General features: G+C 68.3%; 98 protein-coding genes, 1 tRNA gene and 2 pseudogenes (1 of these 101 only partly in view). 37 read left to right on the forward strand and 64 right to left on the reverse strand.

Annotated features, from left to right (window positions below):
• Positions 1–708 precede the first annotated feature (708 nt).
• The 7 genes from mtnA to smc form a co-directional block, all read right to left on the reverse strand.
• A complete protein-coding gene (gene mtnA / locus V2J18_RS12370) occupies positions 709–1764 on the reverse strand; it encodes an S-methyl-5-thioribose-1-phosphate isomerase (RefSeq protein ID WP_336131923.1) in 1056 nt (351 codons plus the stop codon).
• A gap of 183 nt (positions 1765–1947) precedes the next feature.
• Positions 1948–2715: a DUF3011 domain-containing protein gene (locus V2J18_RS12375; protein ID WP_336131924.1), complete on the reverse strand. Its 768-nt coding sequence runs from the start codon at positions 2713–2715 to the stop codon at positions 1948–1950.
• Positions 2716–2918: 203 nt separating this feature from the next.
• The gene (locus V2J18_RS12380) at positions 2919–3674 is read right to left on the reverse strand and encodes a DUF3011 domain-containing protein (protein ID WP_079248160.1); all 756 of its coding nucleotides are present in this window, start codon (positions 3672–3674) and stop codon (positions 2919–2921) included.
• A 114-nt stretch (positions 3675–3788) separates the two neighbouring features.
• Positions 3789–4778: an EF-P lysine aminoacylase EpmA gene (gene epmA / locus V2J18_RS12385; protein ID WP_064747864.1), complete on the reverse strand. Its 990-nt coding sequence runs from the start codon at positions 4776–4778 to the stop codon at positions 3789–3791.
• Entirely contained in the window at positions 4775–7300 is a 2526-nt protein-coding gene (gene ligA, locus V2J18_RS12390) for an NAD-dependent DNA ligase LigA (protein ID WP_336131925.1), read from the reverse strand. Before ligA ends, epmA begins: the two co-directional genes overlap by 4 nt.
• Before the next feature lie 444 nt (positions 7301–7744).
• Positions 7745–8497 carry a cell division protein ZipA gene (gene zipA / locus V2J18_RS12395; protein WP_064747862.1) on the reverse strand — a complete coding sequence of 251 codons (753 nt, stop codon included), beginning with the start codon at positions 8495–8497 and terminating at the stop codon, positions 7745–7747.
• A 167-nt stretch (positions 8498–8664) separates the two neighbouring features.
• Entirely contained in the window at positions 8665–12168 is a 3504-nt protein-coding gene (gene smc / locus V2J18_RS12400; RefSeq protein WP_064747861.1) for a chromosome segregation protein SMC, read from the reverse strand.
• Between the two features lie 340 nt (positions 12169–12508).
• Between smc and V2J18_RS12405 the strand changes: the two genes are divergently transcribed.
• From V2J18_RS12405 to V2J18_RS12420, 4 genes are all read left to right on the forward strand, one after another.
• Positions 12509–13522, forward strand: coding sequence for a LacI family DNA-binding transcriptional regulator (locus V2J18_RS12405; RefSeq protein ID WP_336131926.1), 1014 nt, complete (start codon positions 12509–12511; stop codon positions 13520–13522).
• Between the two features lie 310 nt (positions 13523–13832).
• Positions 13833–16847, forward strand: a complete 3015-nt coding sequence (gene pgmB / locus V2J18_RS12410; protein ID WP_336131927.1) for a beta-phosphoglucomutase — start codon at positions 13833–13835, stop codon at positions 16845–16847.
• An 85-nt stretch (positions 16848–16932) separates the two neighbouring features.
• Entirely contained in the window at positions 16933–19359 is a 2427-nt protein-coding gene (locus V2J18_RS12415) for a TonB-dependent receptor (protein WP_425606108.1), read from the forward strand.
• 217 nt (positions 19360–19576) lie between these two features.
• Positions 19577–20821, forward strand: a complete 1245-nt coding sequence (locus V2J18_RS12420; protein ID WP_064747857.1) for an MFS transporter — start codon at positions 19577–19579, stop codon at positions 20819–20821.
• 198 nt (positions 20822–21019) lie between these two features.
• Here V2J18_RS12420 and V2J18_RS12425 read toward each other — a convergent pair whose 3' ends face one another.
• The 3 genes from V2J18_RS12425 to V2J18_RS12435 form a co-directional block, all read right to left on the reverse strand.
• Positions 21020–21580, reverse strand: a complete 561-nt coding sequence (locus V2J18_RS12425) for a hypothetical protein (protein WP_064747856.1) — start codon at positions 21578–21580, stop codon at positions 21020–21022.
• A gap of 136 nt (positions 21581–21716) precedes the next feature.
• Complete coding sequence (locus V2J18_RS12430) at positions 21717–23237, reverse strand: phospholipase effector Tle1 domain-containing protein (protein ID WP_075575099.1); 1521 nt, start codon at positions 23235–23237, stop codon at positions 21717–21719.
• Between the two features lie 37 nt (positions 23238–23274).
• Positions 23275–23808: a hypothetical protein gene (locus V2J18_RS12435; RefSeq protein WP_064747855.1), complete on the reverse strand. Its 534-nt coding sequence runs from the start codon at positions 23806–23808 to the stop codon at positions 23275–23277.
• 565 nt (positions 23809–24373) lie between these two features.
• Between V2J18_RS12435 and V2J18_RS12440 the strand changes: the two genes are divergently transcribed.
• The 3 genes from V2J18_RS12440 to V2J18_RS12450 all read left to right on the forward strand — a co-directional run bounded on the left by V2J18_RS12440 (position 24374) and on the right by V2J18_RS12450 (position 29088).
• Positions 24374–25159 carry a TetR/AcrR family transcriptional regulator gene (locus tag V2J18_RS12440; RefSeq protein WP_336131929.1) on the forward strand — a complete coding sequence of 262 codons (786 nt, stop codon included), beginning with the start codon at positions 24374–24376 and terminating at the stop codon, positions 25157–25159.
• Positions 25160–25396: 237 nt separating this feature from the next.
• Positions 25397–25870 (forward strand): hypothetical protein, encoded by a 474-nt coding sequence (locus tag V2J18_RS12445; protein ID WP_141233460.1) that lies wholly within the window; start codon positions 25397–25399, stop codon positions 25868–25870.
• A 191-nt stretch (positions 25871–26061) separates the two neighbouring features.
• Entirely contained in the window at positions 26062–29088 is a 3027-nt protein-coding gene (locus tag V2J18_RS12450) for a TonB-dependent receptor (RefSeq protein ID WP_336131930.1), read from the forward strand.
• Between the two features lie 329 nt (positions 29089–29417).
• Here the strand turns inward: V2J18_RS12450 and V2J18_RS12455 are convergent, their stop codons facing one another.
• Positions 29418–30521, reverse strand: coding sequence for an ABC transporter ATP-binding protein (locus tag V2J18_RS12455; RefSeq protein WP_064747852.1), 1104 nt, complete (start codon positions 30519–30521; stop codon positions 29418–29420).
• 389 nt (positions 30522–30910) lie between these two features.
• Between V2J18_RS12455 and zwf the strand changes: the two genes are divergently transcribed.
• The 3 genes from zwf to pgl all read left to right on the forward strand — a co-directional run bounded on the left by zwf (position 30911) and on the right by pgl (position 34372).
• Positions 30911–32428 carry a glucose-6-phosphate dehydrogenase gene (gene zwf / locus V2J18_RS12460; RefSeq protein ID WP_425606005.1) on the forward strand — a complete coding sequence of 506 codons (1518 nt, stop codon included), beginning with the start codon at positions 30911–30913 and terminating at the stop codon, positions 32426–32428.
• A complete protein-coding gene (glk, locus tag V2J18_RS12465; protein ID WP_064747850.1) occupies positions 32425–33414 on the forward strand; it encodes a glucokinase in 990 nt (329 codons plus the stop codon). The genes zwf and glk overlap by 4 nt, the downstream gene beginning before the upstream one ends.
• A 211-nt stretch (positions 33415–33625) precedes the next feature.
• On the forward strand, positions 33626–34372 hold the full coding sequence (gene pgl, locus V2J18_RS12470) for a 6-phosphogluconolactonase (RefSeq protein ID WP_336131931.1): 747 nt from the start codon (positions 33626–33628) through the stop codon (positions 34370–34372).
• Between the two features lie 239 nt (positions 34373–34611).
• On the opposite strand, the gene V2J18_RS12475 is transcribed toward pgl, so the two are convergent.
• The 11 genes from V2J18_RS12475 to V2J18_RS12525 form a co-directional block, all read right to left on the reverse strand.
• On the reverse strand, positions 34612–37767 hold the full coding sequence (locus V2J18_RS12475) for a discoidin domain-containing protein (RefSeq protein ID WP_336133105.1): 3156 nt from the start codon (positions 37765–37767) through the stop codon (positions 34612–34614).
• Between the two features lie 158 nt (positions 37768–37925).
• Entirely contained in the window at positions 37926–38762 is an 837-nt protein-coding gene (locus V2J18_RS12480) for a carbohydrate ABC transporter permease (protein ID WP_261370102.1), read from the reverse strand.
• A complete protein-coding gene (locus tag V2J18_RS12485; protein WP_064747849.1) occupies positions 38759–39637 on the reverse strand; it encodes a carbohydrate ABC transporter permease in 879 nt (292 codons plus the stop codon). The genes V2J18_RS12480 and V2J18_RS12485 overlap by 4 nt, the downstream gene beginning before the upstream one ends.
• Positions 39634–40845 (reverse strand): sugar ABC transporter substrate-binding protein, encoded by a 1212-nt coding sequence (locus V2J18_RS12490; RefSeq protein WP_425606006.1) that lies wholly within the window; start codon positions 40843–40845, stop codon positions 39634–39636. The genes V2J18_RS12485 and V2J18_RS12490 overlap by 4 nt, the downstream gene beginning before the upstream one ends.
• Before the next feature lie 223 nt (positions 40846–41068).
• Positions 41069–42727 carry a glucoamylase family protein gene (locus tag V2J18_RS12495; protein WP_336131932.1) on the reverse strand — a complete coding sequence of 553 codons (1659 nt, stop codon included), beginning with the start codon at positions 42725–42727 and terminating at the stop codon, positions 41069–41071.
• Positions 42728–42835: 108 nt separating this feature from the next.
• On the reverse strand, positions 42836–45871 hold the full coding sequence (locus V2J18_RS12500) for a TonB-dependent receptor (protein WP_336131933.1): 3036 nt from the start codon (positions 45869–45871) through the stop codon (positions 42836–42838).
• A gap of 100 nt (positions 45872–45971) precedes the next feature.
• Positions 45972–47012: a LacI family DNA-binding transcriptional regulator gene (locus V2J18_RS12505; RefSeq protein ID WP_261370101.1), complete on the reverse strand. Its 1041-nt coding sequence runs from the start codon at positions 47010–47012 to the stop codon at positions 45972–45974.
• A 203-nt stretch (positions 47013–47215) separates the two neighbouring features.
• A complete protein-coding gene (locus V2J18_RS12510; RefSeq protein ID WP_261370100.1) occupies positions 47216–47512 on the reverse strand; it encodes a BolA family protein in 297 nt (98 codons plus the stop codon).
• The gene (locus V2J18_RS12515; protein WP_064747846.1) at positions 47509–47808 is read right to left on the reverse strand and encodes a YciI family protein; all 300 of its coding nucleotides are present in this window, start codon (positions 47806–47808) and stop codon (positions 47509–47511) included. The genes V2J18_RS12510 and V2J18_RS12515 overlap by 4 nt, the downstream gene beginning before the upstream one ends.
• 400 nt (positions 47809–48208) lie before the next feature.
• Positions 48209–49522, reverse strand: a complete 1314-nt coding sequence (locus tag V2J18_RS12520; protein WP_064747845.1) for a peptidoglycan-binding domain-containing protein — start codon at positions 49520–49522, stop codon at positions 48209–48211.
• Between the two features lie 68 nt (positions 49523–49590).
• On the reverse strand, positions 49591–50157 hold the full coding sequence (locus V2J18_RS12525) for a hypothetical protein (RefSeq protein WP_336131934.1): 567 nt from the start codon (positions 50155–50157) through the stop codon (positions 49591–49593).
• Between the two features lie 502 nt (positions 50158–50659).
• Between V2J18_RS12525 and V2J18_RS12530 the strand changes: the two genes are divergently transcribed.
• The 4 genes from V2J18_RS12530 (at position 50660) to V2J18_RS12545 (ending at position 55932) form a co-directional block, all read left to right on the forward strand.
• Positions 50660–51568 (forward strand): segregation and condensation protein A, encoded by a 909-nt coding sequence (locus tag V2J18_RS12530; protein ID WP_064747843.1) that lies wholly within the window; start codon positions 50660–50662, stop codon positions 51566–51568.
• Positions 51569–51657: 89 nt separating this feature from the next.
• The gene (gene scpB / locus V2J18_RS12535) at positions 51658–52569 is read left to right on the forward strand and encodes an SMC-Scp complex subunit ScpB (RefSeq protein WP_336131935.1); all 912 of its coding nucleotides are present in this window, start codon (positions 51658–51660) and stop codon (positions 52567–52569) included.
• Entirely contained in the window at positions 52566–54212 is a 1647-nt protein-coding gene (locus V2J18_RS12540; RefSeq protein WP_336131936.1) for a pseudouridine synthase, read from the forward strand. The genes scpB and V2J18_RS12540 overlap by 4 nt, the downstream gene beginning before the upstream one ends.
• 607 nt (positions 54213–54819) lie before the next feature.
• Positions 54820–55932, forward strand: coding sequence for an RICIN domain-containing protein (locus V2J18_RS12545; RefSeq protein ID WP_336131937.1), 1113 nt, complete (start codon positions 54820–54822; stop codon positions 55930–55932).
• 132 nt (positions 55933–56064) lie between these two features.
• Here V2J18_RS12545 and V2J18_RS12550 read toward each other — a convergent pair whose 3' ends face one another.
• Positions 56065–56532 carry a nuclear transport factor 2 family protein gene (locus V2J18_RS12550; RefSeq protein WP_064749427.1) on the reverse strand — a complete coding sequence of 156 codons (468 nt, stop codon included), beginning with the start codon at positions 56530–56532 and terminating at the stop codon, positions 56065–56067.
• Between the two features lie 111 nt (positions 56533–56643).
• Between V2J18_RS12550 and V2J18_RS12555 the strand changes: the two genes are divergently transcribed.
• The 3 genes from V2J18_RS12555 to V2J18_RS12565 all read left to right on the forward strand — a co-directional run bounded on the left by V2J18_RS12555 (position 56644) and on the right by V2J18_RS12565 (position 59184).
• Positions 56644–57228 carry a TetR/AcrR family transcriptional regulator gene (locus V2J18_RS12555; RefSeq protein ID WP_336131938.1) on the forward strand — a complete coding sequence of 195 codons (585 nt, stop codon included), beginning with the start codon at positions 56644–56646 and terminating at the stop codon, positions 57226–57228.
• A gap of 88 nt (positions 57229–57316) precedes the next feature.
• On the forward strand, positions 57317–58477 hold the full coding sequence (locus V2J18_RS12560) for an NAD(P)/FAD-dependent oxidoreductase (RefSeq protein ID WP_336131939.1): 1161 nt from the start codon (positions 57317–57319) through the stop codon (positions 58475–58477).
• A 29-nt stretch (positions 58478–58506) separates the two neighbouring features.
• A complete protein-coding gene (locus V2J18_RS12565) occupies positions 58507–59184 on the forward strand; it encodes a hypothetical protein (protein ID WP_141233566.1) in 678 nt (225 codons plus the stop codon).
• A 359-nt stretch (positions 59185–59543) separates the two neighbouring features.
• On the opposite strand, the gene V2J18_RS12570 is transcribed toward V2J18_RS12565, so the two are convergent.
• The 31 genes from V2J18_RS12570 to V2J18_RS12710 all read right to left on the reverse strand — a co-directional run bounded on the left by V2J18_RS12570 (position 59544) and on the right by V2J18_RS12710 (position 90083).
• Positions 59544–60341: an amidohydrolase gene (locus V2J18_RS12570; RefSeq protein ID WP_064749431.1), complete on the reverse strand. Its 798-nt coding sequence runs from the start codon at positions 60339–60341 to the stop codon at positions 59544–59546.
• Between the two features lie 310 nt (positions 60342–60651).
• A complete protein-coding gene (locus V2J18_RS12575) occupies positions 60652–62331 on the reverse strand; it encodes a type IV secretory system conjugative DNA transfer family protein (RefSeq protein ID WP_064749432.1) in 1680 nt (559 codons plus the stop codon).
• A 39-nt stretch (positions 62332–62370) separates the two neighbouring features.
• A complete protein-coding gene (locus V2J18_RS12580) occupies positions 62371–62649 on the reverse strand; it encodes a hypothetical protein (protein ID WP_336131940.1) in 279 nt (92 codons plus the stop codon).
• Between the two features lie 42 nt (positions 62650–62691).
• Entirely contained in the window at positions 62692–63237 is a 546-nt protein-coding gene (locus V2J18_RS12585) for an XVIPCD domain-containing protein (protein WP_336131941.1), read from the reverse strand.
• 418 nt (positions 63238–63655) lie between these two features.
• Positions 63656–64789: an XVIPCD domain-containing protein gene (locus V2J18_RS12590; RefSeq protein WP_336131942.1), complete on the reverse strand. Its 1134-nt coding sequence runs from the start codon at positions 64787–64789 to the stop codon at positions 63656–63658.
• 32 nt (positions 64790–64821) lie between these two features.
• Positions 64822–65289: a hypothetical protein gene (locus V2J18_RS12595; RefSeq protein WP_336131943.1), complete on the reverse strand. Its 468-nt coding sequence runs from the start codon at positions 65287–65289 to the stop codon at positions 64822–64824.
• A 126-nt stretch (positions 65290–65415) separates the two neighbouring features.
• Positions 65416–66099 (reverse strand): hypothetical protein, encoded by a 684-nt coding sequence (locus V2J18_RS12600; RefSeq protein ID WP_336131944.1) that lies wholly within the window; start codon positions 66097–66099, stop codon positions 65416–65418.
• A gap of 197 nt (positions 66100–66296) precedes the next feature.
• Positions 66297–67619, reverse strand: a complete 1323-nt coding sequence (locus tag V2J18_RS12605; RefSeq protein ID WP_336131945.1) for an XVIPCD domain-containing protein — start codon at positions 67617–67619, stop codon at positions 66297–66299.
• 56 nt (positions 67620–67675) lie between these two features.
• The gene (locus V2J18_RS12610) at positions 67676–68338 is read right to left on the reverse strand and encodes a hypothetical protein (protein WP_336131946.1); all 663 of its coding nucleotides are present in this window, start codon (positions 68336–68338) and stop codon (positions 67676–67678) included.
• Positions 68339–68557: 219 nt separating this feature from the next.
• Complete coding sequence (locus V2J18_RS12615; RefSeq protein WP_336131947.1) at positions 68558–69790, reverse strand: XVIPCD domain-containing protein; 1233 nt, start codon at positions 69788–69790, stop codon at positions 68558–68560.
• A gap of 122 nt (positions 69791–69912) precedes the next feature.
• The gene (locus tag V2J18_RS12620) at positions 69913–70689 is read right to left on the reverse strand and encodes an FG-GAP repeat protein (RefSeq protein ID WP_336131948.1); all 777 of its coding nucleotides are present in this window, start codon (positions 70687–70689) and stop codon (positions 69913–69915) included.
• Between the two features lie 262 nt (positions 70690–70951).
• Positions 70952–72337, reverse strand: coding sequence for a VgrG-related protein (locus V2J18_RS12625; protein WP_336131949.1), 1386 nt, complete (start codon positions 72335–72337; stop codon positions 70952–70954).
• Between the two features lie 44 nt (positions 72338–72381).
• Positions 72382–72924, reverse strand: coding sequence for a lysozyme inhibitor LprI family protein (locus tag V2J18_RS12630; protein ID WP_261370190.1), 543 nt, complete (start codon positions 72922–72924; stop codon positions 72382–72384).
• Positions 72925–73465: 541 nt separating this feature from the next.
• Positions 73466–73954 (reverse strand): DUF4189 domain-containing protein, encoded by a 489-nt coding sequence (locus tag V2J18_RS12635; RefSeq protein WP_336131950.1) that lies wholly within the window; start codon positions 73952–73954, stop codon positions 73466–73468.
• A 232-nt stretch (positions 73955–74186) separates the two neighbouring features.
• Positions 74187–74690: a DUF4189 domain-containing protein gene (locus V2J18_RS12640; protein ID WP_336131951.1), complete on the reverse strand. Its 504-nt coding sequence runs from the start codon at positions 74688–74690 to the stop codon at positions 74187–74189.
• Between the two features lie 102 nt (positions 74691–74792).
• A complete protein-coding gene (locus tag V2J18_RS12645) occupies positions 74793–75092 on the reverse strand; it encodes a DUF4189 domain-containing protein (RefSeq protein ID WP_075575249.1) in 300 nt (99 codons plus the stop codon).
• Between the two features lie 576 nt (positions 75093–75668).
• Positions 75669–76160 (reverse strand): DUF4189 domain-containing protein, encoded by a 492-nt coding sequence (locus V2J18_RS23155; protein WP_425606009.1) that lies wholly within the window; start codon positions 76158–76160, stop codon positions 75669–75671.
• A 36-nt stretch (positions 76161–76196) separates the two neighbouring features.
• Entirely contained in the window at positions 76197–76565 is a 369-nt protein-coding gene (locus V2J18_RS12650) for a hypothetical protein (protein ID WP_336131952.1), read from the reverse strand.
• A gap of 275 nt (positions 76566–76840) precedes the next feature.
• Positions 76841–77329 carry a DUF4189 domain-containing protein gene (locus tag V2J18_RS23160; RefSeq protein ID WP_425606010.1) on the reverse strand — a complete coding sequence of 163 codons (489 nt, stop codon included), beginning with the start codon at positions 77327–77329 and terminating at the stop codon, positions 76841–76843.
• 69 nt (positions 77330–77398) lie between these two features.
• The gene (locus V2J18_RS12655; RefSeq protein ID WP_336131953.1) at positions 77399–78592 is read right to left on the reverse strand and encodes a TrbL/VirB6 family protein; all 1194 of its coding nucleotides are present in this window, start codon (positions 78590–78592) and stop codon (positions 77399–77401) included.
• Positions 78593–78692: 100 nt separating this feature from the next.
• Positions 78693–79463, reverse strand: a complete 771-nt coding sequence (locus V2J18_RS12660; protein WP_064749444.1) for a DUF4141 domain-containing protein — start codon at positions 79461–79463, stop codon at positions 78693–78695.
• 60 nt (positions 79464–79523) lie between these two features.
• Positions 79524–81980, reverse strand: a complete 2457-nt coding sequence (locus tag V2J18_RS12665) for a VirB4 family type IV secretion/conjugal transfer ATPase (protein ID WP_064749445.1) — start codon at positions 81978–81980, stop codon at positions 79524–79526.
• 135 nt (positions 81981–82115) lie between these two features.
• Positions 82116–82427, reverse strand: coding sequence for a VirB3 family type IV secretion system protein (locus tag V2J18_RS12670; protein ID WP_064749446.1), 312 nt, complete (start codon positions 82425–82427; stop codon positions 82116–82118).
• On the reverse strand, positions 82420–82779 hold the full coding sequence (locus V2J18_RS12675; RefSeq protein ID WP_075575250.1) for a TrbC/VirB2 family protein: 360 nt from the start codon (positions 82777–82779) through the stop codon (positions 82420–82422). Before V2J18_RS12675 ends, V2J18_RS12670 begins: the two co-directional genes overlap by 8 nt.
• Before the next feature lie 85 nt (positions 82780–82864).
• Positions 82865–83716: a lytic transglycosylase domain-containing protein gene (locus tag V2J18_RS12680; protein ID WP_186442649.1), complete on the reverse strand. Its 852-nt coding sequence runs from the start codon at positions 83714–83716 to the stop codon at positions 82865–82867.
• A gap of 178 nt (positions 83717–83894) precedes the next feature.
• Positions 83895–84932 (reverse strand): P-type DNA transfer ATPase VirB11, encoded by a 1038-nt coding sequence (gene virB11 / locus V2J18_RS12685; protein ID WP_064749448.1) that lies wholly within the window; start codon positions 84930–84932, stop codon positions 83895–83897.
• 22 nt (positions 84933–84954) lie between these two features.
• Positions 84955–86199 (reverse strand): TraB/TrbI/VirB10 family type IV secretion system protein, encoded by a 1245-nt coding sequence (locus V2J18_RS12690; protein ID WP_064749449.1) that lies wholly within the window; start codon positions 86197–86199, stop codon positions 84955–84957.
• Positions 86196–86930 (reverse strand): TrbG/VirB9 family P-type conjugative transfer protein, encoded by a 735-nt coding sequence (locus tag V2J18_RS12695; RefSeq protein WP_425606109.1) that lies wholly within the window; start codon positions 86928–86930, stop codon positions 86196–86198. The genes V2J18_RS12690 and V2J18_RS12695 overlap by 4 nt, the downstream gene beginning before the upstream one ends.
• 32 nt (positions 86931–86962) lie before the next feature.
• Positions 86963–88018: a VirB8 family type IV secretion system protein gene (locus V2J18_RS12700; protein ID WP_336131954.1), complete on the reverse strand. Its 1056-nt coding sequence runs from the start codon at positions 88016–88018 to the stop codon at positions 86963–86965.
• An 85-nt stretch (positions 88019–88103) separates the two neighbouring features.
• Positions 88104–88526, reverse strand: a complete 423-nt coding sequence (locus V2J18_RS12705) for a hypothetical protein (RefSeq protein ID WP_064749452.1) — start codon at positions 88524–88526, stop codon at positions 88104–88106.
• 408 nt (positions 88527–88934) lie between these two features.
• Complete coding sequence (locus V2J18_RS12710) at positions 88935–90083, reverse strand: pyridoxal phosphate-dependent aminotransferase (protein WP_064749453.1); 1149 nt, start codon at positions 90081–90083, stop codon at positions 88935–88937.
• A 254-nt stretch (positions 90084–90337) separates the two neighbouring features.
• Between V2J18_RS12710 and V2J18_RS12715 the strand changes: the two genes are divergently transcribed.
• The 13 genes and pseudogenes from V2J18_RS12715 to V2J18_RS12775 all read left to right on the forward strand — a co-directional run bounded on the left by V2J18_RS12715 (position 90338) and on the right by V2J18_RS12775 (position 100796).
• Entirely contained in the window at positions 90338–90811 is a 474-nt protein-coding gene (locus V2J18_RS12715) for a DUF3293 domain-containing protein (RefSeq protein ID WP_064749454.1), read from the forward strand.
• Between the two features lie 88 nt (positions 90812–90899).
• Positions 90900–91544 (forward strand): heme ABC exporter ATP-binding protein CcmA, encoded by a 645-nt coding sequence (gene ccmA, locus V2J18_RS12720; protein ID WP_064749455.1) that lies wholly within the window; start codon positions 90900–90902, stop codon positions 91542–91544.
• A complete protein-coding gene (gene ccmB / locus V2J18_RS12725; RefSeq protein ID WP_064749456.1) occupies positions 91541–92260 on the forward strand; it encodes a heme exporter protein CcmB in 720 nt (239 codons plus the stop codon). The genes ccmA and ccmB overlap by 4 nt, the downstream gene beginning before the upstream one ends.
• A gap of 88 nt (positions 92261–92348) precedes the next feature.
• Entirely contained in the window at positions 92349–93107 is a 759-nt protein-coding gene (gene ccmC / locus V2J18_RS12730; protein WP_336131955.1) for a heme ABC transporter permease CcmC, read from the forward strand.
• Positions 93107–93274: a heme exporter protein CcmD gene (gene ccmD / locus V2J18_RS12735; RefSeq protein ID WP_336131956.1), complete on the forward strand. Its 168-nt coding sequence runs from the start codon at positions 93107–93109 to the stop codon at positions 93272–93274. Before ccmC ends, ccmD begins: the two co-directional genes overlap by 1 nt.
• A complete protein-coding gene (gene ccmE, locus V2J18_RS12740) occupies positions 93271–93738 on the forward strand; it encodes a cytochrome c maturation protein CcmE (protein ID WP_064749458.1) in 468 nt (155 codons plus the stop codon). The genes ccmD and ccmE overlap by 4 nt, the downstream gene beginning before the upstream one ends.
• Positions 93739–93957: 219 nt before the next feature.
• Positions 93958–95862 (forward strand): annotated as a pseudogene (locus tag V2J18_RS12745) (heme lyase CcmF/NrfE family subunit); the annotation flags it as partial.
• Positions 95863–96021: 159 nt separating this feature from the next.
• Positions 96022–96567 (forward strand): DsbE family thiol:disulfide interchange protein, encoded by a 546-nt coding sequence (locus V2J18_RS12750; protein WP_064749459.1) that lies wholly within the window; start codon positions 96022–96024, stop codon positions 96565–96567.
• Positions 96568–96743: 176 nt separating this feature from the next.
• Positions 96744–97187, forward strand: a complete 444-nt coding sequence (locus V2J18_RS12755) for a cytochrome c-type biogenesis protein (protein ID WP_064749496.1) — start codon at positions 96744–96746, stop codon at positions 97185–97187.
• A 41-nt stretch (positions 97188–97228) separates the two neighbouring features.
• Positions 97229–98230: a tetratricopeptide repeat protein gene (locus tag V2J18_RS12760; RefSeq protein ID WP_336133108.1), complete on the forward strand. Its 1002-nt coding sequence runs from the start codon at positions 97229–97231 to the stop codon at positions 98228–98230.
• A 178-nt stretch (positions 98231–98408) separates the two neighbouring features.
• Positions 98409–99566 carry a homoserine O-acetyltransferase MetX gene (gene metX, locus V2J18_RS12765; RefSeq protein ID WP_064749460.1) on the forward strand — a complete coding sequence of 386 codons (1158 nt, stop codon included), beginning with the start codon at positions 98409–98411 and terminating at the stop codon, positions 99564–99566.
• Positions 99563–100159 (forward strand): cysteine dioxygenase family protein, encoded by a 597-nt coding sequence (locus V2J18_RS12770; RefSeq protein ID WP_064749461.1) that lies wholly within the window; start codon positions 99563–99565, stop codon positions 100157–100159. The genes metX and V2J18_RS12770 overlap by 4 nt, the downstream gene beginning before the upstream one ends.
• A gap of 184 nt (positions 100160–100343) precedes the next feature.
• Positions 100344–100796 carry a DUF2214 family protein gene (locus tag V2J18_RS12775; protein WP_064749462.1) on the forward strand — a complete coding sequence of 151 codons (453 nt, stop codon included), beginning with the start codon at positions 100344–100346 and terminating at the stop codon, positions 100794–100796.
• Between the two features lie 897 nt (positions 100797–101693).
• Here the strand turns inward: V2J18_RS12775 and V2J18_RS12780 are convergent.
• Positions 101694–102104: a hypothetical protein gene (locus tag V2J18_RS12780; protein ID WP_064749464.1), complete on the reverse strand. Its 411-nt coding sequence runs from the start codon at positions 102102–102104 to the stop codon at positions 101694–101696.
• A 469-nt stretch (positions 102105–102573) separates the two neighbouring features.
• Between V2J18_RS12780 and V2J18_RS12785 the strand changes: the two genes are divergently transcribed.
• From V2J18_RS12785 to V2J18_RS12810, 6 genes are all read left to right on the forward strand, one after another.
• Positions 102574–103590: a helix-turn-helix transcriptional regulator gene (locus V2J18_RS12785; protein ID WP_336131957.1), complete on the forward strand. Its 1017-nt coding sequence runs from the start codon at positions 102574–102576 to the stop codon at positions 103588–103590.
• Positions 103591–103681: 91 nt separating this feature from the next.
• The gene (locus tag V2J18_RS12790) at positions 103682–104590 is read left to right on the forward strand and encodes a type 1 glutamine amidotransferase domain-containing protein (RefSeq protein WP_336131958.1); all 909 of its coding nucleotides are present in this window, start codon (positions 103682–103684) and stop codon (positions 104588–104590) included.
• A 70-nt stretch (positions 104591–104660) separates the two neighbouring features.
• The gene (locus V2J18_RS12795) at positions 104661–105101 is read left to right on the forward strand and encodes a nuclear transport factor 2 family protein (protein WP_336131959.1); all 441 of its coding nucleotides are present in this window, start codon (positions 104661–104663) and stop codon (positions 105099–105101) included.
• A 252-nt stretch (positions 105102–105353) separates the two neighbouring features.
• On the forward strand, positions 105354–106478 hold the full coding sequence (locus tag V2J18_RS12800; RefSeq protein ID WP_336131960.1) for an ImmA/IrrE family metallo-endopeptidase: 1125 nt from the start codon (positions 105354–105356) through the stop codon (positions 106476–106478).
• Positions 106471–106995 (forward strand): DUF4411 family protein, encoded by a 525-nt coding sequence (locus V2J18_RS12805; RefSeq protein WP_336131961.1) that lies wholly within the window; start codon positions 106471–106473, stop codon positions 106993–106995. Before V2J18_RS12800 ends, V2J18_RS12805 begins: the two co-directional genes overlap by 8 nt.
• Before the next feature lie 156 nt (positions 106996–107151).
• A complete protein-coding gene (locus V2J18_RS12810; protein WP_336131962.1) occupies positions 107152–107511 on the forward strand; it encodes an NAD(+) diphosphatase in 360 nt (119 codons plus the stop codon).
• A gap of 88 nt (positions 107512–107599) precedes the next feature.
• Here V2J18_RS12810 and V2J18_RS12815 read toward each other — a convergent pair.
• Positions 107600–107686, reverse strand: a tRNA-Leu gene (locus tag V2J18_RS12815).
• Positions 107687–107806: 120 nt separating this feature from the next.
• A complete protein-coding gene (locus tag V2J18_RS12820) occupies positions 107807–108406 on the reverse strand; it encodes a hypothetical protein (protein ID WP_336131963.1) in 600 nt (199 codons plus the stop codon).
• 209 nt (positions 108407–108615) lie between these two features.
• On the opposite strand from V2J18_RS12820, the gene V2J18_RS12825 reads away from it, so the two are divergent.
• Positions 108616–109419 (forward strand): NRDE family protein, encoded by an 804-nt coding sequence (locus tag V2J18_RS12825; RefSeq protein ID WP_064749479.1) that lies wholly within the window; start codon positions 108616–108618, stop codon positions 109417–109419.
• 397 nt (positions 109420–109816) lie between these two features.
• Here the strand turns inward: V2J18_RS12825 and V2J18_RS12830 are convergent.
• From V2J18_RS12830 to V2J18_RS12860, 7 genes and pseudogenes are all read right to left on the reverse strand, one after another.
• Positions 109817–110155: pseudogene (locus V2J18_RS12830) on the reverse strand (hypothetical protein); the annotation flags it as partial.
• Between the two features lie 93 nt (positions 110156–110248).
• Positions 110249–110452 (reverse strand): PspC domain-containing protein, encoded by a 204-nt coding sequence (locus tag V2J18_RS12835; RefSeq protein ID WP_064749481.1) that lies wholly within the window; start codon positions 110450–110452, stop codon positions 110249–110251.
• 48 nt (positions 110453–110500) lie between these two features.
• Entirely contained in the window at positions 110501–110950 is a 450-nt protein-coding gene (locus V2J18_RS12840; RefSeq protein WP_261370191.1) for a YfeK family protein, read from the reverse strand.
• Between the two features lie 38 nt (positions 110951–110988).
• Positions 110989–111720 (reverse strand): SGNH/GDSL hydrolase family protein, encoded by a 732-nt coding sequence (locus tag V2J18_RS12845; RefSeq protein WP_064749483.1) that lies wholly within the window; start codon positions 111718–111720, stop codon positions 110989–110991.
• A gap of 58 nt (positions 111721–111778) precedes the next feature.
• Positions 111779–112849 (reverse strand): class III poly(R)-hydroxyalkanoic acid synthase subunit PhaC, encoded by a 1071-nt coding sequence (locus tag V2J18_RS12850; RefSeq protein ID WP_336131964.1) that lies wholly within the window; start codon positions 112847–112849, stop codon positions 111779–111781.
• A 1-nt stretch (position 112850) separates the two neighbouring features.
• Entirely contained in the window at positions 112851–114092 is a 1242-nt protein-coding gene (gene phaE / locus V2J18_RS12855; protein ID WP_336131965.1) for a class III poly(R)-hydroxyalkanoic acid synthase subunit PhaE, read from the reverse strand.
• A 106-nt stretch (positions 114093–114198) separates the two neighbouring features.
• Positions 114199–115343: the 3' portion of an RES family NAD+ phosphorylase gene (locus V2J18_RS12860; protein WP_186442648.1), read on the reverse strand. Its footprint extends 106 nt past the window's final position; the window shows 1145 of its 1251 coding nt (coding positions 107–1251); the start codon falls outside the window, past its right edge — the gene reads right to left on this strand; it ends in the stop codon at positions 114199–114201.

Here is a 115343-nt window from a genome sequence, read left to right on the forward strand (position 1 = left end):
CTCGGCGTTCCGGTCGGAACGCCGCGCTGGAAGCCGAAAACAGCACCCCGGCGGGCCTGTCCTGCAGCTCGCTCGGGGCGGCATCAAAGAGACAGGAAATCATAGCACGAAATGCGCTCGCACAGGGCCGCGATTCCCACGCAGAAACAATCACTTGAGCGTTATTTTCAGCTGCGTTGCAGCATCGCGGCGAAAGCGGCGAAAAGCGGCCCATGCGGGAGCCCGCGAGGGCCCGATGCGACCCGGGCCGAGCGCACGCGCGGTGCCGCCCCAGGGCTGCCGGAAACGTCGTGGAGGCATGACGGAGCACGTCCCCCCGAAATCTCCGCGCGCCGACCGGGACACCCATCCAGGGCTTTGCCGACGTAGGGCGCTGACCTCTCCGCCCCCGGTCTTGCGGGGATGACGGCCGCAAGAGTCGCGAGCGAACTCCACGCTGTCGTGGCCGCGGATGCGGGCCCGGCGTCCGACTTCCCCGCGGCCGCGCATCCAGGGCTAATCGAGGCAGGATTTAGAGGCCGCCGCACCCGCTCCTTCGCCAGGAGGACGGGCCGGGACATGGCGCCTCGTGCGCGGGCCTAACGGCCTGGAAGTTCGCGGCATTCCCGATCGGCCGTCCTCCCCGCGAAGGCGGGATGTCAGGGCGATATCCAGGCGAGAATTCGAAACCGGCGGCCGCGCGCCTGCGGCCCCGACAGCCGCACGGGCTCAGCCGAACGCCGCTTTCATCGCCGCCGCATCCGGGCGTTCGATCACGCCGCGCTCGGTGACGATGGCGTCGATCAGCTCGTGCGGGGTGACGTCGAATACCGGGTTCCAGGCCCCGATGCGCTCGGCCGCGGTGCGCTGGCCGCCGACCGCGAACAGCTCGCCCGGATCGCGCTCTTCGATCTCGATCGCATCGCCGCTGGCGGTGACCATGTCCACCGTCGACGAGGGCGCGGCGACCATGAACTTGACCCCGTGGTGGCGGGCGGCGATCGCCAGCTGGTAAGTCCCGATCTTGTTGGCGGTGTCGCCGTTGGCGCAGATGCGGTCGGCGCCGACGACCACCCAGCCCACCTTGCCGCTCTTCATCAGGTGCGAAGCGGCGGCGTCGGCGATCAGAGTCGGGGCGATGCCGTCCTGTTCCAGCTCCCACACGGTCAACCGCGCGCCCTGCAGCCAGGGCCGGGTCTCGCCGGCGAACACCTGCTGGATGCGGCCCTGGGCGACGCCGGCGCGGATCACGCCGAGCGCGGTACCGAAGCCGGCGGTGGCCAGCGAGCCGGTGTTGCAATGGGTCAGCACGCCGCTGCCGGGCGCGATCAGCGCCGCGCCGAGCGCCCCCATGCGCCGGTTCGCGGCCAGGTCCTCGTCGGCGATGGCCTGGGCTTCGCGGCTCAACACCTCGCGCCAATCGGCGCCGGTCGACGCCAGCGCCCGGCGCATGCGCGCCAGCGCCCAGGCCAGGTTGACCGCGGTCGGGCGGGCGGCATTGAGCCGCTGCATCGCCGGCTCGATCTGCGCCAGCGCCGCGGCGCCGTCGGACGCCTCGACCGACCGCGCCGCCAGCACCGTGCCCCAGGCCGCGGCGATGCCGATCGCCGGCGCGCCGCGCACGGTCAGGGCGTGGATCGCGGCGGCGACCGCATCGCTGTCCTCGCAGCGCACGTACTCGACGGCGAACGGCAGCTTGCGCTGATCGAGCAGTTCCAGGGCGTCGCCGGTCCAGCGGATCGGGCGGATGCGGTCGTAGCGGTCGAAGTCGATGGCGTCGTTCATGGGGATAGTTTAGCGGATGCGTGTCGCCGGCCATGAGCGTGCAGGCCGTGAGGGCGCACAGGCTGGCGGGAGACAGGAGAACGCGGCCGCCGGAAACGGCGACGCCTCCGCTGCGCAGCAGCGAAGGCGTCGCGGGTCGCTCGTGTCAGGCCCGATCGGTTGGGCCTAAACGGTCGGGCCCGATCAGTTGACCATGAAGCGGCCGCGGCAACCGTTGGAGACCCACACACCGTTGCGGTCCCAGCCCCAGGTCTGGCCTTCCACGCACGGCGAACCCGAGTTCTGGCGCAGCAGGCGCACATCGCGGCGCACGGTCATGTTGCAGCGATTCTGGCGGTTGTTGTTCGACTCGCAGCTGATCTCCTGACCGCCGCCGCCCCAACCGCCGCCGCCGCCGCCCCAGCCGCCGCCACCGCCGTTCCAGCCGCCGCCGCGGCCGGCGACGAATTCGCCGCGGCAACCGCCGCTGACCCAGACCTGGCCCGGGCGCGAGCCCCAGGTCTGGCCCTCGATGCACGGCGAATTGGACAACTGGCGCTGCAGGCGCGCGCGGTTGCCGGAGATGCTGCAGCTGCGGGTACGGCCGCTGTCGGATTCGCAGCGCACGACGTCCCCGCCACCGCCACCGCCCCAGCCGCCGCCACCGCCGTTCCAGCCGCCGCCGCGACCGGAAGCGAATTCGGCGCGGCAACCGTCGGTCACCCACACGCCGTAGCGGTCGTAGCCCCAGGTGCGGCCCTGGATGCAGGACGACTTGGACAGCTGGCGTACCAGTTGCACCCCGCCGCGCGTGTCGGCGTCGCAGCGCTGCTGCCGGTTGCCGTCGGATTCGCAGCGGAAAGTGCCGTCATTGCCGTAGTAGTCGTCGTACTGCGGCGCGGCCTGGACCGCGCCGGCGGCCAAGCCGAGGCCGATCAACAGACCGAATCCGGAAACGATGCGTGCGGACATGTGCGTGCTCCTTGTCAATGTGCCGAGGACTCTAGCTGAACCCGCTTAACGTCAGCTCAAGATTTCGGTGACCGGCGATGCGCGAAGTCGGCGCGTTGCGGCCCCGTTCACTCAGCGCCTAGTGTGCCGCCAATGGCGCACTGCGCCATGCGCCGTCGGTCGCAGAGCCGGAGGCCGGACCACAGTACCGGCGCGGCTATCGCTCAGCCGCCGCCGCGGCGGTAGTCCAGCTCGAACTCGGCGCGGCAGCCGTCCTCGACCCAGACCCCGTGGGCGTCGTAGCCCCAGCTGCGGCCCTCGATGCATTCCGAATTGGACAGCTGCTTGACCAAGCGCACGCCGAGGCCGGTATCGCCCTCGCAGCGGCGTGCGCGGCGGTCCTGCGATTCGCAGCGCAGCAAGGCTTTGCGCGGCGGCTCCGGCGCTGCGGGTACCGCAACCGCCGCCGCTTCGCCGCCGATCAGGCGGAACTCGGCGCGGCAGCCGCCGGCAACCCAGATGCCCTGCTCGTCCGCGCCCCAGGTCTGGTTGCGCAGGCAAGGCTGCTTGGACAATTGCTGGGCCAGGGCGACGCCGTCGACGATGCGCGCCGGACAATGGTTCCAGCGCCCGCCGCGCGATTCGCACTTGATCACCCGCGCGCCGGAGGTGCTGTCGCGGCCGCGGCCGCCCTTGCCCAGCACGAAGTCGGCCGCGCAGCCCTGGGTCACCCAGACGCCACCGCGATCGGCGCCCCAACTGGTGCCTTCGACGCAGGGTTTGCCGGACGTGCGGCGGATCAGCCGCACGCCTTCGCGGGTATCGGCCGGGCAACGCACCACTTCCTCGCCGCTGGAGGCGCAGCGCAACAGGCGCCCGCCGTACAGGCGCTCTCCGACCGGTTCGGCACGCGCCACGCCGACCGCGCAGGCCACGCCCGCGAACGCCAGTAGGTGGATCGCGGCTGTCAAACTACGCATGCATGGCCCCCCAGACCCAATGCGATCACTCTAACCGCGTCGCATTAACTTGCAATCAAAACGCGGCGTCGGCCCGCAACGTGAAGCTGCACGGTTCAGGGGGGTTCATCGCCATCAAGCACGCGTGAAGTCGAACGCCAGCGCATCGGCGATGCGGCCGGTGCCGAGCATCGCCATCAGCAGCCGGTCGACGCCGAGCGCGACCCCGGCGCAATCCGGAAACCCCGCCGCCAGCGCGTCGAGCAAGGCCTGATCGCGCGGCGGCGCCGACTCGCCGCGCTCGCCGCGCAGGGCGCGGTCGCGATCGAAACGGGCGCCCTGCTCGGCCGCGTCGGCCAGCTCGTGGTAGCCGTTGGCGACTTCCAGCGGCCCCAGGTAAAGCTCGAAACGCTCGGCGACCGGATGGCCGTCGCCGTCGTCGCGCAGCCGCGCCAAGGCACATTGCGAAGCCGGGTAGTCGCATACGGCGAGCATGCGGTCGGCGGCGAAACCCGGCTGCAGGCGGTGGGTCATCAGCAAGTCGAGCCAGTCGTCGCGGGTCAGCCCCTGCGGATCGATGACCACCTCGCCCAATGCGGCGCGCAGTTGCCCTTCGTCGGCGACGAACGGGTCCAGCCCGAGCCGGTCGCGGTACAGATCGCGGTAGCGGATCGTGTCCAGGGGCGCTTCGCGACCGACCAGGGCCAGCGCGGTGCGCACCAGGTCGGCGGTTTCGCCGATCAGCCGGCGATGGTCCCAGCCGACCCGGTACCACTCCAGCATGGTGAATTCGGGGTTGTGCCGGCCGCCGGCCTCGCCGTCGCGGAACACCCGCCCGAGTTCGTAGCAATCCCCGAACCCGGCCGCGAGCAGCCGCTTGAGCGGAAACTCCGGCGAAGTGCGCAGCCAGCGGATGCGCGGCGCGCCATCGGTGCGGCCGCTGAACTGCAGCGAGAACGAGGCGATGTTGGGATCGGTGTTGCCGGCCACCGACATCACCGGGGTCTCGACTTCGGTCACCCCGCGTTCGGCGAAGAAACCGCGCACCGCGGCGTTGAGCCGCGCGCGCAGGCGCAAGGCCTCGAACGAAGCCGACGGCCGCCACGGCGTGCCGGCCGCGCTCATTCGTGTTCGGCCAGGAAGGCCAGCAGGCGCGCTTCGTCCCAGACTTCGACGCCCAGCTCCTGGGCCTTGTCGAGCTTGGAACCGGCGGCCTCGCCGGCGACCACGAACGCGGTCTTCTTGGATACGCTGCCGGCGACCTTGGCGCCGAGCGCCTCCAGGCGCGCCTTGGCCTCGTCGCGGGTCAGCGCGGACAGGGTGCCGGTCAGCACCGCGGTCTGGCCGTCCAGCGGTCCGGCCGCGGCGGTCGATGCGGCGGGCGTCAATGCGTCCAGCCGCGCCAGCGCCTCGCCGACGCGGGTCAGCAACTGCGCGTTCTCGTCCACGCTCAGCCACGAGGCCAGCGCCTGCGCGCTGTCGGCCGGCAGGCCGGCGGTGATGTAGGCGTGTTCCGGGGCATCCAGCAGTTTCTGCGCATCGCCGAACGCAGTCGCGAGCTGGTCGGCACGGATTTTGGTGACCTTGGGGATCTCCATGTCGACCAGCAGCGTCGCCAGGTTGAGGCCATCGCGCAGCTTCGGCGAGGGCGCGTGGGCGTCGCCGATCTCGACCTTGCGCGCGAGCAGGTCGTCGATCACCTGCTGGTTGCCGGGCTGGTCGAAGAAATGGCCGAGCGAACGCGCGACTTCGCCGCCGATATCGGGCACGCGCTTGAACAGCGGCCACGGCAGGCGCCGGATCAGTTCCAGATCGCCGAACCACAGCGCCAACGCCTTGGCCGTGCTCTCGCCGACATGCTGGATACCGAGCGCGAACAGGAACCGCTCCAGGGTGGTGCGGCGGCTGTGGTCGATGGCCTCGACTAGGTTTTCGGCCCACTTGGTCGCGATCTTCTTCCTATTCCACTCGAAGCGAACTGCACGATCACGCACTATTCTAATGACGTACTGACGCCCATCCGTACGCCAGTCGTTACTATCGGCATCGACCAACACCTCGGGCCGAAACGCCGAGGGAGCTTCGAAGAGTTTTGCAGCCTCCTCGTTCTGATTCGCCGACAAGTGCATGCGCAACGACATCTCGACAGTAGAAGGACTGGCGTCGAGCACAAGCTTGACCAGGATCAGGTCGTCCAGAGTAAGCGCATAGATATCGGCCGGAGATTTCACGACCTCGGTTTCGACGAATAGGTCGATAAACCGTTCGCCCAAGCCTTCGATGTCCATCGCCCGGCGCGAGGCGAAATGGCGGATCGCCTCCTTGCGCTGCGCGGCGCAGGTCAGCTCGCCGGAGCAGCGCCACACCGCTTCGCCCTCTTCGCGCACGATTTCCGAACCGCACACCGGGCAGGCTTCGGGCATGCGCCATTGCGGCGCGTGCGGATCGCGGTACTCGGGCACGACCCGGACGATTTCCGGAATCACGTCGCCGGCGCGGCGCACGATCACCGTGTCGCCGATGCGCACGTCGAGGCGGGCGATCTGGTCGGCGTTGTGCAGGGTGGCGTTGGTCACCACCACGCCGGCGACCTGCACCGGCTTCAGCCGCGCGACCGGGGTCGCCGCGCCGGTGCGGCCGATCTGGATGTCGATACCTTCCAGTACCGTCGACTGTTCCTGGGCCGGGAACTTGTGCGCGATGGCCCAGCGCGGCGCGCGCGAGACGAACCCCATCTCGCGCTGGCCGGCGTAGTCGTCGAGCTTGTAGACCACGCCGTCGATGTCGAACGGCAGCGAGTCGCGCCTGGCGCCCATCCGCCGGTAATAGCCGAGCAGGCCTTCGGTGCCGGCGACCACGCCGCTCTCGGCGCTGACCGGGAAGCCCCATTCGCGCAGCTGCTGCAACGTCGCCGAATGGGTCGGCGGCAGTTCGTAGCCCTCGACCACGCCGACGGCATAGGCGTAGAACGCCAGCGGCCGCTGCGCGGTGATGCGCGGATCGAGCTGGCGCAGCGAACCGGCGGCGCCGTTGCGCGGGTTGGCCAACACCTTGCCGTCGTCGCGCAGCGCTTTTTCATTGTAGGCCTTGAACGCGGCCAGCGGCATGTAGACCTCGCCGCGCACCTCCAGCACCGGCGGCCAGCCTTCGCCGCGCAGCCGCATCGGAATCGCCTTGACCGTGCGCAGGTTGGCGGTGACGTCTTCGCCGGTGGCGCCGTCGCCGCGCGTCGCGCCCTGGACGAAGTGGCCGTCCTCGTAGCGCAGGCTGATCGCCAGGCCGTCGAGCTTGGGCTCGACCGAGAACGACGGCGCCTCGACGTCCAGGCGGTCGACGATCTTGCGCACGAAGTCGGCCACTTCCTCGTCGCTGAAGGCGTTGCCCAGCGACAGCATCGGCACCGCGTGACGGACCTCCTCGAAGTGGCCGGCGGGCGTGCTGCCGACGCGCTGGGTCGGCGAGTCGGCCGAGGCCAGCTCGGGATGCGCGGCCTCCAGCGCCTCCAGCTCGCGCAGCAGACGGTCGTAGTCGGCGTCGGCCAGGGTCGGGTCGTCGAGTACGTAGTAGCGGTAGTTGGCGTCTTCGAGCTGGGCGCGCAGCGCGGCGACGCGTTGCGCGGCGGAGTCCGCGGAGTTCTTCGTGGTCACGGGTCGGCGTCCTGGCACGGCATGTGCGACGGGGCGGAGGGCATTTTGAACGGGAAACGTGCAATTGTGGATGGCGGGCGTCGCGGAGCGCGCGACCGGACTTGGGAACGGGCTGGAGCCCCTTGCCCGGTTGGGAAGAGCGCGGCATCGGCTTCGGCGGCCGGCGCTGCGAGCGAACGGCCGGGCATTGACGAGACCGCCGCGCGGCGCTTGCAAGGGCGACGCGGGCCGCGACAGTCGCAGCGGTGCGATGCCGGGCAAGGCCACGAGGCGACGAACGCCCCTTGCCGTGCAGGGAAACGACGCCGGACGCCGGAAATGCAGAAGCCCGGAGGTCCGGGCTTGGGCGTGGCGCTGGCGGGCGTCGCGTCGGCGGTCGCGGCTTACGCCGCTCCTACAAAGCCGCTCCTACCAAGGGGATAGGCCGCTCGTGCGATGCGGCGCTTACCAGCGGGTCGGCTTGCTCAGCGGCGGGGCTTCGCGTTGGCGGTCGTAGGCGCGCAGCTCGTCGCGCAGGTGGGCGATGCGCTGGCGGCCCAGGGCGTTGCGCTGTTCGTCCAGGACCACGCCGTCGAGCAGTTCGGCCATGCGCTGCGCGGTCGGCAACATGGTCTCCCACGCGTCCAACGCCGGCACCGGCGCCGGCAGGGTCAGGAAGAAGGCGATCGCCGGGGTTTCCAGCGATTGGATCGCCGACATGTCGAAGCTGCCCGGCTTCATGATGTTGGCGACGCTGAACACCGGACCGCGCTCGGGATGGCCTTCGACCAGGCGGTGGTAGACGCCCATGTGGCCGTAGACGAGGCCGGCCTTTTCCGCCGCGACCACGATGTCGGGGCCGTGCAGCTTCTGCCCGGCGCGCGCGGCCAGGTACAGGGTGACGATCTTGTCGAACTCGTCGCTGACCCGGCGGCCGAGCTCGCTGTTGGCGCCGCCTTCCAGGGTGCGGTCGAACAGTTCCAGCTCGGCCTGGGTGGTGGCCTCGCCGGCCACGCCGGCGTTCTGGCCGAGTTCGTTTTCGAGCTGCTCGCCCAGGGTCGGCTCCTGGCGCGGGGCCTTGCCCGCGCGCGCTTCGTCTTCGCGGGCGATGCGCTTGCCCTGCCCCGGCTTGCGCGGGCGGCCGAAGAACAGGATCGCGCCGATCAGGATCAGGCCGGCGATGAAGATGCCGATGCGCATCAGGGTCAGGTCGGACATCGGAGGCTCCTTGTGCTGCTGGCGTCGTTAGCGGGGCTCGGGCCGGGCGCCTGGGCGGCGCCGCGCTGGACCGGGGTTCCGCTGCGACTGCGTCGATTCGGTTTGAACGGTGAGGGATCGAACGATGGACGGTCCATCCGGGCGCTGCCGCGCAACGCCCGCCGGCCTCAGGCCGCGCCCGCCAGGCGCGCCGCTTCGGCCAGGTCGACCGAGACCAGGCGGCTCACGCCGGGCTCGCGCATGGTGACGCCGGACAACTGGCTGGCCACTTCCATCGTCGCCTTGTTGTGGGTGACGAACAGGAACTGTACCTGTTCGCTCATCTCGTTGACCATCGTCGCCAGGCGACCGACGTTGGCTTCGTCGAGCGGCGCGTCGACTTCGTCGAGCAGACAGAACGGCGCCGGGTTCAAGCGGAAGATCGCGAACACCAGCGCCACGGCGGTCATCGCCTTCTCGCCGCCGGACAGCAGCGAGATGTTGGACACGCGCTTGCCCGGCGGCCGCGCCATGATCGACACGCCGGTGTCGAGCAGGTCTTCGCCGGTCAGTTCCAGATAGGCGTGGCCGCCGCCGAACAGGCGCGGATACAGTTCCTGCACGCCCGAATTGACCCGATCGAAGGTGTCCTTGAAGCGGCCGCGGGTCTCGCGGTCGATCTTGCGGATCGCTTCTTCCAGGGTGTCCAGCGCGGTGGTCAGGTCGCCGTGCTGGGCATCCAGATACTCCTTGCGCTGCGCCGCCTCGGCATGCTCGGCGATCGCCGCCAGGTTGACCGGTTCCAGCCGGCGCAGCTTGTTGTCCAATTCGGCGACCGTGCGCTCCCAAGTCGACGCGTCGGCGTTTTCGTCCAGACCGTTGACCACGTCCTCCAGCACCGCGCCGGCCTCGGCGATCGCCGTGGTCAGGGTCTCGGCCTTGAGGACCAGGGCCTGCTGTTCCAGCCGGCGCTGGCCGATCGCTTCGCGCTGCTGCAGCGCCTGTTCGTCGCGCTGCTGGCGGGTCTGCTCGAACTTGCGCAGGTCGTTGTCGATGCCGTCCAGCGCGGTGCGCGCGGCGGTCAGGTCCTGCTCGGCGATCACCCGCTGCTCCAGCGCGACCTGGCGCTGTTCCTCCAGCGCGACCACCGGCTGGTCGCCGTCGTCGAGCTGGGCGGACAGTTCGCTCAGGCGCGAATCGAGCTGGCCGCGCTGGCCGCCCATGCGCTCCAGGGTCTGGCTGAGGCCGGCGATCTGCGCGCGCTGGGTCTCCAGGCTGAGCATCAGCGCGTGCGCCGCGTCGCGCGACTCGCGCGCGGCGTTGCGCGCGGCCTCGCGGGCATCGGTCAGGCTGCGGCGCTCCGACTCCAAGCGCAGGCGCGCGTCCTCCAGCTCGCCCATGCGCTCGACCGCGGTCTCCTGGCGCAGCCGCGCCTCGCGCGACTGCTCGCGCGCGGCGTCCAGCGCGATCAGCAACTGCTCCAGGTCGGCGTCGATCTTTTCGATCCGGGTGCGCGCCGAGTCCAGCCGGCCCTGGTGGCTCTGCAACTGGCCGGCCAGTTCGGACACCCCGCGATGGGCCATGTACAGGCTGCGCTGGGCGTCTTCGCGATGCTGCTCGGCGGCCAGCGAACGGTCGCGCAGCTGGATCTGGTTTTGTTCCAGTTCGCGTTCGCGCTCCTGCAGGGTCTCGATCTCGACCCGCAGGGTCTGGATCTCGCGCTCGCGCAACAGCGCGCCCTGCTTGGCCGCACCGGAGCGCAGCACCCGCACCCAGCCGGCGCCGAGGCGCTCGCCGTTGCGGGTGATGACGGTTTCTTCGGCGCCGAGCGTGGCCTGCAGCGCGCGCGCCGCGGCCAGGTCGTCGGCGCCGTGCAGGCGCGACAGCAGGCGGCGGATCGCGGCCGGGCCCTGCACCTTGGCCGCCAGCGAAGTCGGCGCATACGTCGCATCGTCGCGCTCGGGCGAGACCAGGGTCAGGCGACCTTCGCCGAGTTCGCCGATCGCGTCGACCAGGGTTTCCGGGGCTTCGACCAGCACGCCTTCGATGAGCTGGCCGAGCGCGCTTTCGACCGCGTTTTCCCAGCCCGCCTCGACGCTCAGGGTCTCGCCGACGCGCTGCGCCGAATCCAGCCCGCGCGCCTTCAGCCAGGCCAGGGCCGCGCCCTGCTCCTGGCCCAATGCCGCGTGCTGCAAGGTCTCCAGCGAGGACAGGCGGCCGCGCGAGGTCTGCGCCTGCTTGCGTACCTCGGCGAGCTGGTTCTGGGTCGCCCGCTGCTGTTCCTGCAGATCGGCCACCGCGCTCTTGCGCGTTTCCAGTTCCTCGCTGAGGCTGTCCAGCGATTCTTTCTGCAGTTCGTGCTGGCTCTGCAATTGTTCGAACGCGTCGGCCAGGGCGTTGACGTCCAGGCCGGTGCGCTCGGCGGTCAGCGATTCGCGCCGGCGGTCGGCGTCGAGGATCTGCCGGTCCAGGCCTTCGATGCGGGTGCGCTCGACGTCGGCCGCGCGCGCGGATTCGGATTGTTCGCGGCTGTGCGCGTCCCAGCGCTGCTGCCAGTCGTTGAGCCGGGCCTCGGCGTCGCGCAGGGCCTCCTGGCGCGCCTCGTCGTCCTCGCGCAGCGCCTCGATGCGCGGTTCGGCGTCGGCGACCGCGGCCAGCAGCACGTCCAGGCGGGCCTGGTCGTTGCCGATGTGCTCGCCGATCTCGGCCAATTGCGCCATCGCCTCGTCGCGCGCCTTGTGCAGGCGGCTGGAGAGTTCGCGCTGATGCTGGATCTGCTGTTCGATCCGGGCCAGCGCGCCGCCGACCTCGTAGCTGGCGGCCTGGGCCTTGTTCAAGGCCTCGGCGGCCTCTTCGCGCCGGACCCGGCCGGTCTCCAGCTCGCGCTCGGCCTCGCGCTGCTCGGCGATCAGCTGCTGCAGCCGGGTTTCCTGCTGCGACAGCTTCTCGCGCTGGGCCTGCAGCTTCTGGTCCAGGGCGCGGTATTCCAGCGCCTTCCACTCCACGTCCTTGATCTTGCGCTCGGCCTGGATCGCCTGGTACTGCTCGGCCTGGCGCGCCTGACGGCGCAGGTGTTCGAGCTGCTTGCCGACCTCTTCGCGCAGGTCGTTGAGGCGGTCGAGGTTTTCGCGGGTGTGGCGGATGCGGGTTTCGGTCTCGCGGCGGCGCTCCTTGTACTTGGAGATGCCGGCGGCCTCCTCCAGGTACACGCGCAGCTCTTCCGGCTTGGCCTCGATGACCTGGCTGATCATGCCCTGCTCGATGATCGAGTAGCTGCGCGGGCCCAGGCCGGTGCCGAGGAACAGGTCGGTGATGTCGCGGCGCCGGCATTTGGCGCCGTTGAGGTAGTACTGGTTGCTGCCGTCGCGGCTGACCGTGCGCTTGACCGAGATCTCGTTGAACGCGGCGTATTCGCCGGTGATGGTGTGGTCGGAGTTGTCGAAGATCAGCTCGACCATCGCCTGCGACACCGGCTTGCGCGCCGAGGAACCGGCGAAGATCACGTCGGTCAGCGAGTCGCCGCGCAGGCGGCTGGCCGAGCTCTCGCCCATCACCCAGCGCACCGCGTCGATGATGTTCGACTTGCCGCACCCGTTCGGACCGACCACGCCGGTCATGTTGGTGGGCAGGTGCAGCGTGGTCGGATCGACGAAGGACTTGAAACCGGACAGCTTGATCGTGGAGAGACGCATGCGGCGGTGTGGCCTCTGGCGCGCCCGGGGGCGCAGCCGTGAAATTAGGTTAGATAGCTAAGCCAAGTGATTGAATCCACTGGGCCGCACACGGTAGCGACCGCGCTTCTTCGCGAGTATAGCGAACCCCGGCCGAGCCCGCCGTCGACAACGGCGGAGCGCGGTCCGCCGCCGATCGCCGTGCCGGCGGCGCCGCCGCGGCCCGGCCAAGGCCCGGCCTTGCCCGATCGGGTCGGCGGCGACCGCGGTTGGCAAGACCGGCCGCCGGGCGTGATAAACAGTGCAAGCGCGCTCCACCCGAGCCGCCCCCACTTCTACCGAACCGAGCCCGCCGCCCCGCATGAGCCGACCGCGCGCCTCCCAGCCGCCCCGCAAAACCGGCGAGCCCCTGACCATGGCCGACCTGGCCGAGCTGGCCGGGGTTTCGGCGATCACGGTGTCGCGCGCTCTGCGCGACAGTCCGCTGGTCAACCCGGAGACCCGCGCCCGGATCAAGGAACTGGCCGAACAACAGGGCTATCAGTTCAACATCAGCGCGCGCAACCTGCGCCTGCGCCGCAGCATGACCGTGGCGGTGGTGGTGGAAATGAAACCCACCGTCGAACGGCAGATGTCCGGCTCCTACCCGCTGGATTTGCTTGGCGGCATCAGCCAGGAACTGACCTCGGCCGGCTACAGCGTGCTGCTGACCTCGCTGCAGGGCGGTTCCCTGCCCAGCGTGCAGGCCGCCGACGGAGTGATCCTGCTCGGCCAGGGCGCGCACGAGGATGCGATGCACGAAGTGCAGCGCTGGGGCCGGCCGATGGTGGTATGGGGCGCGGTCAGCCGGCACGAATCGCAGATCGTGGTCGGCAGCGACAACCAGCGCGGCGGCAAACTCGCCGCCGAACGCTTCCTGGCCCTGGGCCGACGCCGGCCGGTATTCCTCGGCGACAGCGCCCACGGCGAGTTCGCCGAGCGTCTGGACGGCTTCCGCTCGACCCTGGCCGGACACGGGATCGAGCCGCTGACCCCGGTGGTGGGCCATTTCACCGTCAGCGCCGGCGCTCAGGCCGTGCATGCCCTGCTCGACCAGCACCCGCAGTTCGACGCGCTGTTCGCCGCCAGCGATCTGCTCGCGATCGGCGCGATCCGGGCCTTGATCGAACGCGGCCGGCGCGTGCCCGAGGACGTGTCGGTGATCGGTTACGACGACACCCCCCTGGGCGCGACCTACCTGCCGCCGCTGACCTCGATCCATCAGAACTTCGTCGACGCCGGCGTGTTGCTGGCGCGCAAGATCCTGGCCCTGATCGAAGGCCGCCCGGCGGAATCGGAAATCCTGCCGACCCATCTGGTCGCGCGGGTCACCTGAGTCCGTCGTGTCCACGATGCCGCCGAGCGCTGTCGCGGTGCGCGCACATCGTGACGCGTCGCGCAGGACGTGCGCAGCGTCATGTTGCGACGCAACGCGCGCAAGGCGTTCGCAGGCTCGCGCATGACGCGCCGCAACATCCGGCTAAGCAATTGATCCGATTCGTTCGCACAGCGTCCGGACGGCCCTGAAAGCGATCGCCGGGCAGCCGTCGAGAGCACATTGAATCGCAAGACTGTTATCGATAACTTGACATCGATAACAGTCGATCCCTAGGGTCCGCGCAACGCCGCTCCAGGACCCGCCCCGCGTGACCCAGCCTCAAACCCAGTCGCCCTCCCCCGATGTCGTCGCCGATGCCTGGCTGTTGCAGCAGCGCGGATTCGACCCGGCCCGGCGTCGTCGCGACGAAACCCTGTTCGCGCTCGCCAACGGTTCCCTGGGCGTGCGCGGCGGCTTCGAAGAGGCCGCCGGCGGCAGCGACGGCAGCTTCCTGGCTGCGGTCTACGAGAAGCACCCGATCCACTACCACGAGCGCTTCCCCGGTTTCGCCCGCCACACCGACACCCGCCTGCCGGTCGCCGACGGCCAGCGCATTGCGGTCTGGCTCGGCGCCCAGCGCCTGGAGCCGGACCGGGCGCAGTGGCTGGACTTCGAACGCAGCCTCGACCTGCGCCACGGCCGCAGCGCGCGCCGCCTGCGCCTGCGCACGCCGCAGGGCCAGACCCTGCAGATCCATGCCGAACGCGTGCTGCCGTTCGACAGCGGCCACGACGGCGTGGACTTGCTGGCGATCCGCTATCGGGTCGAATCGATCGACTACAGCGGCCCGTTGAGCCTGGTCTCGGCGATCGAATGCGGCCATCAGGCCGCCGAGCAAGGCGACGACCCGCGCATCGGCGTGGCGTCGGCGGAAGGTTTGAAACTGCTGTCGGCGCACGCCGACGCACACGGCGCGCACGTCCTGCAATCCACCCGGCGCAGCAATCTGCGCGTGGTCTGCGCGCAAGACCACCGCATCGCAGCCGGACTCCATGCGGCGCAGGCCGGCGTCGAGGGCGACGCCGTCCGGCAACGCTACGAAGCGCAGTTGCAACCCGGGCAAAGCGTCGGCCTGGAGAAGTTCGTCGCCTACCTCAGCCACAACGACGAGACCGGGCTGGTGCAGCGCGCGCAAAGCGCGCTGGAACAGGCGGCCGCGCTCGGTTTCGACGCGCTCGCCGCGCGCCAGTCCGCGGCGCTGGCGCACTTTTGGCGCGGCGCCGAACTGTCGATCGACGGCGACGCCGCGGCCGAGCAGGCGCTGCGCTTCAATCTGTTCCACCTGCTGCAGTCGGCCGGCCGCGACGGCGTCAACGGCACCGCGGCCAAGGGCCTGACTGGCGAGGGCTACGAAGGCCATTATTTCTGGGACACCGAGGCCTTCATGCTGCCGGTGATGGTCTACACCGCGCCGGACGTCGCGCGCGCCATGCTGCACGCGCGCTACGCGGCGCTGGAGCCGGCGCGCCGGCACGCGCGCGAGATGAACCACCCGCACGGCGCCCTGTTCCCCTGGCGCACCATCACCGGCGGCGAATGCTCGGCGCACTATCCCTCGGGCTCGGCCGCCTACCACATCAACGCCGCGGTCGCGTACGCGATCGGCCTGTACTTCGACGCCACCGAAGACCTCGACTTCCTGCTCGAAAGCGGCGCCGAGATCCTGTTCGAAACCGCGCGCATCTGGCCGCAGGTCGGCCATTTCGACGCCCGCCGCGGCGGCGCGTTCTGCATCCACGGCGTCACCGGCCCGGACGAGTACACCGCCCTGGTCGACAACAACTTCTACACCAACCGCATGGCCCAGCAGCATCTGCTGCGCGCCGCGCAGGTCTGGGAGCTGTTGCAGGAACGGCGCCCCCACCAGGCGCAGGCGCTGGCCGCGCGGCTGGGCGTGCAGGCGCACGAGCCGGCGCTGTGGCGGCGCGCCGGCGAGACCATGTTCCTGCACTACGACCCGGCCTTGGGCATCTACGCCCAGGACGACACTTTCCTGAGCAAGCCGCGCTGGCCGTTCCCGCGCCGCGAGGGCGAGCATCGCCCGCTGTTGCTGGATTTCCACCCACTGAGCCTGTACCGGCACCAAATCTGCAAACAGGCCGACGTGGTCATGGCCCTGGTCCTGGCCGGCCACGGCATTCCCGCCGACATCAAGCGCCGCAGCTACGACTACTACGAAGCCGTCACCACCCACGACTCGACCCTGTCGGCATCGGCGTTCGGCATTCTCGCCAGCGAAGTCGGCCACCCCGCGCAGGCCGAACGCTTTTTCAACGACAACCTGCGCGTCGACCTCGACGATCTGCACGGCAACACCGACCACGGCGTGCACATGGCGGCGTTGGCCGGCACCTGGCTGGGCCTGAGCGCCGGTTTCGCCGGGCTGCGCAGCCACGACGGACAGTTGAGCTTCGCCCCCACCCTGCCCGCCGGCTGGCGCGGCTACGGCTTCGGCCTGCGCTGGCGCGGCCGGCGCCTGCGCCTGAAGATCGATCGCGACGGCGTGGAGTACCGCCTGCTCGACGGCGCGCCGCTGAGCATCGAGCACGCGGGCCGGCGCATCGGATTGCGCGTCGACGAACCGCAGCGCGCGCCCCTGGCGGCGCCGGGCGGCCCGGTGCGGCAGAGCTTCCCGCGTCCCGCGCAAGCGCTGATCTTCGATCTCGACGGGGTCCTGACCGACACCGCCCAGACCCATTACCGCGCCTGGAAGCGCATGGCCGACGAAGAGGGCCTGCCGTTCGACCGGCACGTCAACGAACAGCTCAAGGGCGTCGACCGGATGGCCTCGCTGGAGATCATCCTGCGCCACGCCGGACGAGTGCTCAGCGCCGAAGCCAAGCAGGCCCTGGCCGAGCGCAAGAACGCTTACTACGTCGAGGCGATCGCCGCCGTTACTCCGGCCGATCTGTTCCCGGGCGTCGAGCGCCTGCTCGAACAGGCGCGCGCCCGCGGCCTCAAGCTCGGCCTGGCCTCGGCCAGCCGCAATGCCGCCGCCCTGCTGGAACGGCTCGGCATCGGCCGGCGTTTCGACTACATCGCCGATGCCGCGCGCATCGCCCGCGCCAAGCCCGAACCCGACATTTTCCTCGACGTCGCCGCCGCCCTCGCCGTGCCTCCGGCGCAATGCATCGGCATCGAGGACGCCGCCGCCGGCGTGATCGCGATCAAGCGCGCCGGCATGGCCGCAGTCGGCATCGGCGACCCGGCCGCCCTGTCCGGCGCCGACGCCTGCCTCGACGCGATCGCCGGCTTCGATCTGGACGCCTTCGTTTCGCCCTGACCGCGCGCGGCATGCACCGCCGCGGCAGACCCGACCGCCAACCGCAATCCGAGCAAGAGAACTTCAGATGAGTGGGGAGAACACCATGCAACGCGCATCGTCCAAGCAAGCTCGCCTGATCCGCTACGCCCTGTCCGCGGCGATCGCCGCCGCGCTGGCCCCGGGCGCCGTCCTGGCCCAGGAAAGCGCGGCCCAGCAGCCCGCCGCGCCGGCCGCCGCGACCGCCGACGGCAAGGAGTCGGCCACCACCCTCGACGCGATCGTGGTCAGCGGCACCGCGCGCTTCAAGGGCCTGCGCAAGCGCGACGCCAGCTTCTCGATCACCACCGCCTCGCTGGAGCAGATCCAGGAAGCGGTGCCGCTGAGCACCGCCGACGCGCTCAAGGTCGTGCCCGGCGTGTGGGCCGAATCGGCCGGCGGCAGCACCGGCGCCAACATCTTCGTGCGCGGCATGCCCTCCGAAGGCGACGCGCCGTTCGTGACCGTGCAGATGGACGGCGCGCCGCTGTATCCGCCGCCGACCCTGTCGTTCCTGGAGAATTCGACCCTGTTCCGGATGGACGACACGGTCGAGCGCATGGAAGTGCTGCGCGGCGGCCCGAGCCCGATCTTCTCCAACGGCCAGCCCGGCGCGACGGTCAACTTCATCCAGAAGAAGGGCGGCGAAGAGCCGGCCGGCAGCGTGCGCATCGGCCTGGGCAGCGACAACTTCCGCCGCGTCGATCTGTTCAACAGCGGCAAGCTCGGCGAAGGCTGGTACTACAGCGTCGGCGGTTTCTACCGCGTCACCGACGGCGTGCGCGACACGCAGTTCCCGGCCGACAAGGGCGGCCAGCTCAGCGCCACCCTGACCCACAGCTGGGACAGCGGCGAGGTCACGGTCTACGCCCGCCACACCAACGACAAGAACGCCTTCTTCACCCCGATTCCGCTGCTGTCGCGCAACAACGGCAGCAGCTTGTCGAGCTTCCCGGGCCTGGACGCGCAAACCGGCACCCTGCTCGGCAACGACTTCCGCCACGTCGACATCCCCACCGGCCCCGGCACCCGCATCCGCCGCGACTTGGCCGAGGGCCGCGGCATCAACCTCGACGTGTTCGGCGCCTCGATGGATTTCTACGTCGGCGACTGGACCATCAGCGACCGGATCAACTACGTCAGCGGCAGCGCCCCGACCAACGGCCTGTTCACCGGCGCCAGCCCCCGGCGCATGGCCGACTACATCGCCGGCTTCGGCAGCGCCGGCACCGCCACCTACGTCAACGGCGGCGGCGCGGTCGATCCCAACCAGCAGGTGCTGACCGCCGGCTTCTGGGTGGTCGACAAGGAGCTGGAGTCGTTCACCAACGATCTGCGCTTCAGCCGCGACCTGTTCGAGGGCAATACCTTCACCGCCGGCGTCTACTACGCGCGCTACTCGTCCAAGGACACCTGGTATCTCGGCAACAACATGCTGCTGACCGCGCAGAACAACGCGCGGCGGATCGACCTGCGCCTGGCCGACGGCCGCCAGGTCACCCGCGACGGCTTCGTCGGCACTTCGTTCTTCTCCCTGCGCGGCGACTACGACGGCCAGAACACCGCGGTGTTCCTGGCCGACGAGTGGCAGATCAACGAACGCCTGCGCCTGGACGGCGGCGTGCGCTACGAATGGCAGCAGGTCGACGGGACCGTGCACGACACCGCCACGGTCGACCTGGACGGCAATCCGAACACGCTGTACGACAACGCCACTTCGATCTCGCTGCCGACCAGCCGGCGCATCGACCAGAACGATCATCACTTCTCCTGGACCCTGGGCCTGAACTACAAGCTCAACGACACCAGCAGCGTGTTCGCCCGCGCCAACTCGGGCTACAAGCTGCCGGCGTTCGACAACCTGCGCGACGGCAACACCAAGACCCAGGAAATCGACCAGTACGAGCTCGGCTTCAAGTCCGGCAACAACGTCTACGACCTGTACCTGACCGCGTTCTACAACAAGTTCACCAACTCCCCGTTCCAGGCCTTCCTCGACGACGGCACCAACTTCACCACCGTCGGCGACTCGCGCGCCTACGGCGTGGAAGTGGAAGGTGCGGTGCGTCCGATCGGCGGCCTGGAACTGACCCTGACCGGGATCTGGCTGGACGCGCAGTACGAGAACTACCGCGAGTTCACCGGCAACCAGGTGATGCGCCAGCCCAAGCAGCAGTTCCGCTTCACCCCCAGCTACTACTGGACCCTGCCGTTCGGCGACCTGAAGATCTTCGCCACCTACTCGCGCATCGGCGACCGTTACGCCGACCTGGCCAACACCCAGAAGCTGCCCTCCTACGACACGCTCGACATCGGCGCGAACCTGCACGTCGGCGAAAACTGGGAGTTCGCCTTCACCGGCAGCAACGTCACCAACGAGTTGGGCCTGACCGAAGGCAACGTGCGCGTGCCCGGCGCGGCCACCGGCGGCGTGTTCATGGGCCGTCCGATCGCCGGGCGCTCCTACCTGTTCTCCGCCGCCTACCGCTGGTGATCCGGTGCCCGCGCCGCCGCCCGGCGGCGCGGCCCGGCCCGGGACCGCGCCACGCGGCCCCGGGACCCCGCCCTGACCTCACCGTTCGCGGCGGCTGGAGCTCGCGGCAGTCGCCCTGCCCCTCTCTCCGGCGTCCGCACTTGGCAAGCCGCCGCGAACGGTCTTTTATTCGCTTGATCCGGCCCCGCGCCGGAGCGCTCACCGGAGCCACGCCCGCATGAACCGAGGCCGCACGATCCTGGCGATGATCCTCACCTACATGGTGTTCGGGATCCTGCTCAACAGCGTCGGCACGGTGATCCTGCAGTCGATCCAGGGCTTCGGCATCGACAAGAGCCAGGCCAGCATCCTGGAAGCCTTCAAGGACCTGCCGATCGCGGTCGTCTCGTTCCTGACCGCCGCCCTGATGCCGCGCCTGGGCTACCGCCGGGCGATGATGCTCGGGCTGGCCCTGGTCGGGGCCGCCTGCGCGCTGATGCCGCTGCTGGCTTCGTTCTGGATGACCAAGCTGCTGTTCGCCGCGACCGGCGTGGCCTTCGCCCTGGTCAAGGTTTCGGTGTACTCCTCGATCGGCCTGTTGACCGAGGGCAAGCAGCAGCACGCCAGCCTGACCAGCATCATCGAAGGCTGGTTCATGGTCGGCGTGCTCGCCGGCTATTGGATCTTCGCCTGGTTCATCGATCCGCAGTCGCCCGGCGATCCGGTCTGGCTGCGGGTGTACTGGCTGTTGGCGGCGCTGTGCGCGGCGATCGTGCTGCTGCTGGCCGGCTCGCGCCTGGACGAGCGGGCCGCGCGCGACGGCCATGCCGCCGGCGAGTCCTTCCTCGACATGTTCCGCTTGGTCGCCCAGCCGCTGGTCGCGGTGTTCCTGGCCTCGGCCTTCCTGTATGTCTTGATCGAACAGAGCGTAGGCACCTGGCTGCCAACCTTCAACCGCGAAATCCTGCACTTGCCGACCACCATGAGCGTGCAGGCGGCGAGCATCTTCGCCGTATCGCTGGCGCTGGGCCGGCTCGGCGCCGGCCTGGCCCTGCGCCGGGTGCCGTGGCACTGGCTGCTGATGACCTGCGTGGCGGCGATGGCCGCGCTGGTGGTGATGGCTCTGCCGCTGGCCGCAGACGCCCGGCCCAACCCGTCCATGACCTGGGCGCACGCGCCGCTGGCGGCCTACGTGTTCCCGCTGATCGGCCTGTTCATGGCGCCGATCTATCCGGCGATCAACTCGGTGGTACTGAGTTCGCTGCCGAAGTCGCGGCATGCGGCGATGACCGGCCTGATCGTGGTGTTCTCCGCGCTCGGCGGCACCACCGGCTCGTTCCTCACCGGCCAGTTGTTCGCCCGCCTCGGCGGCGGCACCGCGTTCTACCTGTCGCTGCTGCCGATGGCGCTGTTGCTGTTGGCGATCGCCTTGCTCAAGCGGCACAGCCGGCGCGCCGAAGCCGCGGTCGCGGCGGCGGCGTGAACGAAGGCTGCGTCTTTGCCGCCGCCGGCTTCCGGGCCCGTCGTGCCCGCGAAAGCGGCGGCCGGGGGCGCTGGAGTCGCGCCGCGATGAGCCCCGCAGCCCGCGTTCGCGGGGATGACGGCAGCCAAGGTTTCCGGCGCCTTCCGCCGCCGTCGTGCCCGCGACCGCAGGCGACGGCAGACGGCAGACGGCGCGGGCTTACTCTTCCAGCAACACGTACTCGCCCTTCGTGCCCCAGCGCTTGCCGACCCGCGCGCACAGCTTGCCGTCGCAGCGGGTCAGCGTGCCGGTGCGCGAGGCCTCGAGGATGTCGGCGCCGAACTTGGCGCGCTCGATCTCGCGCATCGACTTGCGGGCGAAGTACGCGCTGGCGCCGACCGCCAGCACCGAGCCGACCAGCAGCGCGATCACGCCCTTGTACAGCAGATGCTGCTGCGAACGCTGCAGCGACTTGCGCTGTTCCTCGATCGCCTGCGCCGCGCGCTGGGCGGTCTCGGCGCTTTCGCGCAGTTGCGCGCCGATCGGAGCGAAGGTCTGTTCGGCGCCGCGGCCGATGGCTTCCTGGGCCTGGGCGCGCACCGCCTGGGCGATCTGCTGCGCCAGCAGTTCGGCGCCGGCGCCCATGCCCTGGGCGGTGCGTTGCAGCTCATCGGCGCTGCGGTCGACGTGCTGGACCGCACGTTCGCTCTGTTCCTGCAGATGCTGGGCGAAAACCGCCAGGTCGGCGGCGAGGCGTTTCAGGTCTTGCGCGTCCTGCACGAGGATCTCCGTAAGCGTGCTCTTGAAATCGTGTTCTGGAAAAAACGTGCCGTTGAGTAGCGTGGCTTCAAAGGCATGCCTTTAAAAGCGTGCGCCGGAAAACGCGCTTCGGACCACCGTGGGTGAAGCGCGTTCTTTACATTCCCGGCAGGCGCGGCGCGGGCGGCGACGGGGATTGCGGAAGCTGCTGGGTCGGTGCCGGCGGCTGAGCCTGTTGCGCCGGCGGAGCCTCCTGCAGCGGCGGTCGTTCGGCCGCGCGCGCCGGGTTCTGATCCTGTTGCTGGCGCTGCTGTTCCTGCTGCTGCCGGTACTGCTCGCGCCCGCCCTGCAACCAGGCCTGGCCGGATTCGGACTGGGCGTAGTCCTGGGTCGCGGCGCGGAAGCCGGCGCTGTCGCGGTTGCGCGCGGCCTCGACCATGCGATCGAAACTGCGCTCGACCTCGTCGCCGCCCGGCCCGCGGCCGCCCTGCGCCGGCCCGCCTTGCACTTGAATGGGCTGGCCGGCGTCGAGCGCGCCCAAGCGCACCGGCGCGGCGCCGATCGGCACGCCGCGGCGCTCGAAGCGGGCGTCCAGTTCGGGATCGATCGGCTCCTTGCGGTAGGGATCGGCCACCGAACCGTCTTTTTGCTGCTGCTTGCTCGCGACCAGGTCGATACGGTCGCGTTCGCCGTCGCGGAAGCTGCGGGTGGTGTAGAAGAACTGATGTTTGTCCGAGCGATGGACCACGTTGAGCGAGGGATCGTCCGGTTCCACCCGCTTGTCCAGCAGCGGCCGGTCGCTGAGGCTGTTGAGGTAATCGGTCATCAGGTTGCCGCTGCGGATCGACAAGCCGTTGAGCTCGTAGCTGCCGCCGATGTTGCTGTGCGCACCGCCGACGGTGACGTTGAGAAAGCGCGAGTCCTCGGTGAAGCCGGGCCGCAGCAGGCTGGTCGACTTGAAATGGTCGCGGCGCTCGTCCTCGGCGGTGATCTGGAACCCCGACACCACCGACGGCGGCAGGCGCCGGTCGTGCAGGCGCGGCTCGCCGGTGCCGACCGGATCGAACAGTCCCACGGCCTGGGCCACCTGCCCGGGCGGCACCAACGGCGGCTTGGTGTACTCGACCCCGACGATGTTGCGGGCGCTGTCGTAGCGATACTGCGCGCCGCTGGGATCCTGGATGCCGCGCTCGTGGACCAGGCGCGCGAACGCCGCTTCCTGCTCGGCGCCGCGGCTGAAGCCGATCCCGGCGACGCTGATCTGCGCCTGCGGGTCCTCGCGCAGCCACTGCTTGGACTGTTCGGCGAACTGTTGGTACATCCGCTCGACGCGCGGCTCGAACGTGCGGCCGGTGGCCATGTCGCGGGTGCTGGCGAACCAGCCGTCCTGGGTGCCGGGGCCTTCGACGTAGCCGAAGCCGACGTTGCGGTGCAGGCCGGCTTCCAGCTGCTGGACCACGTTGGCGACGTTGGTGTGGTTCTTGGGGTCGTCCTTGTACATGCTGTTGCCGGTGCCGTCGAACGCGGCCACGAACAAACGCGCATGCGGGTTGTTCGAATCCAGCAGCAACGGCGCCTGCAGCCGCGCCAGTTCGGCGCTGGCCTCGCGGTAACTGTCCAGGTCGTGCCGGTCGGCGGGATAGGTCTCGACCCCGTCCGGATGCTTTCCACCGCCCATCGCAAACTCTCCTTAGTCCTGCGGCCCGAACGGGCGGTCAGTAGCTGCGGCTGAATACCTTGATCAGATCGGCGCGGTAGTCGCTGTGCGGATTGCCCGGGTCCATCGGCCGCTTCAGCGGAATGAAGCAGCGGCTGTAGACGTTGATGGTGCGGTCGTCGACCTCCAGGATGATCTCCGGCTCGCCGATGCTGGCGCCCTCGGCGATGTCCTCGCGCGCGACCTCGTGCCGCACCAGCTGGTCGCGGAAGATCTCGGCGATGTCGATCCGGGCCTCGTGCTCGGTCTTGTCCTTGGAGCGCCAGCGCACCTCGGCCGGACCGGGGAAATTACGGATGTCCAAGTGCCCGCCCTTCATCCGCTGGCGCAGATCGTCGCCATAGGACGCGGCGGACGGACTCAAGGTCTCGGGTTCGGAGCGCCCGTGCGGGAAGCCGTTGTAGACGATCTGGCAGCCCCAGGTGTCGAAGCAGTAGGCGCCGAAGCGATGGCGCTGGAAGCGCAGCGGCCATTCGGCCGAAGTGCCGGCGGCGGCCGAGGCGGCGGAGCTGGAAGCGGCGGACGTGGACATGGCGGTTTGACATCCTGTGGCGGCGAATAGGACCAGCGCAGCGGCCGCGGCCCGGGCGGCACGGCGCGTCTGCGCGGCGGTCCGGGGCGCGGCTGCGGTGCGGCGGCCGGTCGCGGGCAGACGATCCATCGGGGTCCCTCCTGGAAGCTGAACGTTATCACTCCCTGCCCGGCCCCGCCCACTGTACGGATCGAGCACAGGGCGTATCGACGTACCGCACCGCCGCCAGCCTGCGCGACCGCAGCCGCGCGTTGCGCAGCAGCAAGATCCGGGCCGTGTCGAGAAAAAAACGGACGGCGTTCGCGCCCGATTCTGCGTTATGCGTAGCAAATTCCGACATTCGCCGCGGCGGCCGCGCCAGACAGTGCGCGCCGGCGCGATTTCACCGTCGGGCGCTGTGCCACATACGGCGACGTGCGTTGGAACAGCCGTTTGAAACCCGTACTCAAACATCCAATCGAGCCGACCTTCAAATCGCCCCTTCAAACGCTCCTTCAGTGCCGCCCAAAACGCGCGTCCGACCGCCCCGCCCACGGGCGCCGCCGCGTCCAGCCTCCGAGCGCCGATGAACACACGACCGCTGCTGCCCGGCAATACCAAGGCCCGCCTGCTCGAGGCGGCCGAGGATTTGTTCATCGAACACGGCTACGAGGCCATGTCGATGCGCCAGATCACCGGCCGCGCCGTGACCAACCTGGCCGCGGTCAACTACCACTTCGGCAGCAAGGAGGCGCTGGTCCAGGAGTTGCTGCAGGAACGCTTCGACCGCCTCAACCAGGAGCGCCTGCGCCTGCTGGACGCTTGCGAACAACGCTACGGCGCCGAATCGATGGACGCGCACGCCGTGCTCAGCGCGCTGTTCGTGCCGGCGCTGCGCATGGGCCGCAACAGCGCCAACGGTCCGGCCTTCGTGCGCCTGCTCGGCCGCGTCTACAGCGACCCCTCGCCGTTCATCCGCGGCTACCTGCGCGAGCATTACCAGCCGATCTTCGGCCGCTACTTCGAAGCCTTCGCCCGCGCGCTGCCGTACCTGTCGCGCAACGAACTGGGCATGCGCCTGCACCTATGCCTGAAGGCGCTGGCCGGCGTACTGGCCGGCGAGAACATGGACGAGCTGATCGCCGCGCTGTGCATGGGCGAGGAAGTCAGCGACTCGTTGATGCTGGCGCGCTTGATCACCTTCATCTCGCCGACCCTGACCGAGCCGTTCGGCAACGCCGAACAGATCGGCAAGGTCGAGCGCGTGGTGCTGCTCGCCGACGCCGCGGCCCAGGCCGCCGATGCGCAGGCCGCGGCGCGCAAACCCTCGGGCATCCTGCCGCCGTGGGCGGTCGAGGTGGTGGAGGCGTGATCCCGCCGGGACGCGCTCCGCCTCCGCGGCGGTAAAGACCAGCGAATAGCGTCGGCCCAGGACCGGCGCCTGCGGATCACCGGGCGATGCCACGCGGGCATCGCGACGCTCCCGGCGGTCCGCCCCCAGCCTCCGCCGCATGCGTCGCGGCGCGGCCGTCCTGACCCGTCGCGGCACAGCGCTCGCGGCGACACGGTGCTTTGCACCTCCCCTTCCAGCCTGTTTGGAGACTAGCTCATGCCCGCAATCCGAACTTTCGTGTTGGGCTCCCTGATCGGCGTCGCCGCGTTCGTCGCCACTACGGCGTCGGCGGCGTCGCTCACCCCGGTCAACAGCGGCTTCAGCGCCAGCGGCCCGACCAACCTCACCGGTCCCGGCGGCGTCGGCGGCCCCTGCACGTCGACCTTCTACGGCAGCATCGACGCTTTCGGCAACGGCACCATCAACGGCCCGGCCTCGACCTTCGTCGGCAGCTCGCTGATCTGCAGCGTCATCAAGGGCCAGAACACCTGGCAGTTGGTACCCACCTCGCCCACCACCGGTGAGTTGCGCAACGTACGCGTGGTCGCTCTGGGCCTGATCGCTTGCCAGGGCACGGTCCGCGGCACCCTGGTCGGCGGCGTGTTCACCTTCGACACCGTGCTGCCCGGCAATTGCCGGGTCAGCGGCACGCTGAGCACCTGGCCGACCGTCGGCATCGTCTGGCCGTAAGCCTGCGCGGTTGCGCAAGGCTCCGGACCTTGCGCAGCCGCCCGCGGCCGCCGCAGCCGCTCCAGGGGAAGGCCCGCGGCCGCATCCGTCGTCCATCCGTCGTCCGTTCGCCGCACGCCTTGCGCGCAGGCCGGTCGCGTCCGGGCGCGCCGCGCGCAACGCCATTCGCCACATCCACGAGGGGATACCCGATGCCGTCAACCCATCCACGCTTCCGTCCGATGCCACGGCGGCGCGCCCTGCTGCTGGCGCTGCTGTCCGGCCTGGCGATGCAGGCCGCCGCCCAGCAGGGCGCCGCGCCCGCGCCGGAGGCGGCGCCGCCCGGCCAAACCGCGAGCGCCGACGCCACCACCCTGGACGCGGTCATCGTCACCGCGCAGAAACGCGCCGAACGCATCCAGGACGTGCCGATCGCCTTGTCGGTGTTCAGCGCCCAATCGCTGGACGAGCTCAAGATCGAAGGCGGCGCCGAGCTGTTGCGGGCGACTCCGAACGTGACGTTCTCCAAGAGCAACTTCGCCAGCTACAACTTCTCCATCCGCGGCGTCGGCACCAAGGCCTTGTCGGTGACCACCGACCCCGGTGTGGCGGTGAGTTTCAACAGCACGCCGCTGATCCGCAATCGACTGTTCGAGCAGGAGTATTTCGACGTCGACCGGATCGAAGTGCTGCGCGGCCCGCAGGGCACCTTGTACGGCCGCAACGCCACCGGCGGCGTGGTCAACATGATTCCCAGCCTGCCCAGCCTCGACGGTCTCGAGGCCAATCTCAAGGGCGAGATCGGCAACTACGACAGCCGCCGCGTCGCCGGCATGGTCAACCTGCCGGCCGGCGATACGCTGGCGTTCCGCCTGGCCGGCGCCTGGACCCGTCGCGACGGCTACGACTACAACACCGTCACCCGTCGCGACGTCAACGACCGCGACCTGTGGTCGGCGCGCGGCTCGGCGCTGTGGACGCCGAACGAGCGCGTACGCGCCAGCCTGGTCTGGGAGCATTTCGAAGAGGACGACCGGCGCTCGCGCACCGGCAAGCAGCTGTGCCATCGCGACCCCGGCCCGGAACGGGTCGGCGCGACCGCGACCGATGCGCCGTTCTATCGCGAATACCTCAGCCAGGCCTGCCTGCCCGGCTCGCTCTACGACGAGGGCGCTTTCGGCACGCCCAACGGCGCCAGCCTGCCGCAGATGCTGGTCGCGCCGGGTTTCGTCAAGCTCGGCTGGCTGCCGGACTTCAGCGACTTCGTCTACGCCTTGCGCGGCGGCGTGACCGCGCCGATCGACCCGTTCGGCGACGTCCGCCAGTCGCGCGACCTGCGCGAGATCGCGACCACCTACGACCCGCGCTTCAAGGCCGAGAACGACGTGGTGCAGCTCAATTTCGACTTCGACCTCGGCAACGGCCTGAGCCTGGTCTCGCAAAGCGCGTACTCCAAGGACGACTATTACTCGACCCAGGACTACGGCCGCTTCGCCTCGGTGCCGATCTTCAGCGACTCCGGCGACGCGGTCGACGACGAGGGCAATCCCGCGTTCGCGCTGACGCCGGGCGGGGTCTATACCGACCCGCAACTCGGCCCCTCGAGCGGCTACCTGGCGGTCGATCTCAGCCGTGCGCGCAGCAAGCAGTGGTCGCAGGAACTGCGCCTGCAGTCGGATTTCGACGGTCGCTTCAACTTCAACGTCGGCGCCAACTACCTGGATTTCGAGATCGACGAGGACTACTACGTCTTCAACAACATCTTCTCCCTGCTCGCCCAGGGCTTCTACAACCAGGACGCGCTGCGCGGCATCGCCGGCTATCCGCCGATGGGCTGCCCGCAGAACCTCGACCCGAGCCTGCCGTTCTACCTGCAGTGCGTGTACATCGACCCCAACCCGATCGACCGCATCGACGGCCAGGGCCACAACTACTTCCGCAGCCGCAACATCGCGCGCACCCGTTCCTGGGCGGTGTTCGGCGAGGGCTATTGGCAGCTGTCGGACACGGTCAAGCTGACCGCCGGCCTGCGCTACACTGACGACACCAAGATCACCACGCCGGTGCCGAGCCAACTGCTGCTGGCGCCGGGGCTGCGCGGCGGCGGCCTGGTCAACAGCGGCTACCCGGCCCTGTCCGATGTGCGCCAGAGCTGGGGCAAGTTCACCGGCCGGCTGGTGCTGGACTGGAAGCCGGACCTGGCTTTCACCGACGACACCCTGGTCTATGCCTCGCTGGCGCGCGGCTACAAGGCCGGCGGGACGAATTCGCCGGGCATCGGCGCCGATCCGGAATTCCTCGGCTTCATTGCCCGCGACACGACCTTCGCGCCGGAGTACGTGAACGCCTTCGAGATCGGCACCAAGAACAGCTTCGCCGGCGGCAAACTGCAGTTCAACGCGTCGGCGTTCTATTACGACTACCGCGACTATCAGGTCTCGCAGATCGTCGACCGCAGCGCCTTCAACGAGAATTTCGACGCGACGTCCTACGGCCTGGAGCTGGAGCTGGCCTGGAAGCCGACCGAACGGCTGCGCCTGGACGCCAACCTGGGCTGGCTCAAGACCCGCATCGCCGACGGCGAACGCTCGATCGACGTGATGGACCGTACCCAGGGCAAACCGGACTGGGTGGTGGTGCGGCCTTGGCTGCAGCAGGCGTCCAACTGCGTCGCGCCCAAGGACTATGTCGAGCGCATCCTGGCCGTGGCCGGCGATTACAACATTGCCCCGACCATCCTCAACAACTTCTGCAGCCCCCGGTTCTTCCTCGGCGGCGATCTGCTGCCGGGCGGGTTCTACGAGTCCTTGCTGGGTTTCAGCTACGACCCGCGCACCGACGGCCCCAACGGCGGCCAGGGCTTCTACGCCGATCTCGGCGGCAACGAGCTGCCGAACGCGCCGCGGCTGACCTTCAACCTCGGCGCGCAGTACACCTTCCTGCTCGGCGAGCACTGGGACCTCACCCTGCGCGGCGACTACTACCGCCAGAGCAAGAGCTATGCCCGGGTCTACAACACGGTCAACGACCGCCTGCGCTCGTGGAGCAACGCCAATTTCTCGTTGACCCTGAACCGGCCGCAGTCGGACCTGAGCGTGCAGTTGTACGTCAAGAACGCCTTCGACAAGACCCCGATCACCGACGCCTTCGTCAACAGCGACGACAGCGGCCTGACCACCAACGTGTTCACCCTGGACCCGCGCATCGTCGGACTGAGCCTGCGCAAGGGGTTCTACTGAGCGTCGGTTCCGACGCGAATCGAGTCAGTTTCGCGGCCTGCGTCGTGCCCGTCTCCCCTCTCCTGCGGGCACGGCGCGGGCCGCCTTCCGGGCGTCCGGCCGCCGCAGGGGGACGGGAGCGGCGCGAGCCGCGACCGCGCAGCGAACGGAGCGCGGCGGCATGCAAACCCACGATCGCGGCTTATGACCGGAGCCGATTCCTGCGGCAGGCCGCTCCTGCAAGAGCGAGGCGCAACGCGGGCCCGGGATGCAGCGGCGGCCTAAGGCATTTCGCGGTCGCGGCTCGCGCCGCCCCCAATCCCCAATCCCCAATCCCCAATCCCCACTCCCTACCCCCGCCCCAAAGCCAACTCGCTGACCGGGTCGAAGAAGTGCATGCGCTCGGCCTCGTAGGCAAGATGCAATTCGTCGCCGACCTTGGGCAGATCGTAGGGCGGCAGGCGCACGACGATCTCGTCGCGCCCGCAGCGCAGGTTGAGGAAGGCTTCGTTGCCGACCGGTTCGACCACTTCGACCCGGGTCGCCAGGGTGGCGGCGCCGGGCGCGGCCGGGCGCAGGTGCTCGGGGCGCAGGCCGACGATCAGTTCGCGGCCGACATAGCCGCGCAGGGTATCGGCCAAGGCACCGGACGCAGGCAAGGGCAGCTCGATGCCCTCGGCGACCCTCGACACCAAGCCGTCGCCGCGCTCGTCGACGCGACCGGACAAGGTGTTCATCTTCGGGCTGCCGAGGAAGGTGGCCACGAACAGATTCACCGGCCGCTCGTACAGCGCCATCGGCGTGTCGATCTGCTGGATGTGGCCCTGCTTCATCACCACGATGCGATGGCCCAGGGTCATGGCCTCGATCTGATCGTGAGTGACGTAGATCATGGTCGTGCCGAGCTGGCGATGCAGGCGCGCGATCTCCACCCGCATGCCCATGCGCAGCTTGGCATCCAGATTGGACAGCGGCTCGTCGAGCAGGAACACCTGCGGTTGCCGCACCAGCGCCCGGCCCAGAGCGACGCGCTGGCGCTGGCCGCCCGACAGGGCCGCGGGCTTGCGTTGCAGCAGCGGCTCCAGTTCCAGCATCGCCGCCGCCGCGCCGACCCGCTCGGCGATCTCGGCCTTGCCCGCGCCGCGCAGCTTGAGGCCGAAGCCGAGGTTCTCGGCCACGCTCATGTGCGGGTACAGCGCATAGCTCTGGAACACCATGGCGATGTCGCGGTCCTTCGGCGCCACCTCGTTGACCCGACGCTCGCCGATGCGCAGTTCGCCTTCGCTGATCGTCTCCAGGCCGGCGACCATGCGCAGCAGGGTCGACTTGCCGCAGCCGGACGGCCCGACCAGCACCAGCAGTTCGCCGTCTTCGATCTGGAAGCTGGCATCGGCCACGCCGACATAACCGTTCGGATAAACCTTGCGCAGACGATCCAGGGTGACCTTGGCCATGAACTCTCCCGACGAAGACGAACGCGGCGGTGCAATCGGCGCCGCCCTGGGCTATTCTGCCATGTAACCGTTTTCATGCACGCCCCGACGGCGTGCCGCGATCCTGGGAGCGCTCCATGTCCGCCCCTCGCCGCCGCCGCGCCCACCGTACCCGCACGCAGGGTCGCGCGTGAACCCGCTCGCCGCTTCATGCCGTCGCCGATGCTCGTGGCCCCTCCGCATGGCCCGAGCCCGCCACGCCATGGCGCTGCCCGCCTCCCACGCCGCGATCGTCGGCGACGATGCGGAACGCCGCCGAGATGTGCCGACAAGAATGCGCCGTCGCCGCGCCCGGCGCGCGACGCGCGGCAGCGATCGGCCACTATGTCGCGCGACGCCCCGGCGGCGATATGCTTGACCCCGTCCCGGCGCCCGCGCCTGCGGCACCTCGCAAGGCGCACCGCGATCCTTCGAGTTCCCCCTTCCCCCTTTGGTCCGCGCGTTCCATGCACGACACCCTGCTGTTGTTCGGCGCCACCGGCGATCTCTCCCAGCGTTATCTGTTTCCGTCCCTGATCCATCTGTGGCGCGACCGGCTGCTGCCGACGACGTTCCGCATCGTCGCGGTCGGCCGCCAGGAACTGAGCGACGACGAATTCCGCGCCTGGCTGCGCGACCGCATGGCGGCCGAGGTCGCCGACGACGCCGGCGTGGTCGAGGACCTGCTGGCGCGGATCGCCTACGTCTCGGTCGACCTGCGCGACGAAGCGGCGATCGCGCAGGCGCTGTCGGCCTACGCCGACCGCCCCAGCGTCAGCTATTTGGCCACGCCGCCGGACCTGTTCGTGCCTTGCGCACAGGGGCTGAAGGCCGCCGGCCTGCTCGACGGCGAATCGCGGCTGGTGCTGGAAAAGCCGATCGGCCGCGACCTGGCCTCGGCGCGCGCGATCAACGCCGCGCTCAAGGCATGCCTGGACGAGTCGCGGATCTTCCGCATCGACCACTACCTGGGCAAGGCGGCGGTGCAGAATCTGCTCGCCCTGCGCTTCGGCAACACCTTGCTGGAGGCGGTGTGGCAGCACCGCTGGATCGAGTCGGTCGACATCCTGGTCGGCGAGACCGCCGGCGTCGACGGCCGCGAGGGCTACTACGCCCATTACGGTGCGCTGCGCGACATGGTCCAGAACCACATGCTGCAGTTGCTGGCGCTGATCGCGATGGAACCGCCCTCGGCGCTGGACGCCGACAGCATCCGCGACGAGAAGCGCAAGGTGCTGCGCGCGCTGCGGCCGATGAGCGAAGCCGACGTGGCCCAGCACACCGTGCGCGGCCGCTACGGCGCCGGCGTGGTCGAAGGCCGCGCGGTCAAGGGCTTCGTCCATGACGAACCGGTGGAGACCTTCGTCGCAGTGCAGACCTGGATCGACAACTGGCGCTGGGCCGGGGTGCCGTTCCGGCTGGTCACCGGCAAGCGCCTGGCCGAGCGCGCGACCGAGGTGGTGGTGTCGTTCCGCCCGGTCGCGCACTGGCTGTTCGACCGCCCCAAGCGCGGCCGCGAGCGCCCCAACCACCTGCGCATGCGCCTGCAGCCGGACGAGACCATCGAGTTGGGCCTGATGGGCAGCCTGGCCGCGCCGGAATGGGGCGCGCTGGAACTGCGGCCGATGTCGCTGGACCTGTCGATGTCGACCTCGCCGCAGCGGCGCATCGCCTACGAACGCCTGCTGGTGGACGCGCTGCGCGGCAACCAGACCCTGTTCGTGCGCGACGACGAAATCGAAGCGGCCTGGCAGTGGATCGACAGCATCGAACAGGCCTGGAGCCGCAACCGCCAGCCGGTGCTGGAGTACCCCGCCGGGTCCTGGGGCCCGGCCGAAGCCGAGGCCTTCCTGCCCCCGGTCAACGGTCAGCGCGGAGGTCGCGCATGAGCGGCGCCCTGCTCGCGGACATCGGCGGCACCAACGCCCGCTTCGCCCTGTCGACGACCGACGGCGCACGCCCGCAGTTGTGCGCGGACAGCGTGCAGATCTTCGCCGTCGCCGACTTTCCCTCGCTGGCCGATGCGGCGCGCCACTACCTCGACCGCACCGGCGCGACGCCGAGCCACGGCGTGTTCGCGGTCGCCGGCCGGGTCGACGGCGACGAGGCGCGGATCACCAACCACCCTTGGGTGATTTCCGCCGAGCGCACCCGCCAGGCCCTGGGCCTGAGCCGGATCGACCTGGTCAACGATTTCACCGCGCAGGCGATGGCGGTGTCGCTGCTGCAACCCACCGACGTGGTGCCGATCGGCGGCGCGCGCTGGAACGGCTGGGACGACGACCGCGACCGCACCTACGCCATCATCGGCCCGGGCACCGGCCTCGGCGTCGGCGGCCTGCTGCGCCGCGACGGCCGCTACTACCCGCTGCAGACCGAAGGCGGCCATGTCAGCTTCGCTCCCGGCACGCCGGAAGAGATCGAAGTGCTGCAACGCCTGTCGGGCGAATTCGGCCGGGTCTCCAACGAACGCCTGATCAGCGGCAGCGGCCTGGTCAACCTGCATCGCTCGCTGAGCCAGATCGCCGGCGAAGATCCCGGCCCGCTGCAGCCGGCCGACATCACCGCGATGGCGCGCGAAGGCGACGAACGCTGCCTGCGCGCGATCGATCTGTTCTGCGCGGTGTTCGGCGCCGCCGCCGGCGACCTGGTGCTGACCCTGGGCGCCTGGGACGGCGTGTTCCTGCCCGGCGGCCTGGTGCCCAAGCTGATGCCGTGGCTGGCCCACTCCGGCTTCCGCCAACGCTTCGAACACAAGGGCCGGTTCTCGCCGACCATGGCGCGGATCCCGACCCTGGCGGTGACCCATCCGCAGCCGGGTCTGCTCGGCGCCGCAGCACTGGCGGCGCAACGCGCACCGGCGCCGGCGGTGTAACGGCGAGCGGCGAGGTCCCCAACGGCCGCGGCTGACCGCCCGGCCGCTCGTCTCCACGCCGGACCGTCCAGCCGCGGCGGCCGCGACTGCGACGACGGCGCGCTTCCGGTTCCGGCGGCGACGGTGCGGACGTTCGTGCGGCCCGCCCGGACCGCTGGCCGGCGCCCTCGCGCAAACGCCGTTTTAAAGAACGCCGTGCGAAGATCCGCCCATGCTCGAGGACACCCAGCCCGTCCCGCACGACCCGGCCCAGACCGTGGCCGCGCCGTATCGTTGGCACGAGCACCGCAGCGTCGATCACTGGACCTGGGCCTGCGCGGTGGCGATCGCCGCCGAGCTGCGGCGCGAGCTGCAACGGCGGCCGCGCGCACGGTTGCTGCTGTCCGGCGGCACCACGCCGGCGCCGGTCTACCGCGCCCTGGCGCGCGCGCCGCTGGATTGGGCGCGTGTCGACGTGGCCCTGGTGGACGAACGCTGGCTGCAACCCGGCGATCCGGACAGCAACGCCTGGCTGGTGCGCCAGCACCTGCTGCGCGACAACGCCGCCGCCGCGCGTTTCGAGTCACTGACCCGGCCCGGACAGCGCATCGAAGAAGCGGTCGCCGCCGCCAATGCGCACGCGCTGCAACCGGCCGGCGCGGTGGTGCTGGGGATGGGCGAGGACGGCCACACCGCCTCATTGTTTCCCGACATGCTCGGCCTCGAGCGCGCCCTGGCCTCGCGCCAGGCCTATGTCGCGGTCGATGCCGAAGGCTGCCCCGGCGCCCGCGACTGGCGCCGCCGCATCAGCTTGACCCCGCGCGGCCTGGCCCAGGCGCAGGCGCGGTTCCTGCTGATCCAGGGCGCGAGCAAGCGAGACGCCTTCCTGAACGCACTGGCCAGCGGCGACGTGCAACGCTGGCCGGTGCTGATCAGCCTGCAAGGCCCGAATCCGCTCGACGTGCATTGGTCGCCCTGAGCGCCGCCGCCCTCCTGCAGGAGCGGCGTGAGCCGCGACAAGGAATGCGCAGAGCCCGATGCCGTCGCCAATGATCGACACCGAACACCGCCGCAAGGGATAGGAGCGGCGCGAGCCACGACCGCGCACCTGCAGGCAACAACGCGGCGGCCTGGTGGCCGCGCCACCGCGGCGCGCAACCGGAAATCGCGTGCGCCCCCTGAGACGCCCTCACCTATCGCCGGAACCGCGCGTACGCCTCAACGCACCTCGACCACCACCTCCGCCGGCGCACGCTCCAGCTTCAATTCGTCGCCGTTCCACGTTGCGGCCTTTCCATTCACCCTGGTCGCTCCCGGCGCGTCGGCATACGGCCACTTCAACACCGCCCCGCCCGGCGGCAGGTCGAGCCCGGACGCCAGACTCAGCCGCAGTTGCTTGCCGTCGCGGCGCAGTCGATAGCCCAGTGCGCCGTAAGGCGTGCGCAGCCCCTCGACCGACACGCCCTCGCCCGCCAGCCAGGGCCGGGGCACGCCGGCGCCGATCACCAGCGCATGGTCGCGATCGCGCGTGTACGCGAACAGATCCAGCGCCGAGCGCACATAGTCCGACTCGACCCAGGCATGCGGCAGATCGCCGACGAAGAACGGCGTGCGCGGCGTGCGCGACACCACTTCCGCCCACTGGTTCCAGGCCCGCGGCTGCTGGTCCTTGAAGAAAAACGCCAGCGCTTCGTGCGCGCGCTCGCGCCAGCCCAGGCGGACGAAACTGCCGATGGTACGCAACTCGTACGGGGTGTAGTCCTTCCATTGCCGGCGCCCGTCGCGGCGTTCGACGAACTCCTTCCAGTAGCGCTCGAAGGTGTTGCGCAGCAAGCGCTCGGGCAACAGCCCTTGCTCGCCGCCCGGCGCCAGCGCGATGGTGGTGGAGGTCGCGTCGAAATCGCCGAGTTCGGCCGCGCCCGGCAGATAGTCGATCCGGTGCGCCTGCGCCGCGGTTTCCAGCGAACGGTACAGGTCGGCGCGGAACTCGTCGCGCGATGCGGCGAAGGCGCGCGCCTGCTCGTCCTTGCCCAGCCACCGGGCGATGTCGACCGCGTCCTTGTAGCCGCGCAACGCCCAGAAATTGTCCCAGTACGAATGCATCGGCTTGGCCGAATAGCCTTCGTGGCTGATCGAGGCCGGCATCATCCCGTAGAAGGCCGGGCCGCGCGCGCGGTTGGCCTCGGTGCGCTCGCTCAGGCGCAACTCGTCCATGTAGCGCACCGCGCCGGCCACGTGCGGCCACATCGCCTCGAGCAGGGCGCGGTCGCGGGTGTAACGATAGACCTCGGCGACGGTGAAGATCAGCTCGCCGTGGCTGTCGTTCTCCGGCACCGGGTCGCTGCCGCGGTCGTCGACGCAGCACGGCACCTTGCCGTTGTCGAACTGGTACGGCGCATACCAGCGCAGGAATTCCTCGGCCACGTCCTCGCGCCCCATGCGCAGCAGGCCTTCGCCGATCATCGCACCGTCGCGCACCCAGGCGCGCGCGTAAGAGCGCGTGCCCGGCTGCAGGCGCGGGCCGACCCGGCTGATCAGCATGTGCGCCAGGCCGGTGCGCAAGGTGTCGACCACGTGCTGACCGGCTTTGGGAACGCGCAAGCGGACCTTGTCGAGCTTCTCGCGCCACAGCGCCGCCGTGCGTTGCTGCCATTGCTCCGCCAGCGCCGGATCGCGTTGCGGCCAGAAGCCGTCGCCGCGCCTGGGCAGCTCCACCGCGACCTCGCGGGTTTCGCCGGGCGCCAGCCGCATCGGGTACAACAGCACCGCCGACGCCAGCCCGGTCGGATCGTCGACCCGGTCCTGGTCCGGCCACGGCGCCGGCGAGCGCAGGCGTTCGACCGCCTCGCCGCTGTGCAGGGCGGTGGCGAAACCCGCCGCGACCGGGCTCAGCGACTGCAGCGCCGGCCGGCCGTCCGCGCTCACCCGGCCCGCCGCCAGATCGAGCTGGATCGTGCCGATCGCGCCGACGCCGCCAGTGGTGCTGAGGAACTGGGTCGGCGGATTGACCTGCAAGGGCCGCAGCGCCAAGGCCAGGGTCGCATCGCGCGCCTGTGCGCCGTCGTTGCGCAATCGGTAGCGGGCGACGATGCGTTGGTCCTCGCCGGGGGCGCCGGTTTCGGGCGCGAACGCGACGATGTCCAGGCGCAGGCCATCGGCCTGCCACGACACGCCGGGGATCGGCAGATAACCGTCCTGCAGGTTCTGGCCGATCTGGGCATCGGCCCAGGTCAGCAGCCGGCCGTGCGCCGAAACGCCCGCGCCGCGGTCGGTCAGCAGGAAGGGTTCGACGCTGAATCCGCCCTTGTTCGGCTCGATCGCGCCGTCCTCGCCGATCAGGCTCTGCACCGCGCCGCCATCGGTTCCGAACAGGGTCCAGTACGGCTGCTCGCCGATGAAGCCGCGCGGATAATCGCCGCGCGGCGCGCGTTGCGCCCATTGCCGGACGTAGTCGTTCGGCGTCGCCGCGAACGCCAATGGCTGCACGCTCATCTCCGCCAGGCCGAAACCCGGACCGCTGCCGCGCAGCGGCCGCAGGCGCAGATAGCGCGCCTCGCTCTCCGGCAGCGGCAGCAGATCGGTGCCGCCGTTGCCGGCGGTCACCGCATAGGCTTCGCGCCACCGCTTGCCGTCGTCGGACAGCTCGATCCGGTAATCCGAGGCGAACCCGTCGGCCGCCCATTGCAGCGCCAGGCCGCCGAATTCGCGCACCCAGCCCAAGTCTAGGGTCAGCGCCGGATGCGGCGCAGGCTGGAAGCCGGCACGCCAGGCGGTGGCCGGATCGCCGTCGGCCGCGAACGCCGCGCGGCTGCCCGCCGCGCTGGACGTCGCCGAGACCGCACCGGTCAACGGCGCGCCGTCGTCTTTGGGCAGGGCCTGGAAACGCAGTTCGTCGAAGCACACCGAGCCCTTGCCGCCGACGCTGTTGTAGACGGTGAATTCGAGCTTGGCGCTGCGGCGCAGGAGCGGATCGGCCGCCGGCCCCCAGGCGCGGCCGATGTGGCGTCGCTTGTAGGTCACCGGCGTCCACGACCTGGGATAGGCGTAGCGCGGCTTGTTGACCCACCACACGTTGTCGCCGCTGGCATCGACCAGTTTGAACTGGAGGTCGTTGTCCGGCGAATCGCCGCGCAGGCGGACATCGAAACGGTAGTTGTCCGGATACTCCAGCGGCAGCTCGCGCTGCAAACCGGCATAGCCGGACACGCCGTTGAAGTCGTAGTCCAGGCACAGGCCGCGCCCTTCGGCACCCTCGACCGGGCGCAGACTCGCGCTGACCTGGTTCGAGGCCACCACCGTCCACGGCGCCGCCGATTCGAAGCCGTCGAGCAGGCGCGAAGCGGCCTGCGCGAAAACCGGCAGCGGCGAGCACATCGCGATCAGCAGCGCCGCAGCGCCGATCCGCAGCGGCCGCACCGCGGCCGGGCGCGCGGCCGCCGCCGCGCTGCAGGGTTTCGCCATCGTTCGCACCTCTGGGCCGCGGCCCGCGCGGCATGTTTCGCGCACGCGGCGCGGTCGCGGCAGCGTCGGCCTCAGCCCTTGACGCTGCCCACCAACAGGCCCTGCAGGTAGTAACGCTGCAGCGCCAGGAACAGCAACAGCACCGGCACCACGGTCACCACCGAACCGGCCATCATCATTTCGTTGTCCTGCACGTGCTCGCGCGACAGCGAAGCCAGCGCTACCGGCAGGGTTTGCAGGCTGTCGTCGCTGAGCACGATCAGCGGCCACATGAAATCGTTCCAGGCGCCGAGAAAGCTGAAGATCGCCAGGGTCACCAGGATCGGCCGCAGCACCGGCAACACGATCTGGAAGAAGATCCGCCATTCGCCGGCGCCGTCGATGCGCGGCGCCTCCAGCAGTTCGTCGGGAATCGAACGCGCGTACTGGCGCACCAGGAAGATGCCGAAGATCCCGGCCATGCCCGGCACCACCGCGCCGGCATAGCTGTTGATCAGGCCCATTTGCTTGAGCATCAGGAACAGCGGCATCATCGACACCTGGGCCGGGATCACCAGCGCCGCCAGCAGCAGCCGGAACACCCGTTCGCGCCCGGCGAAGGCGAGTTTGGCGAAGGCGTAACCGGCCAGCGTGTTCAGCAGCACCGCGATCGCCGTGACCAGGGTCGAGATCAGGAAGCTGTTGAGCAGGTAGCGGCCCATGCCCATGCGCGAGAACAGCTCGGCGTAGTTGTGCAGGGTCGGGCTCGCCGGCAGCAGCGGCGGCGGAAACGCGCTGGCCTCGCCCGGCTGCATCAGCGACACCGCCAGCATCCACAGCAGCGGCGCCACGCTCAGCGCCGCCAGCGCGATCAACAGGCCGTTGACGATGGCCCGGGCCAGCCAGGCCGGCATGCCCGCATCGTTCATTCGACCCCCTTGCGGCGCGCGATCCACATCAACGCGCTGGTGGTCGCGGTCATCAGCACGAACAGCAGGAAGGCCACCGCCGAAGCGTTGCCCAGGTTCCACCACTTGAAGCCTTCTTCGTACATCAGGTACAGCACGCTGACCGTGCTCTGCAGCGGGCCGCCCTGGGTGATCACGTAGGGCTCGGCGAACAGCTGGAAATAGCCGGCCAGGGTCAGGATGCTCACCATCAGCAGCACCGGGCCGAGGATCGGCAGGGTGATGTGGCGGAACTGCCGCGCCGGGCTGGCGCCGTCGATGCGCGCGGCCTCGTACAAGTCCTCGGGAATCGCCTGCAGGCCGGCCAGGAAGATGATCATGTTGTAGCCGAAGTTCTTCCACACCGCGAACAGGATGATCGCCGGCATCGCCCAGTCCGGATCGCCCAGCCAATCGACCGGGTCGATGCCGAGCTGGGCCAGGCCCCAGTTGATCAGGCCGTAGCGGGTATGCAGCAGATAGCGCCAGATCACCGCCACCGCGACCACCGTGGTCACCACCGGAGCGAAGAACGCGGTGCGGAACAAGGGCTTGAACCAGGCCAGGCGCGAATGCAGCAGCAAGGCCGCGCCCAGCGACACGGCGATCGACAGCGGCACGCCGACCGCGACGAAGTACAAGGTGTTGCCCAGCGCGCTCCAGAACAACGGATTGCGCAGCAGGTTGAGATAGTTGTCGAACGCGACGAAGCGCAGGTTCTCGATATGCGCCAGGGAATAGATGTCGAAATCGGTCAGGCTCAGCGCCAGCGCCGCCAGCACCGGCACGGCGAAGAACACGCCGATCACGCTCAAGGCGGGCGCGGCGAACACCCAACCGGCGGTGGACGGCTTCATCCGCCCTCCCCGGCCGCTTCGCCGATCGTGTGATGGTCGAGCATCCAGCGCCGCTTCTCCAGGATCCGGTCGGCGCGGCGGTCGAGCTCGGCCGCGGCCTGGTCGACGCTGAGGCGGCCGTTGGCCAATTGCTCGCCGACCAGTTTGATTTCCATCGCGATGCGCTCCCACTCCGGCACTTTCGGCGTCGGCCGCGCGCGCTCGAGCTGGTCGCGGAACGCGCGCGCGTACGGGTCGGCGAGCAGCGCCGGCGCGTTCCAGGAGGCCCGCCGCGGCGGCAGATTGCCGCTCAGGCCGTGAAAGCGCACCTGCACCCCGGGTTCGGACAGATAAGCGATCAGTTTCCAGGCCGCGTCCGCGCGCTGGGAGCCGCGAAACAGCACGAAGCTGGCACCGCCGGCCACCGACGCGCCGGGGCCGTGCTCGCCCGGCAGCGGCATGGTCATCCAGCGGTCCTGCAGTTCCGCCGGCAGGCGCTTCCTGAACTCGGCGATGTTCCAGGGGCCGTTGACGTAGAAGCTGAAATAGCCGCGGCCGAATTCGTTCCAGACATTGGCGATCTGGGTGTTGCTGGCCAGCGGCGCCCACTTGCGGTCGAAGGCCTCGCGGTAGAACGCCAGCGCGCGCTTGAAACCGGGACTGCGGAAGTTGCCGTAGCGGCCGTTGTCGCGCAGCAGCGGGTCCGGCGACTGGATGCCCAAGTTGAGCAAGGGCTCGGGCTCGTTGAGCGGAAACAGCACCGCGTAGCGATCCGGCCCGACCTCGCGCTTGATCGCCGCCATCGCCTGCTGCCATTCGGCCCAGGTGGCCGGCGGCCGCTCGACCCCGGCCTGAGCGAGCAGATCCTTGCGGTAATACGGCAAACGGGTTTCGACGTACCACGGCACCGCATAGGTGCGGCCGTCGATCACGCCGGTGTCCCAGGCGCCGGCGAAATAGTCGTCGCCGCGCAAGGTTGCGGTATCGGCCAGGCGGCGATCCAGCGGCTCCAGCGCATCGAGCAAGGCGAATTCGGAGATCCAGGTGTTGCCGATCGCACCCACGTCCGGCAGCGAATCGCCGGCGAACGCGGTCAGCAGCTTCTCGTGCGCGGCAGTGATCGGCAGCTGCTGCACTTCGACCCGCAGCTGCGGATTGCGCCGTTCGAACTCGGGAATCAGGCGCTGCACGACTTCGCCTTCGAAGCCCATCGCCCAGAACTTCACCACCGTGCGCCCGTCCTCGCGCGCCGAGCAACTCCCCAGCAATATCGCCAGAACTGCCGCCGCAACCGCGCGCAATCGTCCCGTCGCCGACGCCGCCCGCCCATCGCCTGCTCGCCGTTGGAACAGCCGGGCCAGAGGAGCGCGTATTTTGCGTGACGCGTCACGCCGTCCGACGAGCGACGGACCGCCCCCCCACCCGACGCTTGGCGCGCCCGCGCTCACGTCTTCATTCCGGCTTCGGCGCATTCTGCGTCGCCGGCGCGTTGCCGCGATTGGCGCGCGACTCCGCCTCGCCCAGCGCGCGCGCCGTGGCCGGGTCGATGGTGCCGGAGGGCTTGGTCGCAGGCGCCGGCTTGGCGTCGCCGGGCTTGGCCCCGTCCTTGCCCGGCTCGGCGTCCTTCGGCTCCAGCCAACCGCCCTTGAACCCGGCGCGCTGCAGGCCGGTGCGGATGTAGGGATTGCGCTTCATCACGTTCCACACGAACTCGTTGCGGTAGTTCGTGATCATGGTGAGGATCGGGCCTTGGTCGATGCCGATGTAGTCGCTGGCCACCCAGCCCTGGTCCGGCACCAGCCGCCCGGTCTTGAGCGGGATGTCGTACTTGAAGCTGGGATTGAACGAATCCAGGAAGCCGTAGCTGGAATAGATGAACTCGCCGTAGCGCTCGTGCATCGACACCGTGGTCGGAATCACGATCTCCGGCGCGAACGGCAGCGAGGCGATCGCCGCGGTCGGGGCGATGGTGCCGTCGTCGAAGTTCTCGCGTAGGCCGGCGCCGCGCGCCGAGTAATGGCGGAACTGGCGCTGCTCGCCGCGGTACTCCTGCAAGGTCTGCTGCGGGCCGTCGCTGGCGGTCAAGCCCCATAGCTCCGGGCCGTAGTCCTCCCACTTCATCGGGTTGGCGATCGCATAGGCGCGCTGCGCGTAGGCGGCGCGGCGGCTGTTCTCGAAGTAATCGATGCCGCGCTCGCGCATGTAGTCGTCCTGGATGCCGCGGAAGTCGATCCAGACGTGGCTGTACTGGTGGCCGAACAGCGGGCCGAAGGCCAGGAACTCCTCGCCCTGGTACACGCCCCAGACGTCGTTGTAGGTGCGCGTCCACACCGTCCAGGCTTCCGGCTCGACCGCATGGGTCGGCGAGCCCAGCGCCAGCACGTACAGCAGCATGGCCTCGTTGTAGCCCATCCAGTCGTGCTTGATGAAGCCCGACTCGGGGAACCAGCCCATCGAGATCAGCGGTTTGTTCTGTTGCAGCCACTGCCAGTCCACGCGCTTGTACAACGTGTCGGCGATCGCGCGGATCTCCTTCTCGCGCGGCTCGTCGCGGTCGTAATAGGACTGGGCGAACAGCACCCCCATCATCAGCAGGCCGGTGTCCACGCTCGACAGCTCGACCCAGCTGTCGTAGCGCTGGCCCTTCTGCATGTCCAGGAAGTGGTAGTAGAAGCCCTTGTAGCTGCCCTTGCCGCTGGCCTGCGGGCCGCTGGGCAGGTCGCGCAGGAACTTCAACGTGGTCAGGGTGCGGTCCACCGCCTGGGTGCGGCTGACCCAGCCACGCTCGATCCCGATCGGGTACGCAGTCAGGGCGAAGCCGACCGAGGCGATGCTGGCGAACGGCCGCGACGGATAACGGTCCGGCGTCAGCCCGTTCTGCTCGTTGCTGGTGTCCCAGAAGAACTGGAAGGTGCGCTTCTCGATGTCGCGGAACAACGGCGGCAGCGCCAGCCGCTCCTGCTTCAGCGGCTCCACCACCACCGGCTCCGGGGTCACGATGGGCTGGGTCTGCGACTCGGTCTCGGGTTTCTTGCAGCCGGCCAGCGCGATCAACAGCGTGCCCAGGACTGCGAAGGAAACTGCTCGTGTTGCCGGCTTGACGCGTCGCATGAAAAACCCAAGACCCCTGTGTCTTTGATTGAATCCAAGTCGGCCGCGCCGCGATGGCGCGGCGCGACCGGGCGACGCCGGCCGCATCGGCGGCCGGCGCGCGCGGTTTTACCAGCTGAAGCCCATCGACAGCTTGAACATGCGCGTCGGCAGGATAATGCCGTCCTGATGCTCGCCGAACTTGGCGTTCGGCGCGCCCAGGCGACCGGCGTAGGTTTCGTACTGGTTGTAGTTGCGTTCGTTGGTGACGTTGAGCAGGTCGCCGCGGATGCGGAACTTGATCCCGGCGCCGGTATCGAATTCCTTGCTCACCGCCAGATCGAGCTGTTTGAAGCCGACCGTGTCGTCGGGCTTGAACTGATCGGTGAAGCACTGGCCGTCGTTGCCGGCCGGCGCCTGCGAGCAATTGACGAAGTAGTAGCCGGTCGGGCTGGCCAGGGTCAGCTTGCCCGAGAACGTCAGCCCCCACGGACCATCGTAGATGCCGGTCGCGACCAAACGGTGGCGAGGCACGCCCTTGGCGTCGTGCCAGCCGAAGCCGGACAGGCTGGGATGATCGAGCGAGAACGACTCGCCGTTCTCGCGATTCTCCTCGGCATCGGTCAGGGTATAGGCCAGGGTCACGCCCCAGCCCGATTCGCGCGTATACGGCTTGTCGACCTTGACCAGCAGCGAATTGGCCCGGGTCTCTATGCCGTTGACGCCCAGAATCAGGGCGCGACCGAAACCCGGGATGCCGTTGCCGAACGGCGCGCCCCAACGGGCGCCCGCCGGATAGAACGAACCGTCGGGGCGGCGGTTGCCGAGCAGGAAGGCGAAGCCGTCCTTGCTGACGATGCGCGACAGGCCGATGTCGGTCTGCCATTCGGTCTCGCCGAGGGTGATCGCGTTGCGCATGCCGATGCTGAACTGATCCGAATACGGCGTCTTCAGATCGTTGTTGAGCAGGAACACTTCGCGGCCATTGTTCGGATCGGCCGCGACCAAGGCTTCCAGCGCCGCACGATCGAAGTAACGCGGATCGAAGGCCAGACAGTCGCCGACGCCCGGCGTACAGGTGTGGCCGGGCTGGTTGAAACGGAACGAATAGGTCGGGAACGTGCCCTTGGTGGTTTCCAGCTGCAGGTTGTTGAAGATATTGCGATCGTAGGCTCGGCCGGCGCCGCCGTAGATCACGTGGCGCTGGTCGGCGTTGAGATCATAGGAAAAGCCCAGGCGCGGCTGGAACGCATCCTTGAAATTGCTGCGCTGGCGGCCGTTGCTGATGTAGTCGTTGAGATCGATGCCGCCCCGGGCCAGGGTCTGACGATAGCTCTGCCCGGCGGGTGCGCGCGGGTCCTGGCTGTCGAGTGCGGCGATCACGTCGGCCGGGGTGCGATAGTCGGTGTAGACGTCGCTGGTCTCGTAATCCCAACGGATGCCCAGGTTCAGGGTCAGCTTGTCGTTGACCTCCCAATCGTCCTGGATGTAGATGCCGAACTGCTTGTTGCGCGATTCGACGCTGCCGTCGGCGATGCCCGGCAGGCCGGCGCCGAAGCGGACCAGGTAGGGCGCGCCCAGATCGCGGTCGATGTCGTAGAAGAACTGCGGGTTGTAGGGGATCTGCTCGGCCGCGCTGATGTCGATGACCTTGTACTTCACCCCCATCTTCACCGTGTGGTAGCCGTGCCACTGCAAATCGGTGAGCGTCAGATCGTCCTGCAACGACCAGCCCTTCTGCGCCTTGTTCTGGAAATTCTCGCCGGGGCCGGCGTTGAGCACGCGCTTGCCGCCGTTGGAATCGATGTCGGCGCGCGTCAGCACATAGCCGTTGCCGAAGGCGTTGGCGCGCGGGTTGTAGCTGGCGTCCTCATAGGTCAGGTGGGCGTCGTTGAGCCAGCCTTGGCCCGTGAACTGGTAGCGCAGGTCGACGCGCTTGTCGGTGTTGTCCTTGGCGGTACCGAACGGCACGGTGCTGATGCCGTCGACGCCGGTGATCTCGGTCTCGTCGCGGTACTTGCCGGTCAGCTCGAAATAGTGGTTCTCGCCGAGCAGCCAGTCGATCTTGGCGAAGTACAGGTCTTCCTTGAACGGCGCGTTCACGCCGCCGATCAGCGATTGGAACTGGGCCGGCAGCTGCGCCGCGCTGACGCCCTCGCCCGGCTTGATCGTGAACGGCGTGTTGTACTCCTTGGCCTCGTAGGCGACGAAGAAGTGCGCGCGGTCGCGCAGGATCGGGCCGCCGAAGGAGACACCGTACTGCTCTTCCTTGGAATCGGTCTTGCGCCCGGCCTTCTCCTCGGCCGGGGTCGGCGAGCGCCACTTCTCGGAGGTGTAGTCCCAGAAGAAGTCGCCGTGGAATTCGTTGCCGCCCGAGCGCGTCACCGCGGTGATCGCAGCGCTGCTGAGCTGATCGAACTCCGCCTTGTAATTGGAGGTGATGACCTTGTACTCGCCGATCGCCGACTGCGGGAACGGGTTGCCGCGGGTGTCGTCCTGGCCGCTGACGCCGCCGGGCAGGACGTAGTTCTTCTGGCCGACGCCGTCGATGTAGACGTTGACGCCGTTGGAACTCTGCGCGCCGCTGCGGATCGAGGTCGAGCCGTTGCCGGACTGGATGAACTGCACGCCCGGCACGGTGTCGGCGAAGGCAAGGAAGTTGCGCGTGCCCTGCGGCAGCGATTCGATCTGCTTGGTGCTGATGTAGGTCGCGTTCTCCGAGGTGCGCACCTCGGCCAGCGCTTCGCTGGTCACGGTGACCTTGTCCAGCTCGGTCGCTTCACCCGCCGGCGCGGTCTCGGCGAGACCGCCGGTGGACACGTTGAGCGTGGCCGACTGGCCGACCGCGACGGTCACGTTGCGCGAATTGGTCTTGCCGCCCGCGTCGACGTCGATGCGATACGCGCCCGGCGGCAGGCCGGCCAGGGTGTAGTTGCCGTCGGCGCCGGTCTGCACCTTGCGGCTGAGGCCGCTGGCGAGGTTGGTCGCGGTCACGCTGGCGTTGGCGGCGGGGCCGGCGTCGCCGCTGACCACGCCGCGGATGGTCGCGGCGGTGCTTTGCGCCAGCGCGGCCGGCGCGGCCATCGCCAGGCAGCCGGCCAGGGCGCAGGCCAACAGGCTGCGGCCGGGGCGTTGCATCGGGTAACGCGGGGTGCTTCGGTTCATATGCTTTCCTCCCTCCAAGGAGCACGTACTGCAAGTCGTTGCGGTGGAGCGGCCTTTATGTAATCGCTTACAGCCGCAGCCAAATTTTTTTCCGCGCGGATCAGCCGTCGCCCCCTCGACGCATGCCCGATTCGCGAACGATGAGTTCCGGCTGCAGCAGTTCGCTTTGCCGCGGTTCGTCGGTGTCCGGCGCCGCTTCCTGCGAGGCCTGTTCGGCGGTGAGCTTGCTCAACAAAAGGCGCGCCGCGCGCGCGCCCAATTCGGCGATATTGACCCGCATGGTCGTGAGCGTCGGGTGCACATAGCGGGCCAAGGGAATGTCGTCGAAGCCGGCCACCGCGACGTCGTCGGGCACTTTCAGCCCGGCCTGGGCGAAGGCGAACAGACACCCCAGGGCCATCATGTCGTTGGCGGCGAACACCGCGTCCGGGCGCTGCGGCGCGGCCAGCAAGGCCAAGCCGGCGCGATGCCCGGAAGCTTCGTCGAACTCGCCCGGCAGCACCCATTCGGCAGCCTTGGGCAAGCGTCGCGCCAGCGCTTCGCGATAGCCGCGCAGGCGCTCATGGGCGTCGTAGTTGGCTTCGGGGCCGGCGATGAAGGCGATGCGGCGATGGCCGCAGTCGATCAGATAGTCGACCATCGCCTGTGCGCCGCCGTAATTGTCGATGCTCAACGACATCGGCCCCGGCACGGCGCATTGCGAGTTGATCAGCACCACCGGCAAGGCGCTGTCGAGCTCCTCGGCGACCGTGCTTTGCGCCTGCGCGTACGGCGACATCACCAGCAAGCCGTCGACCCGGCCGCGCATCGCGCGCAAAGCGGCGACCTGCTCTTCCGGACAGCCGTGGTAGCTCGACACCAGCAGGTGCAGGCGATGTTCGCGCGCGATCTGATCGACGCCGCGCACCAGTTCGGAGAAGAATTCGCCGTGCAGGTCCGGCAGGACCACGCCCAGGGTCTGGGTGCGCCGGCTGCTGAGGCTGCGCGCCGCGGCGTGGGGCGTGTAGCGCAGATCGCGGGCCACGGCGAGCACCCGCCGGCGCACCTCTTCGGCGACGTTGCCGTGGCCGTTCAAGGTACGCGACACGGTCGCTACCGACACCTGCGCCGCGCGGGCGACGTCTTTGATCGTCACGCTCACCACGTTCCTGGACCGCCCCTCTCGCGGTGGGAAAGTGGGCCGACTGTAAACGTTTTCAGCCGCGAGTGTAAAGAGCGCGTTAGCCGCGCTCGATCACGGGCATTATGCTGCGCCGCGGCAAACTCGTCGACCGCCAGAAGCAGGCTCATCCGGCCCTTCTAGCGGAATCGGGCGCAGCTTCGCACCCCGCGCCACCGCTGCGCTCAGCGCGCGGCCTCTTCCGGCGTGCGCGCGCTGATCGCCAGCGCGTGGATATCGGTGTTCATCAGTTCGCCGACCGCGGCATAGACCGCGCGATGACGCGCGATCGGGCTGAGTCCGGCGAAAGCCTCGCTGACCACCGCGACGCGGAAATGCCCGCGCCCGTCCTGAGCCCCGGCGTGACCGGCGTGGCGATGGCTTTCGTCTTCGATCTCCAGCGCCTGCGGCGCCAGCGCGGCCTCGATCGCGGCGCGGATCGCAGCGACGCGCTGCTCGCGCGGCAGCGGCCCGGCGCTCACGGCAGCACCTTGCGGAACGGCCGCACCTCGACCCGCGCGTACACGCCGGCCTCCACGTACGGGTCGGCGTCGGCCCAGGCGCGCGCCGCCTGCAGCGATTCGAACTCGGCCACGATCAGGCTGCCGCTGAAACCGGCGGGACCCGGGTCTTCGGCGTCGATCGCCGGACACGGCCCGGCCAGCAGCAGGCGGCCCTGGTCGCGCAGCGCTTCCAGCCGCGCCAGATGCGCCGGGCGCGCCTGGCCGCGCTTGGGCAGCGCATCGGCGACGTCGTAACCCTCGATCAGATACCACATGGCGACCAGCGACCTCGTAAGCGGCGTGAGGCCCGCATTCTAACGGCGTCGCAAGCGCGACCGACGATGCCGGATGCGGCGCATCGCCGCGCCCCCTCATCCGTCCCTTCGGGGCACCTCCCCCCGCAAGTAGAAGGGCGGCGCAGCAGAACGCAGTTCTGTCCCGCTCGCGGGAAGAGCCCGTTACGCCGTCCGCCGCCCGTCCCCGCATGCGGGGAACCCACCGCCACGCCGCCTGAGCCTCCTCCCACATGCTGGGAACAGACCGCCGCGCCGCCTGAGCCCCTCTCCCGCTTGTGAGACAGGGGTTGGGGTGAGGGCCGCCCTGTTCCAAACGACACGGCCCGCATCGTCGCCGATGCGGGCCGCGCTTCATCGCGAGTGCGACGAACTCAGGGCCTCAAGCGGTCATCGGCCGCTGCGCCTGCGCCTGGCTCGGCTGGGCGACCTGCGGCGCCATCGCCGGCACGTCCTGCTGCAGCTTCTGGGTCGATTGCTCGACCGTCTGCTGCACCGCCTGTTGGCGGTCGGCGAAGGCGCGCCGATGGCTGGGGTCGGTCGGCTCGCCCTGGACTGCGAACAGGCCGGTGCCGCTGGCGTTGGGCACGACATGGTCGATCCGGTTCATGCCGCTGACCCGCGCGTCGTAAGTCAGCGTCGCCGCGGCGCGTTCCAGATCCTGGTGATTGCGGAAACCGCCGAGCTTCTCCAGCCCGGTGACCGCCTGCCGGTACATGGCGTTGTCGGGGTGGTTGGCGTCGGACAGCAGCGGCGAGCGCGCGGCGTCGGCCGAACGCGCCGGCGCGTCGGCGCGCTGGGCGTTGCGCAACGCGTTGAAGGTGTCGCGGCCGACGATGCCGTCGTCTTCCAGGCCGTGCGCGCGCTGGAAGGCCTGCACGGCCTCCTTGGTGCGCTGGCCGAACTTGCCGTCGGCGGTCAGGGCGTGGCCGGCCGCATCGCGGAAGCCGAGCTGGTTCAGGCGGTCCTGCAGGTTCTGCACCTCCGGGCCGCGCTCGTCCTTGCGCAGTACGCCGTCGGCCATCGCGTTCGGGCGCGGCTGCGAACCGTTGCCGCCGGGGTTGTGCACGCTGCGGCCGTTGCCGGACACGTCGCTGACCTGGGCCCGGCCGGTCAGGTTGTCCTGCGCCGCCGGACGCCGGTCGGTGGTGATCGCGCCGCTGTCGATGTCGCGCACATAGCGCTCCATCTGCGGCAGGTAGCTGGTGTTGATGTCGATGTGGACGTGCTTGCCGAACGCGCTCGGGTTGCCGTTGTTGAAACCGCCCTGGATGCCGACCGACTGGCCGTACTCGATCCGGTCGCCGGCCTGCAGATGGGTGTTGCGCAGGTCCAGGTGACGGTACTGGGCGATCATCTCGCGGTTCGGGTCGCTGGCCGGACGGTCGTAGATCTGGACGATGCCGTCGCTGGGGTCGACCCGGCCGATGTAGCCGCTGGCCACCGCGGGCACGGCCACCGAGCTGGAGCCGCCGGCCTGCAGCACGAAGTCCTTGGAGACGTAGTAATCGCCGTCGCGGGAGACGGTCGGGGTGCCGCGGTAGTTGCCGAGCAACTCTTCGCGCTCGCCGTTGACCGTGCCGTAGACGCGGCCGCGCTCGTTGCCGCGGCTGGGGTGGTGGCGTTCGAGGTCTTGGTAATCGTGGACGTGTTCCACATTACGGCCGACCGATTCGACGATCGAATATCTGGGCATCTAACTTCTCCTTGTCGATGGTGGTTCCGGGCTTCCGCTGCCGTTGCCGGCGACAGCGGCGGCAGGCGTCAACGCAGCTGTTGGCTCAGCTGCCAGCAGCCTTGTTCGTACTTGAATACATAGGCTTCGGGCGCGCCCTTGGTGTTGGCGACGTCGTCGTCCGGGGTGAACTCGGCGCGCACGTAGTCGACCCGCATGCTGTCGCCGTCGAGCGTGCGCCGGCTGTCGATGCGTTCGAGCTGATCGGCGTCCTTGCCCGGCTCGTCGTAGACCCATTGGCTGTCGACCAGGGCGATCCGGAACGGGCCGGCCTGGTCGCGCGGCATGGTCTGCATGGGCTTGGCCGGGTCGCGCAGGTCGCCGATCTGCAGTTGCGCGGCGGTATAGGCCTCGCGCACCGCCGGGTCCTGGACGAAGCGCTCGAAGAAGGCGCCGAAACCGTCTTCGCTGCGCTGGCAGGCTTCGGCCGGCAGGACCATGCGCGCGGGAGTCGTGGCGACCTCCGGGGACACCGGCGCGGCAGCGGCGGTGTCGGCGGCGGGCGGCGGCGCGGTTTGCGGGGTCGAGCCCTGGCCGCAGGCGGCCAGGCTCAGCGCCGCGGCCAGCGCCAGGGCGAGCGTGGTGACTTCCTTCATCTCAGTACCGGTCCGTAGGTTATTCCCCGCGGCACAGTCTAAACGCAGTAAGGCTCGCCCGGGAAACCCCGCCCCGCCTGGCCCGGCGCGCCCGCACGAACGCAGCGGCGTTCAGGCCGGACGCTGGACAGTACCGGCCCCAGCCCTTACCCTAACTGTCAATTGCCCCAAGGCCAGCTGCAGCGGCCCGTCGCGACCGGCCCCACCCCGTCGCCACGTTCAGCATCCGTACTCCCACGCACACCATCGGTGCGCCGGTACGCCATGCCAAGTTGCAGCCCACAGGCCGGCGCCCGCAACCTCCTCTGCCTGAGACCGTCGCCCCGCGCGCCGGCAGGCCGGGACCGTTCGGGCCAAAGCACACGACTTTTACAGTGGTCCGTAGCACCCGTAGGGAACCCGATCCGGTCTTCGCACGACCCGGGGCGGCCTCCCGATGCGGCCCTGCGCCGCAAGCCTCGTCGCAACTGCAGTGCCCACGGCCCGGAGGGGCCGGCCTCGAATGACCAACGAATCCGCGCCCGCCGCGCCCGAACCCACGCCAGCGCCGATGCCGCCGCAGCAGCAGGAGATGCCGCTGGCGGTGGTCCACGGCCAGCCGGTTCTGCAGATCCCGCAGGATCTGTACATCCCGCCGGACGCGCTCGAAGTCATTCTGGAGGCCTTCGAAGGCCCGCTCGACCTGCTGCTGTACCTGATCCGCCGGCAGAACCTGGACATCCTCGACATTCCGGTGGCGGACATCACCCGCCAATACGTCGACTACATCCAGGCCATGCACGAGATGCGTTTCGAGCTGGCCGCCGACTACCTGGTCATGGCCGCGATGCTGGCCGAGATCAAATCGCGCATGCTGCTGCCGCGCGCGCCTAACGAGGAAGGCATCGAGGAAGACCCCCGCGCCGAGCTGGTGCGCCGGCTGCAGGAGTACGAGCGGTTCAAGAAGGCGGCCGAGGACATCGACACCCTGCCCCGCCAGGACCGCGACACCGCGCCGGTGCAGGCCTTCGTGCCGGACCGGGCCGCGATCAAGCTGCCGCCGCCGGTGGAACTGCGCGAGATGCTGCTGGCCCTGCACGACGTGTTCAAGCGCGCCGAGCTGTACACCCAGCATGCGATCAAGCGCGATGCCCTCAGCGTGCGTCAGCGCATGGGCGAGCTGCTCACGCGCATGGCCGACGGCGTGTTCCACCGTTTCGAGAGCCTGTTCACGGCCGAAGAGGGCCGGCTCGGGGTGGTGGTGACCTTCCTCGGCCTGCTGACCCTGGCCAAGGAACAGTTGATCGAAATCGTCCAGGACGGACCGCTGGCGCCGATCTACGTCAAGTCGCTGGCGCTGATGACCGATCCCGAGGAAATCGAGCTCAGCAGCGAGTTCGACGACGCGGCCAACGACGAGAGCGCTTCGTGACCGCCGTCGGCCGGACCGCCGCGCGCCTTCGCCATTAAGGTTCCACCGTTTTTCCAATCCCGACTTCCGACTCCCGAATCCCGGCCCGAATGGACCAACTTCTCGTCACCCGCATCGTCGAAGCCGCCCTGCTCGCGGCCAACCAGCCGTTGACGCTGGCGCAACTGCATGCGCTGTTTCCGGAAGACCAGCCGCCGCCGCCGGACAGCGTCGAGACCGCGCTGCAGACCCTGCGCGAAGGCTGCGCCGGGCGCGGCGTGGAACTGGTCGAGGTGGCCTCGGGCTTCCGCTTCCAGGTCCAGGCCGACGTGCACGCCTGGGTCGCGCGACTGTGGACCGAGCGCCAGACCCGCTACACCCGCGCCACCCTGGAAACCCTGGCCCTGATCGCCTACCGCCAGCCGATCACCCGCGGCGAGATCGAGCAGGTCCGCGGCGTCGCGGTCAGCAGCAACATCATCAAGGCCTTGGAAGAGCGCGAATGGATCCGCGTCGTCGGCCACCGCGACGTGCCCGGTAAGCCGGCCCTGTTCGGCACCACCAAGGCCTTCCTCGATTACTTCGGCCTCAAGCGCCTGGACGACCTGCCGCCGCTGTCCGAAATCAAGGACATCGGCGAACTCGAGCCGCAGCTGCCGCTCGACGGCGCGCCGATCGCCGCCGGCGGCATCGCCACGGCCGAGGGCGAAGCCGGCAACGATGCCGACGGCGACGCGCAGGACGCGGCCAATGCCGACAGCGCCGCGGACGAACCCGCTGCGGCCGGGCACGAAGCCGGCGACGCCGCCGAACAGATTCACCGAACCGACGACGCCGGCGACTCCGCCGACGCCGTGCAAGACCCCGAACACACCGTCCTGTCGGACGACCCCGAAGCCGCGCCGGGCGAGCGCGCGGCGGACGCGAACGATCACGAGCAAGACCAACACGCCGTCGAGACGACGACCGTTCCGGAACTTGAGGCCGAGTCCGAAGACGACCGGCCGGAGCAAGAGAAATGACTGAAGAAACCCGCCGCAAGCTGTCCCTCAAGCGCGGCAACGACAGCGTCGCCAGCGAGGCGCCGCGACTGGAAGAACGCCTGCACAAGGTGCTGGCGCAAGCGGGCCTGGGCTCGCGCCGCGCGCTCGAACAACGCATCGCCGACGGCCTGGTCAAGGTCAACGGCGAAGTCGCCCAAGTCGGCGTCAGCATCAAGAGCGGCGACAAGATCGAGCTCGACGGCCGCGGCTTCGTCGCCAGCGCCCTGACCGAACCCTCGCGCGTGCTGATGTACAACAAGCCCGAAGGCGAAGTCACCACCCGCGAAGACCCCGAAGGCCGCCCGACCATCTTCGATTCGCTGCCCGCGCTCAAGGGCGCGCGCTGGATCGCGATCGGCCGCCTCGACATCAACACCACCGGCCTGCTGCTGCTGACCACCGACGGCGAACTCGCCAATGCGCTGATGCATCCCTCCTTCGAGGTCGAGCGCGAGTACGTCTGCCGGGTGCGCGCGCCGGAAGGCCAGGAAACCGTGCCGGACAACCTGGTCGACCGCCTCGCCCGCGGCGTCGCCCTCGACGACGGCCCGGCCAAGTTCGACGAGATCGAACGTATCGGCGGCAGCGATTCGCACGACTGGTTCCGGGTCGTGGTCAAGGAAGGCCGCAACCGCGAAGTACGCCGCTTGTGGGAGTCGCAAGGCTGCCAGGTCAGCCGCCTCAAGCGCATCCGCTATGGCAAGGTCGCGCTGCCGCGCGAACTGCTGCGCGGCCATTCGCAGGAGTTGGCGGCCGACAAGGTCGAGGCCCTGCGCAACCAACTCGGACTGGAAGACGGCACTCCGTCGGCGCTGACCCTGCAGCCGGTGATCGGCCAGCGCAAGGCCACCAAGTCGACCGTGCACCTGTCCGGCGGCGAGCGCTCGCACGGCTATGTCGGCGGCCACAACACCGCCGACGAAGGCCGCGAACTGCGCCGCTTCGATCACGTGCGCGAAGACCGCAACGGCCGCGGCGGCCCGCGCAAGCACGGCGGCCTGACGGTCAGCGGCGAAGCCGCGGCCAAGCAGTCGCACAAGCCGTTCAAGCAGCGCAAGGAAAAGGGTCCCAAGCCGCTGCCGGACGGCAACCCCGCCGCATTCCGCACCTGGTACGTGCCGGAAGGCGTGGAAACCGGCCCCAGCGGTCACCGCAATCCGGACGGCCGCGGCAAGAAGCCCTATGGCGGCAAGGCCGGCGGCGGCGGCGGTCGCGGCCGTGCGGCCGGCGGCGGCGCGGGCGGCTTCGGCGGCGAACGCAGCGGCGGTCCCTACGGCGAACGCCGTGGCGGTGGCGGTGGTGGTGGCGGCGAACGTCGTGGCGGTGCCGGCGCAACCGGCGAACGCCGTAGCGGCGGCGGCGCCGGCCAGGGCCAGCGCAGCGCGCGCCCCTATGGCCATCCCGGCAACGCGCCGGCGTCCTTCCCCTCCGATCACGCCAATCCGGGCGGCTTCAATCCTTACGGCGAGCGCCCGCGCAGCAACGCGCGTCCGGGCGGCAAGCCGGGCGGGCGTCCCGGCGGCGCGCGTCCGGGCGGCCATGCCGCGCGCCCGAGCGGCCCGCGTCCGGGCGGCCCGCGCGGCGGCGGCCGTCCCGGCGGCGGACGCGGCCCGCGCGGTTGAGTCGTACCGGCCGACATCACTTCACGGGGCGCTACGGCGCCCCGTGTCGTTTCCGTGCCTGCGCTTTTCTCGACCGAGCGCGGCGTGAGCCCGTGCTTGCAGGAGCGGGCGTAAGCCGCGACCGAAGCCCGATTCGCCAACGTCGCCGACCGGCGCCTGACGGATCGCAGGCGGCATCGATAGCCGCGACGATCCGTAGCTGCGAAGGCGAACCGGCACTCATCGCCTTTGCCGACGCCGGCGACCGGAGCCTGACAAGCCGCAGGCGGCTCCGGTAGCGCGGGACGATCCGCGGCTTCGGAGGCGTGCGCGGTATTTCGCCGCTTCGGTTGATCGCGGCCTGCGTCGCGCCTGCCGGAGTGTGCCACTGCGCAGTTGTCCATGCGGCATTGCGGCAAATCGCCGCCGTAAAACTTTCATGCGCGCCCTTCGCCGCCACGCAAGCCGCACCGTTGCTGGCCGCGCGATTTTCATGACGGCGCATGCATTGACGCCCGGCGGATCGCCCTGCGCGTAATCGGCGCGCGTCGCCGCGGCCGGCAACAACGATGCCGCCGCCGCGGACCGCGTTCTCGCACCCCGTCCCGCATCGATCGGAGGAATGTTCATGCGCATCGCGAAATGGCTGTTGCTGTTGTTCTGCCTGGGCCTGCATTCGACCGCCGGCGCAGTCGTCGCCGGCGGCATGGTCGCGATCGACCGCAAGTGGCCGAGCACTGCGTCGGGCTACAGCGATCGCGACATCTATCTCGCCGTCACCCAGGAGCCGGGCAACAGCGGCTACACCTACTGGGCGCATCAGTTCTATTTCAAGAACGGCGACGGCGGCTACATCGGCCTGCAGCAACGCGCCGGCAGCGAGAAGGCGTTGAACTTCTCGATCTGGAAGGCCACCGGCTGGACCGCCGAACCCGACGCCCAGTGCGGTTACTTCGACCACGAAGGCAGCGGCGTGCAATGCTGGATTCCCTACGCCTGGGCCCAGGGACGCAAATACAAGCTGCGCCTGGTCAATGAGTCGCAGGCGCGTTGGGCGGCCTACGTCACCGACATGCGCAGCGGCGCCAGCCGCAAGGTCGCGACCATCCAGGTCCCGACCGCCTGGGGCGGGCTCAATGAAACCACGGTCGAGTTCCTCGAGAATTACGCCCAGGGCAGCGACCAGTACGCCAGTTGCGCGCAGGTGCCGGCGACCAGTGCGGTGTTCTTCCGCCCGGCCTCGGCCAACGGCAGCGTCGCGCCGCTCAGCAGCACGGCGAAGAACTACGGCAACTGCGCGACGATCGCACGCTCGGCCTGCACCGACCAGCAAGATTGCATCGCCGCCGACAACAAGTACGGCACGCTCGGCTCGCCCAAGGTTCTGCTCAATACCTACAGCGGCTATTGCCTGGATACGCTCGCCGGCGGCAGCCGCGCCGGCTTGTGGAGCTGCGCCAGCAACAACGCCAATCAGCTGATCGAGCGCGACGACGGCTTCCGCTTGTTGATGCGCAACCGCACGCAATGCCTGCAGGCCGCCGGCAACGGCGAGGTCGCCCTGGCGGCCTGCGACAACAGTTCGGCCCAGCGCTGGATGCCGATGCCGGGCAGCGACGGGCTGTACAACGTCGGCAGCGACACCTGCCTGGACCCGCTCAACAATGCGGCCCAGGGCGCGTACTTGCGCGTCTACAGCTGCCTGGGCAACGGCTACCAACGCTGGAAGCTGAATCCCTGAGCCCACGGCGCCGCAGCGCGATCACGCCGCTGCGGGCCGATTCCCGCCGCCGCGATGCATCGCGGCGGCGGCGGCGCCATGTGACGCGCGCCTGGGCGACCGCCGACGGGTCGCCCTACCCGGCCCGCGCGCTTACAGCCCCAATTCGCTGAGCCCGGGATGTTCGTCCGGTCGACGGCCTTGCGGCCAATGAAACAAGCGATCCGCGGCCGCGATCGGACGATCGTTGATGCTGGCCACCCGTACCGCCATCAGGCCGTCGTCGCCGAACTCCCAATTCTCGTTGCCGTAGCTGCGGTACCACTGCCCGGCGTCGTCGCGCCATTCGTACGCGAAGCGAACGGCGATGCGATGGCCCTCGAAGGCCCACAGCTCCTTGATCAGGCGATAGTCGAGCTCACGGTCCCACTTGCGGCGCAGGAAGGCCACGGCGGCCTCGCGCCCCTGCACGAACTCGGCGCGGTTGCGCCAGCGCGTGTCGACGCTGTAGGCCAGCGCGATCCGCTCGGGATCGCGCGAGTTCCAGGCGTCCTCGGCCAGGCGGACTTTTTCGATCGCGCTGTCGCGGCTGAACGGCGGCAAGGGGGGACGGGTGTTCACAGGCGGCTCCGACGTTGTGTAGACAGGATTGTCTACATTCAATCTAGGCCATGTAGACAGATTTGTCTACATGGCTGGCACAGGGTGGACCCATCGGTCTACCATGCCGCCATGACCCGCGATATCGCCCCCGAAACCGCCGCCCTGCCCGCGCGCGAGCGCATCCTGCGCACCGCGCACGATCTGTTCTATCTGGAGGGCATCCGCGCTACCGGCATCGACCGGGTGATCGCCGAGTCCGGCGTCACCAAAGTCACCCTGTACCGGCATTTCCCGAGCAAGAACGAGCTGATCCTGGCTTTCCTGAAGTACCGCCACGAACGCTGGATGACCTGGTTCGATGCCGCCCTGCTGCGCCACGGCGCGCAGCACGCCGACGCGAAAGCGCTGGTGCCGGCCTTGGCCGAATGGTTCGCTCATCCGCACTATCGCGGCTGCGCTTTCATCAATGCGGTGGCCGAAATCGGACCGGCGCTGCCCGAAGCGGTGGTTTGCGCGCGCCGGCACAAGCAGGAGCTGGCCGAGCGCATCGCCGCGCTGCTGCCGGCGGACGCGCCGCAACGCGAGCTGCGCGCGCGCGCGCTCGCCCAGGCGGTCGACGGCGCGATCGTGCGCGCGGCCAGCGAGACCGATCCCGGCCCGGCCCTGGAAGCGCTCGCGTTCTCAGTCCGAACGCTTAGCCCGTCACAGCCCTGAGCGGCCGGGTCCGCGACTTCACACAGACGCCATCGAGTCTTCGCCGACCCGGTCCAGACTGATCCCGCACTCCCCCTGCGAGACGGTCATGAATCACGATTCCCGTTCTTACGACTGCGATCTGGTCGTCGTCGGCGCCAGCTTCGCCGGCGCCGCCTGCGCCCTCGCCGCCGCGCGCGCAGGCCTACGCGTGGTCGTGCTCGAACGCAAGCGCGACCCGGGCGAGAAACTGCGCACCACCGGCATCGTGGTCAAGGAAGCCGCGGAACAGACCTGGCTCAGCCGCGCCCCGGCGGGCTGCCTGCACCGGGTCGAGCGCGTGCGGTTGTATTCGCCCAAGCTGCGCAGCATGGCGCTGAGCGCGCCGGGCTACTACTTCCTCACCACCGACACGCCACGGCTGATGCGCTGGCTGGCCCAGGACCTGGTGCGTCATGGCGTGGATCTGCGCCTGGGCGCCTCGTTCACCCAGGCCGAGCGCGACGGCGAAGGCTGGCGCGTCGAAGGCGTCGGCCGCGCGCGTTTCCTGGTCGGCGCCGACGGCGCCAAGTCGCGCGTCGCCGAGCGCACCGGCCTGGGCCGCACCCACGAGTTCCTGTACGGAATCGAGTACGAGTTCCCCGGCGCCAGCCTGCCCGAGTCCGGCGCCCTGCACTGCTTCGTCAGCAAACGCTACGCGCCCGGCTATATCGGCTGGGTCGCGCAGAACCCGACTGGCGTACAGGCCGGGCTGGCGCTGCGCCACGACGCCGAGCACGCGCGCGTGCCGGATATCGACGGCTTCCTGGAACGCGTGCGCGGCGTGGTCGGGCTCGACCCGGCGATCGCGCCGACCGCTACCCGCGCCGGCTTGATCCCCTGCGGCGGCCCGGTGTTTCCGCTGGCGCGCGACGGCGTGATGCTGACCGGCGACGCCGCCGGCATCGTCTCGCCGGTCACCGCCGGCGGCATCCACTCGGCCTGGGCGCACGGCGAAACCCTGGGCCAGGCCATCGCCCTGCACGCGCTCGGCCAGGGGCCGGCGCCGGAGACCATCGCCCGCGACGCCGCGCCGCGCTTCCGGCGCAAGCGCGCGCTGCGCTGGGCTTTCGATCACTTCCAGTTCGACTGGCCGTTCGACCTGTTGCTGCACTCCGCCCCGTTGCGCTGGGCCGCCGAGCAGGTGTATTTCCACAAGCGCGGCGTACGCGGCGCGGATGCGCCGGACAGCGCCGGCGAGCTGGACCGCAGTTGGCCGCGCGGCGGCTGAGCACCGGCGCAAATCAGAGGAGGCGGTGGATGAAACGATGGCTGGCGGGAGGAGCGGTACCGGCATGGGCGTTGGCGGGCGCGATGCTCGCCGGATCGGGCCTGGCCGCTCCGGCGCAAGCGCAGTCGGGGCGAATCGGATCGGAGCCGTCCGTATCGCAGCAGTCCGCGGCGAAGCAGCCCTCGCCCAGGCAATCCGGACCGGAGCCGTCGGCGACCGGGCCGGCCGCCACCCCGCCCGCTGCGCTGCAAGCGACGCCCGACGCGCGCCGGCGCGACGTGCTGTTGAGCGAAGGCGCCCGGCGCCAGGCGCTGCGTATCGCCAAGACCGCATCGTTGCAGGGGCCGATCCAAGGCGTGCGCATGCTCGCCGATTCCGGGCCCGCCGCCGCGCGCTACCTGTTGCTGGAACTCGACTCGGCCAGCCGCGAAGACGGCGGCGCCGGCTACTGCGGCGCCGGCGTCGAGACCGACCTGATCTGGCTGGCCCTGGACGCGGCCTGGGCGGTGCGCAAACACGACGCCTACCGCATCGCCTCCTGCCTGGAACCGCTGGAACCGCTGGCGCGCGACGATCGCGACGACGGCTCCGTACGGGTCACCCTGCTGCGCTACGGCCGCGACGGCGCACCGGACCGCGAAGTCAGCGTGCGCTATGACGCCGCCGAACCGGACCAAGGCCTGCAGGTGCACGATCGGGTGCGCTGATTGCTCTTCCTCAGCAGCACGGCGAGCATGCGCGTCACGCGGTCGCCGTGGTTCGCGGCTCACGCCGCTCCTACGGGCGCAACGTCGCATCCCCTGCACCGCACAAGCCGCCGCAGCAGCGCGCAGAGCGAGCGGCAGCAGCGCCCGCATCGAAACCGCGCTCCCTCTGGGCAGGAGCGGCGCAAGCCGCGACATCGAACCCGCGCCCGGCGACACCGCGATCTGAAACCCGCGATCTGAGCCCCTAGGGTCGCGGCTCGCGTCGCTCCTGCCCTATAGCGACGCAGCCTCTGTAGGAGTGGCGCAAGCCGCGACAACCGGAGGGACGCACGCAAACGCCACCGCCGGAGGCGGGCGTTTCAGGCCAGCTCGAACCGATCCCCGTCCAGCATCGCCGGGAAGCGTTCGCGGTGCGCGGCCAGTTCGGCGGCCTGCAGGGTCGTGGTGACCACGACTTCCTCGTCGGTGCATTCGCTGACCGGATGACCGAGGAAATCGATCACCGCGCTGTCGCCGGAATAATGCAGGCCGTTGCCGTCGTTGCCGACCCGGTTCAGGCCGACCACATAGCTCAGGTTCTCGATCGCCCGCGCGCGCAGCAGGGTCTTCCACGGATACGCCCGCGCCGACGGCCAGTTGGCGACGTACAGCAGCAGGTCGTAGTCCAGCGCGCCGGAGCGCTCGACGTCGTAGCGGTTGCGCGAAAACACCGGGAAGCGCAGGTCGTAACAAACCATCGGGCAGATCCGCCACCCCTTCCACTCCACGGTCAGGCGCTCGCGGCCGGCCGCATAGCGCTCGTGCTCCTTGGCGTAGCGGAACAGATGGCGCTTGTCGTAAGTCGACAACGCTCCGTCCGGAGTCGCGAACAGCAGGCGGTTGAACACGCCGCTCTCGGTGCGCAGCTGCACGCTGCCGGTCACCGCCGCATCGAGCCGGGCCGCCTGCTCGCGGATCCAGGCCACGGTCGGCCCGTCCATGGTCTCGGCATCGCCGATCGCCTCGTTGCTGAAGCCGCTGGTGAAGGTCTCCGGCAATACGACCAGGTCGGTCAGGCCGCGCAGCGAGCCGATCAGGTGACCGTAGTACTCGCGGTTGCCGGCCGGATCGTGCCAGCGGGTGGCGCCTTGCACCAGGGAAACGCGCAGATCGTTCATGCGGAAGCGAACGCTGTGGAGGATGGCCCCATTATGGCCCGGACGGACGCCGGATGGCGCGCCGGCCCGGCAGTCGCGGCACCGGCCGCGGCCAACCGAAACGGTGCCCGCACCCGCCGCCGGCCGAAGCCAGGCGAACCGGAGGCTGGCAAAACCGGACGGTCCGCGGCAGCGGAGGCGGACGTGGTGCTTCGTCGCGTCGGTCGATCGCGGCTCACGCCGCTCGTGCAAGAAACGGCTGCCGGCGCGCGAACGAAAACGCCGCCGGTTCCCCGGCGGCGTCCGATCGCGTCCGGCGGTGCCGGCCGGCTCACCCGACCTTGATGTCGAGCACCGGCACGGTGACCTTGGGCAGCAGGCGCTGGGTGAACAGCTTGTCCTGGTAGTACTTGATCTTGTCGCACTTCACCGGATGCGGGATGCCTTCGTACAGGAAGACCTCGGTGTCGAAGCCCATCGCCTTGAGCTCCTGCGGCAGCATCAGCGCGCGCCGCTCTTCCGACTCGCTGCGCGAGACTTCCTTGCCGCGGGTGATGTTCTCCTTGCGCACGGTGGTGTAGCCGAGCATTTCGGAGTAGTCGTTGGCGTCCTGCTGCTCGCGCGGCGCGTAGATGATCTGCAGCGCGTGGTTGGTGATGATGGTGCGCGAGACGTCCTTGCCGTAAGTCGCGTCCAGCTGCGACATGCTCTGGATGATCGGCAGCAGGCGGATGTTGTAGCCGGCCATGTACGACACCGCCGAGGCGATGATGTCGACCTTGCCGATCGAGGTGAACTCGTCCATCAGCAACAGGCACTGATGCTTGAGCTCGGGGTTGTTCTGCGGCAATTCGCGGGTGTTGAGGTTGATGATCTGGCTGAAGAACAGATTCACGATCAGCCGGCTTTCGGCCAGCTTGTTCGGCTGGATGCCGACGTAGATCGTCATCTTCTTCTTGCGCAGGTCGGTCAGCAGGAAGTCGTCGGTCGCGGTGGCCGCGTCCAGGACCGGGTTGATCCAGGGGTTCAGCGGCTCCTTGAACGTGCCCAGGATCGAGGCGAAGGTCTCGTCGGCCTGCGACAGCATGTTGGCGAACGCCGACTTGGCGTTGCTGCTCAGGAACGGCCGCTCGGAGAGGCCCTTCAGGAACGGCTTGAGCTCGCTCTTGCCGTCGCCCGAGGACAAGCGGTAGACCGCGCCCAAGGTCGGCGCGGTCGCGAACGGGAAACCGACCTTCTGCGCGTCGTCGTAAGCCTCGAACAGGTACAGGGTGAAGGCCATGAAGGCGTTGCGCGCCTGGCTGACCCAGAACTTCTGATCGTCCGAACCGTCCGGATACAGCATCGCGGCGATGCTCATCAGGTCGGAAACGCGGAACGCCGGATCGTTGGACACGTAGGTCAGCGGGTTCCAGCGGTGGGTGCGGCGGTCTTCGGCGAAGGGGTTGAACAGGAAGATCTCCTGCCCCTGCTGCGAACGCCAGCCGCTGGTCAGGTCGAAGTTTTCCTGCTTGATGTCCAGCACCACCATCGAGCCCTGATAGTTCAGCAGGTTCGGGATGACGATGCCCACGCCCTTGCCGGAGCGGGTCGGCGCGGCCAGGATCACGAACTGCTGGCCGCTGAGCTGGACCAGTTGGCCGTTGAACTTGCCGACCACGATGCTGGTCGGGCTGGACTTGAACATGCCCTTGGCCGACAGGTCGCCGGCCTTGGCGAAGCGCGCGTCGCCGTGCATCGACTTCTTCTGCGGCTTCAGCATCAGCGCGACCAGCACCAGGTAGCCGATCAACGGCGCGCCGTAGCCGATGAAGCCGCCGGCCTTGATCTTGCCCGCGTAAGGCTTGTACTGCGGCAGGTCGAGGACCTTGAGGTAATCGAGATAGGTGCTCCACTTGAGCGCCGCGGTATCGATCTTCATCAACATCAGCGTCACGTATCCCGACAGATACGTCCCCGCGGCCAGTACGAGTACCAGAATCGCCAGGGCGAAAATAAGCTTCCCTTTCACGTAATGTTTCCTGCTTGGAATCCCCGAACCCGCTGTCGGTCAGCGTCGCCTCCGGCCGGGCCGCGTGGTGGACGGGGCCGGCGGGCGCGATGCGGCCATGATATCCGGCGCGGAGGCTCCGCTGGAGGCCAGTTCGCGCTCCCATTGCTCCAGCCACAGCCGGGCGTCGCTGAGGGTCAGTTCCTGACGCAATTTGAGCCCGGACGAGGACAGCACCGCATAGGCGTAGATGTCGTCCTCTTCGTAGTCGGCGTCGCGGGTCAGGGCCACGATCTGATAGTGGCCGCGGGTCTGGATATGGTGTCGGTACTCGTTCATTCGGCCTCCTGGCCGGCGCGCCCTGCGGCGCGCCGGGCGCGGTCAGTCGCGGTCCTTGAACAGACTGCGCATCAGCGAGGGCTCGCGGCGCTCCTCGCGGTTTTCGTTGTGGCGATCGTCGTGGGGTTCGTCGCGGCCGGGCCGGCGCTCCTGATCGCGCTGCAGCTCCTGCAACTGGCGCTCGCGCTCCAACTGCACGAACAACTGGGTGGTGCGCTCCATCGACTGCGCCGCCGCCTGGGCGGTATCGACGTGCGCGATCCGCCGGCCGGGCGCGTCCGGCTCGCCCTCGACGGCGAAGCTGCGCGCGCCGTCGCGGCTGAGCGCGACGTGGTCGACGCTGCGCAACCCGCCGGCGCGCGCCTCCAGGGCCAACGCCGCGGCCAGGTTGTCGCGCTGCTCGGTCGGGTAACTGCGCAGCGCGTCCTGCTTGTCCAGGCAGACCCGAACCTGGGCGTAGAAGTCGTGATGCGGATGACTGGGACTGCTGAGCAGATTGCGCTGCTCGGCGCGGCGCAGGTCGTCCAGCGTTTGCGTGCCTGCGCCTTCCGGCACGGCCAGGCGCGGTTCCTGAGCGTTTGCGTTCATCGCCGAACCTCCGGTTCGTTGCGCCCGCGATCGCCGCCGATCGGAGCCGATTTCGACTGCAGCCGTCCCGCAGGCCGATGCTCGCGCAAGCGCTGCGGGGGTTCAAGCCGCCCGCGCCGCGCGACGGCCGGAGCCGACGCGCGGCGGAACGTGGCAGCGACAGGCCCGACCTCCCTAGCGGTCGGACCTGCCCTGCCGCCTCCGCCCTCCGTGGCGGAGTCGACCTCCCTGTCGCGGGCACCGCCTCCCTGTCCGACGCATTCCCTTGCGCCTGCGATGCCCATCCCGCGTCGGCCGCAGGTCCGCCCTCCACCGGGATCACGGACCTGCCGCCGAAACGAGCCGTTCGGATCGCGGCGCAGCCCGCCGCGATCCGTGTCCTGCGCCGGCGTCCCGCCTCGCGGGCGCCGGCCTCACCTCATGCGATCACCATCCGCGGCCCGGTCTGCTGGCGCGCCTCCAGGGTCTGCTGCGGCTCGGCCAGGGTCTGGGCCTGCGCCGGCGCGTCCTGCTGCAGGCGCTGGCTGGACTGTTCGACGCTCTGCGCCACGGCCTGGCCGCGGTCGGCGAACACGCGGTGATGGGCCGGGTCCTGCAGACCGCCCTGGACCGCGAACAGGCCGCTGCCGTTGAGATTGGGCACCACGTGGTCGATCCGGTTCATGCCGGCCACGCGCGCCTCGTAGGTCAGCGTGCCGGCGGCGCGCTCGAGTTCTTCGCGGCTGCGCAGGCCGGCCTGCGGGCCGAGCCGTTCCAGGCCTTCGACCGCCTGGCGGTACATGGCGTAGTTCGGATGCGCCGGATTCGACAGCAGCGGCGCAGCGTCGGCGCGACCGAGCTGGGCCAGGGTGTTGCGCCCGGCGATGCCGTCGGCCTCGAGCCCGTGCGCGCGCTGGAACGCCAGCAAGGCCTGGCGCGTGCGATCGCCGAACTCGCCGTCGGCCTGCAGCGGACGGCCCTGCTCGTCGCGGTACCCCAGACGGTTGAGGTTTTCCTGCAACGCAAGCACCTGCTCGCCGCGTTCGCCGCGACGCAACACGCCGTCGTCGCGCTGCGCGCTGCGCGCGCGGTCGTGGGCATGGTCGTGATCGTGGCCGTGATCGCGCGCGCCGACGCTCTGGCGCCGGTTCCAGAAATCTTCGGGGTTGATGTTGCGTCCCTGCGCGTCCTTCATCTGGTAATGCACGTGCTGGGCGTACTGGTCGGCGCCGCGCGGCCCGCGTCCGCCCATGGTGCCGATCTCGGTGCCGGGTTCGACGTGCTGCCCGACCACCACCGACTGGCGATCGGTGTGCAGCAGCTGATGCAGATTGCCCTCGCCGTCGCGGATGCCGATGGTGCCGAAGCGGCCGCCGACGAATTCCACCGTGCCGGCGACCGGCGAATGAATGCGCGGGTGGGTCAGGTTCACCCCGCTCTGGCCGCCGACATAATTGAAGTCGGAGCCGCCGTGCGGGCCGCCCTCGCGGTGCTCGCCGTAGTGCCCGGTGATGTGCGGCGAACGGCCCTGCTGCGGGGGCAGGATCGTGTTCATGGCATCTTGGTAAGACATGGAAGTCCTCGAAGCGGGTTCGTTGGCGCCGGTCACAGCGAGTCGTCGCGCATGCGGTACAAGGTCCAGCAGTCGCCCTTACGGAAGAAATACGACAGCTGGTAGTCGGTGTCGGGCTTGGCCAGCATCACTTCCTTGTCGCCGTTCAACTCGCTCTGGCTCAGCGCCAGCCCGTCCTGCTTCTGCCGGGTCGAGCTCGGCATCAACGGAAACTTCAACTTTTCGTCGTCGAGCAGCGCCGTCACCGGCCTGGGCTCCGGGTCGGCATTGGCATCCAGGGTTTCGCTCTGCAGCGGGCGCTTGGTGAAGGCCTTCTGCACCGCGGGGTCGTCCATGAACGCGACCAGGAAGGCATCGAAATCCTGCGACGGACAGGCGATGCCGCCGACGCCCTTGGCGAGGGCCGGCTTGTCCGCCGCGGCCTGGCTCTTGGACGCGACCTCGCAGCCGCCCAGGGCGAACAGCGCGGCCAGCAACAACAGGGACGGGATGCGTTTCATCACTCGGTTTCTCCAAAGTACTGCGGACGATCGCGGCGGAGCTTCGGACTCCGCCGCCTGCGGCGACGAGCTTACCGGCCGCCGGCGACCGGCTCGCGGCACCGCTTCACGCTTGCCGATGTGCGATCACGGTTGCAGATCGCCGTTCACCCGCAGCCGGAACGGTTGCGGGCGGTCGCGGCCTTCGCCGCGCGCGTACTGCCCGCTCACCGTGAGGCCGGCATCGCGCCAGGCGAAACCGGCCGGGTCCTCCCCGACCCAGGCCGATACCGCCCCGCTCGCACCGGGCACGCTCAGCGGCGCCTGCGCCAGGGTCGCGCCGCTGCGCGCATCCAGCTTCAACGCATGCAGCACGGTCTGCGACAGGCTCTGCTGCGCCTGGGTGTCCGATTGCAGCAGCACGTACAGCGCCCCGCCTTCGCCCAGGCAGTGAGTGGCCCGGCTTTGGTGCATGTCCGCCGGCAAGTCCAGGCTGCGCACCCAAACCGGCCGTCCCGAGGTTTCGGCGAGGTAGACCACCGGCCGCGGGTTCATGCCCTCTTCGTCGGTGGCCGCGCCGACCACGCACTGCCGGTTGCCGCCGATCGACTCGCTGGCATAGGACGAGAAACCCGCCGGGATCTCCGCCGCCGCAGCCGGCATCGCGACGGCCGGCGCGGTCCGCGCGGCGGCAGCGTCGGGGGACTGCGCTGCCTGGCTCGCTGCGGACACGGCGGCCGCGCGCTCGCCGGCGGGTTCCGCCGCGCAGGCCGTCAGCGCCCACCCCAGGGCAGCCAGCGCCAGCAGCGGAACCAGGGAATCGATCTTCATCGCCTTGCCATCCTCTTCAGACCCGTCTTCGGCACATCGTCGCGCTCACATCGATTCTGCGAGCCGGAATGGCGCGTCCGCCGTATCGGCGGCGAACGCGCCAGACCGGGCCGCACCGACCGCTCCCGCCTCCCCGCGTGAGCGACCGGTCACCCTTGGTCGTCCTTGACCGTCGTCCCTGACTCAACAGCGGATGGTCAGACCATCACCGGCCGCTGCTGGCGCTCCTGCTGCTGTTGCTGCTGCTGAGCCTGCTGCGGCACGTCCTGCTGCAACTGCTGGCTGATCTGCTGCACGGTCTGCGCGACCGCCTGGCCGCGATCGACGTGGACGCGATGGTGGGCCGGGTCGGCGACATCGCCCTGGACCGCGAACAGGCCGGTGCCGCTGGCGTTCGGCACCACGTGGTCGATCTTGTTCAGACCGCTGACGCGCGCTTCGTAGGTCAAGGTGGCGGCGGCGCGCTCCATGTCTTCGCGATTGCGGAAGCCGCCGTTCGGGCCCAGGCGCTCCAGGCCTTCCACCGCCTGGCGGAACATCGGGTTGTCGCGGTTGGCCGGATCGGCCAGCGAACCGGTGCGCGCCGGCTCGGCCTGCGTTGGCTGCTGGCGCTCGGCCGGCTGCTGATCGCGCTGCGGCTGCGCGTTGCGCAGGGCATTGAGCGTGTCGCGCCCGGCGATGCCGTCGTCGGTGAGACCGTTGGCGCGCTGGAACGCCTTCAACGCCTCCTCGGTACGCCGGCCGAAGTGGCCGTCCGGATTGAGCTCGCCGCCGGCCGCATCGCGGTAGCCCAGACGCTTGAGCGTTTCCTGCATGTCCTGCACCGCCTGGCCGCGCTCGTTGAGCTTGAGCACGCCGTCGGCCATCGCATCGCGGCTGCCGCGACCCTGCGTCTCCGGCAGGTTCACCTGGCCGCGCGCCAGCCCCTGCATCACTTCCGGGGTCAGCATGCGCTCCCACTCGGCGACCGCGGCGCGGCGCTCGGGCAGATGGTTGCTGCCGCCGTTGATGTCGCGGGTCGCCGCGCGCACGTCGAACTGGTGGCCGTGCGGCACCACTCGGCTCTGCCAGTAGTGCACCGCGATGTTGGCGGCATTGGTGCGGTCGGCGGCGAGGTCCGGGTTGCGGGTCAGGTCCAAGCCGAGTTCGCGCGCGGCGCGCTCGTAGTTGTCGCGACCGGTCAGCTGCACGTAGCCGCGGCCGTGGAAACGCCAGCCGTCGCCCGGCTCGGTGTTGCCGAGGTTGTCGCGGCCCCAGCGGCCGCCGTAGATCTGCTCGGCGATCTGCTCGCGGCCGCCGTTCACGGCGGCGCGCGCCTCGGCCAGGGTGTCCATGCCGTTGCGGCCCGGGAACACTTCCAGCAGGCGTTCGGCGCTGTAGCCCAGGCCTTCGTGCATGCTGCGGAAGCGGCCCGACTCGACCTGCATCTGGCCCATGAACGCGGCCAGTTCGCGCGGATCGCGGATGCCGGCGTTATAGGCGTGTTGCAGCAGGAAATCGCGATTGCTCGGGTTCGACATGGTGTATTCCTCCTTGATGAAATCGTGGCGACGGCCGGACCTTCCCGGCCGTGTGATCAACTCTTGGCCGGCAGGCCGCTGCGATCGATGGCGTCGTCGCGGCCCCAGCTACGGGTGAACTTGAACAGCGCGTCGTCGATGTCGTCGACCACGCTGCCGGACTCGCAGGCCTGCACGCTGTCGGCCGTGGCCGCGCCGGCGGCGACGGTCATCAGGCCCTGCTCCTGCATTCCGGCTTCGCCGGAAATCGAATAGAAAATGCGCTTGCTGCCGGCGTCTTCGAACGAGTACGCGTAGCCGCCGCTGTTGCCGGCGAACCCCAGCTGAGTACGCTTGAAGCGGCCCGCCGGCGCGCTGTTGTCGGCCGGGAAGCGGTACTCGGCGCGGCCGGCGCCCTGGGCGAAGTAGACGTAACCGGACTGCTCGTTGGCGCCCTTGGACGCGCAGATCGAAGCCAGCTGACCGCCGCCGAGCTTGCACGCGAACACGATGTCCTCGTTCGCCGCGCACAGCGAGCGCCCATCGCCGGCCGGCGCCGCAGCCGCCTCGGTGGCGGCGGGCGCGGCCGTCGCCGGCGCTGCGTCGGCCTCGCTCGCCGGCGCGGTCGCGGCCGCGGCTGGCGCGGATGCCGCCGCGCTCTCGCCGCCCGGCGCAGTGGGCGAATTGCAGCCGGCCAGCACGGTCAACAACGCAAGGCCCAACAGGTTCGAAGCTTTCATGGCAGTTCCTTGATGATCGAGGTACGGAAAGACGCCGGGATCGGCGGGTTCGTTCGCAGGACGCAAGCGTCCCGGGGCGCGGTCACGGCGCCGGTTCGGATCGGGCGAAAGTCGGGGCGACGCACGGCGGTGGCCGGCGCGCAGGCGGCGACGAAGCGGCCGGTTCGAACCAGGCGAGTCCGGGCACCCCGATCGCGATGCGAACGAGGCGCCGTCGGCTCAGACCGTATGGCTCTTCGGCTTCTGCTCCGGCGCCTGCGCCGCGAATTGCGGCGCATCCTGCCCGGACTGGAAGGTCGATTGCTCGATCGGCTGCTGCGCCGCGTGGGCCTTGTCGACGTGCACGCGCTGATGACCGGGGTCGGTCAAGGCGCCCTGCACGGCGAACAAGCCGCCGCCATTGGCGGTCGGCACCACGTGATCGATGCGGCTCAGTCCGCTGACCTTGGCCTCGTAGGTCAAGGTCGCGGCTGCGCGCTCGAGTTCGGCGTGGCTCTTGAAGGCTTGAGGGCCCAGCTTCTCCAACCCGTCCACCGCGTTCTTGAACATGGCGTGGTCGGGATGGGCGGCATTCGACAGCAAGGGCGCGCGTTCGGCCTGCTTCAGCGCTTCCAGAGTCTTGGGACCGGCGATGCCGTCGTCCTTCAGGCCGTGGGCGCGCTGGAAAGCCTGCAACGCTTCCTTGGTGCGCTCGCCGAAATCGCCGTCGGCGCGCAGCGCATGGCCGCGCGCGTCGTGATAACCGAGCTGGTTGAGCGACTCCTGCAGGCCGCGCACGGCTGGGCCGCGTTCGTCCTGCTTGAGCAGCCCGTCGGCCAGCGCATTGCGCGCAGCGGCCGGTTCGCGGGCAGGCGCCCGCGTGTCGGCCTGTCCGATGGACACGCCGTGCTTCTTGATGTCTTCGATGATGCCGGGAAGCTTGCGTTCCCAGGCTTCGGCGTAGTTCTGGCAGTCCTTGGCCGCTTTCACGGTCCAGGCCTTGGCCGGGGTGACGCCGTTGACGGTGCGACGCGCGTTGTACAGATCGTGCGAGTCTTCGTCGATGTAGCGGTCCAGACGCTTGCCGGTGAACAGACCGTCGCGCATGCCCACCACCAGGATCTTGGCGGCCAGCTCGGGGTCTTTGGCGAGATCGGGATGCTTGACCAGCTGCCCGTTGAGGCCCAGCAGCTTGTCGAAAGTCTTGTAGTTGTAGTCGTGGGTCAGGTGCACATACCCGCGACCATAGAATTCTTCCCCGCCGCTGTAGCCCAGCTTGCGCGCCTGCGACCGGCCGAAATCTTCTTCCGGGGCGCTGAAATTGCGGGTTTCGTGCTGCGCCGTCGCCAGCATGTAGGCGATCTGGCGCGTATCGGTGACGCCGTTTTCGAGCGCGGTCTTGACGATGAGATTGACCGACGAATTGCGGTCTATCCCAAAGCCCTCCGTGCTCCGGCCGTGGCCGTTGCTCATGGTGCTATCTCCTGTACGTGCATGTCATTGGAATTTGTTGTATCGCCGAGTCCATCGAGGGACCCGTGCGTTGCATGTACCAGCGTTGTGTGTGGCTGAAGATCAGCCGCGCCCTGTTCGCATCAGGGCTGGTGAAGCACCTCCTTCATCTCGCCGTCGACGAGCTTCTCGGTTCTCACCTTAACCCGATCCTGGCCTTCGGTCGAGTCTTCAGTGACACGTTCGACCAGCTTCGGCCGCCCACCTTCGATGGCGTATGTTTCGACGACGTGCAGGCAACAGCCGTCGGTGGAGGTGGAAACAAGACGCCCGTCACGAACCAGGAACAGGCCGTTGCTACCGATGGTCAGATCGGAAAATTCCTGGTCGAACTCGAAGCTGTGCCGCGCCGGATCGTACAGATACACGTCGTAGGAAGCGGCGCCGTGCGCGCCCTCCTTGCCGGTCCACAGCAGCAGGTCGTCGTGGCCGTCGCCGTCGACGTCGGCCAGCACCAGCGACACGCCTTGCGGGAAGCGCTCATCGAGCGGACCGCGGTACAAGGTCTTGGCGCTGTCCAGATACAAGGCGTCCGGCTTGAGGCTCTGGCGCAGACTGCCGTCGCGCCGGCTCAGGCTCAATTCGACGCCTCGGTTGCACAGGCTCAGGGTATCGCTCTGCTCGATGCAGGCGGGCGCGGTAAGGCTCAGGCTCAGGTCGCCGGCCTCGACTTGCAGGGCGCCGGAGGCGTTGAGCTGGGCGGAAACAGAGATCGGCATGGACACTCCTGTGCTCGCCTGGCCGCTCCCCGCCGGCGACGCCGCAGCGGCGGGTGCGGGCGCAGGCGTGCCGCGGTCGGGCGCTTTGCACGCCGCCAGGCCGCAGATCACGAACAGACAGACGGACTGAAATCGTTTCATCGCATGGTGACCGGTCTTGGGGCAAGTGTACGTCATGCGTGCGGCGCGAGCCGTCGATCGCCAATCGGCGCAAAACAACCGGACCCGGCCGCCAGGCGCCAGCCCGGCAGCGGTCCGCCTGCGAGCGAAAATACGGGGTCGGAACGGACAGGCTGTCCGATTCCGACACTCCTCGCCAGTGTACGAACGGCCTCGCGAACGTCACCGCCCGTGCCGCGACGCGGCCCGGGCGTGCGCGAGCCCCCTGCCCGGCCCGGACCGCTCAGGGCATCGCCGGACGCGGCGCCTGCCGCTCGGGCGCGGCCGACACCGGCTGCATCTGCGCGGCATCCTGCTGCAACTGCTGGCTGGTCTGCTGCACCGATTGGGTCGCGGCCTGGGCCTTATCGACGTGGGCACGCAGATGGGCCGGATCGTTCAAGGCGCCCTGCACCGCGAACACGCCGCTGCCGCTGGCATTGGGCACGACATGGTCGATCCGGCTCAGGCCGCCGGCCTTGGCCTCGTAAGCCATCGCCGCCGCCGCGCGCTCGCGGTCCTCGCGATGGGGGTAGCCGGCCTGCGGGCCGAGTTTCTCCAGGCCGTCGAAGGCCTGCTTGTACAACGCATGGTTCGGATGCGCCGGATCCGACAAGAGCGGCCCCTGCGGGCTCGCGTCGTTCCGGCGCTGCGCCGGCGCCGCGTTCTTGATCGCGTTCAAGGTATCGCGGCCGGCCTTGCCGTCGTCGTCCAGACCATGCGCGCGTTGGAAAGCCTCGACGGCCTCCTTGGTGTGCTTGCCGAAATGCCCGTCGGCGGACAAGGGATGGCCCTGCGCGTCGCGGAACCCCAGGCGGTTGAGGTTCTCCTGCAACTCGCGCACCGCCGGCCCGCGCTCGTCGAGCTTGAGCACGCCGTCGGCCATCGCATCGCGGCTCGGCGCGGGACGCGGCGCGGCATCGTGCGAGCGGTTGCCCGGCGCCAGCGATACCGGCGGCACCTCGATGCCGTTGTTCTTCAGCAACGCTTCCTGGTTGGCCAGCTGCACCAGCGAGTCTTTCTCGTTGTTGGCGCGCTTGAGCAGCCCGGGCCACCAGTCCGGCGAGCTTTTGAACAAGGTGTTGTTGTGGGCGATCTTGTAGTCCTGCACCGCCTCGACGATCTGCTTGTCGCTCAGTTCCGACAGCTTGTAGTCCTTGCCGTACGCCTCCTTCATCCCCTTGTCGAAGATGTCGGGGGTCAGGCCGCGGAACTGCACCGAGGTGCTCCACAAGGCATCGTGCACCGCGCGGCCGCGATCGGACAGATCGATGCCGCGCGCCTTCAGCGCCTCGTTCTGCTTGTCGAAATGCGAGCGGCCGATGAAGTCGTGCTGATCCTTGCCGAAGCCCGGATCGGACGCGGCCAATTGCTTCCATTTGGCGTTAAACTCGGGCGTCGCCGGGGTCAGCCCCTTGAACTGGTCGCCGTAGCGCGACTGTTCCAGGTACTCCTGCACCGTGCCCTTCTTGCTCGACAACTGGTACTCGCCGTAAGACACGCCGCCGGCGTCGCCGACGCCGGTGGAAATCGTCCCGGCGCCCTTGCCCGAGGACTCGTAACCCGACGAGGTCTGGCCGATATGCCAGCTGTTGATGGCGCGCTTGGCCTTCTCGATATCGTCTGCCATTGCATTCACTCCTGTGATCGTTGCTGGGTTTCCCTACCGACGGATCAGCGCTGGCGCGCGATCATCGCTTCCAGTTCGACCGCGCGCTCGGCGGTCATCTTCAATGCGCAACTGTTGGCCTCGATGCGCTGGGCCTGACCTTCGGTCTCGGCATCCCAGGCGCAGGCCTTGTCCTTCTCGGCGATCCACTTGCGCTGCGCGTCGCGCAGGACGGACATGTCCGCCGTCGGCAGCAGCGCCTGCAGGCGCTTGTAGGCGGCGTTGAGGCGGCCGTCCTGATACTCGAACTCCTGCTCGATGCAGGCCTGGATCTCGAAGGTGACGCCGTTGGTGGCTTCGGCGCACTTGCTGTAGGACTCGCGGAACATGCTGGCTTCCTTGTCGGTGGAATTTTCCTTGGGGGCGGCCTCAGGCGCCGGCGCTTGCGCAACGGCCTCAGGCACGGCAGGCGTCGGCACGGCCTCCGGCTGCGTCGCCGGCGCGGCAACCGGCGCAGGCGTCGCGGCCTCGTTGGCCGGGGCCTGGGCTTGGCAGGCGGCAGTCAATGCCAGCAATGCGGCCAAGCCGCAGCGATGAATGGCGTTCATGCGGATTACGTCTCTCCCTGACCCGTCGGGTGCGCGCGGATTCGCGCCATCGGAGCCCAGTCCCAGGCCGTGCGGCATCGTAGCAGAGGCGATCCGAGTATCAGCGCAAATTCGGGGCGCGAAGCTGAACGCGCCTCCATCCCTAGCCTCAACCGCGTCGCTCCCGCCCTCCACATGCCCACCGCGCGGCAAGATCGGCGTCCGCGCTCGAGTTCGAACGGCGCCCACGATCGACCTGACCTCCGCCGCTCAGCGCTGCCACTCGGGGCGAACGCATTCGGAGTAGCAGATCTTGCAGTCCATCGTAGAACGGCCGCACTCGCACGAGGCGACGGCCGAAGCCTCGTCCGCATCGATCGCGCTCGCCGCAATGTAGAAATCGGCGCCCCAGGCCAGTTTCATCCGGCCACCGTCGATCAGCGAGGCCGGTCTGCAGTTCCGCGCCGCTCAGGCCGATTAGCGCGCAGCGGAATAGTCGAGCGTTATCGCTCCGAAGAAACATTGAGCCAGGCGTGCAAATTCGAACACACCTAACACTGGGTTATTGCACCCGAACCGGCAAGCTGCAATCCGTATGCAGCACGCGGCATCCCGAGTCCTTCTGATTGCACCGCCCCATCGCGAGTTCGGTCGCGCGTTCGATGGATGCTGCGGTCTGGACGATGTAGTTCCTGTCGCCGGTGACCATTACCGCGCATTGATCGAAGTAGCTGGCGTCGAGTACGCACTGCTTGCCGCCGCGCTCGCGACAACGTTCCAGCGCGATGCGCTCCGCCTCGCGTCTGGAACTGGCCCCGGAGACCGCCCCCAAGGCCGCATTCGGTCCGTCGGCCGCAATCGCGCCCCAGGAACTCTTCCATACCGGTCGGGGCGAAGCCGGCCGCCCCTCGGGGGCCGGCATATTGTGGCGCCAACCGGGCCCATCGGGCGGCACGCAGTTAGGCGACGGAGGAATGCCGGCAGGACATTGTGCGGCCGCCTTCCCCACGAGAACCAACAAAATCGAGCAAGTCGCCAGAACCCCCTTCATCTCAAAGTCCTTTTCGCCGCAAAAAGCCGCCACCTCGCGCGCGGAATGCTCAATCGCAGCCCCCCCCCCCCCAAAGTGTCGAACCACAATGTGTCGAGTAGCCGATCCTAGCGTCTCGCGGCGCCACGGAGGGAATTCATCGCATGAAAAAAATGGCGCCATAAAGGCGCCATTTAGTGTGATTCAGCGATTGGGAACGACGATACCGCAATAGCGATACTCATGGTTGCGGTCAGTCGACGCGTACCGGTAGCGAGCAATTGGAGTAGTAAACGCGGCACTCCGTATCGCGGGCGCTGCACTTCTCGATCCCAAGCTCCGAGGCCCGTTCGATCGAGATCGCGGTCTGCGTCAGATACCGCGACTTGCCGGTCACCAACACCGCGCATTGGTCGTAGTAGGAGACATCCAGCACGCACTGCTTGCCGCCTTGTTCGCGGCAACGCTTCAACGCGACTTTCTCGGCCTGGCCCTTGGAGTCTTCACCAGAGGCCACGCCCAAGGCGGCACTGACGCCATCCGCCGCGATCGCCCCCCATGTCCGCTTCCATCGGGGGCGTGGAACGGCGCTTTCTTGCGACGACGCAGGCGCGCCATGGCGCCAACCCGGCGCATTGGGCGGAACGCACTGCGGATTCCCCGCCGATGGGATACCAGCCGGGCATTGGGCAGCGACGTCCCATGCATGAGCGGTCAGAGCAAGTCCGATCACCCAGAGTGCGTGCTTAATGCTCATATCATTGCCGGCGGCCGTGAGACTAGGCATCGTCTTAGATAAGAACGACAAAATCACACACCAAGGGCGCCCGAGGGCGCCCTTCATGGAAATACATGAACCCTACTGCGCGGGAACTGCGTAGGCGCAGTCCGAGTACAAGACCTTGCAATTATTCGACGATTCAGCGCACCGATCCATCGCGAGTTCGGATGCCAAGGGGACGGTTGCCGCATGGGCAGCGGCATAGAAGCCATCATCGCCCCACGCCACCACGCCGCATTGGTTGGTATAGGTAAGACTGATTTTGCAACCGCCGCCGCCCTTAGAACTGCAATAAGCGAGCGCTTCCTTCTCCGCCGCACGCTTGGTAACAGCCGCCGAGGCGGCGCCGACCGCATTATTGCTGGTGTCGATGGCCACCGCGCCCCACCGAGAAGACCACTTTGGACGCGGAGACGGAGCCGGCTGCGAAGGATTTTGCGCCGGCATGTTGTGACGCCAGCCTGGGCCGTCGGGCGGGATGCATCCCGGTGTATTCGGAATACCTGCAGGGCACTGAGCATAAACAACTCCGCTCGCAGCCAATAACAATAGAGCCAACGTAGCAATGCGCATCCCACCCCTCCTCATGACGCTATCCACGCAAAGACTACTTGCAACCAGACTCCGCGCGAATGGCACTCCACAACTATCAGCGCCCCACCTTAACAGTATCTTGGTAAATCCGGTGCGCGAGCCAAGGATAAGTCTTGATGTCTTGAACCTTATCTCCATCATATCGTGACGACGCGCCGCTTACTCGGCAAAGAGAAGGACAATACGAATGACACCTGCAAGTGTGACTCGCTTACTCTGAAGAAGATTCACCTAACAAAGAATGAAACAGACACTACTGCGCTCGATCAACCCACCGCATGGCAGCTCTTCTTCGGCAAGATCTGAAAAAAAAACAGCACCATAAAGGTGCCGTTTTTCTAGAGCAGCGAGAGGGGAAACCTAATCGATCCGGACTGGCACACTGCAATCAGTGTGAAGAACCCGACAACCAGTATCCTTTTCGTTACACCGTCCCATCGCCAAGTCAGTCGCTCGCTCAATCGAAACAGCGGTCTGGACGATGTAGTTCTTATCGCCAGTGACCATAACTGCGCATTGGTCAAAATAGCTAGCGTCAAGCACACATTGCTTACCACCGCGTTCACGGCACTGCTTCAACGCAATTTGTTCCGCTACGCGTTTTGACTTCGCCCCAGAAGCAGTACCTAATGCAGCATTCGGACCATCCGCCGCGATTGCACCCCAGGTGCTTTTCCAGACAGGTCGTGGCGCTGCAGGCGGCTGCGTATTAGGGGCAGGCATATTATGGCGCCAGCCCGGCCCATCCGGCGGAACACAATTCGGAGAGGGTGGAACACCCGCCGGGCATTGCGCGGCAGCATGTCCCATGAAAGCGATCAGAATGACGCCAGCGACAAAGATCGTTTTCATCACTAAAAGCTCCCTCTCGTCAGTGAATCAGCCACCCTACTCCCCACGTGGTCGTCGGGTATCGACCTTCATGGTGTCGGTATTGGGCGTAGCCGAATTGTTGTAGGTACCGGTTGCGTGAGTGTTAGCTGGAGTATTGAAGCCACTAGTTCGTTCAGATGTGCCTTCTCTGTTCTGCATCTGCGGCTGATAACCACCACCCTCATACCCGCGGCTGTAGCTCTGGCTCGGCGGAATCCCGCCGCCCGGCGAGGCCGATTGCTGAGCGCCCGCCGCGAAGTTGTTGTAGCTGCTGAACTGACCCAACACGCCTTGGAAGAACATCGCGGCCATCGGCGGTGCGCTGATGATCAGGATCGACAGGATCAGGCCCAGACCACCCTGCTGCAGGGCCTGGCTGGACATGCCGTCGGTCACCTTCAGAACGATCAGCTTGCCGGCCAGAGCCGTACCTCGGAAAAGGATTTTGTGCCTGCATCCTGGATCGCTATAGTCGGGCGCGCCAGGCGAAGCGCCCCATGGATTGTCGGCCTCCAACCGATCTATCACAAAAGAACCATATACCAACGGTAAAAAAACGGCACCCGAAGGCGCCGTTGTCTATCAGAAGCCGATTTCTGCACTACATGGCAGCATCGCTATCGTTGCCGAAGAGAATCAGAAGATGTTAGTTCCTGAGATCAGTTTGCCCGGACTGGAAGGGAGCAATCGGAGTACGAAATCTTGCAATCTTTAGTGGACTTACTGCATTCAGAAATCGCTATTTTCGATGCTTCCAAAACAGAAGGGCCGCGTGCTGTAGCGTAATAGTCGTAGCCCCAAGCGAGCACGCCACATTGGTTTTGGTAGGCAAGAACGATTCGGCAGCCATTACCGCCCGCCCTGCCGCATACAGCCATTGCCTCCTGTTCCGCACCTCGCTTGCTCGCGGCCTGAACCGAAGTGCCGACACTGCTATTGCTGTCGTCTACCGCTATAGCCCCCCAACGAGAAGACCACTGCTTGGGGCGCGGAGCGGTTTGAGGTGCTGGCTGCTGAGCAGGCATGTTATGTCGCCAGCCAGGGCCATCCGGTGGAATACAACCTGGCGTGTTGGGAATGCCCGCTGGACATTGAGCATATGCCCCTCCCATGCACCCTAAAAGCACTGCCGCGACCAAAACACGCATCGGTAGACTCCTTTACCTCGACTAAGTTGAAGTCACTAACCCAGTTGCAGGACTAGCGACCCGGAGTACCTATTCTCGCGCTCCCGTCTTAACCGTATCTTGATGTGCAACATTCGGGGTGCCACTGACCCTGCTTCCGACCATATTCGGCCCCCCACCCATATTGGGTCCACCACCAGGAGTCACGCGCCCTCCCCCGCCCGCTTCGTACGAGGGATTGTTGGGAGCATACGACGAGGGAGAGTAGCTACTCTCTTGACGATAGCTCGGCGGAATCCCGCCGCCCGGCGAGGCCGATTGCTGAGCGCCCGCCGCGAAGTTGTTGTAGCTGCTGAACTGACCCAACACGCCTTGGAAGAACATTGCGGCCATCGGCGGTGCGCTGATGATCAGGATCGACAGGATCAGGCCCAGACCGCCCTGCTGCAGGGCCTGACTGGACATGCCGTCGGTCACGTTCAAACCGATCAGCTTGCCGGCCAGGGCCGAGCCCCAGAACGCGAGTGCGACCTTGGTCACCATCTTCAGCGAGATCGAAATCATCGCGCTGAGCACCGCCATCGAGAACATCGTTCCGATGCCATAGTACAGCCACTTGCTGAACAGCTGCTTTGTCTGGTCGAACAGCAAACACAGGATGAATATTGGCCCGAAGCCGATGAACAAGGCCATGGCGATCTCGTACAGCAGGAGCGAGATGCCGGCCGTCACCGCGGGGCCGCCGGCGCCGACGCCGACGAACCACATCGCCCGGGTCTTCTGGTCGTCGAGGACCTTGTCGTCCATCACGTCGAGCATGTCGATGCTCGACCAGGCGACCTGCATCCAGCCCAGGCTCTCGTCGATCGCGTCCTCCGGCTTGGTGTTGTCGCCGGTGACCACCCAGTGGATTTCCTGCTTGACGTCTTCGCTCAGGAATTTCTGCACCGGGGTGCCGAACATGGCCATGGTCGTGGCCGCACCGACGATCAGGGTGGCGCGCAGCGAGTTGGTCACCAGGGCCATCATCGAGTCGCGCGACTGGCCGGTAGCGATGCGGTAGCCCTGGATCAAGATCCACAGGGTCAGCAAGGTGAGGGCAATGCCGCCGGCCCACTCCATCGCGTTGCCCATCATCTCGACGCCGAACTTGTTGATCTCCTTGCGGAGGTACTTGAGGATCAATCGGAAAAAGATGAAGTCCCCGATCGAATCGACGCGCGGCGCCAGCCAGCCCATCAGGCTGCCCTGCAAACCGCTGAAAATTTCGAATGCCTTGTTCATGCCGCCACATCCCCTAGGGTCGATTACCCCGGTCTAGTGCATCCATAACGCCGTGCCGGAAGGTCCCGGCACGTTCCATGCCCCATGGCTTGCGCCGTTATCAGTTCAACGCCTTGTCGAGCGCGACGCCTTTGAACACCGAGCCCAGGATGTCGTTGCGGCCCTTCATCGCCGTCTTGACCAGCTCGCGCTGCTCGTCTTCCATCTGCAGCACGTAGTTGTCGTACGCCTGCATCTGACCCTGATAGATCTGGAAGCTGGCGCTCATGCTGTTGGCCAGGCGGGTGGAGTCGTTGGCGACGGTTTCCAGGTTGCCCTGCTTGTTGTTCTGCTTGCGCTGCGATTCCAGATCCTTGATCTGCTTTTCGATCTGCGGCAGGGTCTGGGTGGCGAAGCGCACCGTGTAGTTGTACTTGTCGACCTTGGCGGTGACGATGTTGGCGCAGATCTGCTTCTGCTGCTCGGCCAGGTCGCCGTTCGGGTTGAGCTTGAAGACGCTGGCCAGCGAACCGAGCAGGCCGCCGCCGCCGGTCGAGCAGCGGTCGGTGATGCGCTTGTTGCGCTCGCTGTTGCTGATCTCGGCCCAGGGCTGCTGGGTCGGCATGCCGATGCTCTGCAGCATGCTGGAGATCTGAATGACCTGCTGCTGGAAGTGCTGAACCTGCTGCTGCAGCTTGGTGTATTCCTTGATGTGCTGGCCGTAGCGCTCGGCGAAACCCTTGATCTGGGTAACGATGTTCTGGATGGTGTGGCCCGGGTCGGTCACCACCCACTGCGCGTTGGCGCTGCCGATACCGAGGACGCAGCCTGCCGCCAGGACCGCAACGGCCAGGTTCTTCTTCATCGCCTGCTTGGCATTCATGGTCTTCATCTTCCTTTTCTCCTGATCTCGTAGTCGCGCTTGACGTTGCGGTTCAAGGTGATCGCGTGATTAAGCGGCGGACCGGCTAGGCGAAGCGCTCTTCGCGCCGCCCTTGCCCGAGCCCTTGCGGTTGTCGTAGAAATCCTGCAGCCAGGCGTCGGGACTGAGATCGTCCGCCGCCACGCCGGCCTTGTGCGCTGCTTTCTCCACCACCTGGTGCATGATCTCGATGTTGTCGGTCGACGAGGAGATCACCGCCAGCGCGTCGTCCATGCCGCGCAGGTTCAACTGGCAGACGGTCGCGGCGTGGCCCTGCTTGACCAGGAAGCAACGCGAGCGCTCGTCCAGGCTCTTGACCACCTGGTACTCGGCGTCGGTGAGCTTGAGGCCTTCGATGTAGTCCTCGCGGCTGGCGTTCGGGTTGGGCAGCAGGATCAAGGTCGCGGTCTGCTCGATCAGCGAGGCCGAGATGTCGCTGGCCAGCGCGTCTTCCGGGCTCTGGGTGGCGAAGATGCCCAGGCCGTTCTGCTTACGGATGGTCTTCTGCTTGTTCTTGGCGAATTCCTTGAGCGCGCCGCCGCCGTCGAGGATCTTCCAGAATTCGTCCATGACGTAGATCAGCGGGCGGCCGTCGATCAGCTCTTCCAGCCGGTGCAGCAAGTAGTTGATCACCGGTACGCGCACTTCGACGTTGTCGATCACGTCGGTGTAGTCGAAGCCGATGATGCTGGCCTTCTCGAGGTTGATCGTGTCGACCGGATTGTCGAACACCCAGCCCAGCGAATTGCCCGCGGTCCACTTGCGCAGCCGCGCATACAGGCCGTCGTCGCCCATGTTGGGCAGGCTCTTCTGCAGGTTGGTCATGCTGCGCAGGTGCATCGGCGTATCGAGGATGTTCTCGACCGCGCGGAAGATGTCTTCCTCCTCGCGCGCCGAGTACACCGTCTTGCCGGCCAGCACCTTGATCAGGTCCGACAGGAACTGGACGTTGGTTTCGGTGTTCTCGCACTGGAACGGGTTGAAGCCGGTGGGCTGGCCGTTCTCGAGGGCGAGGTAGTTGCCGCCGCAGGCGCGGACGAAGATCTCAGCGCCGCGGTCCTTGTCGAAGAAGAAGATCGTCGGCACCGGCTGCAGCTTCTGCACCTGGCTGAGCAGGAAGTTGATCAGCGCGGTCTTACCGGTACCGGACTTGCCGATCACCATGGTGTTGGCGATCGCCTTCTCGCCGAGCGAGTTCTCGGCCGGATGGGTGGCGTGGAAATTGAAGTAGTACGGCTGCCCGTTGGTGGTCTGCAGCGTGGTGACGCATTCGCCCCAGGGGTTGTTCTCTTTCTTGCCGGTGGCGAAGTTGTGCAGCGGCGACAGGCCGAGGAAGTTCAGCGAGCTGACGTTGGCCAGGCGCGTGCGATACTTCCAGTTGCCCGGGAACTGGGCGTAGTACGCGGCGGTCACGGCCAGGTCTTCCTTGACCGAGACGAAGCCGGCGTTGGACAGCTCGGCGCGGGTCATGGCGATGTTCTGCGCCAGCGCTTCTTGGCTGTCGGCATACACGGTGAAGCTGAAGTGGTACTCGCCGAGCACGAAGTTGCCCGAGGCGAGCTGGTCCATCGCGTAATCGAGCTCGACGATCTGGCTGACCGCCTTGTCGCCGGAGGAGATCATCATGCCCTTGGTGCGGTCGAGCACCTTGAGCGCGTCCTGGCGGCCCATCGGACTGAACGAATGGGTCACCACGTACTCGAAATCCAGGTACTTCAGGCCGTTGAGGATGCCCGGGTAGGTACCGTCGGTGTATTCCTTGACGTTGAGGATCGCGCCGAAATGGTTCTGCCCGGTCGGCGTGGTGACCACGAAGTCGCCGGTCTTGCTGGCGAAGGTGTGGCGGCTGACCGGCAGGTAGTTGTAGACCGGCGCCGGCAGCACCGGCACCGGCTCGTCGATGCGGTTGAGCACGTAGCCGAAGAACTCCAACGCCTCGGAGAAGACCACGCCGTTCTTGGCTTCGTACATGCCCAGCCGGTACGGCGCGTAGTCCTTCAGCACCGCTTCGACGTTGCTGGCCAGTTCCAGCACCTTGGCGATGGCCTGGTCCTGCTGTTCCTGCAGCTGCTGCACGTTCGAAGACTTCTCGGTCAGCCGCTTGCCCGACACGATCGGGCGGTAAATCATCGTCAGGTACAGCTCGTTCTGCATCAGCTTCTGCCCCGACAGCGAGGCGAAATAGCCGTCGGAGAGCTGCTGGTTGAACGTCTGGCCGAACTTGCTCTCGGTCTTGATCCGGCGCTTGCGGCGCACGTCGTGGACCCAGAACGCGACGTTGGTGAAATCCGGCGCGCGCAGCGTCTGCAGCATGCGATTGAAAGTGTTGTGCCGGTGCTCCAGCTCCCACTCCTCGCGGCCGACGAACGGCAGGCCGCCCAGGTGCCACACCAGCATGTAATCGCCGCCGGTGGTCTTGATCACCGTGGGCGAGACATGGGTGGACAGCGGGATGAATTCGCTGATGGGAGCGTCTGGACTCAGCATGTGGCGGCGCTTGGTGTCTGCATTGGGAAGTGGGCGGAGCCCGCGCCGGCCTCGGCCGTCGCAGGTTCCGAACCTGACTGCGGTACTGCGCCGAACGCCATTGCGGCGGGCCGCAATGGCGTTCGGTTTACGGCACTATGCCTTGCTCTTTTCGCCAGGGTTGCGATAGAGGTTCGGCGAGAACACCCACATGCTGCCGTTCTTCTGCAGGTTGCGGACCCGCATGCGGAACTGCAGCCGCAGCCCGAGCAGCCGGAAGATCATCTCGTCGCGCCGGGCCATCTGGCGCATGATGAAAATCACGATCGGCAGCAGCAGGATGCAGAACATGTCGATGTAGAACGTCAGCAGCAGGCTGGTGCCCGCGCCGATCGCGAACGGCACGTACGGCACGCCGAGGAACATCGGCGGGCGCGTGCAGCCGCGAAACAGTACGTTCTTATGCATACAGCGACAGGGCGGACAGGATCATGCCCGGGTCGGCGCCGACGTCTTCCGGGATCACCATCTTGGCCAGCTGGGCCGCGGCGCCGATCAGGAAGCCGCCGAGCAGGACCGGAGCGACGTCCGAGATGCGCTTGTGGGCGAAGGCGATCTGGTAGCCGGCGAAAATCACGGCGATGGTCACGATCGCGACCGAAGCGATGTTCAGCAGGCCGTTCAGGTTGTCGAGGAAGCCCTTGACGCGGCCTTCGGCCGGGTTCTGGGCGAAGGCCAGCTCCGGCAGAGCCAGCAGGGCGACGAACATGACGGCCATGGCGAAGGCCGAAGCGAAATTCTTGAGGATGGTGGTATTCATGAAGAAATCCCTTCTTTTTAGCGAGTGGTCAGTGGTGGTCGAGGAAAACGGTATCGCTTACGGGGTCGGTGGAGGACATCAACAATCAAAAGACGAAGGCCTGGTCTCCCGGGGAAACCGCCGTTGCCGGCGCGGAAGCGACAGGCGCAGCCGCCGTGGCCGCGTTCATCGGCATCACCTTGACCGGCTGGTTGGGCTGCGGCTGGGCCGCGGCCGCACCGGCCGGAGCAAGTCGGACCGCCGCGGCAGGAGGCTGGGGCCCCACTACCACTGGCGTAGGTAACGGCATCGGGGTCGGGGCAGCGGCCATGACCGGCGCCGGCGCCGCTAGCGGCGCGGCAACGCCCAAAGCGGCCGCCAAGCGCTGCGGACCGCTCTGCCGGCCGGGGGCGTAGACCCCGCGGGCGGTGGCGGTCGCGGCGGCGGCGGACATCGGCGCGCTGCCGACCCGGCGCTGAACGGGGGCCGGCACACCGGCCAGGGCGATCGCCTGGCCGTCGGACTCGGCCGCAGCGGCCCTGTTGATCGATGCGTAGATCTTCTGCACGTAGCCGTGCCGGAAACCGGTGACGAAGTTGCCGGAGTAGTAGCAACTGAAGGACTTGCCCCAGTCCGAGCCGGAGCGGCTGTAGCACTCGGCCAGGATCTTGGAGCCGGCCTGCAGGTTCGGGCAGACCTCGAAAGCCTTCTCGTACGACTCCAGGCCGTACTTTTCCAGGTTGTAGCGGTTGACCTGCGCGGCGCCGAGGGAAAAGTTGTAGCCGCGGCGCTCGAGCATGCGCGCGGTGGCCACGGCTTCGGACAGGTTCTTGGGCTGGCGGACCAGGCGGCCGCCGACCACGCCGATGGCGTAGGGATTGAACGAGGACTCCACGCGCACGACGTGTTGCATCACCTCGTGCGGGACGGCCAAGCCCGTGCAGTTCGTCAACTCAATTCCGGGCAACATTCCTTGATCCCCCCGTGCCGACCGTGGCGCCGACCCCCTGCAAACATTCCAGAAATGAAGGACTTATCGCAAGTCGCATTGACGCAGCAATGATTCATTCTGGAGCCAGCAATGTCAATGGCCGTGCACATCTGTGTCACAGTTCAGGCCGTTCAGCGTCCTCGCCTCACTCGGCGAAGGCGCGCTCCGGGTTGAAGTCGATGCCGGTGATGTATCGCTGGCCCGCATGGGCCTTGATGTGCACCACGATATCGATGGTCATCATCAACAGCCGCTTGATGACCGCGAACTCCAGCCCCGACCCTTCGTTGGACGCCTTCACCATCAGCGCGAGCTGATCCCAGGTCTGCGCGGTGCTGCCGGCGTGACAGCTGGTGATCGATCCCGGGTGGCCCGAGGCACAGTTACGAATGAAGTAGAACGATTCGTCGCCGCGCAGCTCGGCCAGGATGATCCGATCCGGCTTCATTCGCAGACAGGCCTCCATGCAGCTCTTGGCCGTGACATTGCTGGTGCTTTGTCCACCTTTTGAGTAGAGCAAGTGCACCACATTCGGCTGCTCGATGAAGAGTTCGCGCGCGTCCTCGATCGTCACCAGCCGTTCGTACTGCGGAATATGGCCGACCAGCGACTTCATGAAGGTGGTCTTGCCGCTGCCGGTGGCGCCGGCGACGACGACATTCTTCTTGTATTGCACCGCCTTGCGGAAGAAATCGGCGTAGTTGCGCTGCGCGCGCAACTCCAGCAGCTCCCGGTCGTGGTCGCTGATGGTGTGCGCGCCTTCCAGGATCTGGTTGAAGAAGCCGTCTTCCTGGTACTGCGCCAGGGTCTTGCTGTGCTTGGACGGCAATCGGATCGTGATCGACACCTTGCCCGCGTCGCAGGCCGGCGGGATCACGAACTGCGCGCGCTGGCCGGTCGGAAAGGTCAACGAGACCACCGGGTCGGCATCGGTAATGCGCTGGCCGGTGTTGCTCTCGTTGACCACCGCGGTGCAGAACTGCCGGGCCCGCTCGAAAGTCAGGCTCGGCACTTCGATCCGGTTCCAGCCGGCGCGAGTCTCCAGATAGAGTTCGCCCGGCCGGTTGATGCAGATTTCGGTGACGTCCGGGGAGTTCATGTACTCCAGGATGCCGAGCACCTGGTACTGATACTCCAGGAACGCGTTGGAAACCTGCGCGATCGGTGAATTGTCTGCGTCCATCGTTACTGCGGCCGCGAACGGCTCACCTCATCACCGACGAGAAGTCGACGTCCTTGGCGACGTAGACGTTGACGATCGTGCCCTGGTTGATGGTCACGGTCGCCGGACGGTTGATGCTCTTGTCCAGGGCCTGGTTGGCCAGACGCTCCATCGCTTCGGCGGTGTTGCTCTCGTACGGCGTCGAGACGATGTTGCCGCTGGTGCTGACTTCGGTCGAGCGCGGACCATTCTCCGCGGCGGCGTACTTGAACGCGTCGCTGATCAGGCTGATCAGCAGGGCCGAGGCGATGCGGCTGCCCCAGTGCGCGTTGTAGTCGCCGACATGGCCGGCGCCGCCCAGGTTGTCCACGCCCGGGCTGGCCATGTTCACGTCGATGCCGTTCGGGGTGGTGATGCGGTCCCAGATCACCGACACGCGCGGCCCGGTGATGTTGTCGGACTGGTAGCGGCCGGAGATCTTCGAGCCCTTCGGCAGCAGCAGACGACGGCCGTTCACCGAATAGGTCGGCTCGGTCACGATGCAGGAGGTGAAGCCCGGGATATCGGTGACGATGCGGGTCTCCATCACGCAACGGATGTAGGTGCCGCGCAGCAGCAGCGTGTCCGGGTTGTATAGCGGCTGGGCGCTGGTCGGCATGTCGCGCTCGTCGCGCGCCTTGGCGCCGCCGCCGGGCGTGTTGGCCTGCACCGCGGCCGCCATGGCCGCCGCGTAAGGGTCGTTGCCGCCATCGGAACCGCCGCCGGCGCTGGCGTAGCCGCCGCCTTCGACCATGCCCATGCGACGCTCGAGCAGCGACGGCGGACGCGGCCCCTGCTCTTCCTGCGGCTGCGGCTCGCGCTCTTCCATCGGCGGAGGCGTCGGGTCCTGGGCCATCGGCAGCGGCGGCATTTCCTGCACCGGCTCGACCGGCGGCAGCGGCGGCGCATTGTCGGCCGCGGCCTTGGGCAGCTCCGGAATGTTGACCACCTCTTCCTCGACCGGCTTCTTGTCGTCGTCGCCCGAGGTCGCGCTCTTGAACATCCACACCGCAGCGATGATCAGCAGCAGGACGATGCCGCCGAGGAACAGCAGCGCCTTACGGTTGAGCTTCTGCACGTCGGCCGACTTGAGCATCGGCGCGCCGGCGTCCAGGTTCGGCGCCGCGGCGGCCTGCTGCTGGCCGTAATAGGGGTTGGCGCCGGCACCGGCATAGCCGTAAGCGCCCTGCTGGCCGTTGTTGTCGTCCGGCTGCTGGCCGGGCGTGTTGGGCGGAATGTTCTGGCTCATTTCTGCTTCTTCCTGCGCAGACCGACGACGTTATTGCCGTGCCGGATGATCAAGTAGGGATAGGTCCCGTGCACCACGATCGTGTTGTCCTGGACCGTGGTGTTGACGACGAAGTCTTCGCTGCCTTCGCGTTCGCGGCCGAACACCGCGGGAAAGTTGCCGGTCGGCAGCGACTTCAGCCCGCTGATCTTGATGTAGGTGAACTGGCCGTCGTCGTAAACGTTGGTCGGCACCAGCCAGGACTGCTTCTTGCGGCTCGAGTACTGGTAGTCGAAGTTGTAGACGCGGTTCTTGTCGAGCGTGGTGTTCAGCTCCGGGGTCGGTTCCTCGGGCTTGGCCTCCTTGGCGCTCGAGAACTCGGTGCCGTTCGGGTAGACGAACTTGATCTTGTACTGCACGCCGGCCTGTTTGGCCTGCTCGAGCACGCGCCAGTCGGTGGCGACCACCTTCAACTCGAAGATGTACGAGTGGGTGCTCGTACGGATCATCATGTTGGTGTCGACGTCGACGTTCTTCGGCTTGATGTAGAACACGTTGTCGCGACGGCTCAGGTCCCAGCCGGAGCTGAAGCCGGTGCTGTAGTCGAGGATGTTCTCGCTCGGGCTGAGTTCGATCTGGGTGGTGATGCCCAGGCCGGTGCGCACCGTGTAGATCCGGTTGGCCTCGTACTCGTATTCCTGGATGACCTGGGCCGAAGCGGGTTGCGCGAGGCCGGAAACCGCCAGGAACATCAGGGCGGCCAGGCGATGTTTACGCAGGCAGTTCATCGGTTGCTGACTCCATTCGCATTGCCAGTCGGTGCAGCTTGGGCGGCCGCCGGCGTCATTGCCGGATTGGCGGCGGGGTTGTTGGGAAGCGGAGCGCCAGGCTGGCCCGGCTGCGGCGGCACGGTGCCGGGCGGATAGCCCGCCGGCGCGGCGCCGGGCTGCGCGGGGGCGGCGCCGGGCTGAGCGGGCGCGCCCGGCTGCGGCGGATAGCCCTGCGGATATGCCTGCTGCGGGTAGCCCTGCGGCTGCGGCGCGGCGGCCGGCTGCGGCGCGGCGTTGGGATCGTAGTTTTCGGTCGCGATCGGCGGCGAGGCGGCGTAGTCGTTGTCGACCCGGTAGCCGATGACCTGGAAGCCGAGCGGATTGGCCAAGCGGTTGAGCTCATCCATCTTCAGGTTCGACTTGTACAGGTACTCGATCGTGGCGATCTTGCTGTCGAGCGGGGTCGAGCCGCCGGAGTCCTTGTTGTAGACGCTGCGCTGGAAGCGGACCGTCGCCACCTTGGCCTTCGAATCGACGTTCTTGTCGCCCTGCAGCTGGATGCTGAGGATCTTGACCCGCAGGGTCTTGCTCTTGCCGTAAAGGTTGATCGGGTTGTTCGGGTTGTCGTTCTTGAACAACGCCGAATAGCCGCTGGTCACCTGCGGGACCGCCATGGCGAACACGGTGCCCCAGTCCTTCTGGCCGATTTGCGAGTAGTCGTACGACTCGCGGGCCATGATGAACTGGGAAATGTTGGCCTTGTTGATCGCCTCGCTGGTGGCGATCGAAGGGTTGGTGAAGTCGTTGGCCAGGCGGGCCACGGTCGCGGTGCCGTTGTAGGCGTCCGCCAGCACCACGTAGGGCACCTTCTCCTTCAGCGGCAGGAAGTAGAAGTAGCCGCCGGCCAGGATCAGCGACATCACGACCGAGCACCAGGCGACGATCCAGGCCCGGCGCTCGCTCTTGCGGGCGATGTCGGCGACGGTGACTTCGTAGTTGGCCGCCTTGGCGACGGCATTTTCGATTTGCGGGGTTACGGGCTTTTTTCCGAACATCTGGGCTGCATCCATCACTATGCGATCGTTGCCGACAAGGCGGAACGGCATCCGAACCGTTCCCTCGCCGGTACCTGGGGCCTAGGGGCCCGTCGATGGATCAGGGCGTCGGACCGGCCGCCTCGCCGCCGCCGCCGGCCGCCGGCGCGGACGGCGCCGTGCGCACCACGATACGGTCGCCTTCGCGCGCGATCACCACGCCCTGCGCCGCGTAAGCCGTGTTCAACTGGCTGATCGCGTCCGGCAGGCTGGTGCTGTTGATGGTCGACACGCCCTGGTGCAGGGTGAAATCGGAGTAGTGCTGGTAGTCCAGCTGCATGCTCGTGTCCTGGGCCCAACGGGTGAGCATGGCCTTGAGCGTCCCGTCCATCGGCGAGGGATAGAACACATAGGACTGGTGCAGCGGGATTTCGCTCGGAGCCTCGGAATACCGGTTGACCGGCTTCCAGCGGCCGCCGAAATCCGGCGCGGGCCTTGTGGCGCACCCGGCCAGCGCGGTCGCCAGCAGAATCGCGGTCCACAAACGAGGGCTGGTTGCAGTTGTATGTCTCACGCTTTCCCCGGCTAGGTAATGAGCTGACGCACGAGTTAGTCCGCGGTGGCGCCGGCCGCGCCTGGATTCAGGCGCTGCGACGGCGTCGCCGCGGTCATTGTTGGAATTGGGTTGTCCGGACAGGAGCGGACGAAACTGCGACAGAAGACACATTTTTTGCGGCGACGCGAACGGCGTCGGCCGCGGATGCTTCGGTTCGCGAGATACGGGCTGCGCGCAACGCGCAGCGGATGACGATCGTTCTGTCCATGAACTCCCCCTTGCTAGACGGCTGCACCGTCGTTCGAGCGTCTGCCGACACTCGTAAGCGAAGGTTAGACCGAAGTCAAAGCAGTGTGCAAGTGGTCACGCAGTTTTTGTGCAATCTAGAGTTGCTACTCAAAGTCGGGCCAGGCGTTCGATCGCCGCATCCAGCGTGGCCGGATTCTTGGCGAAACACAGTCGCGCCAGGCGCTGCCCGGCCGGCGCGGTTTCGTAGAACGGCGACAACGGGATCGCCGCCACGCCTTTCTCGATCGTCAGCCAACGGCAGAACGCGACGTCGTCCAGGTCGCTGACCTGCGCGTAATCGACCAGTTGGAAGTAGCCGCCCGGCACCGGCAACGGACGCAGCCGCGTGCCCAGCAACTGATCGCGGAAAGCGTCGCGCTTGGCCTGGTAGAAGGCGCCGAGCTGTTGGTAATGCTCCGGCTCGGCCTCGATCATCTCGGCGAACGCCCACTGCGCCGGGGCGAAACTGCAGAAACTGTTGTACTGGTGCACTTTGCGCAGTTCGGCCGACAGCGCCGGCGGCGCGATGCAGTAGCCGATCTTCCAGCCGGTGCAGTGGTAGGTCTTGCCGAAGCTGGACACGACGAAGGCCCGTTCGCGCAGTTCCGGGTAACGCAGCACGGATTCGTGGCGGCGGCCGTCGAAGACGATGTGTTCGTAGACCTCGTCGGACAACAGATAGATGCCGGTATCGCGCAGCAGCTCGCTCAGGCGGACGATGTCGTCGGCGTCGAACATGGCCCCGGAGGGGTTGTGCGGCGAGTTGATCATCAGCAAGCGGGTCCTGGGCGTGACCGCGGCGCGCACCCGCTCCCAGTCGACCGCGAAGGTCTGCGGGTCCAGCGGCACGTGCACGGCGCGGCCGCCGGCCAGATCGATCGCCGGCTCGTAGCTGTCGTAGCACGGATCCAGCACGATCACCTCCTCGCCCGGCCGCACCACCGCCTGCACCGCGTCGAAGATGGCCTCGCTGGCACCGGAAACGACGGTGATCTCGGCATCGGCGTCGGGCCGGTAGCCGTAGCAGCGCTCGGTCTTGGCGGCGATGGCCTGGCGCAGGGCCGGAATGCCGGTCATCGGCGCGTACTGGTTCTTGCCTTCGCGCATCGCCCGGGCGAGCGCGTCGACCAGACGCGCGGGTACATCGAAGTCGGGGAAGCCCTGGCCGAGATTGACCGCCTGGTGCTCGAGCGCGAGCTGCGACATCACGGTGAAGATGGTGGTACCGACCTTGGGCAGCTTGGTTTCGGGCGTCATGGGTCTGGCAGGGGCCGCACACGGAAACCGCGAGTGTACGAAATCGCGATTGCAGGACGTGAGACCGCAGCAGGCGTCAGCGATTCCTCGCGCTCATATCGGTATGCCGGCGCAGCCCTGGACAAACCAGCCCCCGACGAGCCGCCCCCGACAAGCACGCCGCGGACGAACCGGCTCCGCGACCAGCCCGGCCCGGCCCGCGCCGCCCGTCGGCCGGATTTGCGCTGCATCGCGCCCCGCCCGACACTGCGCTCATGCGCGAATTGCAGGTCGTCAATGCCGCCGAGCTGGCGCTCGCCTACGCCGCCGCCGAGTACGCGGTGGCGCTGGACGGCGACGCCCTGCCCTTGCGCGTCGGACGCCCGGCCGGCGATCTGGAGGCCTACTGGCCGGCGGCGCGCTATCTGTTCGTCAGCGCCTGGAACCCGGCCTCCGAGCCGCACTCCGAGAGCGCCAACCGCGCCGCCGACGAGCGCCTGATCGCGCGCCTGGAAGCCGCCGGCATCCCACGTCACGCCGCCTGGGCGCAAGACGCGGCCGGCGAATGGCGCGAGCCGGGCTGGCTGCTGGCCGATCTCGACGATTTCGCCGCCAACGCCCTGGCGCGCGACTTCGGCCAGGCCGGCGTGCTGGCCTGGAGCCGTGGCGAGCCGGTCCGGCTGCGCATGCTGATCGCCCGCCCCGCGGATGCCGAGCGCTCGGACTACACGGACTGGGTCGGCGCCTGAGCTCGTCTCGACCGCCCCCTGCTGGGCCGGGCGCCGACTCGCATAAACTGGGCGATCCGCGGCCCCGCCGGCCGCACGCTCGCCGCCGATGACGTCCACACCCGATCCCCACCCGCCGCTGCTGCAATCCCGCGCCCTGCGCTTCGCGCGCAACGACGAACCGGTGTTCGGCCCGCTGGATTTCGCGGTCGACGCCGGCGAGGCCCTGCTGGTCCAGGGCGACAACGGCGCCGGCAAGACCACGCTGTTGCGGGTGCTGGCCGGCCTGCTGCCCGCGGACGGGGGCCGGATCGAACTCGACGGCCGTCCCGCCGACGCCGCCCACCGCGCCCGCGCCATGGCCTATCTCGGCCACCTGCCCGGCTTCAAGGCCGACCTCAGCGCGCTGGAGAACCTGAACTTCCTGTGCGGCCTGCAGGGCCGGCGCCCCAGTCAGTCGCCCGAGCACGCGCTGGCGATCGTCGGCCTGGCCGGTTACGAGGACGCGCTGGCGCGCCAGCTCTCGGCTGGGCAGAAGAAGCGCCTGTCGCTGGCGCGGCTGTGGACCTCGCCTGCGCCGCTGTGGCTGCTCGACGAGCCCTACGCCAACCTCGACCTGGACGGGATCGAACTGGTCAACCGCATGGTCCAGGCGCACTTGCGCGACGGCGGCGCGGCCCTGGTCACCACCCACGGCGCCTACGCTGCGCCGCCGGTGCGCACCCGCATGCTGGTCTTGGAGAAGGCGGCATGAGCGCCCCAGGCACGAGCGCCATTCCCGATCACCGCGCCCTGCCCGGCCTGGCCGCCGCCGCGCGCGCCCTGCTGTTGCGCGACCTGCGCCTGCTCTGGCGCCGGCGCGGTGACGCGGCCCAGCCGGCGCTGCTGGCGCTGCTGGTGGTGACCCTGTTCGCGCTGGCCCTGGGCGGCGAGAAACAGGCCCTGTCCCGGGTCGCCGCGGCGGTGCTGTGGCTGGCGATCCTGCTCGCCGGCCTGCTCTCGCTCGACACCCTGTTCCGCGGCGACGCCGAGGACGGCTCGCTGGAGCAATGGATGCTGGCGCCGGTGCCGCTGAGCTGGCTGGTCGCCGTGCGCACCTTCATGCATTGGGCCACCACCGCCCTGCCGCTGCTGCTGGCGACGCCCCTGCTGGCGCAGTTGCTGTATCTGCCTGCGCAACAATTGCCGGTGCTGATGGCCTCGCTGGCTCTGGGCACGCCGCTGCTGAGCTTGCTCGGCGCGGTGGTTGCCGCGCTGACGGTCGGGATGCGCCGCTCTGGTATTCTCCTGGCCTTGTTGGCGTTGCCGTTGTACGTTCCCGTGCTGGTGTTCGGCGCCGGCAGCGTGGCTGCCTCGGCCCAGGGATTGGACCCGGTCGGCGCCCTGCTGATCCTGGCTGCGGGCCTGGCGATAGCGCTGTTGCTGGCGCCGCTGGCGGCCGCGACGGCGATCCGCATCGCGCTGACCTGAGGCCGTGAACCGATCCCGCGCGCCGGCCACACCGGCGCGCCCCAACCGTCCGGCCCGCAAGGGCGGGCCTGGACGCCGAAACCGCTGAATGAATCCCATCGTCCGCTGGTTCCATCAACTCGGTTCGCCGCCCTACTTCGACCGCTTCGCCGCGCGCTGGGCGCCGTGGGCCTACGGCCTGGGCCTGCTGGTCATGGCCTGGGGGCTGTACGGGGCCCTGTTCCAAGTGCCGGCCGACTACCAGCAGAAGGACAGCTTCCGCATTCTTTATATTCACGTGCCCAGCGCCTGGATGAGCATGGCGGTGTTCGCGCTGATGGCGGTGTACGCCGGCATCGCCCTGGTCTGGCGGATCAAACTGTGCGAGGTCCTGGCCATGGCCTGCGCGCCGATCGGCGCCGGCTTCACCGTCATCACCCTGGCCACCGGTTCGATCTGGGGCAAGCCGATGTGGGGCACCTGGTGGGACTGGGACCCGCGTCTGACCAGCGAGCTGATCCTGCTGTTCCTGTACCTGGGCGTGATCGGCCTCTACCAGGCCATCGACGACCGCCGCGCGGCCGCGCGCGCGGCGGGCCTGCTGGCCATCGTCGGGGTCGCCCTGCTGCCGGTGATCCGTTACTCGGTGGAATGGTGGAACTCGCTGCACCAGGGCCAGACCATCCGCCTGCTCGGCAAGTCGAGCCTGGACGCGAGCATGATGATGCCGCTGGTGTTGATGCTGATCGGCACCAAGCTGTGGTTCGTCGGCGCGCTGCTGACCCGCGCCCGCGCCGACAATCTGCGCCGCGAGCGCGGCAAGGCCTGGGTCGCCGAACTGGCCGGCGCCGGCGAGGAAACGCGCTGATGGAATACCTGTCCTATATCGTCGCCGCCTATGCGGTCTTCGTCGTCGTCCTGGGCTGGGACTTCGTCGCCGGCCATTGGCAGGTGCGGCGCGAGTTGCGCCAGGCCCGCGCGCGCGCCGCGCGCGCCGCGGCCGCGCGCCCCCGCAGCGGAGAACTGAGCCGATGAATCCCGCCCGTCGCCGCCGCCTGCTGTGGGTGCTCGGCCTGGTCGCCGCCGCCGGCGTGGCCACCGCCCTGGTCGCCACCGCCCTGCAGCGCAACATCGCGTACCTGTACACGCCCAGCGAAGTGCTGCGCGGCGACGCCGGCGACGCCAAGCGCTTCCGCCTGGGCGGCATGGTCGCGGCCGGCTCGTTCCAGCGCACCCAGGGCACCCTGGACTCGCAGTTCCGGGTCACCGACGGCGATGCCGAGCTGGCGGTGCGTTACCGCGGCATCCTGCCGGACCTGTTCCGCGAGAAGCAGGCGGTGGTCGCCACCGGCCGCATGCAGGGCGACGCTTTCGTCGCCGAGGAAATCCTCGCCAAGCACGACGAGACCTACATGCCCAAGGAAGTCGCCGACAAGATGGGCAAGGCGCACCAGAAGCACGACGTCGCGGCGCCGGGCGGGAAGGAGACGGCGCGTTGATGGCGGCGCTGGATCGGATCACAGGCGACTCCCCCTTGCCCTCCTTTTTCCACGGGGGGAACAGCAAAAGCATCGGCGTGGACGTGGACGTACGAATTTCTTCGCGCTTTCCCGCCCCCCGCCCCCTTTTGAAAAAGTGGGGGCGTACAGAATTCGCTGCTGCTGTTGCTGCCTCGGCAACGACCGCCTCACGCCTCACTCCGTCCAGCGAGCCGCTCCATGCTGCCTGAACTCGGCCAGATCGCCCTGATCCTCGCTCTGTTGGTGTCGCTGGTGCAGGCGGTGCTGCCGATGCTCGGCGCCCAGCGCGGCATCGGCGCGTGGATGGCGATCGCGCGTCCGGCCGCTTACGCGCAATTGCTGCTGGTCGGCCTGGCCTTCGTCATCCTGACCCACGCCTTCGTGGTCCAGGACTTCTCCCTGCGCTACGTCGCCGAGAACAGCAACAGTCTGCTGCCGATGGGCTATCGCTACTCCGCGGTGTGGGGCGCGCACGAGGGCTCGCTGTTGCTGTGGGCCTTGGTGCTGGCGTTGTGGACCGGCGCGGTGGCGCGGTGCTCGCGCGCGCTGCCGGCGCCGGTGATCGCGCGCGTGCTGGCGGTGATGGGCGTGGTCAGCGTCGGCTTCCTCGCCTTCCTGATCTTCACCAGCAATCCGTTCGCGCGCCTGCTGCCGGCGGTGGCCGAAGGCCGCGATCTCAATCCCTTGCTGCAAGACCCGGGCCTGATCATCCACCCGCCGATGCTCTACATCGGCTACGTCGGCTTCGCGGTGCCGTTCGCGTTCGCGATCGCGGCCCTGCTCGACGGCAAGGTAGACGCGCGCTGGCTGCGCTGGACCCGGCCCTGGACTAACATCGCCTGGGCCTTCCTCACCCTGGGCATCGCCCTGGGCTCGTGGTGGGCCTACTACGAGCTGGGCTGGGGCGGCTGGTGGTTCTGGGACCCGGTCGAGAACGCCAGCTTCATGCCCTGGCTGGCCGGCGCGGCGCTGCTGCATTCGCAGGCGGTGACCGAGAAGCGCGGCAGCTTCCGCGGCTGGACCCTGCTGCTGGCGATCGCGGCATTCTCGCTGTCCCTGCTCGGCACCTTCCTGGTCCGATCCGGGGTGCTGACCAGCGTGCACGCCTTCGCCGCCGATCCCTCGCGCGGCCTGTTCGTGCTGGTGTTCCTCGGCCTGGTGATCGGCGGCTCGCTGCTGCTGTACGCGCTGCGCGCGCCTTCGTCGGACGAGGACCCGGGCAAACCGTTCCAGGCGTCCTCGCGCGAGACCCTGTTGCTGCTCAACAACCTGCTGCTGACCACCGCCTGCGCGATGGTGCTGCTGGGCACCTTGTATCCGCTGCTGGCCGACGCGCTGGAGCTGGGCAAGATTTCGGTCGGCCCGCCGTACTTCGCGCTGATGTTCCTGTTGTTGATGACGCCGCTGGTGCTGCTGCTGCCGTTCGGTCCGCTGTTCCGATGGCAGCGTGAGCAACCGGCGCGGCCGCTGGCGATGCTGGTTCCCTGGCTCGGGCTGGCCCTCGGCGCGGCGATCGGCGCCTTCTTCCTCGCTCCGCAAGGGGCGTGGAAGGTCGCCGCCGGCGTGGGCGGCGCGGTCTGGGTCGGCGCCGGCACTCTGTGCTTCGTCTGGACCCGCCTGCGCGGCGACGGCACCCGCTACACCGCGGAGATGTTGGGCATGACCCTGGCCCATCTCGGCGTGGCCGTGTTCCTGGTCGGTGCGCTGCTGGTGGAAGGCCTGAGCGTGCAACGCGAAGTCGCGCTGGCCCCGGGCCAAAGCGTCGACCTGGGCCGTTATGCGTTCCGTTTCGACCGGGTCGCGCACCGGGTCGGACCGAACTACGAGGCCGATTACGGCACCGTCACCGTGTTCGACGGCGGCCGCGAGCTGACCGTGCTGCATCCGGAGAAGCGCGCCTACGCCAGCGGCGGCCAGGTCATGACCGAGGCCGCGATCGAACGCGGCCTGACCCGCGATCTGTACGTCGCCCTGGGCGAATCGTTGGGCAACGGCGCCTGGGCCGTGCGCGTGCACGTCAAGCCGTTCGTTCGCTGGGTCTGGGCCGGCGCGCTGTTGATGATGCTGGGCGGTTTCGTCGCCGCGGCCGATCGACGCTTCCGTCCCGCGCTGGCGCAAGCGCCGAAGCCGGCCCGCGGCGCGCCGGGCGCGCTGGCCACGGCCCACGGCCCGGAGGCCTTTTTCGAACACGAGCGTCACCGCCGCACCGACGACGGGCCGTATGCCGACACGTCCGGCGCTGCGGACGATGGAGATTGACCGATGAACAAGAGCCGCTGGCTGCCGCTGGCCGTATTCGCCGCCCTCGCCGTCCTGCTCGCCGCGGGCGTGTGGCTGAGCCGCAATCCCAACCGCGAGGCCCTGCCCTCGCCGCTGATCGGCAAGCCGGCGCCGGCATTCTCGCTGCCGGTGCTGCACGAAGCCGGGCGTCTGCTGTCGTCCGACGAATTGCGCGGCGCGCCCTACCTGCTCAATGTCTGGGGCAGCTGGTGCCCGGCCTGCCGCGACGAGCATCCGGTGCTGACCCGCTTCGCCGAAACCAAGCGCGTGCGCGTGCTCGGCTTCAACTGGAAGGACGAACACGCCGACGCGCTGCGCTGGCTGGAGCAGTACGGCAATCCGTACTGGATCGTCGTCACCGACTACGACGGCAAGTCGGCGATCGACTGGGGCATCTACGGCGCGCCGGAAACCTTCCTGGTCGACGCGCGCGGCATCGTGCGCTGGAAATACGTCGGCCCGCTGACCGACAAGGTCGTCGCCGAACAGTTGCTGCCGATGCTGGACGAAGTCGAGAAGACGCGATGAAGCTGGCGACGGCGCCCCTGAGCGAATCCTCCGCGCCCCTCTTTCTCGAAGGGGGGAGAAGCGCAACGGTGCGCTCGCCGGCATCGGCGTTCTCTCTCGCCCTGCGGCCCCTTCCGAAAAAAGGGGGGCGAGAGGCATCTGACGGCGCTGTCGCCTTGTCCCGTCCGCGCCGACTCCTGGCGACCGTCGCCCTCGCTCTGAGCCTGGTCGTGAGCGCCCCGCTGCTCGCCCAGCCCGCCAACGACCCGGCGCCGCTGAGCTTCCATGACGACGCCGAAGAGCGCCGCTTCCATGCCCTGGTCGCCGAACTGCGCTGCGTGATGTGCCAGAACCAATCGCTGGCCGACTCCAACGCGCAGATCGCCCGCGACTTGCGCCGCGAAGTGCTGACCCTGATGCGCCAAGGCCAGGACGACGCCCAGATCAAACAGTTCCTGGTCGCGCGTTATGGCGAGTTCGTGCTGTACCGGCCGCAGGTCGAATCCAAGACCTGGCTGCTGTGGTTCGGTCCGGCGCTGGTGCTGCTGGCCGGCGGTTTCGCCGTCGCGCGCCTGGCGCGCGGGCGCCGCAACGCGAGCGCGCCCGCCGACGCGCGCAGCGACGAGGAGCAGGAATGGTGAGCGCGGGAATGGTGAGCGCCGTGGCGATGGGGTCCGCGTCGATGTCGATGTTCGTCGCGGCCGCGGCGCTGCTGGTGGTGCTCGGGCTCGGCATCACCCTGTATCCGCTGTGGCGCGCCCGGCCGCTGCTCGGCGCCGGCCTCGGCCTGGCCTTGGGGTTGGCGACGCTGGCGATCTATCTGGCGATCGGCGCCCCGCGCGCGCTCGATCCGCAGCAAAGCAGGCCGCCGCAGACCCTGGCCGACGCGATCGTCCAGCTCGAAGCCGAGTTGCAGCGCGATCCGCGCCAGATCGAAGGCTGGCGCCTGCTCGGCAGCGCCTACACCGCCGAAAACCAGACCCAAAAGGCGCGCGACGCCTATGCGCGCGCGGTGGCGCTGGCGCCCGACAACCCGGACCTGCTCGCCGAGGCCGCCGAAGCGCGCGCGCTGGCGACCGACGACCGCCGCTTCGACGCACAAGCGGTGCGCATGCTGCAGCACGCCCTCAAGCAACAGCCGATGCACCAGCGCGCGCGCTGGTTCCTCGGCATCGCCCACCGCCAGGGCAAGCATCCGGCCGAAGCGGCGCAGACCTGGGAACCGCTGCTGGGCGTGGTCGATGCCGGCACCGCCGCCAGCCTGCTGGAACAGATCAACGGCGCACGCCAGGAGGCCGGCCTGCCGCCGCTGCCGGCGCCGGCCGCCGCCGCGCCGCCGGGGCTGAAGATCAAGGTCGAACTGGCGCCGGCCCTGGCCGCGCGCGTGCCCGCCGGCGCCAGCCTGTTCGTGCTCGCGCGCCAGGCCGACGGCCGGCCGATGCCGGTCGCGGTGGAAAAGCTCGCGGCGACGAAGTTCCCGGTGCAGGTCGTGCTCGACGACGGCGACAGCCCGATGCCGACCGCCAAGCTGTCCCAGCTCGAACGGGTGCAGGTGTTGGCGCGGATCTCCGCCAGCGGCAACGCCATGCCGCAAACCGGCGACCTCGCGTCGGCGCCGATGGTGGTCCAGGTGCGCGGCAACGCCGCAGAAATCGTGCTGCGCATCGACCGCGCCATCGAGTGAGCCGCGACGCACGACCGGCGGCGCAGCGCCACTGCTGCGCCAGGCACAGAATCGCGCCGGCGCGCAGCGCGTCCGGCGGCGATGGTTTACCCTGCGCTGCGGCCGGCCTCGCGCACTCGCCGACGCCCGCCGTCGCCCTCCAAGGACACCGGCTCCACCGGCCAGACGAGTTTCAGGCATGACCGAATTCATTCCGCCCGGCACCCGCCACATCGACCTGCCCTCGCCGTTTCCGATGAAGCGCGGCGGCGCCCTGTACGGCGCCCGCATCGCCTACGAAACCTGGGGCGAGCTCAATGCCGAGCGCGACAACGCGATCCTGATCGTCACCGGCCTGTCGCCCGACGCCCATGCCGCCGCCAACGCCGCCAACCCGGAGCCGGGCTGGTGGGAGGCCATGCTCGGTCCCGACAAGCCGATCGACAGCAAACACTGGTTCGTGATCTGCGTGAATTCGCTGGGCAGTTGCAAGGGCTCGACCGGCCCGGCCTCGATCGAGGCCGCCACCGGCGCCCCCTACCGACTGCGTTTTCCCGAACTGTCGGTGGAAGACGGCGCCGACGCCGCCGCGCACGTGGTGCGCGCGCTCGGCATCGAGCGCCTGGCCTGCGTGATCGGCAATTCGATGGGCGGCATGACCGCGCTGGCGCTGCTGATCCGCCATCCCGGCCTGGCCCGCGCCCACATCAATATCTCCGGCGCCGCGCGCGCGCTGCCGTTCTCGATCGCGATCCGCTCGCTGCAGCGCGAAGCGATCCGGCTCGACCCGCAGTGGAACCAGGGGCGCTACGACGACGCCCACTATCCCGAGTCGGGCATGCGCATGGCGCGCAAGCTCGGCGTCATCACCTACCGTTCGGCGTTGGAATGGGACGGCCGCTTCGGCCGGGTGCGGCTGGATTCCGACCGCGCCGAGGAAGAGCCCTTCGGCCTGGAGTTCGAAGTGGAAAGCTACCTGGAAGGCCATGCGCGTCGATTCGTGCGTCGGTTCGACCCGAACTGCTATCTGTACCTGAGCCGCTCGATGGATTGGTTCGACCTCGGCGACTACTGCGACGGCGCGGGCCTCGACAACGATGAACGGGTGCGCCGCGGCCTGGCTGCGATCCGGGTCGAGAAGGCCCTGGCGATCGGCGTCCACACCGACATCCTGTTCCCGCTGCAGCAGCAGCAGGAAATCGCCGACGGCCTGCGCGCCGGCGGCGCCGACGCACAGTTTCTGCCGCTGGAATCGCCGCAGGGCCACGACGCCTTCCTGGTCGACATCGGCCGTTTCGGACCGGCGGTCGGCGGATTTCTCGCCCAGCTGCGGACCGGCGTAGAATCGCCGGCATGAACGCCACCGACGCCCTGCCCGACCTCGACTTTCCCGGCCACGACAAACTGGTCGCCGCAATCGACGACGCCGTCAACGCCGGCGACGAACATGCCGTCACCGCGGCCCTGCGCAACACCTTGTGCAAGATGATCCGCGACCGCGACGTGCACCTGCCCGAGTGCGTGTTCGAGCCGATCGACGACCATTACGCGCGGCGCGAAATCTACCGCAGCCCCGACCTGGGCTACAGCGTGGTCGCGATGACCTGGGGCCCCGGCCAGGGCACGCCGATGCACGACCACAGCGGCCTGTGGTGCGTGGAAGGCGTGTGGGACGGCGAGCTGGAAATCACCCAGTACGAGCTGCTCGAACGCAACGGCGAGAATTTCCGCTTCCGCGCCGCCGGCGGCATGCATGCCGGTCCCGGCAGCGCCGGCAGCCTGATTCCGCCGCACGAGTACCACACCATCCGCAACGCCAGCAACGACTCGGTCGCGGTGTCGCTGCACATCTACAAGGCGCCGATGGAATGCTGTTCGATGTTCGTCCCGCGCGAGGGCGAATGGTTTCGCCGCGTCGACCGCACCCTGGCCACCGACGAAGCGGCCTGAGCCTGCGCGGCCGGTAAGCCGGTCGCGCCGCACGCTCGACCGCGCCGCGCGCCTTCTGCGCACGCTCCACTCACGCGCAGACTGCCGCTGGTTTCGCCCGCCCGGGCGGCGCGACATCCCGCAGCGGCCCGCTCGCCGGCCCGCCGCGAAGATCGCGATCCGCCTCAGCCAACCAGGCTCCGCCATGCTCAACGATCTGCTGCTCGCCGCCGCCCATCACCTGCTTGTGTTCGCCCTGGTCGCGATGCTGGTCGCCGAATCGGTGCTGCTGCGCGGCCCGCTCGACGGCGGCGTGCTGCAACGTCTGGCCAAGCTCGACGCCGGTTACGGCGGCTGCGCCGGACTGTTGCTGGCGATCGGCCTGGGGCGGCTGTGGTTCGGCGTCAAGGGCCCCGACTTCTATCTGCACAACCCCTGGTTCCACGCCAAGCTCGGCGCGTTCGTCCTGGTCGGCCTGCTGTCGATCCTGCCGACCGTGCGCTTTCTGCGCTGGCGCAAGGCGTTGGGCGCCAACCCCGCCTTCCTGCCCGAGGCCGCCGACGTGGCCAAGATGCGCGCCATCGTGCGCTTCGAACTGGTGCTGCTCGGCGCGGTGTTCGTGCTCGCCGCGGCCATGGCGCGCTACGGCGGGTTCTGAGCCGCGTCATCGCGGGCGTCGCCGCCGGCATCGGTTCCCTACAGAGGCCATCGCCCCCTGTAGGAGCGGCGCAAGCCGCGACAACCGAAGCGACGGTCGAAAGCGCCGCCGAACGAAGCTCAAATCGTCGAGCGCCGGAGCTTTGTCCCGATGGTCCGGCCTGCGGATACCCAGCTTGCGTCCACCGCTGCGGTCGTCGCGGCTCGCGCCGCTCCTACAAACGCGGAAGCGTGCGCGGCGGCAAGGCACCGATACCCTCCGGCCGCCATCCTCCCCTGTAGGAGCGGCGTAAGCCGCGACAACCGAAGCGACGGTCGAAAGCACCGCCGAACGAAGCTCAAATCGTCGAGCGCCGGAGCTTTGTCCCGACTGTCCCAGCCTGCGGATACCGCGCTTGCGTCCACCGCTGCGGTCGTCGCGGCTCACGCCGCTCCTACAAACGCGGAAGCGTGCGCGGCGGCAAGGCACCGATACCCTCCGGCCGCCATCCTCCCCTGTAGGAGCGGCGTAAGCCGCGACAACCGAAGCGACGGTCGAAAGCACCGCCGAACGAAGCTCAAATCGTCGAGCGCCGGAGCTTTGTACCGATGGTCCGGCCTGCGGATACCCCGCTTGCGTCCACCGCTGCGGTCGTCGCGGCTCACGCCGCTCCTACAAACGCGGTAGCGTGCGCGGCGGCAAGGCACCGATACCCTCCGGCCGCCATCCTCCCCTGTAGAAGCGGCGTAAGCCGCGACAAACGATGCGACAGTCGAAAGCACCGCCGAACGAAACTCAAATCGTCGAGCGCCGGAGCTTTGTTCCGAATGTCCCAGCCTGCAGATACCCCGCTTGCGTCCACCGCTGCGGTCGTCGCGGCTCGCGCCGCTCCTACAAACGCAGCGGCGCGCGCCGGGTTCAGTCCGCAGGCTGAGCCGCCACGCCCTGCACCCGCGGCCGCTCGTCGCGCAGGGCCACCGGCCGCGGCGGGGACTTGCCGCGCAGGTATCGGCCCAAGCGATACGTGTCGAAGCGGCAGAAATCCACGCCGCGATGCAGGAAATTCCAGCCTCGGCGCAGGTCGAAGCGCAGGTCGAATACGCAGCCGCCGGGCGGCGCGCTCAAGCGCAGCGTTTGTTCGGCGCCGGCCGCCAAACCGCTCAGGGGCAATGCGATCCGGCGCCATTCCTCGCTGCCGGCAGGCGCGATCCACAACTCGCGCACGCTCTGCGCGGTGTCGTTGAACAAGGACACGGTCGGGGATTCTGCGCGCGCATTCGACGCCGCCAGAACCAGACACGAACACCACAACAGCCACTGCGCGCGCATGGCGACCTCCGATGCGAAACAGACAGGTAAGCGACGAACGCGATCCGCCGCTGCCGGCCGGATCGCCCATCGCTTCAGCATCGAACCCGCCGCCGCCCGGCGACAGCCCCATTACGACGAAGCCGGCCCGAAGCGGCGCGAAAGCGCGCGACGCGCGGCGAACGCATCGCCGCGACCGTCTCGGCGGGATCGCCCCGCGTCTCCCGCGCGCGCAGACACCGGCACGCCCCGCCTCCGCGCTCACCCCGGCGGCGCACGCAAGCCCGGCTCCGCGACGTCCGATCGCCGGTAGTGCCCGTCCCCGGAGCCCGCGGGGCGAGCGTGTATCATTGCGCGCGCTCGCCGAGGCGCCGTGCCGCAGGGGATCGGCGCGCAACACGAATGTTTCCCAGCCGTTCCGCCCACGCGCGTCGTCCTCCGGCCGCCCGGCCGTTCCCGACGAGAGGCCGATCGTTTCGATGCATCGACCATGCTGAGCCAACACTTCCTGTTCTTCTTCTCCATGCTCGGCGCCTTCAACGGCATCGTCGCGGCGTCGTTCCTGTGGTGGCGGGCCAAAGGCAAACCCACCCAGCGCTGGCTGTCGCTGCTGATCCTGGCGGTGAGCGTGCGCGCCGGGAAATCCGTGGCCTTCTATTTCTGGCCGGACATTCCCCGGTTCGTTCTGCAGATCGGCCTGACCGCCTGCTTCATGATCGGCCCCTGCCTGTTCTTCCTGGTTCGTTCGAGCCAGGGCGACGCCTCCGCCCCCGGGCGGGCCGACCGTTGGCATATCGCCGGCCTGCTGGCCCTCGCCGCCGCGGTGAACCTGTTCCTGCCCTATGCCGGCCACATCGAACTGTGGCGGCAGATCGTCACCCCGGGCATCGTCTACTCGTGGCTGGGCTACCTCCTGCTCGCCAGCGCGCAGTTGTACGCGCATCGCTCGCGGCTTTCGGGCACGCCGGCCGGGCCGCTGTTGCTGGGCACGGTAGCGGGCATCTGGATCATCTGGATCGCCTACTACACCTCCGGCTACACCTCTTACATCGTCGGCGCGCTGTCCTTCACCTTCGTCCTCGCCTCCAGCGTGCTGGTCTATCTGCGCCTGCGTTCCGGCCAGGCCCCGATCGAGCCCTACCAGGACCGCCGGATTCCCGAATCCGAGGCCGCGGTGCAGTTGCAGTCCCTGGCCGAGCTGATGGCGCGCGAACGCTTGCACCTGGACCCGGGCCTGACCCTGCCCCGCCTCGCGCGCCGGCTCGGCCTGCCGCAGACCCGGCTGTCGCAGCTGTTGAACGACAACAACCAGACCTCGTTCAAGCAGTACCTGGCGCAACTGCGCGTGACCGAAGCCAAGGCGCTGCTGCGCCAGTCGCCGCCGAAGCCGCTCGAGGTCGTGGCCACGGAAGCCGGCTTCCAGTCGATGTCGACCTTCCACAGCACCTTCAAAAAGCTCGCCGGAGTCACGCCCGCCGCATTCCGGGTCGCCGCAAGCGACTCCTGAAAGCCGTTCCAGCACTCCGGGAAGACGCGACAAGACATTGATTCGAAAGGGATCGAATAGGGTGCGGGCTCCTTCCAACGAGCCCGTGCCCATGCTCCTGTCGCGCCTCTTCCGATCGCTCCCGCTGCTTCTCCTGTCGGCCTGCCTGGGCTGCGTTCCCGACGCCCGCGCGGCCCCGGGCATCGTCGGGCCGGTCGTCGTCGACGGCCTGAGCGACGCCGCCGCGCAGCGCGCCGGCGTCTTGCCCGCCGCCCACGCCGACCTCCGCCACCCCGCCCACAGCGACCAGGGGCGCATCCTGTTCGTCCTCGCCAGCAGCAAAGTCCACGGCAGCTCGACCCTTCCGGCCAGCATCAGCTTCGGCGAAGTCGTGCATGCCTGGGACACCTTCCACGCCGCGGGCTACGCGGTCGACTTCGTTTCCCCGGACGGCGGCGAGGTGCCGATCCTCGACCGCTACGTCGGCAAGGACATGGAGCCCCGCCGCAAGGACGAGCGGATCATGCGCGGGCTGCGCCACACCGCCCGCCCCGCGCAGATCGACCCGAGCCGCTACCGCGCCGTCTATTACGTCGGCGGCAGCAACGCCATCTACGGCGTGCCGGAACATCCCGTGCTGCAGCGGATCGCCATGCACGTCTACGAGCGCAACGGCGGCGTGGTTTCGGCCGTCTGCCACGGCACCGCCGGCCTGGTGAACCTCAAGCTCGCCGACGGCCAGCCGCTGGTGGCGGGCAAACGCATCACCGGCTATCCCGAAGAGCACGAGCGCCAGGACGAGCCCTACTTCAAGCAGTTCCCGTTCCTGATCCGCAAAACCGTCGAATCCCGCGGCGGCCTGTTCCATGCCCTGGACGGCGACCAGGCCTACATCGAAGTCGACGGCCGCGTCGTGACCGGCCAGAACTACGCGTCCGCCAAGCAGGTGGCGCAAGCCGTGGTCGACATCCTGCGCCGCCAAGCCGCCCGACCGCCGGTCCGCGGCGCCAAGAAAGCCTGATCTCCCGCAACGCCTTTTCCCGCCGGCCGATGCCGGCCCTCAGCTACGCCCGACAACACCAGGAACCGCCATGAAGTCATCGATCCGATCCACCGTACTCGCCGCCACCCTGCTCCTGCCCGCCTCCGCCCTGGCGCAAACCAGCGAGCGCGACGCAGTCGACCGCGCCATGCAAAGAATGATGCAGGCCTTCGAAGCCGGCGACGCCCGCATCGCCTTCGAAGTGCTGCGCCGGGACGGCGCGGTGCTCGGCTACTCCGCCTCCAAGGGCCAGGTGGTCGTGCGCACCACGGAAGAATGGGCCAAAGGCTTCCCCGGCAAACCGGCCGACGACGAAGACCAACGCCACCGCAGCTACGAAATCCTCGACGTCAGCGAAAACGCCGCGGTGGTCAAGGTGAAGCTGGACTATCCCACCTGGGACGGAGTGGACTATCTCGCGCTGTCGAAGATCGATGGCAAGTGGATGATCGTCAGCAAATCTTGGAGTGGGAAGGCTAAGGTGCAGTAGACAGGTTTGCGTACTCACCGCTGCCCGCCGATGAATTACTGACATCTAGCGCGCGCTCAACTGGCTTGAGTTGAATGGAAACCTGCTAGGTGACCGAACCGGCTGGCCTTGACGCTGGCCGTGTTTGGCTCATACCGACCGGAGCCCTTGGATCCCGTTCGGGTGTGGTTGGCGCGTTAAGGCTGAGTCTCACGCCCTGCGATCTGGTATGGTTTAATGAGGCGTTCCATACGGGGCGATGGACTGGCAAACGTGGAAGCGCTGGAGTTTTCCCGCGATGTGCTCGACTGGGCTGCTGAAAAAGCGGGCCAAACCTTGCATTCTTTTGCCGAGAATGTCGCCAAGCGCGAGAAAGACCGGGAACGCATCGCGGAAGGCCTCTTAACCATTCCGCAAGCCGAAAAGCTGGCGAAGGCAGCACGGATCCCCTTCGGTTACTTGTTTCTTTCTGAGCCGCCCGAGCTCGCGCGACCTAACATTCCAGACCTGCGACAGATCCAGGAAGCCCAACCTTTAAGCGGAGATTTTTATGAGACGCTTGAGGACGTGCTTGCCAAGCAGAGTTGGCTGATCGAGTACCTAACAGAAGCTGGCGCAGCGGAACTCCCCTTCGTTGGACGATTTGCGAATGACGCGCGTCGAAATGCGGATGACATCGTGGCTGATATGCGCCGCGAACTTGGGGTAACCACCGATGATCGTCGCAAGAGCCCTGACGCTGCTACGTATTTCTCCACCCTGAGTGCCAAGGCTGAAGCTAGAGGCGTACTAGTCTTTAAGACAAGCTATGTAAAATCCAACACGCGACGCCCGATCTCCGAGAAAGAATTCAGAGGTTTTGCCATTGCGCACAAGATGGCCCCACTCGTGTTCGTTAATGGTCGAGATGCCGAGGTCGCAGCGGTCTTTACGCTTGTTCACGAGCTGGCGCACATCTGGCTTGGCATAACGGGTGTTTCCGACGTTACGCCAAGTCGATTCGGGAATCCGGTTGAGCGCCTGTGCAATCGCGTTGCAGCCAACTTTTTGGTCCCTATCGATGCCTTTTTGGAACTTTGGGCTGGCCCACAAGATCTAGACAGGGTTGCTAAGTATTTTCGCGTGAGTAAGCTCGTTATCGCGCGGCGCGCGCTTGATAACAAGCTTGTCGATCAAGCATTCTATGATGAAGTTGCAGCCAATACCCAAAAAATAAAGCCCAGCGGCAAACCGACCGCCCTTGTGACCATTCCGATCCGAAACAGCAGGAAATTCACGCGAACGATTGTGGCGAGCGCGATGAGTGGCCAGACGTTGCTGCGTGACGCCGCGAGTTTATTGAACGTCAAGCCAGATACAGTCGTGGCTTTGGCGAAGGGGCGGACCGATAATGGCTAATAAGTACATCATCGATTCCAATGTTTTCATCCAAGGCAAGAATTTCCATTACCACTTCTCCTTTTGCGAAGGATTTTGGGACTGGGTTCACGAAGGTTTCGATAAGGGCATGGTCTACAGCATCGGCAAGGTTCGCGCGGAACTACTCGCAGGAAAGAAGGGTGACGAAGCCCGAAAATGGGCTGAAGGTATGCCCGATGGCTTCTTCCTGGAAGATGTTGGCGATGCCGCTGTAATGAAGCAGTACGCTCATTGCATGGCATGGGCCGCCGGCGACAAACACTATCAACCAGCGGCGTTGACCCGGTTTGCTGAAGCGAAACGTGCCGATGCGTTCTTGCTCGCCTACGCCCGCGCCCATGGACACATCGTGGTGACTCAGGAATTGTCGCAGCCCGATAAAAGGAAGGAAGTGCCCATCCCGGACGCTGCGCTGAAGATCGGTAACATTAAGACGATGACAATTTACGAATTGCTTCAGGCACACGCACAGCCGACATTCGTATTCAAGCCGTAAAGGCGGAATTGTAACCTGCCAACTTACACCGTGTAGGCAACTGCTCAGCCTGCCGGTCGAAAACACGCGAAGTTGCCCCTAAATTCTCGTTTGTCTCAGGCTGTGCGACTGCCCGCTTGAAGAATCGGGTTCGGCAGAGTTGCCGGGGAGGACTTTATGAATCAGTGGAACTGGGTGGCGATTCGGGCCTACGGCCGGGCCGCGTTCGCGCTGCTGATGGCGGTGGTGTCGATAGCGATGCTGTCGCAGTGGCAGGCAAGCCCTCTGCTGGCCGGGTTCGTGGTGGTCGGGCGCTGGGTGCCGCTGCTGGCGCTGGCGGTCACGTTGTGGCTGGTGGCTGCCCCCACGTACAGACTGGTGCAGTGGCAGCGCGGTCATGGGTTCGATTGCCCGCGTTGCGGCGGCCCGCTGGGGCATGAACGCACGGGCTACGCCAGCCGAGGCGGCGCTTACCGGCGCTGCTATGCGTGTGGCGACAACATAAACCACCGACACTATATGAGTAACGCCGCATAACGCGGGCTACGTGCCAACTACAGGCCAAAACGTGCTGCAGAAGAGCAAAAGGGTTAGGCCGCAAGGCCTAACCCTTTCTGTTTCATCTTGGTGCCGGAGGTGGGACTCGAACCCACACGCTTTTAAGGGCGGCGGATTTTGAGTCCGCTGCGTCTACCGATTCCGCCACTCCGGCAGCGGGCTGCGCAGTATAGCGGGGCTTGCGCGCGGAGTCTGCCCCCCCCCTCTTCGCGGTGCCGGCGGGGTCCGGGCCTGAAGCCGCGGGGTCGGCGGCAGGCCCGCTGCGCGCGGCGCCTCAGTGCGGTTCGGCCGCAGCGGCGTAGACCGGCTCGTCGAAGGCATCGGCGTCGTCCGCGGCCTGGGGGGCCCGGACGCGGGCGCTTCGGGCCCCGGCGTTGCGCCGCCCGTTCTCGCCGGCCGGCGCCGGCCGTTTCGGGCGCAGCGGGGCCGCTTCGGGCGGCGGGGTCACGATGCAATGGATGGCGGCGGCAGTGAGCATGGGATCAAGACCGGTGATGGAAGCCTGCGGCGGGCGGATCGACGGATCGGGATCTGCGGGTCGTACGGGCGGATCGGAGCTGCGGATCGGAGCGGGCGGCTGGCGACGGCGGCAGCCCAGGCAGTGGCGGACGCGTCCGCGTTGCAGGGACGACGGTCGCGACAACAGGCCGCCGCAGGGGCATTGCGGTTCCAGGCCGCGCTCCCAGCGCCACACGCGCCAGAGCGCGTGCAGCGCCATCGCCGCGCCCGCCGCCAGCGCTGCCGCCTGCAGGCCGCGCGCGATCGGCGCGAAGGCGGCGGCCTCCGGCGCGGCCGCGGCCTGCAGCAGGAGCGCGCCGCTGGCGACGCCGCCGGCGGCGACCACCACGGGCGGAGCGAACAACTGCAGCAACATCCTGGCACCACGATTCATGAATGCGTCTCCCCGTCTGCGCCGGCTAGCAGAACGCGGAGCGGTCTCAACTTCTGAGACGATGGCCAGAATAGTGCCAGGCACACTGCGCTGCCTCTGCCATTCGTCGTGTGAAACACGCGACCGATGCCGCTTGCGCCCATGCCACCGCTGTGAGCACTCTGACGCAGGCGCGGGGCTAGAATGGCCGGATGTGCCTGATCGCCCTCGCCTGGGACCACCACCCGCGCTACCGCCTGGCCCTGATCGCCAATCGCGACGAGGCCCACGCCCGCCCCAGCGCCGCCGCCGGGCCCGATCCGGAGGCGCCCGAGGTCTACGGCGGACGCGATCTGGTGCAGGGCGGCAGTTGGCTGCAGGTGTCCACGCGCGGACGCTTCGCCGCGGTGACCAACGTCCGCGTCGGCCGCAATCCCGAAGCGCGGCCGCACTCGCGCGGCGGTCTGGTCAGCGGGTTCGTGCGCGGCGACGCGGATGCCGAGTCCTACCTGGCCGCGATGGCGCCGTACGCAGCCGAGTACGGCCGCTTCAATCTGTTGCTGTGGGATGGCGCGCAACTGCGTTTCGCCAGCAATCACCCCGAATTCCAGAGCGCGCCGATCGCGCCCGGCGTGCATGCCATGTCCAACGGCGCGTTCGACGCGCCCTGGCCGAAGAGCGGCCACGCCACCCGCGCCTTGTCGGCCTGGCTGGCTTCGCCTGCCTCTCAAGCCCGCGCTGCGGACGGCGCCGGCGTCGCCGAATTGTTGGCGGCGCTGGCCGATACCGCGCCGGCGCCGGACGCGGCTTTGCCCGACACCGGCGTCGGCCTCGAACTGGAACGCCTGCTGTCGCCGCCGTTCGTGCTCGGCGACGGTTACGGCACGCGCTGCAGCACCGTGGTGTTGGTCGAAGACGATGCGGTGGTGTTCGTCGAACGCCGTTTCGGCCCCAACGGCGCACCCGGCGGCGACAGCGCCGTGCGCCTGCCATTGACCGCCGCTCGTAGCGGTTAGGACACCGCCTGCGCGCGGGCCGCGGCGACGGCCGCGCGTCCGGTTCGAGCATGCGGGTCGAAGCTGCGGCCTGGAAGGCGCGAACGCGGCGACGCGCCGTCGCGACGCGGTTGCGCGCCAAAACCAGCGCCGCTAAAACAGCGCCCCAATGAGAAGGCCCAGGCCTCGAGATTTCCTCGGGTGTCCGGGCCTTCCGTTGTCGGAGCGATTGCATCGGACTCGCGTCCGTTGGTTGTTCTCCGACGCATGCAGGGTACGCCCGGTAACGTTACCGGCCGATCAAATTTTCGTGATCGCGCCTGCGCTCACGCTCGCACGGCGCCTGTTCATGCGCATCGCCCGAGTAAACGCGCATCGCTGCCGCCCCGGCGCTCTGCCCGGCCGGCCACCGCGCCCACGGCCACCAGCCGCGGCCGGTCTGCGCGTAGCGATCGGCCGCGCGCTCGAAGCGGTTGCGCACGCTGATGCCGCCGCACAGCAGGTACAAGGGCAGGAACAGCGGGCCCAGCACCATGTACTGGTAGACATGGGCGCGTTCGTGATCGGACAGGCGGATCGGCGCTTCGACGCAGTGCCCGGCATCGTGCGCATAGGTGAAGCACGGCGAGTCCAGGTCGGCGCCGGTGTGCAGGATCACGTTGCCGAGGGTGATCGCCCCGCCCGGGCCCCAAGGCCAGTGATGGAACACCAGCGCGAGGTCTTCGCGGCGCCAACGCGCGCGCGCGCCGAACGGCATCGCCAGCACGCCGGCGAGCAGGCCGAGCAGGGTCACCGGCGAGGTCCACACCGCGCCCAGCGCACCGCCGGCGATTCGCAGCCACACGCTCAGTCAGCACCCCTCTTCGGGCAGGACCAGCCACAGGATCAGGTACAGCAACACCACCGGCAGGCCGAAGCTGGCCAGCGCCAGGACCACGAATGCGGCGCGCACCAGCACCGGATTCCAGCGCAGGCGCAGGGCGATGCCGCCGGCGACGCCGGCGATCATGCGGTCGTGCCGCGAGCGGCACAGCGGTCGCGCGGAACTGCTCATCCGGCCCAGGTCTCCGAGTGCTGACGGGTCCCGAATGAGTCTAGCGCGTCACCGCGACGGCGGTGTCGAGACGCCGGCGCTGCGTAGCTGAACGAGTTTGCCCCGCAGCCAGGAAGCCGAGCTGACCGGCGCCGCCTGGCCGCAACGCACCCGGTAGGGCTGGCCGCTGAGGCTGCTGCGGCTGGCGGCGCGGTCGATGAACGCCTCGGCGGTGTCGGCCAGATCGCGCTTGCGCAGATAGGCCAGCTTCTTGCGCAGATGCGCCTGCGCCTGCGCGGCGTCGTGCCAACTGCCGTTGCGTTCGAACTGGCAACCGGAGCGGCCCAGGGCTTGGATCAGTTGTTCGATTTCGCGCTCGGCCTGGGCGCTGGGCGCGGCCTGGGCGCCGAAACAGGAGGCCAGCAGGCCGGCCAGCAGCCAGCCGGCGCGGCGCAGGGAACGCGGTGCCGCAGCGCGGCGGCGGAGCTTCAGCGGTTGCATCGGGTTGAGCGAGTCCATGCCGGGGTGCCGAGATCTGTGCTGCGATTCGTGCCGAATTAGAGCGCACCCAGCCAGCTGCCGACCACGTCTTTCCAGATCGCATAGCCCTCGCGGTTCATGTGCAGCCGGTCTTGCAGAAAGAGCCCCGCGCGCGGCGCGCCGTCGGCGTCCAGCATCGGCGTGAACACGTCCAGGTAGTCCACCCCGGTCGCGCTCGCCGCGTAGTCGCGGACCAGCGCGTTGGCCGCGCGCACCTGCGGCAGCAGCGCGGCGCGCGACGGGCTGGGCTTGATCGAGACGAAACCGATCCGCGCCTGCGGCTCGGACTGATGCACGCGCTGCACGAAGGCGACGAAATCGTCGCGCACCTGCTGCGGCGAGCGGCCTTCGGACAGGTCGTTGTCGCCGGCGTAGAACACCACTGCGCGCGGCCGGTACGGCAGCACGATGCGTTCGGCATAGCGCAGCGAGTCGTAGACCCGGGAGCCGCCGAAGCCGCGGTTGATGCTGGCCACCCCCGGGAAATCCTGGTCCAGCGTGGTCCAGTAGCGGATCGAGGAACTGCCGACGAACACCACCCCGCCCGGCCGCCGCCGGACCCGCGCGTCCTCGGCCTCGAAAGCCCGGATGTCGGCTTCCCATTGCTCCGGATCGCGCGGCGCGGCGCCTTCCGCGGCGGCCACCGGGGCGGCGGATGAACCGGCGGTGGCGGCGTCGGAGGAACGCGACGGCGCGACGGCGCAGGCGCTCAGCGCAAGGACGAGACAGACGAGCAGGCAGCGGCGCATGCGGCGATCCGGTCGGAGGAGAAGCGACAGACTAACCCGGAACCGCCGCGCCGCGGCCTCAACGCGAACGCTGCGCCAGCCAGTCGTGGATCGCGCCGGGCACTTCGCGCTGGGCGCGGCCGGAGACGTAGATGCCGATGTGCCCGCCCTTGAACGACAGCTCGCTGTAGTCTTCGCTGCCGACCAGGTTCTTGAGCGCCTTCGATGCGGCCGGCGGCACCAGATGGTCCTGCTCGGCGTAAATGTTCAGCACCGGCATGTCGACATACCCCAGATCGACCGCGCGGCCGCCGATGTCGATGCCGCCCTCGACGAAGCCGTTGCCCTGGTAGAACTGCTTGATGAACTGGCGGAAGGCTTCGCCGGCCTGGTCGGGCGAGTCGAAGATCCACTTCTCCATGCGCAGGAAGTCTTCCAGCGCGCGCTTGTCGTCGAGGATGTCGATCAGGCCGACGTACTTCTGCACGAACAGCCGCCACGGCTTGAGGGTCAGGTAGCACCAGTTCATGACGTCGGCCGGCACGTTGCCGAGCGTGTCGACGAACTGGTCGATGTCCAGGCCGCGGGTCCAGTTCGACAGCATGTTGTCGTCGGTGTGGAAATCCACCGGCGTGACCATGGTGATGAGGTTGCGCACCTTGCGCGGATTCAGCGCCGAATAGCACAGCGAGAACGCGCCGCCCTGGCAGATGCCGAGCAGGTTGATCGCCTCCATCCGGTACTCGCGGCGCAGATGGTCGACGGCGCCGCCGAGAAAGCGCTGGATGTAGTCCTCCAGCTCCAGATAGCGGTCGGAGCGGTCCGGATAGCCCCAGTCGAGGATGTAGACGTCCTCGCCGCGCTCCAGCAGGCCGCGCACGATCGACTTGTCGGCCTGCAGGTCGACCATGTACGGGCGGTTGACCAGCGCATAGGCGATCAGCAGCGGCACTTTGGCGGTCGGCGCTTTCTCGCCGCGGAAGCGGTACAGCACCACCTTTCCGTCGCGCCAGACTTCCTCGCGTTCGGTCGCGCCGTAGTCGATGTTGTCGACCTGGCGCAGCGAGTCCAGGCCGGCGCGCAGTTTCTGCTGCGCCTGCATCGCTTCCTGGGCCAGGGATTCGGCGCTGAAATTGATCGGACCGGTCATCTCAGCGGGCTCCCTTCTTGGCCGGCTTGGCGGCGCCGGACTTGCTCACCGCCGCGGGGCGCGCCGGCGGTTGCGGACGGGCGATCGCGGTCTTGCGCGGCGGCTGGGCGGGCGTCTTCGCGGGCGATGCCGCGCTGACGCTCGGCGCGGCGGCGACCGATTGCGCTGTGCGCGGCTTGGCCGCCTTGGGTTTGACCGCCTTGGGCTTGGCCGCCGCGGACTGGGTCGCGGCAGCGGGTTTGCCCGCGGCCGGCTTGGCGGCGGGCGCCGGTTTCACCTCCGGCCCGCGCGGCGCATCGGCCTCGGCGCGCGCCGGCGCCGGGCGCGACTGCAGCTCGTCGCGCAGCCGGCGCAGTTCGCGTTCGAGCTGAACGATCTTGCGGTGCGCGGCGTCGATCTCGGTGCGGGTCGGCATGCCCAGGCTGCTGGTGGTCTGCTCGACCTCCTTCTGCACCCCGGCGCGCAGCCGCATCTGCGAGTTGACCAGGTCGGCGTAGGCGTCGCGGAAGCGCGGCGACAGGGCGATGTCGGCATAGGCCTCTTCGGCCGCGTCGATCCACAGGTCGAACAGGGCGCGCGCGCTGCCGATCTGACGACCCGGTTCGCTGCGCTCGGCCAGCTTGTTCTCGAAACGCGCGAACGCATCCTGCGCGGCTTCGGCCATCAGCGCGTTATAAGCCTGGCTGCGCTGCTGATAGTCCAGATAGGCCTGGGCCAGGTGCTGCACGCGCTCCTGGTGCTCGCGCGAGAAACCGACCGCCGGCACGCCGAGCCAGGCACGGCCTTCGCTGTGCAGGTTCTGCAGATACGGCGCGATCTGTTCGGCCCAGCGCGAGAAATCCTGCTGGCCCGGGCCGCGCATCGCGCCGAACACATCGGCGAAGGGATTGCCGCCCTGCCCACCCATCGCCTGCTTCCAGGCGCCGGCGATGTCGGCCGCGGACGCGTCGCGGCCGGCGAACTGCGCCGCGAGCTTCTGGATCTCGCCGAACCAGGCGCGCGCCTGGCTGTTGAAGCGGTCCAGGGTGTCGTCGGCCTGCGGGCTGCTGCCCTTGGCCAGTTGCGACCACCATTGCACGGCCTCGTTCCAGCCCGGCAGCGAAGGGGGCGCCGGCTGCGGCGCGGCGCCGCGCATCATCTCGCCCCATGCGCTCCAGTACTGTCGCGCCAGTTGCTCGAATCCGTCGGAACCGGCGGCGCCGAAGCCGCCGGGATTGTTCGAGCCGAAACCGAAATTCGCCATCGCCGCCTCCAGGGATTTGGCCCGATCATAGCAACGGCGTGTTGCCGGGCGCTGCCCGAGCGTCTGGTTCGTCTGGGGCCGGCGCGGCGCGCCGCGATCGCCGGGCCTAGTCCGGTCCACTATCGCTGCGCGGCAGCGGCGGATCGAGCCGGTAGGCCAGGGCCTGAACCTCGTGCACCGCCGGCGCGCCGACCAGGCGCAGCGGAAAACGCGGTTCGCGCCCGGACGATGCCGACGGCGAATCCGGCTCGTCTTCGCTGAAGATCACGTAGTTGACCCCGGCGCCATCCTGCACCGAACGGAACGCGACGCCGTCGAAACGTTCCTCGTGACGGTAGCGCAGGTATTCGATCATCACCTGAGTCACCAGGTAGCCCTCTCCGCCCGGCCGCGCCGGCAGCGAGATCAACCGGTGCAGGTGCTTCAGCAAATGGCGCCGGCGCAGACGCTCGTCCGCGCGGCCGCGGAAGAACTCGAACGCCTGCGGGTCGATCCGCTGATCCAGGCCGCGGAAATCGAACAGTTTCAAGGCGCGCTCGGGCTGGAACGTCCCGACCGCAACCCGGTCGCCGATCGAGGGGCGCACTTCGGCCACGCTGGTGTGCACGGCGCCGGCGCCATAGAACAGCGGCACGCCGGCCGGGTTCATCCGGTTGCTGTTCGCGCGGGCGCGCGGCGCCGCACCGAGTTCGCGCTCGGGCTGCGCCAGCACCCGCGCCAATTTGGCGTCGTCGTCGCAGCAACGCGCGCGGAACATCCGCACGCCGGTGCCCAGTTCGAGGATCGCGGCAGGCCTGTGCCAGGACGGCAGCACTGTGCGCACCTTGGCCTGCAGCGCTTCGTCGAACAAGGACGCGAAGAAGCGCTCGGCGCGGTCGTTGTAGAACCGCTGCTCGTGGCGAAGTGCGTGCACCACCGCCTCCCACTCGCCGAGCAGGTAGTCGTCCTCGTGCTGCTCCGATTCGAACGGCAGGCGCCGTTGCTGGTAACGCTGCTCCGGATGGAACAAGGCGTCCTCGCCGGCGCCCGGCTCGTGCAACTGCCCGGCCACGGTCTCGCAGAACGGCGCATGCTCGCAGCCGATCACCCGGCCGACGACCGCGGCCAGCGACAAGCCGTCGTAGCCCGGATAGAGGTCGACATGAGGCTCGAACCAGTCGCGGATCTCGCCGCGCACGGCGCGCACGATCTGTTGCACCGACAGGCCGGCCCGCTGCACGCCGCACACGGCGCAGGGTTCGGGCAAAAGCC

This window comes from Lysobacter firmicutimachus, assembly GCF_037027445.1.
In the GTDB taxonomy this organism is placed as follows: Bacteria; Pseudomonadota; Gammaproteobacteria; order Xanthomonadales; family Xanthomonadaceae; genus Lysobacter; species Lysobacter firmicutimachus.

Coding starts and splice junctions, on each gene's coding strand:
- mtnA (WP_336131923.1), bottom strand. CDS start 1,764: ATGAACGACGCCATCGACTTCGACCGCTACGACCGCATCCGCCCGATC.
- V2J18_RS12375 (WP_336131924.1), bottom strand. CDS start 2,715: ATGTCCGCACGCATCGTTTCCGGATTCGGTCTGTTGATCGGCCTCGGC.
- V2J18_RS12380 (WP_079248160.1), bottom strand. CDS start 3,674: ATGCGTAGTTTGACAGCCGCGATCCACCTACTGGCGTTCGCGGGCGTG.
- epmA (WP_064747864.1), bottom strand. CDS start 4,778: ATGAGCGCGGCCGGCACGCCGTGGCGGCCGTCGGCTTCGTTCGAGGCC.
- zipA (WP_064747862.1), bottom strand. CDS start 8,497: ATGTCCGACCTGACCCTGATGCGCATCGGCATCTTCATCGCCGGCCTG.
- smc (WP_064747861.1), bottom strand. CDS start 12,168: ATGCGTCTCTCCACGATCAAGCTGTCCGGTTTCAAGTCCTTCGTCGAT.
- V2J18_RS12405 (WP_336131926.1), top strand. CDS start 12,509: ATGAGCCGACCGCGCGCCTCCCAGCCGCCCCGCAAAACCGGCGAGCCC.
- V2J18_RS12415 (WP_425606108.1), top strand. CDS start 16,933: ATGCAACGCGCATCGTCCAAGCAAGCTCGCCTGATCCGCTACGCCCTG.
- V2J18_RS12420 (WP_064747857.1), top strand. CDS start 19,577: ATGAACCGAGGCCGCACGATCCTGGCGATGATCCTCACCTACATGGTG.
- V2J18_RS12430 (WP_075575099.1), bottom strand. CDS start 23,237: ATGGGCGGTGGAAAGCATCCGGACGGGGTCGAGACCTATCCCGCCGAC.
- V2J18_RS12435 (WP_064747855.1), bottom strand. CDS start 23,808: ATGTCCACGTCCGCCGCTTCCAGCTCCGCCGCCTCGGCCGCCGCCGGC.
- V2J18_RS12440 (WP_336131929.1), top strand. CDS start 24,374: ATGAACACACGACCGCTGCTGCCCGGCAATACCAAGGCCCGCCTGCTC.
- V2J18_RS12445 (WP_141233460.1), top strand. CDS start 25,397: ATGCCCGCAATCCGAACTTTCGTGTTGGGCTCCCTGATCGGCGTCGCC.
- V2J18_RS12450 (WP_336131930.1), top strand. CDS start 26,062: ATGCCGTCAACCCATCCACGCTTCCGTCCGATGCCACGGCGGCGCGCC.
- V2J18_RS12455 (WP_064747852.1), bottom strand. CDS start 30,521: ATGGCCAAGGTCACCCTGGATCGTCTGCGCAAGGTTTATCCGAACGGT.
- zwf (WP_425606005.1), top strand. CDS start 30,911: ATGCTTGACCCCGTCCCGGCGCCCGCGCCTGCGGCACCTCGCAAGGCG.
- glk (WP_064747850.1), top strand. CDS start 32,425: ATGAGCGGCGCCCTGCTCGCGGACATCGGCGGCACCAACGCCCGCTTC.
- pgl (WP_336131931.1), top strand. CDS start 33,626: ATGCTCGAGGACACCCAGCCCGTCCCGCACGACCCGGCCCAGACCGTG.
- V2J18_RS12475 (WP_336133105.1), bottom strand. CDS start 37,767: ATGTGCTCGCCGCTGCCGGTTTTCGCGCAGGCCGCTTCGCGCCTGCTC.
- V2J18_RS12480 (WP_261370102.1), bottom strand. CDS start 38,762: ATGAACGATGCGGGCATGCCGGCCTGGCTGGCCCGGGCCATCGTCAAC.
- V2J18_RS12485 (WP_064747849.1), bottom strand. CDS start 39,637: ATGAAGCCGTCCACCGCCGGTTGGGTGTTCGCCGCGCCCGCCTTGAGC.
- V2J18_RS12495 (WP_336131932.1), bottom strand. CDS start 42,727: ATGCGACGCGTCAAGCCGGCAACACGAGCAGTTTCCTTCGCAGTCCTG.
- V2J18_RS12500 (WP_336131933.1), bottom strand. CDS start 45,871: ATGAACCGAAGCACCCCGCGTTACCCGATGCAACGCCCCGGCCGCAGC.
- V2J18_RS12515 (WP_064747846.1), bottom strand. CDS start 47,808: ATGTGGTATCTGATCGAGGGTTACGACGTCGCCGATGCGCTGCCCAAG.
- V2J18_RS12520 (WP_064747845.1), bottom strand. CDS start 49,522: ATGCCCAGATATTCGATCGTCGAATCGGTCGGCCGTAATGTGGAACAC.
- V2J18_RS12525 (WP_336131934.1), bottom strand. CDS start 50,157: ATGAAGGAAGTCACCACGCTCGCCCTGGCGCTGGCCGCGGCGCTGAGC.
- V2J18_RS12530 (WP_064747843.1), top strand. CDS start 50,660: ATGACCAACGAATCCGCGCCCGCCGCGCCCGAACCCACGCCAGCGCCG.
- scpB (WP_336131935.1), top strand. CDS start 51,658: ATGGACCAACTTCTCGTCACCCGCATCGTCGAAGCCGCCCTGCTCGCG.
- V2J18_RS12540 (WP_336131936.1), top strand. CDS start 52,566: ATGACTGAAGAAACCCGCCGCAAGCTGTCCCTCAAGCGCGGCAACGAC.
- V2J18_RS12545 (WP_336131937.1), top strand. CDS start 54,820: ATGCGCATCGCGAAATGGCTGTTGCTGTTGTTCTGCCTGGGCCTGCAT.
- V2J18_RS12555 (WP_336131938.1), top strand. CDS start 56,644: ATGACCCGCGATATCGCCCCCGAAACCGCCGCCCTGCCCGCGCGCGAG.
- V2J18_RS12560 (WP_336131939.1), top strand. CDS start 57,317: ATGAATCACGATTCCCGTTCTTACGACTGCGATCTGGTCGTCGTCGGC.
- V2J18_RS12565 (WP_141233566.1), top strand. CDS start 58,507: ATGAAACGATGGCTGGCGGGAGGAGCGGTACCGGCATGGGCGTTGGCG.
- V2J18_RS12570 (WP_064749431.1), bottom strand. CDS start 60,341: ATGAACGATCTGCGCGTTTCCCTGGTGCAAGGCGCCACCCGCTGGCAC.
- V2J18_RS12580 (WP_336131940.1), bottom strand. CDS start 62,649: ATGAACGAGTACCGACACCATATCCAGACCCGCGGCCACTATCAGATC.
- V2J18_RS12585 (WP_336131941.1), bottom strand. CDS start 63,237: ATGAACGCAAACGCTCAGGAACCGCGCCTGGCCGTGCCGGAAGGCGCA.
- V2J18_RS12590 (WP_336131942.1), bottom strand. CDS start 64,789: ATGTCTTACCAAGATGCCATGAACACGATCCTGCCCCCGCAGCAGGGC.
- V2J18_RS12595 (WP_336131943.1), bottom strand. CDS start 65,289: ATGAAACGCATCCCGTCCCTGTTGTTGCTGGCCGCGCTGTTCGCCCTG.
- V2J18_RS12600 (WP_336131944.1), bottom strand. CDS start 66,099: ATGAAGATCGATTCCCTGGTTCCGCTGCTGGCGCTGGCTGCCCTGGGG.
- V2J18_RS12605 (WP_336131945.1), bottom strand. CDS start 67,619: ATGTCGAACCCGAGCAATCGCGATTTCCTGCTGCAACACGCCTATAAC.
- V2J18_RS12610 (WP_336131946.1), bottom strand. CDS start 68,338: ATGAAAGCTTCGAACCTGTTGGGCCTTGCGTTGTTGACCGTGCTGGCC.
- V2J18_RS12615 (WP_336131947.1), bottom strand. CDS start 69,790: ATGAGCAACGGCCACGGCCGGAGCACGGAGGGCTTTGGGATAGACCGC.
- V2J18_RS12620 (WP_336131948.1), bottom strand. CDS start 70,689: ATGAAACGATTTCAGTCCGTCTGTCTGTTCGTGATCTGCGGCCTGGCG.
- V2J18_RS12625 (WP_336131949.1), bottom strand. CDS start 72,337: ATGGCAGACGATATCGAGAAGGCCAAGCGCGCCATCAACAGCTGGCAT.
- V2J18_RS12630 (WP_261370190.1), bottom strand. CDS start 72,924: ATGAACGCCATTCATCGCTGCGGCTTGGCCGCATTGCTGGCATTGACT.
- V2J18_RS12635 (WP_336131950.1), bottom strand. CDS start 73,954: ATGAAGGGGGTTCTGGCGACTTGCTCGATTTTGTTGGTTCTCGTGGGG.
- V2J18_RS12640 (WP_336131951.1), bottom strand. CDS start 74,690: ATGAGCATTAAGCACGCACTCTGGGTGATCGGACTTGCTCTGACCGCT.
- V2J18_RS23155 (WP_425606009.1), bottom strand. CDS start 76,160: ATGAAAACGATCTTTGTCGCTGGCGTCATTCTGATCGCTTTCATGGGA.
- V2J18_RS12650 (WP_336131952.1), bottom strand. CDS start 76,565: ATGTCCAGCCAGGCCCTGCAGCAGGGTGGTCTGGGCCTGATCCTGTCG.
- V2J18_RS23160 (WP_425606010.1), bottom strand. CDS start 77,329: ATGCGTGTTTTGGTCGCGGCAGTGCTTTTAGGGTGCATGGGAGGGGCA.
- V2J18_RS12655 (WP_336131953.1), bottom strand. CDS start 78,592: ATGAACAAGGCATTCGAAATTTTCAGCGGTTTGCAGGGCAGCCTGATG.
- V2J18_RS12660 (WP_064749444.1), bottom strand. CDS start 79,463: ATGAAGACCATGAATGCCAAGCAGGCGATGAAGAAGAACCTGGCCGTT.
- V2J18_RS12665 (WP_064749445.1), bottom strand. CDS start 81,980: ATGCTGAGTCCAGACGCTCCCATCAGCGAATTCATCCCGCTGTCCACC.
- V2J18_RS12670 (WP_064749446.1), bottom strand. CDS start 82,427: ATGCATAAGAACGTACTGTTTCGCGGCTGCACGCGCCCGCCGATGTTC.
- V2J18_RS12675 (WP_075575250.1), bottom strand. CDS start 82,779: ATGAATACCACCATCCTCAAGAATTTCGCTTCGGCCTTCGCCATGGCC.
- virB11 (WP_064749448.1), bottom strand. CDS start 84,932: ATGGACGCAGACAATTCACCGATCGCGCAGGTTTCCAACGCGTTCCTG.
- V2J18_RS12690 (WP_064749449.1), bottom strand. CDS start 86,199: ATGAGCCAGAACATTCCGCCCAACACGCCCGGCCAGCAGCCGGACGAC.
- V2J18_RS12695 (WP_425606109.1), bottom strand. CDS start 86,930: ATGTTCCTGGCGGTTTCCGGCCTCGCGCAACCCGCTTCGGCCCAGGTC.
- V2J18_RS12700 (WP_336131954.1), bottom strand. CDS start 88,018: ATGGATGCAGCCCAGATGTTCGGAAAAAAGCCCGTAACCCCGCAAATC.
- V2J18_RS12710 (WP_064749453.1), bottom strand. CDS start 90,083: ATGACGCCCGAAACCAAGCTGCCCAAGGTCGGTACCACCATCTTCACC.
- V2J18_RS12715 (WP_064749454.1), top strand. CDS start 90,338: ATGCGCGAATTGCAGGTCGTCAATGCCGCCGAGCTGGCGCTCGCCTAC.
- ccmA (WP_064749455.1), top strand. CDS start 90,900: ATGACGTCCACACCCGATCCCCACCCGCCGCTGCTGCAATCCCGCGCC.
- ccmB (WP_064749456.1), top strand. CDS start 91,541: ATGAGCGCCCCAGGCACGAGCGCCATTCCCGATCACCGCGCCCTGCCC.
- ccmC (WP_336131955.1), top strand. CDS start 92,349: ATGAATCCCATCGTCCGCTGGTTCCATCAACTCGGTTCGCCGCCCTAC.
- ccmD (WP_336131956.1), top strand. CDS start 93,107: ATGGAATACCTGTCCTATATCGTCGCCGCCTATGCGGTCTTCGTCGTC.
- ccmE (WP_064749458.1), top strand. CDS start 93,271: ATGAATCCCGCCCGTCGCCGCCGCCTGCTGTGGGTGCTCGGCCTGGTC.
- V2J18_RS12750 (WP_064749459.1), top strand. CDS start 96,022: ATGAACAAGAGCCGCTGGCTGCCGCTGGCCGTATTCGCCGCCCTCGCC.
- V2J18_RS12760 (WP_336133108.1), top strand. CDS start 97,229: ATGTCGATGTTCGTCGCGGCCGCGGCGCTGCTGGTGGTGCTCGGGCTC.
- metX (WP_064749460.1), top strand. CDS start 98,409: ATGACCGAATTCATTCCGCCCGGCACCCGCCACATCGACCTGCCCTCG.
- V2J18_RS12770 (WP_064749461.1), top strand. CDS start 99,563: ATGAACGCCACCGACGCCCTGCCCGACCTCGACTTTCCCGGCCACGAC.
- V2J18_RS12775 (WP_064749462.1), top strand. CDS start 100,344: ATGCTCAACGATCTGCTGCTCGCCGCCGCCCATCACCTGCTTGTGTTC.
- V2J18_RS12780 (WP_064749464.1), bottom strand. CDS start 102,104: ATGCGCGCGCAGTGGCTGTTGTGGTGTTCGTGTCTGGTTCTGGCGGCG.
- V2J18_RS12785 (WP_336131957.1), top strand. CDS start 102,574: ATGCTGAGCCAACACTTCCTGTTCTTCTTCTCCATGCTCGGCGCCTTC.
- V2J18_RS12790 (WP_336131958.1), top strand. CDS start 103,682: ATGCTCCTGTCGCGCCTCTTCCGATCGCTCCCGCTGCTTCTCCTGTCG.
- V2J18_RS12795 (WP_336131959.1), top strand. CDS start 104,661: ATGAAGTCATCGATCCGATCCACCGTACTCGCCGCCACCCTGCTCCTG.
- V2J18_RS12805 (WP_336131961.1), top strand. CDS start 106,471: ATGGCTAATAAGTACATCATCGATTCCAATGTTTTCATCCAAGGCAAG.
- V2J18_RS12810 (WP_336131962.1), top strand. CDS start 107,152: ATGAATCAGTGGAACTGGGTGGCGATTCGGGCCTACGGCCGGGCCGCG.
- V2J18_RS12820 (WP_336131963.1), bottom strand. CDS start 108,406: ATGTTGCTGCAGTTGTTCGCTCCGCCCGTGGTGGTCGCCGCCGGCGGC.
- V2J18_RS12825 (WP_064749479.1), top strand. CDS start 108,616: ATGTGCCTGATCGCCCTCGCCTGGGACCACCACCCGCGCTACCGCCTG.
- V2J18_RS12835 (WP_064749481.1), bottom strand. CDS start 110,452: ATGAGCAGTTCCGCGCGACCGCTGTGCCGCTCGCGGCACGACCGCATG.
- V2J18_RS12840 (WP_261370191.1), bottom strand. CDS start 110,950: ATGGACTCGCTCAACCCGATGCAACCGCTGAAGCTCCGCCGCCGCGCT.
- V2J18_RS12845 (WP_064749483.1), bottom strand. CDS start 111,720: ATGCGCCGCTGCCTGCTCGTCTGTCTCGTCCTTGCGCTGAGCGCCTGC.
- V2J18_RS12850 (WP_336131964.1), bottom strand. CDS start 112,849: ATGACCGGTCCGATCAATTTCAGCGCCGAATCCCTGGCCCAGGAAGCG.
- phaE (WP_336131965.1), bottom strand. CDS start 114,092: ATGGCGAATTTCGGTTTCGGCTCGAACAATCCCGGCGGCTTCGGCGCC.